113 protein-coding genes and 2 tRNA genes (1 of these 115 cut by a window edge) are annotated in these 112225 nt (G+C 72.0%); 81 read left to right on the top strand and 34 right to left on the bottom strand.

The window, feature by feature from the left end; all coding sequences use genetic code 11:
* From RM446_RS14140 to truA, 37 genes are all read left to right on the top strand, one after another.
* A protein-coding gene (locus RM446_RS14140; protein WP_311545738.1) for a hypothetical protein crosses the window boundary here: on the top strand, positions 1 to 2520 show its 3' portion. 1005 nt of this gene lie to the left of the window's left edge; only the last 2520 of its 3525 coding nucleotides appear in the window; its start codon lies beyond the left edge, outside the window; its stop codon occupies positions 2518 to 2520.
* 541 nt (positions 2521 to 3061) lie between these two features.
* Positions 3062 to 3433, top strand: coding sequence for a 30S ribosomal protein S12 (gene rpsL, locus RM446_RS14135; RefSeq protein ID WP_040274940.1), 372 nt, complete (start codon positions 3062 to 3064; stop codon positions 3431 to 3433).
* Positions 3434 to 3435: 2 nt separating this feature from the next.
* Positions 3436 to 3906 (top strand): 30S ribosomal protein S7, encoded by a 471-nt coding sequence (gene rpsG / locus RM446_RS14130; protein ID WP_311545737.1) that lies wholly within the window; start codon positions 3436 to 3438, stop codon positions 3904 to 3906.
* A gap of 45 nt (positions 3907 to 3951) precedes the next feature.
* Positions 3952 to 6066, top strand: a complete 2115-nt coding sequence (gene fusA, locus RM446_RS14125) for an elongation factor G (protein WP_311545736.1) — start codon at positions 3952 to 3954, stop codon at positions 6064 to 6066.
* A gap of 53 nt (positions 6067 to 6119) precedes the next feature.
* The gene (gene tuf / locus RM446_RS14120; protein ID WP_311545735.1) at positions 6120 to 7313 is read left to right on the top strand and encodes an elongation factor Tu; all 1194 of its coding nucleotides are present in this window, start codon (positions 6120 to 6122) and stop codon (positions 7311 to 7313) included.
* Positions 7314 to 7572: 259 nt separating this feature from the next.
* Complete coding sequence (rpsJ, locus tag RM446_RS14115; RefSeq protein WP_017621536.1) at positions 7573 to 7881, top strand: 30S ribosomal protein S10; 309 nt, start codon at positions 7573 to 7575, stop codon at positions 7879 to 7881.
* A gap of 13 nt (positions 7882 to 7894) precedes the next feature.
* A complete protein-coding gene (gene rplC, locus RM446_RS14110) occupies positions 7895 to 8545 on the top strand; it encodes a 50S ribosomal protein L3 (RefSeq protein WP_311545734.1) in 651 nt (216 codons plus the stop codon).
* Between the two features lie 3 nt (positions 8546 to 8548).
* Positions 8549 to 9226, top strand: coding sequence for a 50S ribosomal protein L4 (gene rplD / locus RM446_RS14105; RefSeq protein WP_311545733.1), 678 nt, complete (start codon positions 8549 to 8551; stop codon positions 9224 to 9226).
* Positions 9223 to 9513: a 50S ribosomal protein L23 gene (rplW, locus tag RM446_RS14100; protein ID WP_311545732.1), complete on the top strand. Its 291-nt coding sequence runs from the start codon at positions 9223 to 9225 to the stop codon at positions 9511 to 9513. Before rplD ends, rplW begins: the two co-directional genes overlap by 4 nt.
* Before the next feature lie 74 nt (positions 9514 to 9587).
* The gene (rplB, locus tag RM446_RS14095) at positions 9588 to 10421 is read left to right on the top strand and encodes a 50S ribosomal protein L2 (protein WP_311545731.1); all 834 of its coding nucleotides are present in this window, start codon (positions 9588 to 9590) and stop codon (positions 10419 to 10421) included.
* Positions 10422 to 10433: 12 nt separating this feature from the next.
* Positions 10434 to 10712: a 30S ribosomal protein S19 gene (rpsS, locus tag RM446_RS14090; protein WP_311545729.1), complete on the top strand. Its 279-nt coding sequence runs from the start codon at positions 10434 to 10436 to the stop codon at positions 10710 to 10712.
* 71 nt (positions 10713 to 10783) lie between these two features.
* Positions 10784 to 11161 carry a 50S ribosomal protein L22 gene (gene rplV / locus RM446_RS14085; protein WP_156001857.1) on the top strand — a complete coding sequence of 126 codons (378 nt, stop codon included), beginning with the start codon at positions 10784 to 10786 and terminating at the stop codon, positions 11159 to 11161.
* The gene (gene rpsC / locus RM446_RS14080; RefSeq protein ID WP_311545728.1) at positions 11161 to 11976 is read left to right on the top strand and encodes a 30S ribosomal protein S3; all 816 of its coding nucleotides are present in this window, start codon (positions 11161 to 11163) and stop codon (positions 11974 to 11976) included. Before rplV ends, rpsC begins: the two co-directional genes overlap by 1 nt.
* A gap of 3 nt (positions 11977 to 11979) precedes the next feature.
* A complete protein-coding gene (gene rplP, locus RM446_RS14075; protein WP_040274922.1) occupies positions 11980 to 12396 on the top strand; it encodes a 50S ribosomal protein L16 in 417 nt (138 codons plus the stop codon).
* The gene (gene rpmC, locus RM446_RS14070) at positions 12396 to 12650 is read left to right on the top strand and encodes a 50S ribosomal protein L29 (protein ID WP_040274920.1); all 255 of its coding nucleotides are present in this window, start codon (positions 12396 to 12398) and stop codon (positions 12648 to 12650) included. Before rplP ends, rpmC begins: the two co-directional genes overlap by 1 nt.
* Positions 12647 to 12922, top strand: a complete 276-nt coding sequence (gene rpsQ, locus RM446_RS14065; protein ID WP_311545727.1) for a 30S ribosomal protein S17 — start codon at positions 12647 to 12649, stop codon at positions 12920 to 12922. Before rpmC ends, rpsQ begins: the two co-directional genes overlap by 4 nt.
* 105 nt (positions 12923 to 13027) lie before the next feature.
* Positions 13028 to 13396: a 50S ribosomal protein L14 gene (gene rplN / locus RM446_RS14060; protein WP_311545726.1), complete on the top strand. Its 369-nt coding sequence runs from the start codon at positions 13028 to 13030 to the stop codon at positions 13394 to 13396.
* A 3-nt stretch (positions 13397 to 13399) separates the two neighbouring features.
* Entirely contained in the window at positions 13400 to 13705 is a 306-nt protein-coding gene (rplX, locus tag RM446_RS14055; protein ID WP_311545725.1) for a 50S ribosomal protein L24, read from the top strand.
* Positions 13705 to 14289, top strand: a complete 585-nt coding sequence (gene rplE, locus RM446_RS14050; protein WP_311545724.1) for a 50S ribosomal protein L5 — start codon at positions 13705 to 13707, stop codon at positions 14287 to 14289. The genes rplX and rplE overlap by 1 nt, the downstream gene beginning before the upstream one ends.
* An 8-nt stretch (positions 14290 to 14297) precedes the next feature.
* Positions 14298 to 14483, top strand: coding sequence for a type Z 30S ribosomal protein S14 (locus RM446_RS14045; RefSeq protein ID WP_311545723.1), 186 nt, complete (start codon positions 14298 to 14300; stop codon positions 14481 to 14483).
* A gap of 299 nt (positions 14484 to 14782) precedes the next feature.
* The gene (rpsH, locus tag RM446_RS14040) at positions 14783 to 15181 is read left to right on the top strand and encodes a 30S ribosomal protein S8 (RefSeq protein ID WP_311545759.1); all 399 of its coding nucleotides are present in this window, start codon (positions 14783 to 14785) and stop codon (positions 15179 to 15181) included.
* A gap of 16 nt (positions 15182 to 15197) precedes the next feature.
* Positions 15198 to 15734: a 50S ribosomal protein L6 gene (gene rplF / locus RM446_RS14035; RefSeq protein ID WP_311545722.1), complete on the top strand. Its 537-nt coding sequence runs from the start codon at positions 15198 to 15200 to the stop codon at positions 15732 to 15734.
* Positions 15735 to 15736: 2 nt separating this feature from the next.
* On the top strand, positions 15737 to 16126 hold the full coding sequence (rplR, locus tag RM446_RS14030; RefSeq protein ID WP_311545721.1) for a 50S ribosomal protein L18: 390 nt from the start codon (positions 15737 to 15739) through the stop codon (positions 16124 to 16126).
* Positions 16127 to 16172: 46 nt separating this feature from the next.
* Entirely contained in the window at positions 16173 to 16775 is a 603-nt protein-coding gene (gene rpsE, locus RM446_RS14025) for a 30S ribosomal protein S5 (RefSeq protein WP_156001687.1), read from the top strand.
* Between the two features lie 2 nt (positions 16776 to 16777).
* A complete protein-coding gene (gene rpmD, locus RM446_RS14020) occupies positions 16778 to 16966 on the top strand; it encodes a 50S ribosomal protein L30 (protein WP_311545720.1) in 189 nt (62 codons plus the stop codon).
* The gene (gene rplO / locus RM446_RS14015; RefSeq protein ID WP_311545719.1) at positions 16963 to 17427 is read left to right on the top strand and encodes a 50S ribosomal protein L15; all 465 of its coding nucleotides are present in this window, start codon (positions 16963 to 16965) and stop codon (positions 17425 to 17427) included. Before rpmD ends, rplO begins: the two co-directional genes overlap by 4 nt.
* 318 nt (positions 17428 to 17745) lie before the next feature.
* The gene (gene secY / locus RM446_RS14010; RefSeq protein WP_311545718.1) at positions 17746 to 19059 is read left to right on the top strand and encodes a preprotein translocase subunit SecY; all 1314 of its coding nucleotides are present in this window, start codon (positions 17746 to 17748) and stop codon (positions 19057 to 19059) included.
* Complete coding sequence (locus tag RM446_RS14005; RefSeq protein WP_311545717.1) at positions 19059 to 19709, top strand: adenylate kinase; 651 nt, start codon at positions 19059 to 19061, stop codon at positions 19707 to 19709. The genes secY and RM446_RS14005 overlap by 1 nt, the downstream gene beginning before the upstream one ends.
* The gene (gene map, locus RM446_RS14000) at positions 19709 to 20533 is read left to right on the top strand and encodes a type I methionyl aminopeptidase (protein ID WP_311545716.1); all 825 of its coding nucleotides are present in this window, start codon (positions 19709 to 19711) and stop codon (positions 20531 to 20533) included. Before RM446_RS14005 ends, map begins: the two co-directional genes overlap by 1 nt.
* A 132-nt stretch (positions 20534 to 20665) precedes the next feature.
* A complete protein-coding gene (locus tag RM446_RS13995; RefSeq protein ID WP_311545715.1) occupies positions 20666 to 21127 on the top strand; it encodes a DUF1707 SHOCT-like domain-containing protein in 462 nt (153 codons plus the stop codon).
* Positions 21128 to 21410: 283 nt separating this feature from the next.
* Complete coding sequence (infA, locus tag RM446_RS13990; RefSeq protein WP_017593374.1) at positions 21411 to 21632, top strand: translation initiation factor IF-1; 222 nt, start codon at positions 21411 to 21413, stop codon at positions 21630 to 21632.
* A gap of 67 nt (positions 21633 to 21699) precedes the next feature.
* The gene (gene rpmJ, locus RM446_RS13985) at positions 21700 to 21813 is read left to right on the top strand and encodes a 50S ribosomal protein L36 (protein WP_040274893.1); all 114 of its coding nucleotides are present in this window, start codon (positions 21700 to 21702) and stop codon (positions 21811 to 21813) included.
* Positions 21814 to 22025: 212 nt separating this feature from the next.
* Complete coding sequence (gene rpsM / locus RM446_RS13980; protein WP_311545714.1) at positions 22026 to 22406, top strand: 30S ribosomal protein S13; 381 nt, start codon at positions 22026 to 22028, stop codon at positions 22404 to 22406.
* 82 nt (positions 22407 to 22488) lie between these two features.
* A complete protein-coding gene (gene rpsK / locus RM446_RS13975; protein WP_156001680.1) occupies positions 22489 to 22893 on the top strand; it encodes a 30S ribosomal protein S11 in 405 nt (134 codons plus the stop codon).
* Between the two features lie 130 nt (positions 22894 to 23023).
* Complete coding sequence (locus RM446_RS13970; protein WP_311545713.1) at positions 23024 to 24043, top strand: DNA-directed RNA polymerase subunit alpha; 1020 nt, start codon at positions 23024 to 23026, stop codon at positions 24041 to 24043.
* A 106-nt stretch (positions 24044 to 24149) separates the two neighbouring features.
* Positions 24150 to 24680 carry a 50S ribosomal protein L17 gene (rplQ, locus tag RM446_RS13965; protein ID WP_311545712.1) on the top strand — a complete coding sequence of 177 codons (531 nt, stop codon included), beginning with the start codon at positions 24150 to 24152 and terminating at the stop codon, positions 24678 to 24680.
* A 123-nt stretch (positions 24681 to 24803) separates the two neighbouring features.
* Positions 24804 to 25652 (top strand): tRNA pseudouridine(38-40) synthase TruA, encoded by an 849-nt coding sequence (gene truA / locus RM446_RS13960; RefSeq protein WP_311545711.1) that lies wholly within the window; start codon positions 24804 to 24806, stop codon positions 25650 to 25652.
* Positions 25653 to 25777: 125 nt separating this feature from the next.
* Here truA and RM446_RS13955 read toward each other — a convergent pair whose 3' ends face one another.
* The gene (locus RM446_RS13955) at positions 25778 to 26659 is read right to left on the bottom strand and encodes a hypothetical protein (RefSeq protein WP_311545710.1); all 882 of its coding nucleotides are present in this window, start codon (positions 26657 to 26659) and stop codon (positions 25778 to 25780) included.
* 108 nt (positions 26660 to 26767) lie between these two features.
* On the opposite strand from RM446_RS13955, the gene RM446_RS13950 reads away from it, so the two are divergent.
* The 4 genes from RM446_RS13950 (at position 26768) to glmM (ending at position 31144) form a co-directional block, all read left to right on the top strand.
* Complete coding sequence (locus RM446_RS13950) at positions 26768 to 27850, top strand: hypothetical protein (RefSeq protein WP_311545709.1); 1083 nt, start codon at positions 26768 to 26770, stop codon at positions 27848 to 27850.
* Between the two features lie 718 nt (positions 27851 to 28568).
* On the top strand, positions 28569 to 29018 hold the full coding sequence (rplM, locus tag RM446_RS13945) for a 50S ribosomal protein L13 (RefSeq protein WP_311545708.1): 450 nt from the start codon (positions 28569 to 28571) through the stop codon (positions 29016 to 29018).
* A gap of 35 nt (positions 29019 to 29053) precedes the next feature.
* Positions 29054 to 29569, top strand: a complete 516-nt coding sequence (gene rpsI, locus RM446_RS13940; protein ID WP_311545707.1) for a 30S ribosomal protein S9 — start codon at positions 29054 to 29056, stop codon at positions 29567 to 29569.
* A gap of 228 nt (positions 29570 to 29797) precedes the next feature.
* Positions 29798 to 31144 (top strand): phosphoglucosamine mutase, encoded by a 1347-nt coding sequence (glmM, locus tag RM446_RS13935; RefSeq protein WP_311545706.1) that lies wholly within the window; start codon positions 29798 to 29800, stop codon positions 31142 to 31144.
* Between the two features lie 78 nt (positions 31145 to 31222).
* Here the strand turns inward: glmM and RM446_RS13930 are convergent, their stop codons facing one another.
* From RM446_RS13930 to RM446_RS13920, 3 genes are read right to left on the bottom strand one after another with little or no spacing between them, the layout of a single operon-like run.
* Positions 31223 to 32062 carry an ABC transporter ATP-binding protein gene (locus tag RM446_RS13930; protein ID WP_311545705.1) on the bottom strand — a complete coding sequence of 280 codons (840 nt, stop codon included), beginning with the start codon at positions 32060 to 32062 and terminating at the stop codon, positions 31223 to 31225.
* On the bottom strand, positions 32059 to 33174 hold the full coding sequence (locus tag RM446_RS13925; protein ID WP_311545704.1) for a FecCD family ABC transporter permease: 1116 nt from the start codon (positions 33172 to 33174) through the stop codon (positions 32059 to 32061). The genes RM446_RS13930 and RM446_RS13925 overlap by 4 nt, the downstream gene beginning before the upstream one ends.
* Positions 33171 to 34232 carry a FecCD family ABC transporter permease gene (locus tag RM446_RS13920; RefSeq protein ID WP_311545703.1) on the bottom strand — a complete coding sequence of 354 codons (1062 nt, stop codon included), beginning with the start codon at positions 34230 to 34232 and terminating at the stop codon, positions 33171 to 33173. The genes RM446_RS13925 and RM446_RS13920 overlap by 4 nt, the downstream gene beginning before the upstream one ends.
* Before the next feature lie 143 nt (positions 34233 to 34375).
* Here RM446_RS13920 and RM446_RS13915 point away from each other — a divergent pair, with 143 nt between their 5' ends.
* Positions 34376 to 35389, top strand: a complete 1014-nt coding sequence (locus RM446_RS13915) for an iron-siderophore ABC transporter substrate-binding protein (RefSeq protein WP_311545702.1) — start codon at positions 34376 to 34378, stop codon at positions 35387 to 35389.
* Between the two features lie 99 nt (positions 35390 to 35488).
* Here RM446_RS13915 and glmS read toward each other — a convergent pair whose 3' ends face one another.
* Positions 35489 to 37339 carry a glutamine--fructose-6-phosphate transaminase (isomerizing) gene (glmS, locus tag RM446_RS13910; protein ID WP_311545701.1) on the bottom strand — a complete coding sequence of 617 codons (1851 nt, stop codon included), beginning with the start codon at positions 37337 to 37339 and terminating at the stop codon, positions 35489 to 35491.
* Between the two features lie 358 nt (positions 37340 to 37697).
* Between glmS and RM446_RS13905 the strand changes: the two genes are divergently transcribed.
* Both RM446_RS13905 and coaA read left to right on the top strand, forming a co-directional pair.
* A complete protein-coding gene (locus RM446_RS13905; protein ID WP_311545700.1) occupies positions 37698 to 39287 on the top strand; it encodes a COG1361 S-layer family protein in 1590 nt (529 codons plus the stop codon).
* Positions 39288 to 39448: 161 nt separating this feature from the next.
* A complete protein-coding gene (gene coaA / locus RM446_RS13900) occupies positions 39449 to 40354 on the top strand; it encodes a type I pantothenate kinase (RefSeq protein ID WP_311545758.1) in 906 nt (301 codons plus the stop codon).
* A gap of 57 nt (positions 40355 to 40411) precedes the next feature.
* Here the strand turns inward: coaA and RM446_RS13895 are convergent, their stop codons facing one another.
* Positions 40412 to 40963 carry a DUF4913 domain-containing protein gene (locus tag RM446_RS13895; protein ID WP_311545699.1) on the bottom strand — a complete coding sequence of 184 codons (552 nt, stop codon included), beginning with the start codon at positions 40961 to 40963 and terminating at the stop codon, positions 40412 to 40414.
* A gap of 415 nt (positions 40964 to 41378) precedes the next feature.
* Between RM446_RS13895 and RM446_RS13890 the strand changes: the two genes are divergently transcribed.
* The 4 genes from RM446_RS13890 (at position 41379) to RM446_RS13875 (ending at position 47013) form a co-directional block, all read left to right on the top strand.
* Positions 41379 to 42089 (top strand): alpha/beta fold hydrolase, encoded by a 711-nt coding sequence (locus RM446_RS13890; protein ID WP_311545698.1) that lies wholly within the window; start codon positions 41379 to 41381, stop codon positions 42087 to 42089.
* Between the two features lie 143 nt (positions 42090 to 42232).
* Positions 42233 to 42916 carry a Uma2 family endonuclease gene (locus RM446_RS13885; protein WP_311545697.1) on the top strand — a complete coding sequence of 228 codons (684 nt, stop codon included), beginning with the start codon at positions 42233 to 42235 and terminating at the stop codon, positions 42914 to 42916.
* Between the two features lie 128 nt (positions 42917 to 43044).
* A complete protein-coding gene (locus tag RM446_RS13880) occupies positions 43045 to 44535 on the top strand; it encodes an NAD(P)H-hydrate dehydratase (protein WP_311545696.1) in 1491 nt (496 codons plus the stop codon).
* A gap of 255 nt (positions 44536 to 44790) precedes the next feature.
* Positions 44791 to 47013, top strand: coding sequence for a PrsW family intramembrane metalloprotease (locus RM446_RS13875; RefSeq protein WP_311545695.1), 2223 nt, complete (start codon positions 44791 to 44793; stop codon positions 47011 to 47013).
* A 185-nt stretch (positions 47014 to 47198) separates the two neighbouring features.
* Here the strand turns inward: RM446_RS13875 and RM446_RS13870 are convergent, their stop codons facing one another.
* From RM446_RS13870 to RM446_RS13855, 4 genes are read right to left on the bottom strand one after another with little or no spacing between them, the layout of a single operon-like run.
* A complete protein-coding gene (locus RM446_RS13870) occupies positions 47199 to 48281 on the bottom strand; it encodes an ABC transporter ATP-binding protein (protein ID WP_311545694.1) in 1083 nt (360 codons plus the stop codon).
* Between the two features lie 38 nt (positions 48282 to 48319).
* Positions 48320 to 49186, bottom strand: coding sequence for an ABC transporter permease (locus RM446_RS13865; protein ID WP_311545693.1), 867 nt, complete (start codon positions 49184 to 49186; stop codon positions 48320 to 48322).
* On the bottom strand, positions 49161 to 49946 hold the full coding sequence (gene modA, locus RM446_RS13860; RefSeq protein ID WP_311545692.1) for a molybdate ABC transporter substrate-binding protein: 786 nt from the start codon (positions 49944 to 49946) through the stop codon (positions 49161 to 49163). The genes RM446_RS13865 and modA overlap by 26 nt, the downstream gene beginning before the upstream one ends.
* Complete coding sequence (locus tag RM446_RS13855) at positions 49939 to 50349, bottom strand: TOBE domain-containing protein (protein ID WP_311545691.1); 411 nt, start codon at positions 50347 to 50349, stop codon at positions 49939 to 49941. Before RM446_RS13855 ends, modA begins: the two co-directional genes overlap by 8 nt.
* 233 nt (positions 50350 to 50582) lie before the next feature.
* On the opposite strand from RM446_RS13855, the gene RM446_RS13850 reads away from it, so the two are divergent.
* The 4 genes from RM446_RS13850 to RM446_RS13835 all read left to right on the top strand — a co-directional run bounded on the left by RM446_RS13850 (position 50583) and on the right by RM446_RS13835 (position 54534).
* A complete protein-coding gene (locus RM446_RS13850) occupies positions 50583 to 51941 on the top strand; it encodes a sensor histidine kinase (RefSeq protein ID WP_311545690.1) in 1359 nt (452 codons plus the stop codon).
* Between the two features lie 2 nt (positions 51942 to 51943).
* Positions 51944 to 52612 carry a response regulator transcription factor gene (locus RM446_RS13845; protein WP_311545757.1) on the top strand — a complete coding sequence of 223 codons (669 nt, stop codon included), beginning with the start codon at positions 51944 to 51946 and terminating at the stop codon, positions 52610 to 52612.
* 70 nt (positions 52613 to 52682) lie between these two features.
* Entirely contained in the window at positions 52683 to 53657 is a 975-nt protein-coding gene (locus tag RM446_RS13840) for a DUF4097 family beta strand repeat-containing protein (protein WP_311545689.1), read from the top strand.
* Between the two features lie 166 nt (positions 53658 to 53823).
* Positions 53824 to 54534 (top strand): M50 family metallopeptidase, encoded by a 711-nt coding sequence (locus tag RM446_RS13835; protein WP_311545688.1) that lies wholly within the window; start codon positions 53824 to 53826, stop codon positions 54532 to 54534.
* Positions 54535 to 54628: 94 nt separating this feature from the next.
* On the opposite strand, the gene RM446_RS13830 is transcribed toward RM446_RS13835, so the two are convergent.
* Positions 54629 to 54994 carry an STAS domain-containing protein gene (locus tag RM446_RS13830; RefSeq protein WP_311545687.1) on the bottom strand — a complete coding sequence of 122 codons (366 nt, stop codon included), beginning with the start codon at positions 54992 to 54994 and terminating at the stop codon, positions 54629 to 54631.
* A 626-nt stretch (positions 54995 to 55620) separates the two neighbouring features.
* On the opposite strand from RM446_RS13830, the gene paaC reads away from it, so the two are divergent.
* Positions 55621 to 56439: a 1,2-phenylacetyl-CoA epoxidase subunit PaaC gene (gene paaC / locus RM446_RS13825; protein ID WP_311545686.1), complete on the top strand. Its 819-nt coding sequence runs from the start codon at positions 55621 to 55623 to the stop codon at positions 56437 to 56439.
* A gap of 178 nt (positions 56440 to 56617) precedes the next feature.
* Here the strand turns inward: paaC and RM446_RS13820 are convergent, their stop codons facing one another.
* Positions 56618 to 57223: a DUF6069 family protein gene (locus RM446_RS13820; protein WP_311545685.1), complete on the bottom strand. Its 606-nt coding sequence runs from the start codon at positions 57221 to 57223 to the stop codon at positions 56618 to 56620.
* An 828-nt stretch (positions 57224 to 58051) separates the two neighbouring features.
* On the opposite strand from RM446_RS13820, the gene RM446_RS13815 reads away from it, so the two are divergent.
* Together RM446_RS13815 and RM446_RS13810 are read left to right on the top strand one after the other, a co-directional pair.
* Entirely contained in the window at positions 58052 to 59707 is a 1656-nt protein-coding gene (locus RM446_RS13815; RefSeq protein ID WP_449657179.1) for a glycine/sarcosine N-methyltransferase, read from the top strand.
* 270 nt (positions 59708 to 59977) lie between these two features.
* Positions 59978 to 60886, top strand: a complete 909-nt coding sequence (locus tag RM446_RS13810) for a universal stress protein (protein ID WP_311545683.1) — start codon at positions 59978 to 59980, stop codon at positions 60884 to 60886.
* Positions 60887 to 61041: 155 nt separating this feature from the next.
* On the opposite strand, the gene RM446_RS13805 is transcribed toward RM446_RS13810, so the two are convergent.
* Entirely contained in the window at positions 61042 to 61338 is a 297-nt protein-coding gene (locus RM446_RS13805) for a YciI family protein (RefSeq protein WP_311545682.1), read from the bottom strand.
* 137 nt (positions 61339 to 61475) lie between these two features.
* Here RM446_RS13805 and RM446_RS13800 point away from each other — a divergent pair, with 137 nt between their 5' ends.
* From RM446_RS13800 to RM446_RS13775, 6 genes are all read left to right on the top strand, one after another.
* On the top strand, positions 61476 to 62459 hold the full coding sequence (locus RM446_RS13800) for an NADPH:quinone oxidoreductase family protein (RefSeq protein WP_311545681.1): 984 nt from the start codon (positions 61476 to 61478) through the stop codon (positions 62457 to 62459).
* Positions 62460 to 62605: 146 nt separating this feature from the next.
* A complete protein-coding gene (locus tag RM446_RS13795) occupies positions 62606 to 63409 on the top strand; it encodes an SDR family oxidoreductase (RefSeq protein WP_311545680.1) in 804 nt (267 codons plus the stop codon).
* A gap of 11 nt (positions 63410 to 63420) precedes the next feature.
* Complete coding sequence (locus RM446_RS13790; protein WP_311545679.1) at positions 63421 to 64647, top strand: acyl-CoA dehydrogenase family protein; 1227 nt, start codon at positions 63421 to 63423, stop codon at positions 64645 to 64647.
* A gap of 239 nt (positions 64648 to 64886) precedes the next feature.
* A complete protein-coding gene (locus RM446_RS13785) occupies positions 64887 to 65429 on the top strand; it encodes a COG4315 family predicted lipoprotein (RefSeq protein ID WP_311545678.1) in 543 nt (180 codons plus the stop codon).
* Between the two features lie 509 nt (positions 65430 to 65938).
* A complete protein-coding gene (locus tag RM446_RS13780) occupies positions 65939 to 67753 on the top strand; it encodes a phosphoenolpyruvate carboxykinase (GTP) (protein WP_311545677.1) in 1815 nt (604 codons plus the stop codon).
* Positions 67754 to 67968: 215 nt separating this feature from the next.
* Entirely contained in the window at positions 67969 to 68532 is a 564-nt protein-coding gene (locus RM446_RS13775; RefSeq protein WP_311545676.1) for a dihydrofolate reductase family protein, read from the top strand.
* A 135-nt stretch (positions 68533 to 68667) separates the two neighbouring features.
* Here the strand turns inward: RM446_RS13775 and RM446_RS13770 are convergent, their stop codons facing one another.
* From RM446_RS13770 to RM446_RS13745, 6 genes are all read right to left on the bottom strand, one after another.
* A complete protein-coding gene (locus tag RM446_RS13770) occupies positions 68668 to 71691 on the bottom strand; it encodes a glycoside hydrolase family 3 protein (protein ID WP_311545674.1) in 3024 nt (1007 codons plus the stop codon).
* Positions 71692 to 71896: 205 nt separating this feature from the next.
* The gene (locus RM446_RS13765) at positions 71897 to 73873 is read right to left on the bottom strand and encodes a glycoside hydrolase family 31 protein (RefSeq protein WP_311545673.1); all 1977 of its coding nucleotides are present in this window, start codon (positions 73871 to 73873) and stop codon (positions 71897 to 71899) included.
* A gap of 169 nt (positions 73874 to 74042) precedes the next feature.
* The gene (locus RM446_RS13760) at positions 74043 to 74870 is read right to left on the bottom strand and encodes a carbohydrate ABC transporter permease (protein WP_311545672.1); all 828 of its coding nucleotides are present in this window, start codon (positions 74868 to 74870) and stop codon (positions 74043 to 74045) included.
* Positions 74871 to 74872: 2 nt separating this feature from the next.
* Positions 74873 to 75760 carry a carbohydrate ABC transporter permease gene (locus RM446_RS13755; RefSeq protein ID WP_311545671.1) on the bottom strand — a complete coding sequence of 296 codons (888 nt, stop codon included), beginning with the start codon at positions 75758 to 75760 and terminating at the stop codon, positions 74873 to 74875.
* On the bottom strand, positions 75760 to 77001 hold the full coding sequence (locus tag RM446_RS13750) for a sugar ABC transporter substrate-binding protein (protein ID WP_311545670.1): 1242 nt from the start codon (positions 76999 to 77001) through the stop codon (positions 75760 to 75762). Before RM446_RS13750 ends, RM446_RS13755 begins: the two co-directional genes overlap by 1 nt.
* Before the next feature lie 143 nt (positions 77002 to 77144).
* Positions 77145 to 78155 carry a LacI family DNA-binding transcriptional regulator gene (locus RM446_RS13745; RefSeq protein ID WP_311545669.1) on the bottom strand — a complete coding sequence of 337 codons (1011 nt, stop codon included), beginning with the start codon at positions 78153 to 78155 and terminating at the stop codon, positions 77145 to 77147.
* 671 nt (positions 78156 to 78826) lie between these two features.
* On the opposite strand from RM446_RS13745, the gene RM446_RS13740 reads away from it, so the two are divergent.
* Complete coding sequence (locus tag RM446_RS13740) at positions 78827 to 79603, top strand: bestrophin-like domain (protein WP_311545668.1); 777 nt, start codon at positions 78827 to 78829, stop codon at positions 79601 to 79603.
* Between the two features lie 81 nt (positions 79604 to 79684).
* On the opposite strand, the gene RM446_RS13735 is transcribed toward RM446_RS13740, so the two are convergent.
* The gene (locus RM446_RS13735) at positions 79685 to 79810 is read right to left on the bottom strand and encodes a hypothetical protein (protein WP_311545667.1); all 126 of its coding nucleotides are present in this window, start codon (positions 79808 to 79810) and stop codon (positions 79685 to 79687) included.
* 1109 nt (positions 79811 to 80919) lie between these two features.
* On the opposite strand from RM446_RS13735, the gene RM446_RS13730 reads away from it, so the two are divergent.
* The 4 genes from RM446_RS13730 (at position 80920) to RM446_RS13715 (ending at position 84957) form a co-directional block, all read left to right on the top strand.
* A complete protein-coding gene (locus RM446_RS13730) occupies positions 80920 to 81819 on the top strand; it encodes an NAD(P)-dependent oxidoreductase (protein WP_311545666.1) in 900 nt (299 codons plus the stop codon).
* Between the two features lie 245 nt (positions 81820 to 82064).
* Positions 82065 to 82769 (top strand): L,D-transpeptidase family protein, encoded by a 705-nt coding sequence (locus tag RM446_RS13725; RefSeq protein ID WP_311545665.1) that lies wholly within the window; start codon positions 82065 to 82067, stop codon positions 82767 to 82769.
* Between the two features lie 265 nt (positions 82770 to 83034).
* Positions 83035 to 84264 carry a right-handed parallel beta-helix repeat-containing protein gene (locus RM446_RS13720; RefSeq protein WP_311545664.1) on the top strand — a complete coding sequence of 410 codons (1230 nt, stop codon included), beginning with the start codon at positions 83035 to 83037 and terminating at the stop codon, positions 84262 to 84264.
* 153 nt (positions 84265 to 84417) lie between these two features.
* Entirely contained in the window at positions 84418 to 84957 is a 540-nt protein-coding gene (locus tag RM446_RS13715; protein ID WP_311545663.1) for a DinB family protein, read from the top strand.
* Positions 84958 to 85201: 244 nt separating this feature from the next.
* Here the strand turns inward: RM446_RS13715 and RM446_RS13710 are convergent, their stop codons facing one another.
* Complete coding sequence (locus tag RM446_RS13710; protein WP_311545662.1) at positions 85202 to 85726, bottom strand: lytic polysaccharide monooxygenase auxiliary activity family 9 protein; 525 nt, start codon at positions 85724 to 85726, stop codon at positions 85202 to 85204.
* A gap of 870 nt (positions 85727 to 86596) precedes the next feature.
* On the opposite strand from RM446_RS13710, the gene RM446_RS13705 reads away from it, so the two are divergent.
* Positions 86597 to 87394: an ANTAR domain-containing protein gene (locus RM446_RS13705; protein ID WP_311545756.1), complete on the top strand. Its 798-nt coding sequence runs from the start codon at positions 86597 to 86599 to the stop codon at positions 87392 to 87394.
* A gap of 35 nt (positions 87395 to 87429) precedes the next feature.
* Here the strand turns inward: RM446_RS13705 and RM446_RS13700 are convergent, their stop codons facing one another.
* Together RM446_RS13700 and RM446_RS13695 are read right to left on the bottom strand one after the other, a co-directional pair.
* Positions 87430 to 88560: a winged helix DNA-binding domain-containing protein gene (locus tag RM446_RS13700; RefSeq protein WP_311545660.1), complete on the bottom strand. Its 1131-nt coding sequence runs from the start codon at positions 88558 to 88560 to the stop codon at positions 87430 to 87432.
* A gap of 48 nt (positions 88561 to 88608) precedes the next feature.
* The gene (locus tag RM446_RS13695) at positions 88609 to 89673 is read right to left on the bottom strand and encodes a sulfotransferase family protein (RefSeq protein ID WP_311545659.1); all 1065 of its coding nucleotides are present in this window, start codon (positions 89671 to 89673) and stop codon (positions 88609 to 88611) included.
* Between the two features lie 227 nt (positions 89674 to 89900).
* Between RM446_RS13695 and RM446_RS13690 the strand changes: the two genes are divergently transcribed.
* Together RM446_RS13690 and rnhA are read left to right on the top strand one after the other, a co-directional pair.
* Positions 89901 to 90740, top strand: coding sequence for a DUF817 domain-containing protein (locus RM446_RS13690; protein WP_311545658.1), 840 nt, complete (start codon positions 89901 to 89903; stop codon positions 90738 to 90740).
* Positions 90741 to 90785: 45 nt separating this feature from the next.
* Positions 90786 to 91256 carry a ribonuclease HI gene (gene rnhA / locus RM446_RS13685; RefSeq protein WP_311545657.1) on the top strand — a complete coding sequence of 157 codons (471 nt, stop codon included), beginning with the start codon at positions 90786 to 90788 and terminating at the stop codon, positions 91254 to 91256.
* Positions 91257 to 91314: 58 nt separating this feature from the next.
* Here the strand turns inward: rnhA and RM446_RS13680 are convergent, their stop codons facing one another.
* The 4 genes from RM446_RS13680 to RM446_RS13665 all read right to left on the bottom strand — a co-directional run bounded on the left by RM446_RS13680 (position 91315) and on the right by RM446_RS13665 (position 94007).
* Positions 91315 to 91866 carry a DoxX family membrane protein gene (locus RM446_RS13680; protein ID WP_311545656.1) on the bottom strand — a complete coding sequence of 184 codons (552 nt, stop codon included), beginning with the start codon at positions 91864 to 91866 and terminating at the stop codon, positions 91315 to 91317.
* A 160-nt stretch (positions 91867 to 92026) separates the two neighbouring features.
* Positions 92027 to 92971 (bottom strand): DUF3592 domain-containing protein, encoded by a 945-nt coding sequence (locus tag RM446_RS13675; RefSeq protein ID WP_311545655.1) that lies wholly within the window; start codon positions 92969 to 92971, stop codon positions 92027 to 92029.
* A gap of 93 nt (positions 92972 to 93064) precedes the next feature.
* Entirely contained in the window at positions 93065 to 93580 is a 516-nt protein-coding gene (locus RM446_RS13670) for a flavoprotein (RefSeq protein ID WP_311545654.1), read from the bottom strand.
* Between the two features lie 354 nt (positions 93581 to 93934).
* Positions 93935 to 94007, bottom strand: a tRNA-Arg gene (locus tag RM446_RS13665).
* Positions 94008 to 94478: 471 nt separating this feature from the next.
* On the opposite strand from RM446_RS13665, the gene RM446_RS13660 reads away from it, so the two are divergent.
* Positions 94479 to 95510 carry a D-alanyl-D-alanine carboxypeptidase family protein gene (locus RM446_RS13660; protein WP_311545653.1) on the top strand — a complete coding sequence of 344 codons (1032 nt, stop codon included), beginning with the start codon at positions 94479 to 94481 and terminating at the stop codon, positions 95508 to 95510.
* A 115-nt stretch (positions 95511 to 95625) separates the two neighbouring features.
* On the opposite strand, the gene RM446_RS13655 is transcribed toward RM446_RS13660, so the two are convergent.
* The 3 genes from RM446_RS13655 to RM446_RS13645 form a co-directional block, all read right to left on the bottom strand.
* Positions 95626 to 96270 (bottom strand): RcpC/CpaB family pilus assembly protein, encoded by a 645-nt coding sequence (locus tag RM446_RS13655; protein ID WP_311545652.1) that lies wholly within the window; start codon positions 96268 to 96270, stop codon positions 95626 to 95628.
* Positions 96271 to 96574: 304 nt separating this feature from the next.
* On the bottom strand, positions 96575 to 96970 hold the full coding sequence (locus RM446_RS13650) for an FmdB family zinc ribbon protein (RefSeq protein ID WP_311545651.1): 396 nt from the start codon (positions 96968 to 96970) through the stop codon (positions 96575 to 96577).
* Positions 96971 to 97146: 176 nt separating this feature from the next.
* Positions 97147 to 97707: a 5-formyltetrahydrofolate cyclo-ligase gene (locus RM446_RS13645; protein ID WP_311545755.1), complete on the bottom strand. Its 561-nt coding sequence runs from the start codon at positions 97705 to 97707 to the stop codon at positions 97147 to 97149.
* 185 nt (positions 97708 to 97892) lie between these two features.
* Here RM446_RS13645 and galU point away from each other — a divergent pair, with 185 nt between their 5' ends.
* From galU to RM446_RS13600, 9 genes are all read left to right on the top strand, one after another.
* Positions 97893 to 98822: a UTP--glucose-1-phosphate uridylyltransferase GalU gene (gene galU, locus RM446_RS13640; RefSeq protein ID WP_311545650.1), complete on the top strand. Its 930-nt coding sequence runs from the start codon at positions 97893 to 97895 to the stop codon at positions 98820 to 98822.
* 64 nt (positions 98823 to 98886) lie between these two features.
* Entirely contained in the window at positions 98887 to 100122 is a 1236-nt protein-coding gene (glp, locus tag RM446_RS13635; protein ID WP_311545649.1) for a molybdotransferase-like divisome protein Glp, read from the top strand.
* Positions 100123 to 100159: 37 nt separating this feature from the next.
* A complete protein-coding gene (gene moaC, locus RM446_RS13630; protein WP_311545648.1) occupies positions 100160 to 100648 on the top strand; it encodes a cyclic pyranopterin monophosphate synthase MoaC in 489 nt (162 codons plus the stop codon).
* A complete protein-coding gene (locus RM446_RS13625) occupies positions 100645 to 101202 on the top strand; it encodes a MogA/MoaB family molybdenum cofactor biosynthesis protein (RefSeq protein WP_311545647.1) in 558 nt (185 codons plus the stop codon). Before moaC ends, RM446_RS13625 begins: the two co-directional genes overlap by 4 nt.
* Before the next feature lie 144 nt (positions 101203 to 101346).
* Complete coding sequence (locus RM446_RS13620; RefSeq protein WP_311545646.1) at positions 101347 to 101991, top strand: GNAT family N-acetyltransferase; 645 nt, start codon at positions 101347 to 101349, stop codon at positions 101989 to 101991.
* Between the two features lie 653 nt (positions 101992 to 102644).
* Positions 102645 to 103358 carry a divisome protein SepX/GlpR gene (gene sepX, locus RM446_RS13615; protein ID WP_311545644.1) on the top strand — a complete coding sequence of 238 codons (714 nt, stop codon included), beginning with the start codon at positions 102645 to 102647 and terminating at the stop codon, positions 103356 to 103358.
* Positions 103359 to 103602: 244 nt separating this feature from the next.
* Positions 103603 to 103676: transfer RNA gene (locus RM446_RS13610), tRNA-Ala, on the top strand.
* A gap of 299 nt (positions 103677 to 103975) precedes the next feature.
* Positions 103976 to 105175, top strand: a complete 1200-nt coding sequence (locus RM446_RS13605) for a cation:proton antiporter (protein ID WP_311545643.1) — start codon at positions 103976 to 103978, stop codon at positions 105173 to 105175.
* A gap of 1073 nt (positions 105176 to 106248) precedes the next feature.
* A complete protein-coding gene (locus RM446_RS13600) occupies positions 106249 to 106845 on the top strand; it encodes a hypothetical protein (RefSeq protein WP_311545642.1) in 597 nt (198 codons plus the stop codon).
* Between the two features lie 48 nt (positions 106846 to 106893).
* Here the strand turns inward: RM446_RS13600 and RM446_RS13595 are convergent, their stop codons facing one another.
* Positions 106894 to 107217 (bottom strand): sec-independent translocase, encoded by a 324-nt coding sequence (locus RM446_RS13595; RefSeq protein ID WP_311545641.1) that lies wholly within the window; start codon positions 107215 to 107217, stop codon positions 106894 to 106896.
* A 232-nt stretch (positions 107218 to 107449) separates the two neighbouring features.
* Here RM446_RS13595 and RM446_RS13590 point away from each other — a divergent pair, with 232 nt between their 5' ends.
* Entirely contained in the window at positions 107450 to 108400 is a 951-nt protein-coding gene (locus RM446_RS13590) for an ion transporter (RefSeq protein WP_311545640.1), read from the top strand.
* Positions 108401 to 108503: 103 nt separating this feature from the next.
* Here RM446_RS13590 and RM446_RS13585 read toward each other — a convergent pair whose 3' ends face one another.
* Positions 108504 to 108707 carry a cold-shock protein gene (locus RM446_RS13585; protein WP_067975405.1) on the bottom strand — a complete coding sequence of 68 codons (204 nt, stop codon included), beginning with the start codon at positions 108705 to 108707 and terminating at the stop codon, positions 108504 to 108506.
* A gap of 295 nt (positions 108708 to 109002) precedes the next feature.
* A complete protein-coding gene (locus RM446_RS13580) occupies positions 109003 to 110634 on the bottom strand; it encodes a dolichyl-phosphate-mannose--protein mannosyltransferase (RefSeq protein WP_311545639.1) in 1632 nt (543 codons plus the stop codon).
* A 201-nt stretch (positions 110635 to 110835) separates the two neighbouring features.
* Between RM446_RS13580 and rsmI the strand changes: the two genes are divergently transcribed.
* Complete coding sequence (rsmI, locus tag RM446_RS13575; protein ID WP_398695129.1) at positions 110836 to 111714, top strand: 16S rRNA (cytidine(1402)-2'-O)-methyltransferase; 879 nt, start codon at positions 110836 to 110838, stop codon at positions 111712 to 111714.
* Between the two features lie 41 nt (positions 111715 to 111755).
* On the opposite strand, the gene RM446_RS13570 is transcribed toward rsmI, so the two are convergent.
* Positions 111756 to 112225, bottom strand: a 470-nt coding sequence (locus RM446_RS13570) for an IS110 family transposase (RefSeq protein WP_311545638.1), incomplete at its 5' end; no start/stop codon positions are given.

Here is a 112225-nt window from a genome sequence, read left to right as displayed (position 1 = left end):
CCGGGCGGACCGGCCGCCCCCGAGGCTCCGGGGCGCTACGGCTCCCCCGAGACCGCGGGTCCGGATCCGCAATGGCCGACCGGCGGGTCCTACGGGGCGGGTTCGGGTGCAGGCGCGACCGGTGCCTGGGAACGCACCTCGTTCGGTGAGCGCGAGCCCGACCGGCCCGCTCCCGCCGGACGCGCCCCCGACGACTTCCTCGGCCCGGCCGACCGGTTCGGCGCGCCGGGAGCCGAGCCGCCCGCCGGCAACCGGTCGGCGGGCACGCCCTGGCCGGCGGACCCCGCCCTCGACGCGGGCGGCGGCCCGCCGCACGGCGATGCCCGCTACGGCGAGGCGCCCTACGGCGACTTCGCCGCTTACGGCGACCGGCGCGACCTCCGCCCCGGCGCAGAGGAGCCGCGGTGGGAGCGTACCGCCACCGAATACGCGCATCAGGACGAGCGTTCCTCCTCCTACTCCTACGGCGCCGACCCCGCCGGGCCTGCCGACCCCGGCGCCGCAGGGGAGCCCCGGCGCTTCGCTTCCGGCGCCGGGTACCGGCTCGACCCCGAGTCCGGGCCGCTGCCGCGCTGGGATGCGGCGAACCCGGACCCGCCCGATCCCGCGCGCGGCAGGGCGGCCGGGGGCGATCCCGCGGCGCGGTCCGACGCGGAGCCGGACCCGGCCGGCGGCTACGACGACGAGCTGTCCCGCCCCTACTCCCACCGGATCCAGATGGAGGACGACCCGTCCTCCCGGTCGGCATACTCCTGGTCGAACCCCTCCCGGAACGAGCCGGGCCCGACCTCTCCGGAGTGGACCCCCGCTCCGTCCGACCCGGGGGCCTTCCCCTCCGAGCGGACCCCCGCTCCGTCCGACCCCGGCTTCGGGCCGGGGGCCGACCCCGGGCGGCCGGAGTCCGGCCGCGGCCCCGCCGAGCCCGGCGGCGGCCTCGGTACGGGGAGCGGCAACACGTGGGCCTTCAGCCGTGACGACACCGGGCTTCCGGAGGAGGTCCGCCAGGCCGTCGACGAGGCGCAGCGCCGGCGCCGCGAGGGCGCGCCGGAGCACACGACCAGGTTCCCGCAGTCGTGGGATGAAGGCAGCACCGGCGACCCGCCGGAGTCCGGAACCGGCGGTGCAGCATCCGAAGCGGGGCCGGGCGCCGACCTCGGCGACGACCCGCTATCGGCGATCGCGGCTCAGCAGGCGCGCGCCCGCGGCGGCGATCCGGCTCGCGGCGCCCCCTACTCCCGGGAGCCCTTCGCCCCGGGCACCGGTACCGGTGCCGACGGCGGATCGCCCGTACCGCCTACCGGGGCGGCGCCCGCTTCCGCCGACGAGCTCGGCCCCGACCTTCGCGGCGGCGACGTCTCTGCCGGCGATGAGCTGGGGCCGGACCTGCGCGGCGGCGGTCCCGCCGACGCCGCCGACGACTACGGCGAAGACCGCTATGACCGCTACGGCCGGTCGGGGCACGACGAGCGCGACGGTGGCGCGTGGTCCGGCGAGTACAACCGCGAAGCCGACTACGGCCGCGAGGCCGACTACGGGCGGTACGGCGACTACGGGCGGTACGGCGACTACGGGCGCGATGGCGAGTACGGCCGCGGCGAGGCCGCGGGCGCGCCCGCATCGGAGTACGGTCCGGGCACCGACGCCGGATTCGGGCACGACCCCCACGCCCCGGCGTCCGGCGCCGGATACCGGCCCGGCGGCCAGGACGGTCCCGGCTCCTTCGCCGAGTCCTACCCCGAGTACGCCGACCGGCGCGGCGGCGAGCCGCCGCGCGGGGACGCCTTCCCCGGAGGGGACGGCTCCGCCTACGAGAGCCGGTCCGCCTCGGGCGCACCGCCCGCCGACTACGGACGGCCGGGCGGCGCGGGTGCCGAGGGACCGGAGACGGCCGCCATGGATCTCGGCGCGTACGCCGCGGAGGCCGGACGGTACGGTTCCGGACCCGGGCAGGATGCGGACTCCTACGGTGAGGGGTACGGTGCCGCGCTCCATGCTCCGGCAAGCTACGAGGGCACGCCGCCGGAGGGCTACGGCCGCTACGGCCCCGGCGGCGAAGGGTACGGTGCCGCGCCCCACGAGTCAGGCGGCGACGAGGGCACCCCGTCCGAGGGCTACGGCGTCGATCCCGGCGCCTACGGCGAGGAGGAGCGGCGCGGCCGGTCGCCCCGCGACTCCCGCGACCCCCTGAGGGAGGAGTTCCCCGGTTTCGACCGCCCGCTCGGCGGCGCCGCCGGCGATCCCTACCCCGGCTGGGACAACATCGACCACTGGCCCGACACCGCGCCGGAGGCATCGGCCGCCCTGTGGCTGGGCATCGCCTCCCTGGTGCCGGTGATCGGCCTGTTCACCGCCGTCGCGGCCCTGGTCATGGGATCGCGGGCACGGCGTGCGATCCGGCGCTCGCAGGGCGAGCTCGAAGGACTGAACCTGGTCCGGCTGGGCACGATCCTTGCCTGGGCGGGCATCGGGCTGCTGCTGGTGGAGGTCACCGTTTACGCGGGAGTGTTCGTGCTCTCCTGACCTGACCCCGTTCCGCGCGCACCCGCGGCGGGTGCGCGCGGAGGAGGCGCGGGTGCCCGGTGCGGTCTCGAACGCACCGGGCACCGTGTCTTGCGGCACACCGGCGGGCACGCAGCAGGGAGAGTGGCGAGAACCCCGACCTGATGGGGGCCATTCCGCACGAGCACTCCCGAGAGCCCGTACACTAGAGGAAGACCTACGACAGCATGAGGCTGCGGAATCAGGAGTGCCGAAGCCGGCGGTCGTCATTTTGACCTGCTACAGAGCCTTCGGTACTCTGTAAATTCGTGCCCGTGAGTCGACGGGTCAGCACGTGCGCACTTTGCGAACGGCATTCGCCGGACAGTGCAGAGCGCGGCGCGTGGCACCTCCTCCCAGCGAAACGACCGCAGGGTCGGACGTTATCCGGATTCCGCCATGCTTGGGGTAGAGCGCGACACGCCCGGGTGCGGGGGTAGGGGAGGACGGGAAGTCCAGCAGGTCACAGGACACATCGGCTAAGAAGAGAACCGGCGTAGGTCACGAGAAAGACGGAGACGCGGTGCCCACCATCCAGCAGCTGGTCCGCAAGGGCCGACAGGACAAGGTCGCAAAGAACAAGACCCCGGCGCTGAAGGGGAGTCCGCAGCGTCGTGGTGTGTGCACGCGTGTCTACACCACTACGCCGAAGAAGCCGAACTCCGCCCTGCGCAAGGTCGCCCGTGTGCGGTTGAGCAGCGGGATCGAGGTCACGGCCTACATCCCCGGTATCGGACACAACCTCCAGGAGCACTCCATCGTGCTCGTGCGCGGCGGTCGTGTGAAGGACCTGCCGGGTGTCCGGTACCGGATCGTCCGCGGCTCTCTCGACACCCAGGGCGTGCGTAACCGCAAGCAGGCGCGAAGCCGTTACGGCGCTAAGAAGGAGAAGTAAGCATGCCGCGCAAGGGCCCGGCGCCGAAGCGCCAGCTCATCACCGACCCGGTCTACGGATCGCCGCTCGTCACCTCGCTGATCAACAAGGTGCTGCTCGACGGCAAGCGCTCGATCGCTCAGGGGATCGTCTACAAGGCCCTCGAAGGCGCGCGCGAGAAGACCGGCCAGGACCCGCTCGTGGTGCTCAAGCGTGCGCTGGACAACGTGAAGCCCGCCCTCGAGGTGCGCAGCCGCCGTGTCGGCGGCGCCACCTACCAGGTGCCGGTCGAGGTCCGCTCGTCCCGCAGCACGACCCTCGCTCTCCGCTGGCTGGTCACCTACTCGCGCAAGCGTCGCGAGAAGACCATGACCGAGCGGCTGTTGAACGAGCTGGTCGATGCCAGCAACGGACTGGGCGCCAGCGTCAAGCGCCGCGAGGACACCCACAAGATGGCGGAGTCGAACAAGGCCTTCGCCCACTACCGCTGGTAATCCCCGCGGCTTTATCGATACGAGACCGAGAGAAGACGAGCCCTCATGGCTACCACTGCTCTTGACCTTGCCAAGGTCCGCAACATCGGGATCATGGCGCACATCGACGCGGGTAAGACCACGACCACCGAGCGCATCCTCTTCTACACCGGCGTGAACTACAAGCTGGGTGAGGTCCATGACGGCGCGGCCACCATGGACTGGATGAAGGAGGAGCAGCAGCGGGGTATCACGATCACGTCCGCGGCTACGACCACCCACTGGGACGACCACACGATCAACATCATCGACACGCCCGGCCACGTCGACTTCACGGTCGAGGTCGAGCGTTCGCTGCGTGTGCTCGACGGCGCCGTCGCCGTGTTCGACGCCAAGGAGGGTGTCGAGCCGCAGTCGGAGCAGGTCTGGCGCCAGGCCGACCGCTACGGCGTTCCGCGGATCTGCTTCATCAACAAGATGGACAAGATCGGTGCGGAGTTCCAGCGCTGTGTCGACATGTTCTCCGACCGCCTCAGCACCAACCCGCTGCCGGTGCAGCTGCCGATCGGCGCCGAGTCGGACTTCAAGGGCGTCATCGACCTTGTGTATATGAAGGCGCTGGTCTGGAGCGAGGAGACGAAGCTGGGGGAGATGTACGACACCGTCGACATCCCCGACAGCCACGCCGAGGCCGCCCGTGAGGCCCACGACAAGATGATCGAGACGCTGGCCGAGGCCGACGACGAGATCATGGAGCTTTACCTGGAGGGCGTCGAGCCCACGATCGAGCAGGTCAAGCCGGCCATCCGGCGCGCGACGATCGCCGGCACCGCCATCCCCGTGCTGTGCGGCACCGCGTTCAAGAACAAGGGTGTGCAGCCGCTGCTCGACGCAGTGGTCGACTACCTCCCCGCACCGCTGGACGTCGAGGCCATCGAGGGCCACGACCCCAAGGACGAGTCCGAGGAGGCGTCGCTCTCCCGGCGTCCGTCCGAGGAGGAGCCCTTCTCGGCTCTGGTCTTCAAGATCATGAGCGACCCCCACCTGGGCAAGCTCACCTACATCCGGGTCTACTCGGGTGTGCTGGACACCGGCACGCAGGTCCTGAACAGCGTGAAGGGGCGCAAGGAGCGCATCGGCAAGATCTACCGGATGCACTCCAACAAGCGCGAGGAGATTCAGCGCGTGGGCGCCGGCGACATCGTCGCGGTGATGGGTCTGAAGGACACCACCACGGGCGAGACGCTGTGCGACTCCGCAAAGCCGATCGTGCTGGAGTCGATGACCTTCCCGGCGCCGGTCATTGAGGTCGCCATCGAGCCCAAGAGCAAGAGCGACCAGGAGAAGCTGGGTGTGGCCATCCAGCGACTCGTCGACGAGGACCCCTCCTTCCGGGTGTCCACCGACGACGAGACCGGCCAGACGGTCATCTCGGGCATGGGGGAACTGCACCTCGAGGTGTTCGTGCACCGCATGCGCGACGAGTTCAAGGTCGAGGCGAACATCGGCCGTCCGCAGGTGGCCTACCGCGAGACCATTCGCAAGAAGGTCGAGAAGGTCGACTACACCCACAAGAAGCAGACGGGTGGCCAGGGCCAGTTCGGCCGCGTGGTGATCGACCTGGAGCCGCTGCTGTCCGAGGACGGCGGCGACAGTGCGGGCTACGAGTTCGTCAACAACATCACGGGCGGCCGCATCCCCCGGGAGTACATCCCCTCGGTGGACGCGGGCTGCCAGGAGACTGCCGAGTTCGGCATTCTCGCCGGATACCCCCTCGTGGGGATCAAGGTGACGCTGCAGGACGGCGCGTACCACGACGTCGACTCCTCCGAGCTCGCCTTCAAGGTCGCAGGCTCCATGGCGTTCAAGGAAGCGGCGCGCAAGGCCAAGCCGGTTCTGCTCGAGCCCGTCATGGCGGTGGAGGTCACGACGCCCGACGACTACATGGGCGACGTGATCGGCGACCTGAACAGTCGGCGCGGTCAGATCCAGTCGATGGAGGAGCGCTCGGGCACCCGTGTGGTCAAGGCCCAGGTGCCCCTCTCGGAGATGTTCGGCTACGTGGGTGACCTGCGCAGCCGTACGCAGGGTCGAGCCACGTACACGATGGTGTTCGACTCCTACGCGGAGGTCCCGTCCAGCGTCGCAGAAGAGATTGTGGCGAAGGCGCGCGGCGAGTAACCGCGATACGTATCCAGTCCAGCTAGCAACCCTGTACGTCTAGGAGAAATCCAGTGGCGAAGGCCAAGTTCGAGCGGAGCAAGCCGCACGTCAACATCGGCACCATCGGTCACATCGACCACGGTAAGACCACGCTTACCGCCGCCATCACCAAGGTTCTGCACGACGCCTACCCGGCGCTGAACCCGTTCACGCCGTTCGAGGACATCGACAACGCTCCTGAGGAGCGCGAGCGCGGTATCACCATCTCCGTCGCGCACGTCGAGTACGAGACCGAGCAGCGCCACTACGCGCACGTGGACTGCCCCGGCCACGCCGACTACGTGAAGAACATGATCACCGGTGCGGCGCAGATGGACGGTGCCATCCTGGTCGTGGCGGCCACCGACGGCCCGATGCCCCAGACCAAGGAGCACGTGCTCCTGGCCCGCCAGGTCGGCGTACCCTACATCGTGGTCGCGCTGAACAAGGCCGACATGGTCGACGACGAGGAGATCTTCGACCTGGTCGAGCTGGAGGTCCGCGAGCTTCTCAACGAGTACGAGTTCCCGGGCGACGAGGTTCCGGTCGTGAAGGTCTCCGCGCTGAAGGCGATGGAGGGCGACGCCGAGTGGAGCCAGAACGTCCTCGAGCTCATGAAGGCCGTTGACGAGAAGATCCCGAACCCCGAGCGCGACGTCGACAAGCCGTTCCTGATGCCGATCGAGGACGTCTTCTCGATCACCGGCCGCGGGACCGTCGTCACCGGCCGCGTCGAGCGCGGTGTCATCAACGTCAGCGAGACCGTCGACATCGTCGGCATCAAGGAAGACAAGCAGACCACCACCGTCACCGGTGTGGAGATGTTCCGCAAGCTGCTCGACCAGGGCCAGGCGGGCGACAACGTCGGGCTGCTGCTGCGCGGCACCAAGCGCGAGGACGTCGAGCGCGGGCAGGTCGTCATCAAGCCCGGCACGACGACCCCGCACACCCAGTTCGAGGCGCAGGTCGTCATCCTGTCCAAGGACGAGGGCGGCCGCCACACGCCCTTCTTCAACAACTACCGTCCGCAGTTCTACTTCCGCACGACCGACGTCACCGGCGTCGTCACGCTGCCGGAGGGCACGGACATGGTCATGCCCGGTGACAACACCGAGATGTCCGTCCAGCTCATCCAGCCGGTCGCGATGGAAGAGGGCCTGCGGTTCGCCATCCGCGAGGGTGGCCGGACCGTCGGCGCGGGCCGAGTGACCAAGATCATCAAGTAGCACGGACGTGCGGGGGCGGATCCGGCGGCGACGCCGGCACCGCCCCCGGGGGCGGCCGGGCCGCGTGAGACCGGCCCCGGCCGCCCCCGACTTGACCGACGTCATCGGGCTCTGTAGCGGTGATGCGCCTCAGGGGACAGCCCTGTTGCAGATTCTCAGGTGAATAGAGCCACCCAAGGGCAAACCCCTGCGGGGCACGTGCCGGCGGCAGCCGGCGCCGCGCCTCTACGGACACTAAGCGAAGGACGAAAAGGCCACCATGGCGGGACAGAAGATCCGCATTCGGCTCAAAGCCTATGACCATGAGGTCATCGACAGCTCTGCTCGCAAGATCGTCGAGACCGTGACGCGGACTGGTGCGAGCGTCGCTGGCCCGGTGCCGTTGCCGACGGAGAAGAACGTTTACTGTGTCATCCGCTCGCCGCACAAGTACAAGGACTCGCGCGAGCACTTCGAGATGCGCACACACAAGCGGCTGATCGACATCATCGACCCGACGCCGAAGACCGTCGACTCGCTCATGCGGCTCGACCTCCCGGCCGGCGTCGACATCGAGATCAAGCTTTAAAGGACGCACTGACATGGCCACCAAGCAGATCACGGGAGTACTGGGCGAGAAGCTCGGCATGACCCAGGTCTTCGACGACGCGGGCAGGATCGTGCCCGTGACGGTTCTGAAGGCCGGTCCGTGCGTCGTGACGCGCGTCCGTACTCCGGAGACCGATGGCTACTCCGCCATCCAGATCGGCTACGGGAAGATCAACCCGCGCAAGGTGAACAAGCCGCTCGGCGACTACCTGCGCAAGCACGATCTGACCCCGCGCCGCCACTACGTCGAGGTTCGTACCGCCGACGCCGCCGAGTACGAGCTCGGCCAGGAGCTCACCGCCGACGCCTTCGAGGTCGGCGGGTTCGTCGACATCACCGGCAAGAGCAAGGGCAAGGGCTTCGCCGGCGGGATGAAGCGCCACGGCTTCCGCGGCCTGAGCGCCACCCACGGCACCCAGCGCAAGCACCGCTCGCCCGGCGCTATCGGCGGCTGCGCCACGCCCGGGCGCGTGTTCAAGGGCACCCGGATGGCCGGGCGGATGGGCAACGTGCGCAAGACCATCCAGAACCTCTCCGTCCACTCGGTGGACGCGGAGAAGGGTCTGATCATGGTCAAGGGCTCGGTTCCCGGTCCGAACGGCGGACTGGTGCTCGTCCGCACCGCCGTGAAGGGGGGTAACTAAGCCATGGCTTCGACCATCAAGGTGAAGGACGCCCAGGGCAAGGCCGGCCGCAGCGTCGAGCTGCCCGAGGCGATCTTCGACCAGAAGGCGAACATCCCGCTGATGCACCAGGTCGTGCTGAGCCAGGAGGCCGCCGGCCGCCAGGGCACGCACGCGACCAAGACCCGCGGCATGGTCCGCGGCGGGGGCAAGAAGCCCTACCGCCAGAAGGGCACCGGCCGCGCCCGCCAGGGCTCGACCCGCGCTCCGCAGTTCGTGGGCGGCGGCACGGTCCACGGACCCCAGCCGCGCGACTACACGCAGCGGACTCCCAAGAAGATGAAGGCCGCGGCGCTGCGCGGCGCGCTCTCCGACCGCGCCCGCCACGACCGCGTGCACATCCTCAGCGAGTTCGTGGGTGAGGACGTCGCCACCAAGCGCACCCAGACCGCGCTGAAAGCGCTGCGCCAGGTCACGGCCTCCGCCAAGGTGCTGGTCGTGCTGGAGCGCGCGGACGAGCGCAACCGGCTCGCCCTGCGCAACGTGCCCGAGGTGCACATCCTCAACGCCGACCAGGTGAACACCCGCGACGTCCTCTACTGCGACGACGTGGTCTTCACCGAGCAGGGCTACGAGGAGTTCCTGGCCCACGCTCAGGGCACCGCCAAGGCGGTGCGCGAGTCGCAGGAGGAGGACCAGTGAGGATCCCCGACCCTCGGGACATCATCGTCGAGCCGGTGATCTCCGAGAAGAGCTACGGGCTCATGGACCAGAACAAGTACACGTTCCTGGTCCAGCCCACGGCCAACAAGACGCAGATCAAGATCGCTGTGGAGAAGATCTTCGAGGTGAAGGTCACCAGCGTGAACACGATCAACCGTCCGGGCAAGCGGAAGCGGACCCGCTTCGGGTACGGCAAGCGCCCCGACACCAAGCGGGCGATCGTGAGCCTGCGCGACGGCGACAGGATCGACATTTTCGGCGTGTGAGCGTTTCGCCGCACAGGCGAGCCGGTCCCCCGAGCGATCGCAACGAGTAATACGCAAAGGAATGCGCGAAGAAGATGGGCATTCGTAAGTACAAGCCGACCTCACCAGGTCGCCGCGGCGGAAGCGTGGCCGACTTCGTCGAGATCACGCGCGACCACCCGGAGAAGTCGCTGGTGCGGCCGCTCCACTCCAAGGGCGGTCGCAACGGCAAGGGCCGCATCACCGCCCGCCACCAGGGCGGCGGCCACAAGCGGGCCTACCGGGTCATCGACTTCCGCCGCCACGACAAGGACGGCGTCCCCGCCAAGGTCGCCCACATCGAGTACGACCCCAACCGCACCGCGCGGATCGCGCTGCTGCACTACGTGGACGGCGAGAAGCGCTACATTCTGGCGCCCGCCGGCCTCAAGCAGGGCGCCCGCGTGGAGAACGGCCCCAACTCCGACATCAAGCCGGGCAACTGCCTCCCGCTGCGCAACATCCCCACGGGTACGTTCGTGCACGCGGTCGAGCTGAAGCCCGGCGGCGGCGCGAAGCTGGGCCGGTCGGCCGGGTCGCAGATCCAGCTGCTGGCCAAGGAGGGCGCCTACGCCACGCTGCGCATGCCTTCCGGCGAGATGCGCCAGGTCGAGGTGACCTGCCGCGCCACCGTCGGCCAGGTGGGCAACGCCGAGCAGTCCAACATCAACTGGGGCAAGGCCGGGCGCAACCGCTGGCGGGGCAAGCGCCCCACCGTTCGCGGTGTCGCCATGAACCCGGTCGACCACCCGCTCGGCGGTGGCGAAGGCAAGAGCTCGGGCGGCCGGCACCCGGTCAGCCCCTGGGGCAAGCCCGAGGGGCGCACCCGCAGGCCGAACAAGCCCAGTGACCGGCTCATCGTGCGTCGGCGTAGCAAGAAGAAGCGGTAAGGAGCACGTCTGATGCCACGTAGCCTTAAGAAGGGCCCCTTCGTCGACGGCCACCTGATCAAGAAGGTGGAAGACCAGAACGAGAAGGGCACCAAGAACGTCATCAAGACGTGGTCGCGGCGTTCCATGGTCGTTCCCGAGATGATCGGGCACACCATCGCCGTCCACGACGGCCGCAAGCACGTCCCGGTGTTCGTCTCCGAGTCGATGGTCGGTCACAAGCTCGGCGAGTTCGCTCCCACGCGCACTTTCCGCAGCCACGTCAAGGAAGACCGCCGTAGCCGCCGCTAGCGGTTGCATGAGGAGTAAGAGCCATTACCCCACGGTGCGTGGGGGTGATTTCCGTGAGCGAGGGAAAAGCGATGGGAACGAGGGCACAGGCACGGTTCGTCCGTGTTACGCCCCGAAAGGCCCGCCGGGTGGTGGACCTTATTCGCGGCTTGCCTGCTGACGAGGCACAGGCGGTGCTCCGGTTCGCGCCGCAGGCGGCGAGCGAACCGGTGGGCAAGGTGCTCGCGAGCGCCATCGCCAATGCCGAGCACAACGACAAGCTGGACCGCGAGACGCTGGTGGTCGGTGGCGCTTGGGTGGACGAGGGTCCGACCCTGAAGCGCATCCGGCCGCGCGGCTTCGGCCGCGCGTTCCGGGTCACCAAGCGGACGAGCCACATCACTGTGGTCGTTGAGCCGCGTGAGACCGCGGGCGCCTCGTCGACCAAGACGAAGGAGAGGACCCGATAGTGGGGCAGAAGGTCAACCCGCACGGGTTCCGACTCGGCGTTACCACCGACTACAAGACCCGGTGGTATGCCGACAAGCTGTACAAGGACTACGTCAAGGAAGACGTGGCCATCCGCCGGATGCTGAACCGCGGCATGGAGCGCGCCGGGATCTCCAAGGTCGAGATCGAGCGCACCCGTGAGCGCGTCCGGGTCGACATCCACACCGCCCGGCCGGGCATCGTCATCGGCCGTCGCGGTTCGGAGGCCGACCGCATCCGAGCCGACCTCGAGAAGCTGACCAACAAGAAGCAGGTCCAGCTCAACATCCTCGAGGTCAAGAACCCGGAGACCGACGCTCAGCTCGTCGCTCAGGGTGTGGCGGAGCAGCTGTCCAGCCGAGTCGCGTTCCGTCGGGCCATGCGCAAGGCAATGCAGAGTGCGATGAAGAGCGGCGCCAAGGGCATCCGCATCCAGTGCGGGGGCCGCCTCGGCGGTGCCGAGATGTCGCGTTCGGAGTTCTACCGCGAGGGCCGCGTGCCCCTGCACACGCTCCGCGCCGACATCGACTACGGCTTCTTCGAGGCCCGCACCACCTTCGGCCGGATCGGCGTGAAGGTGTGGATCTACAAGGGCGACGCTCCCGCGACCCGCGCCGAGCGCGAGGCGGCCCAGGCCGCGCAGCGCGCTCCGGGCGGTGGCGGCGGCGGTGGCGCAGGCCAGCGCCGTGAGCGCCCCGGGCGGCGCCGCCGCGGCGGCCAGCAGGGCGATGCCAAGGCCGGTGCCGGTGCCGAGTCCGCGCAGGGCGCGGAGAAGTCCGGGAACGAGGGGAGCTGACCGATGCTGATTCCCCGCAAGATCAAGTACCGCAAGCAGCACCACCCCGACCTGACGGGGCGGGCCAAGGGCGGCACGAAGGTCAACTTCGGCGAGTACGGCATCCAGGCACTGGACGCCGCCTACGTCACCAACCGGCAGATCGAGGCCGCCCGTATCGCCATGACGCGGCACATCCGCCGTGGCGGCAAGGTGTGGATCAACATCTTCCCGGACCGCCCCATCACCAAGAAGCCGGCCGAGACCCGCATGGGCTCCGGCAAGGGTTCGCCCGAGTGGTGGGTGGCGCCGGTCAAGCCCGGGCGCGTCATGTTCGAGCTGTCGGGTGTGCCGGAGCCGATCGCCAAGGAGGCCATGCGCCGGGCGATGCACAAGCTGCCCATGAAGTGCAAGTTCGTGAAGCGCGAAGTGGAGGCGTGATGGCGAAGTCCCTGACCGCCCAGGAACTGCGCGGCCAGTCCGTCGAGGACCTGGTGGGCAAGCTCAAGGAGGCGAAGGAGGAGCTGTTCAACCTTCGCTTCCAGGCCGCCACCGGGCAGCTGGACAACCACAGCCGGCTGCGCACCGTCAAGCGTGAGATCGCCCGGATCTACACGGTCATGCGCGAGCACGAGCTCGGAATCATGCCGCTTACCGGTGAGTCGGCTGAGAAGACGAAGGAAGCAGCCGAATGAGCGAGACCACGCAGAGTTCGACGCGGAACTACCGCAAGGTGCGCGAGGGCTACGTCGTCAGCGACAAGATGTCCAAGACGGTCGTCGTCGAGGTCGAGGACCGCGTGAAGCACTCGCTTTACGGCAAGGTCATCCGCCGCACCACCAAGTACAAGGCCCACGACGAGGGTGAGACCTGCGGCATCGGCGACCGGGTCCGCATGATGGAGACCCGGCCGATGTCCGCGACCAAGCGCTGGCGCGTCGTGGAGATCCTGGAGAAGGCCAAGTAACCCCCGGATCCGGCGGCCGGTTCGTGGAGATCGGCCGCCCCAGGGGTGTGACCACCTAGCAGCGCGGGCCCTGGCGGGCCACGCGCGCACAAATCAGGAGCAGACGTGATTCAGCAGGAGTCGCGACTCAAGGTCGCCGACAACACGGGGGCCAAGGAGATCTTGACCATCCGTGTCCTCGGCGGCTCGGGTCGGCGCTACGCGGGCATCGGCGACACCATCGTGGCGACAGTCAAGGACGCCCTCCCCGCCGCGGGCGTGAAGAAGGGCGATGTCGTCAAGGCCGTGATCGTGCGCACTTCCAAGGAGCGCCGCCGGCCCGACGGCTCCTACATCCGCTTCGATGAGAACGCCGCCGTGCTCATCAAGGACGGTGGGGACCCGCGCGGCACCCGCATCTTCGGACCGGTCGGCCGCGAACTGCGGGACAAGAAGTACATGCGCATCATCTCGCTAGCGCCGGAGGTGCTCTAGGCGATGAAGATCAAGAAGGACGACGAGGTCGTCGTCATCGCCGGCAAGGACAAGGGTGCCACCGGGAAGGTCATCAAGGCCCTGCCCCGGGAGCAGCGTGTCGTCGTCGAGGGCGTCAACCTCATCAAGAAGCACAAGCGGGCGAACCCGGCGGGCGGCCAGCAGGGCGAGGTCGTCACCATGGAGGCCCCGATCCACGTGAGCAACGTCGCGATCGTGGACGACGGCCAGCCCACTCGCGTCGGCTACCGCTTCGAGGAAGACGGAACCAAGGTTCGGATCTCCCGCCGTACCGGTAAGGACATCTGATGACGGTCGACACTGAGACCTCCGCCCCGAAGGCCCCGGAGCTGCCGCGGCTGAAGGAGAAGTACCGCTCGGAGATCATCCCGGCCCTGCGCGAGGAGTTCGGGATCGGCAACATCATGCAGATCCCCGGTCTTACCAAGATCGTGGTGAACATGGGTGTGGGCGACGCCGCGCGCGACGCCAAGCTGATCCAGGGCGCGGTGAACGACCTCTCGCTGATCACCGGCCAGAAGCCGCGGATCAACCGGGCGAAGAACTCGATCGCGCAGTTCAAGCTGCGCGAAGGCATGCCGATCGGCGCCAGCGTCACGCTGCGCGGCGACCGGATGTGGGAGTTCCTCGACCGGCTGCTCTCGCTGGCTCTGCCCCGGATCCGCGACTTCCGCGGGCTCTCGCCCAAGCAGTTCGACGGGCGCGGGAACTACACCTTCGGGCTGACCGAGCAGGTCATGTTCCACGAGATCGACCCCGACAAGGTCGACCGGCAGCGCGGAATGGACATCACGGTCGTCACCTCGGCGACCATCGACGACGAGGGGCGCAGCCTGCTGAAGCGGCTCGGCTTCCCCTTCAAGGAGTCCTAGGGGAGACCATGGCTAAGAAGGCTCTGATCGCCAAGGCGAACCGCAAGCAGAAGTTCGGCGTTCGCGCATATACTCGGTGCTCGCGGTGCGGCCGTCCGCGCGCCGTCTTCAGGAAGTTCGGCCTGTGCCGTATCTGCTTCCGCGAGATGGCCCACCGCGGCGAGCTCCCCGGCATCGCCAAGGCGAGCTGGTAGGCCTCCTGCGCCCGTGCCCGCCGGACCAGCGCTACGGTGCGCGGTCCTCGGCGGGCACAGGCGCGGCCGCTCCGGCGGCCGCCTGCTCGCACAGCGGACTGTAGGAATCGCGGTCCCGGCCCGGCCGGGACCGCGAGCGAGAACCGACACCAACCGACAGGGCACGGCGCCGAGTACATCGGCGCGGTGTCCATGACCACGCCGTAGGTCCTAGAGGAGCCCGCGTCCGGCGCGGGAACAGGCACTGAAGGGAAGCGCCTGTCCTTGGGGAAACCGCGGTGAGGAAGGGCCTATCGGCCATGACGATGACCGACCCGATCGCAGACATGCTTACGCGTCTGCGTAACGCGAATTCGGCTTACCACGACAGCGTGGTCATGCCGTATTCCAAGATCAAGGCGCACATCGCCGAGATCCTCCAGCAGGAGGGCTTCGTGCAGGGCTGGCGCGCAGAGGACGCCACCGTGGGCAAGAGCCTCGTGGTGGAGCTCAAGTACGGCCCCACGCGCGAGCGCTCCATCGCCGGCGTGCGGCGGGTCTCCAAGCCCGGCCTGCGCGTCTACGCGAAGAAGGACAACCTTCCGCGCGTGCTGGGAGGCCTCGGCGTCGCCATCATTTCGACGTCCGGCGGCCTGATGACCGACAAGCAGGCCAAGAAGCGCGGCGTGGGCGGCGAAGTCCTCGCCTACGTCTGGTAGAGGGAGGGATTTCGACATGTCGCGTATTGGTCGACGGCCGATCTCGGTTCCCAAGGGCGTCGAGGTCACCATCGACGGGCAGGACGTCACGGTCAAGGGCCCGAAGGGCGAGCTGAGCCACCGCGTGGCCGAGCCCATCACGATCGCCTGGGAAGAGGACGCGCTGCGCGTGGACCGGCCCGACGACAAGCCGGACAACCGCTCGCTGCACGGGCTCACCCGTGCGCTCATCGCCAACCTCGTCGAGGGTGTCTCCAACGGATACTCCAAGACGCTGGAGATCCACGGTGTCGGTTACCGCGTCCAGGCGCGGGGCTCCAACCTGGAGTTCTCCCTGGGCTACAGCCATCCGGTCGTGGTGGAGCCGCCCGAAGGCATCAGCTTCCGCGTCGAGAAGCCGACGATCCTGCACGTCGACGGCATCGACAAGCAGCTTGTGGGCCAGGTCGCCTCGAACATCCGCAACCTGCGCAGGCCCGACCCTTACAAGGCCAAGGGCGTGCGCTACCAGGGTGAGCGCATCCGCCGCAAGGCCGGAAAGGCTGGTAAGTAGTCATGGGCAAGTCCACGACGCTGACCCGCAACAAGGGGATGGCCAAGCGCGCGAGTTCCCGTGCGCGGCGCCACCTTCGGGTCCGCAAGAAGATCTCGGGCACCTCGGCGCGTCCGCGTCTGGTGGTGTTCCGCTCCTCCAAGCACATCGTCGCCCAGATCGTGGACGACACTCGGCATCACACGCTGGTGGCGGCCTCGACGCTCGACAGCGACATCCGCGGCGGCGAAGGCACCAAGTCCGAGAAGTCGCGCAAGGTCGGCGAGCTGCTTGCGCAGCGCGCGAAGGCGGCCGACATCTCGTCGGTCGTGTTCGACCGCGGCGGCTACCGGTACCACGGCCGCGTGGCCGAGCTCGCGGACGGCGCGCGCTCGGGCGGACTGGAGTTCTGATGAACCCGGTCGCAAGCATCATCACCAACGAGAAGAGGAACCACTGATGGCTGCAGCTCCGCGGCGCGGCGCCGGTGGCGAGCGGCGTGACCGCCGTGACGATCGCCGCGGCGGCGCCGCAGACAAGGGTGTCTCCTACATCGAGAAAGTCGTGACCATCAACCGGGTCGCCAAGGTGGTCAAGGGCGGTCGGCGCTTCAGCTTCACCGCCCTGGTCGTCGTCGGCGACGGCAACGGCATGGTCGGCGTCGGCTACGGGAAGGCCAAAGAGGTCCCCGCGGCCATCGCCAAGGGCGTCGAGACGGCGAAGAAGAACTTCTTCCGCGTCCCGCGCGTCCAGGGCACGATCACGCACCGGGTCCAGGGCGAGGACGCCGCAGGCGTCGTGCTCCTGCGCCCGGCCGCGCCCGGTACCGGTGTCATCGCCGGCGGCCCGGTCCGCGCGGTGCTGGAGTGCGCGGGGATCCACGACGTGCTGAGCAAGTCGCTGGGCTCGTCGAATCCGCTGAACATCGTGCACGCCACCGTCGCCGCGCTGAAGGACCTCAACCAGCCCGAGGAGATCGCCGCTCGCCGCGGTCTTCCGCTGGAGGACGTGGCTCCGGCCGCCATGCTGCGCGCCCGTGCAGAGGCGAAGGCGGGTGCCTGACCATGGCGAACAAGCTGAAGATCACCCAGGTCCGCTCCAAGATCGGCGGCAAGCAGAACCAGCGCGACACGCTGCGGTCGCTCGGACTGCGCAAGATCGGCTCGTCGGTGGTGCGTGAGGACAACCCCTCCGTCCGCGGGCAGATCAACGTCGTCGCGCACCTCGTGAACGTCGAGGAGGTCGACGCATGAGCGACTACACGCCCGACGAGCCGCTGAAGCTGCACCACCTGAAGCCGGCTCCGGGTTCCAACAAGGCCAAGATCCGCAAGGGTCGCGGCGAGGCGTCCAAGGGCAAGACCGCGGGCCGCGGCACCAAGGGCACGAAGGCCCGCTCCACGGTGCCGGCCGGGTTCGAGGGCGGCCAGATGCCCCTGATCCGGCGCGTGCCCAAGCTCAAGGGCTTCAGCAACGCCCGGTTCAAGACCACCTACCAGGTGGTCAACCTGGACCGCCTGGGCGAGCTGTACCCCGAGGGCGGGGAGGTCACCGTCGAGAGCCTGGTCGCCAAGGGAGCGGTTCGCAAGAACCAGCCCGTCAAGGTGCTGGGCGAGGGCGAGATCTCGGTCGCCGTCCAGGTGTCCGTGGACGCGTGCTCGTCGTCGGCCCGGGAGAAGATCACCGCGGCCGGTGGCAGCGTCACCGAGCGGTAGGAATGACCTACGCGTCGCGTCAGAGGCGCCTGCCGGACCTCCCACGGCGTGGGAACCGGCGGGCGCCTCTGCGCGTTCAGCGGCGGGTTGAGGTAGTTTCGAGGGCACTGCCCGCGTGCTATCGCCTCGCCACAGGGTGTGACGCCCTGTGACCTGGACGATCCTTATCCCCCCGCGATTGGCTGTTACAGTGCGATACTGCTTGACCCAAGACCTCAGGGTTCCGGGGCCTCTCCCGGGACCGACGTGCTACGACGATTCTGGATCGGCCGCGATGTCTGGAACCGGTTCCGCCGCCGAAACCTCGCAGGAGGAGACGTGCTAGGTGCGTTCATCCGTGCGTTCCGCACGCCTGACCTCCGCAACAAGCTGCTTTTCACGCTGTTCATCCTGACCGTCTTCCGGTTGGGGGCGGTGATCCCGGCGCCCGGCATCAACTCGGCCGCCATCCGCGAGCAGTTGGAGTCGGTTCAAGCGCAGGACTCCACCGGAGTCTTCACGCTGCTGAACCTCTTCAGCGGAGGCGCACTGTTCCAGCTGGCGGTCTTCGCGCTGGGGATCATGCCCTACATCACCGCGAGCATCATCATCAACCTGCTCACGGTCGTGGTTCCGCGCCTGGAGGCCCTCAAGAAGGAGGGCCAGGCCGGCCAAGGCAAGATCACCCAGTACACGCGCTATCTGACCCTGCTGCTGGCGGTCCTGCAGTCCTCCAGCATCGTCGCCATGGCGCGCACGGGGCAGTTGTTCCAGGGCCAGATCCCGGTAAGCACCTACATGCCCAACCAGGACCCGCTGACCCTGGTGACCATCGTCATCACCATGACCGCGGGCACCGGCGTGATCATGTGGTTCGGCGAGCTGATCACCGAGCGCGGGGTCGGCAACGGCATGTCGCTGCTGATCTTCACCACGGTGGTGGCGGGCTTCCCATCGGCGATGACCACGATGTTCCAGGAGCAGGAGACCTGGATCTTCGCCGTCATCTGCGTGGCGGGCCTGGTGCTCATCGCCGGCGTGGTCTTCATCGAGCAGGCGCAGCGGCGGATCCCCGTCCAGTACGCCAAGCGCATGGTGGGCCGCCGGATGTACGGCGGCAGCTCCACCTACATTCCGCTGAAGGTCAACCAGGCCGGCATCATCCCGGTGATCTTCGCGTCGTCGCTGCTGTACCTGCCGCAGCTGGCCGTGGGCCTGATGGGCCAGGACGCCGACAACCCGGTCGCCGACGTCATCAACCAGTACTTCATCTCGGGCACGCACCCGGTGTACATGGCCACGTTCTTCGTGATGATCATCGGGTTCGCGTTCTTCTACGTGGCCATCACCTTCAACCCCGCTGAAGTCGCCGACAACATGAAGAAGTACGGTGGGTTCATCCCGGGTATCCGGCCCGGACGTCCGACCGCCGAGTACCTGGACTATGTCCTCACCCGGCTGACGACGCCCGGTTCGCTGTACCTCGGGCTGATCGCTCTGCTGCCGATGATCGCGCTGGGAGCCTCCGGCGCGACACAGAACTTCCCGTTCGGCGGTACGAGCATCCTGATCATGGTCGGTGTCGGGCTGGACACGGTGAAGCAGATCGAGAGTCACCTCCAGCAGCGGAACTACGAAGGTTTCTTGCGATAGTGCGTGCCGTATTGGTGGGACCCCCGGGAGCCGGAAAAGGCACCCAGGCCCAGATCTTGGCGTCCGAATTGTCGATTCCGAAGGTGTCCACTGGCGACATCTTCCGTGCCAACGTCAGCGGTGGCACCGAGCTCGGGAAGCAGGCGAAGGCCTATATGGACCGCGGTGACCTCGTCCCCGACGAGGTCACCAACGCGATGGTCCGCGACCGGCTCAGGGGGGAGGACGCCCGGGCGGGCTTCCTGCTCGACGGCTTCCCCCGCAACGTCGCGCAGGCGGAGGAGCTGAACAAGATCCTCGACGACCTGGGCGTGCGGCTGGATGCCGTGCTGGAGCTCAAGGTCGACGAGGAGGAGATCGTCAAGCGGCTCTCCGGTCGGCGGCAGTGCCGCAACTGCAACCGCGTCCACCACGTCGAGTTCGAGCCGCCCGCGGCCGAGAGCGTGTGCGACGACTGCGGCGGAGAGCTGTTCCAGCGCGACGACGACCGCGAAGAGGTCGTCCGCCACCGCATGGAGGTCTACCGCGAGCAGACCGAGCCGCTGGTGTCCTTCTACCACGACGAGGGCACCCTGGTGGCGATCGACGCCACCGGAGGCGTGGACGCGGTGACCGAGCGGGCCAAGGCCGCGCTGCGGAGCGAAGCCTGATGTTCCGTAAGGCGGAGCCGGCGGTCCAGCTGAAGACGGCCGCCGAGATCGCGAAGATGCGCGAGGCGGGGACGGTGGTGGCGCGCACGCTCGACACGCTGCGTGCCGCCGTCGAGCCCGGCATGAGCACTCTGGATCTCGACGCCGTGGCCGAACGCTGCATCCGCGACGCCGGCGCCGTGCCTTCGTTCAAGGGCTACTACGGGTTCACCGGGTCCATCTGCGCCTCGGTGAACGAGGAGGTCGTCCACGGCATCCCGCGCGCCGGAAAGACGCTGCGCGAGGGCGACCTCGTCTCCATCGACTGCGGCGCGATCCTGGACGGCTGGCACGGCGACTCCGCGATCACCCTCGCGGTCGGCCAGGCCCGCCCGCAGGACGCGAGGCTGATGGACGTCTGCGAGGAGGCCATGTGGCGGGGTATCGCCGAGCTGCGGCCCGGTAACCGGCTGGGCGACATCGGCGCGGCCATCGACGGCTACATGCGCTCGCAGGGGCGCTTCGGCAACGTGCAGGAGTACGGCGGGCACGGCATCGGCACCGAGATGCACATGGACCCGCACGTGCTCAACTACGGGCGGCGCGGCAAGGGCCAGGACCTGGTCGAGGGCATGTGCCTGGCGATCGAGCCGATGGCCAACGCCGGAACCCGCCACGTGGTCGAGCTGGACGACGGCTGGACCGTCGTCACCCGCGACGGCGAGCGGTCGACCCACTTCGAGCACTCGGTGGCCATCACCGCCGACGGGCCGCTGGTGCTGACGGCGCGCGAGGAGAACCGCGACCGCATCACCGCGCTCGGGTTCTGCGACCCGGGCTTCTAGGCTTCCGGCCTCAGAGAGATCCGCCCGGAGCGGTCGGAACGCGCGAAGCGGTACCGGGGCCGGGTCCGTCGCCTACGATGGGCGGTGCGGGCGGGCCTGCCGTTCTCGTGCGGATGCTGGAGGAGATGGGCGATGCCGGAGTCCTCACCCGAGATGCGGGCATCCGACAGCGACCGCGACCTGGTGGCCAAGCTGCTCCAGCGGCACTTCGCCGAGGGTCGGCTCGATGGCGAGGAGTTCAACGTCCGCCTGGAGAGGGCCTACAACGCGCGTACCCGCGCCGAGTTGGAAGCGCTCACAACCGATCTGCCCGAGGGCGAGCTGATCGGTCAGCCGCCCGACGACCAGCCATCGCCGGCGCCGGTCGTCGGCGCCGAAGGCGGGCTGCTGCGCGATCCCGCGCTGGCGATCCCGTGGGCGCTGTGGGCCGGGGTGAACGTGCTGTGCTTCACCATCTGGCTGATCCTGTTCCTCACCGGAACATCCGAGGGGTATCCGTGGTTCGTGTGGGTGCTGGTTCCATGGGGTATCGTAATGGCGTTCATCACCCTGGCGCTGGCGGCCGTGAACCGCGGCGGGCCGCAGAGCGGCTAGCCGCACGCATCCGCGGCCGTGCACGTGGTCCGGTGCGCTCGTGGGGCACGTCCTCGCGGCCGGTCGGCAGCACCCGCGCAAGAGGGTAGAATGGCTATGCCCACACTCGGGCTGTTGGGTCGGGCTGCCCGCCATCGCCCGCGTCCGCTCGGCGCACGCGGGTAGCTGACGCAGTCGACCTGATCTCTCAGTGTTCGCTATCGCTTCAGCAGTGCCCGGGCGCAATGCTCGGGTCATTCCGTATGTTCCCCGTTTTCCGACGGGGATGGTCCCGGTGGAGGATATGGCTAAAAAAGACGGCGCCATCGAAATCGAGGGCTCCGTTATCGAGTCCCTACCCAACGCAATGTTCCGAGTGGAGCTCGACAACGGGCACAAGGTCCTTGCCCACATCAGCGGCAAGATGCGCATGCACTACATCCGCATCCTTCCCGACGACCGAGTCGTCGTAGAGCTGAGCCCGTACGACCTGACGCGCGGGCGCATCGTTTACCGATACAAGTAGTTCGCCACCGTCGCCGGGGCCTCCGGCGGTAGCGGTGACGCACGAGTTCCATGAGTTCGGAGCCACCATGAAGGTCAAGCCGAGCGTCAAGAAGATCTGCGCCAAGTGCCGGGTGATCCGCCGCCACGGCACGATCATGGTCATCTGCTCGGACCCGCGCCACAAGCAGCGCCAGGGCTAGTTCCCCGCAGCTGCCCGGCGCGTTCTTGAGCGCAGTGCACTGACGATACGAGACTGCCCCCGCGGCCAGCTGCGGAGGCGCACAGACGGTCCTGTCCCGATCCCTCCGCGAGGAAGGGACAACCCCCGGTCGGAGGCCGGGGCCTCGTCGATGGGCGACGAGAGGGTGGGACGGGTACAACCTCCGTATAGAGAATCGAGGAGTTCGCCCATATGGCACGCATCGCCGGCGTCGACCTCCCCCGCGAGAAGCGGGTGGAGATCGCCCTCACCTACGTCTACGGGATCGGGCGCACCCGCGCGGTCGAGACCCTCCAGAACACGGGCGTCAGCTCCGAGACCCGGGTCCACGCGCTGAGCGAGGACGACCTCGTGAAGCTGCGCGACTGGATCGACGCCAACTACCAGGTCGAGGGCGACCTGCGGCGCGAGGTCCAGGGCGACATCCGCCGCAAGATGGAGATCGGCAGCTACCAGGGCATGCGCCACCGCCGCGGCCTGCCGGTGCACGGACAGCGCACGCAGACCAACGCGCGCACCCGCAAGGGCAAGAAGAAGACCGTGGCCGGCAAGAAGAAGGTCGGAAAGAAGTAAGTAGTCCGTCCTCACCGACCGGCCGCCGCGCCGATGCGGCCGGACACCGCGAACGGACCGATGATCTTGGGAGTTTTCAGGTATGCCGCCTAAGGGCCGTCAGAGCACTGCACGCAAGGTGCGCCGCAAGGAAAAGAAGAATATTTCCCATGGCCACGCGCACATCAAGAGCACCTTCAACAACACGATCGTGAGCATCACCGACCCCAACGGCGCGGTGATCTCCTGGGCCAGCTCCGGCCAGGTCGGGTTCAAGGGCTCGCGCAAGTCCACCCCGTTCGCCGCGCAGATGGCCGCCGAGGCCGCGGCCCGCCGCGCGCAGGAGCACGGGGTGCGCAAGGTCGACGTCTTCGTGAAGGGCCCCGGCTCCGGCCGCGAGACCGCGATCCGCTCCCTCACGGCGACCGGCCTGGAGGTCGGCTCCATCCAGGACGTCACGCCGGTGCCGCACAACGGCTGCCGTCCGCCGAAGCGCCGCCGGGTCTGACACCGGCGGAGCGCCGCGCTGCCACCGCGCCCTGAGGGCGTACACGGGCAGGGCAGATCGGGCCCCGCGACCGCGGGGCCGTCCAGTGGCCGTCAAATAGCGGGCGGCCCGGGGAAAGGAATCATCCACCATGTTGATCGCTCAGCGTCCGACGCTTTCCGAGGAGTCCCTCGGCGAGTTCCGGTCCAAGTTCGTCATCGAACCGCTGGAGCCGGGCTTCGGTTACACGATCGGCAACTCGCTGCGCCGCACCCTGCTGTCTTCCATCCCGGGGGCAGCGGTCACCAGCATCCGCATCGAGGGAGTCGAGCACGAGTTCACCACCGTGCCCGGCGTGAAGGAGGATGTCACCGAGCTCATCCTCAACCTCAAGGGCCTCGTCATCAGCTCCGAGCACGACGAGCCCGTGCTGATGTACCTGCGCAAGCAGGGCCCCGGTGTGGTCACCGCCGCGGACATCGCTCCGCCGGCGGGCGTCGAGGTGCACAACCCCGACCTGCACATCGCGACCCTCAACGGCAAGGGCAAGCTGGAGATGGAGCTGACGGTCGAGCGCGGCCGCGGCTACGTCTCGGCGACGCAGAACAAGCAGCCCGGCCAGGAGATCGGGCGCATCCCGATCGACTCGATCTACTCGCCGGTGCTGCGCGTCACCTACAAGGTCGAGGCCACCCGTGTGGAGCAGCGCACGGACTTCGACCGGCTGATCGTGGACATCGAGACCAAGCCCAGCATCCGGCCCCGCGACGCGGTCGCCAGCGCGGGCAAGACCCTGGTCGAGCTGTTCGGCCTGGCGCGCGAGCTCAACGTCGACGCCGAGGGCATCGACATGGGCCCCTCGCCCACGGACGCGGCCCTGGCCGCCGATCTGGCCCTGCCCATCGAGGACCTGAACCTGACGGTGCGGTCCTACAACTGCCTCAAGCGCGAGGGCATCCACACTGTGGGAGAGCTCGTCGCCCGCTCCGAGCAGGACCTTCTCGATATAAGGAACTTCGGCGCGAAGTCCATCGAAGAGGTCAAGCAGAAGCTCATCGACATGGGGCTGTCGCTGAAGGACTCCCCGCCCGGGTTCGACCCGAGCAGCGCGGCCGACTCCTACGGCTCCGAGGACGACGACGAGTCGTTCGTCGAGACGGAGCAGTACTAGAAGTAGGACGCCGGCGCTCTGCGCCGCAGTGTTTCCAAGCCGTCGCAATGGTCCCCGCCGCGCCCCCGCGGCGCGGCGGGGACCGCACCACTAGGAGAACGACACCATGCCCACGCCGACCAAGGGGCCCCGCCTGGGGGCCGGCCCGGCACATGAGCGGCACATGCTGGCGAACCTGGCGACCTCGCTGTTCCAGCACGGCCGGATCAAGACCACCGAGACCAAGGCCAAGCGGCTGCGTCCGTACGCCGAGAAGCTCATCACCCTGGGCAAGCGCGGGGACCTGCACGCTCGGCGGCAGGTGCTGACCAAGATCACCGACAAGGCCGTCGTGCACGAGCTGTTCACCGCGATCGGCCCGCGCTACGAGAACCGCAACGGCGGCTACACCCGCATCACCAAGATCGGACCGCGCAAGGGCGACAACGCCCCCATGGCCGTGATCGAGCTGGTCGAGGCCGGCCCGGCGACGCCGCCCGCCACGCGCACCTCGCAGGCCGCGGCCCAGGCGGAGCCCGCCCAGGCCGAGAAGGCCGAGGCCGCCGAGCAGGAGGCCCCGGCTCAGGAAGCCGAGGCTCAGGAAGCCGAGGCCGCCGAGGGCACCGGGCAGTCCGCCGAGTCGTCCGAAGACAAGTAGCAGCGACCAGCAGGCACTGCCGCAGGCCGCAACCGGGTGCCCGGTTCCCGCAGGACGGGACCGGGCATCTGTGCGTTGTGTGCGCCCCGGCCGGGCCCGCGCAGGAGGGTGTGGCGTCCGCGCATGGGTGAGACCGCCGAGGTCCGGCTGCGGCTGGACATCGCCTACGACGGCACCGACTTCTCCGGCTGGGCCGAGCAGCCCGACCGGCGCACCGTGCAGGGAGAGCTGCAGGCGGCGCTGAGCCGCGTCCTGCGGCTGGAGCCCGAGTACACGCGGCTGACCGTCGCGGGACGCACCGACTCGGGCGTGCACGCCCGAGGTCAGGTCGCCCACCTGGACGTACCCAAGGCCCTGTGGGCCGCGGAGGGTTCCGAGCGGCTGCTGCGACGCCTGGCGGGCGTGCTGCCGCCCGACGTGCGCGTGAGCGGCGCCGGCGCCGCGCCCGAGGGCTTCGACGCCCGCTTCTCGCCGCTGTACCGCCGCTACGTCTACCGCGTCAGCGACGCGCCCGGCGGCGTCGACCCGCTGCGGCGGCGGGAGGTGCTGTGGAACCGCCGCCCGCTCGACGTGGACGCGATGAACCGGGCGGCCGGAGGCCTGGTCGGCGAGCACGACTTCGCCGCCTACTGCCGCCGGCGCGAGGGCGCCACCACGGTCCGCGAGCTGCTGCGCCTGGAGTGGCGCCGGGAGGGCGGGCACCTCTGCGCGGCCACCGTCCAGGCAGACGCGTTCTGCCACAACATGGTGCGCGCCCTGGTCGGCGCGATGCTGGCGGTCGGCGAGGGCCGCCGCGGAGAGGACTGGCCCGCGCAGGTGCTCGGCGCCGGAGTGCGGGACTCCGCGGTCCACGTGGTCGCGCCGCACGGCCTTACCCTGGAGGAGGTCGCCTACCCGGCCCCGGAGGAGATGGCCGCCCGCGCCGCCGCCACCCGCCGCGTCCGCACCCTCCCCGCCGCACCTCCGACGTGAAGGGGGCGGCCGGGCGGGCGCCCTCCGCCCGGCCCGCCTCGCGAACGCGGCGCCCCCGGTTCTTCAGGGGGCCGGGGCCGAGGACCGAGCGCGCCCTGCCCTTCGGGCGGCCGCCGCCCCCGCGGTCACACGTTCTCGCCCAGGGAGTTCAGCGGGACGTCCAGGAAGTCTTCACTGACCTCGGCCATCTCGTCCGCGCGGCTTTCGTTGACGCGGCCGTCGCTGGCCGCCGCCAGGGAGAAGGCCAGGTAGGGGCCCCAGCGGGCGCCCGAGCCGTGGCCGCCGGCGACGCCCATCCGCTCGGCGCCACTGCCCTCCTCGCCCTTGAGGCCCGCGAACCACTGCGCGGAGCCGAGGTCCTGCTCCTGCTCCGCAGTCTGGGCCTCTTCAGGGCTGCCCATCGCCGCGATGCCGACGGTGACCGCGGTCGTCCCGTCCTCCTCGCCGACGTAGGTCGCGCGAACGATCTGCTGGCAGTTGTTGCCGGTCAGCACGTCGCCGTAGTCGCCGTGGGCGGCGGTCTGGCATTCGTCGGTGTCGTCGGTGGTACTCAGAGTGAAGGACTGGCCCGCTACCTCCACGGACTCGGGGAACAGGTCGCTGGTCTCCAGGTCCGTCGGGGTGTCGGGTGCCTCGCCGGCGGCAAGGTCGGCGCCGGAGCCCGCGCCGCTGGTCGCGATGAAGAACGCACCGCCGCCGCCCAGCAGCAGGATCGCCACGAAGCCCGCCACCAGCAGCATGTTGCCGCCGAGGAGGTTTCGGCGCCCCCCGCCGTAGTCGTCGTCGATGTCGGACAGGTCGATCTCGGCCGTGCTGTGCCCGCCCGCGCCCGCACGGGAGTCGTCGCGGAACATGGGGCGGCCGCCGAAGTCGTCCTCGACCCGGTTGACGTTCTGGGTGGCGCCGTCGTCGGCGACCGCGTTCATGTTCTGCGTGGACGCGCCGGCGTCGGCCGGGAACAGCGGTTCCTCGTCGACCCCCTCCGGGGTGGGTGTACCGGGTGCCACGACGCGGCCCTGAATGGGCTGGTTCGGGTTGTACGGCGGCTGCGGCGCGCCGGGCGGCTGCTGAGGCTGCCGGGCGCCGCCGGGCGCGCCCGGCGGCGCCTGGCCGGGATGCGGCTGTCCGGGGTTGGCGGCGCCCGGCGGGGGCGGCCACTGGCCGGCGGGGCCGCCCCCGCCGGGAGGCGGCTGCTGAGGCTGCTGCTGGTAGGGCTGCTGCGGCCCAGGCGCCTGGGCTGCCGGAAGACTCGGGCGCTGCTGCGGGCCCTGCTGGGTCATGCCGCCGGGCGCGCCGTAGCCCCCCGGCTGCTGCGGTTGCCCCTGCTGGACGGGATGACCCTGCGGCCCTGGGTGGTGGCCCTGCTGGGGCGGAGCGGCCCGGCCGGGCTGCGGCTGCCCGGGCGCGCCCGGGGGCACACCGCCCGGCTGCTGCGGACCCGCGTGGGGTGGCTGTTGGGGGCCGTGGGGGCCGTGGGGGCCGGGTTGCCCGGGCTGCTGCTGCCACGCCTGCCGGGGCCCCGAGCGCGGTCCCCCGGGCGGCTGCTGGCCGCCGGAGGGGTGCTGGTGGGGCTGCTGGGGCCCGGAGGAAGGTACCTGGCCCGGGGCGCCCGGCTGCGGCTGTTGAGGGGCGCCGGGCGGAGGGGCCTGGCCGTGCCCGGGGTAACCGGTGGGCGGCTGCGGCGCGCCGGGGTGCTGCGGCGCCGCAGCACCGCCCTGGTGGGGCTGCTGGGGCCCGGAGGGGGGAACCTGGCCCGGGGCGCCCGGCTGCGGCTGCTGAGGGGCGCCGGGCGGTACCTGTCCCCCGGAGCCCCCGCCGTGCGGCTGGGGATACGGCGGCTGCTGCCCGCCGGACGGGCCGTAGGGGGTCTGCTGGGGGTACTGGGGGTACTGGGGGTACTGGCCGGCGGGCGCCTGCGGCCCCGAAGGCCCGCCCGGCGGCGGCGCACCCCCGGGCGGGCCCGGCTGCGGTCCGGGAGGGGGCGTGTTCGGCGCCTGGGGTGCGCCGCCGGCCGGCGGCGCCATCGGGGCCAACGGGCTCTGTCCACCCGGGTCGGGCACTCCGCCGAGGAGGTCTCCGCCGTCCGCGGGCGCTCCCTGGTGCGGCTGCTGCGGCCCAGGGGACGCGGGGTTATCAGCGGAGTCCGGATGAGTGGCTCCGTGCCGCGGATCAGGGCGGCCGTCGTTCGGCTCGTTTGAATGCGGTGTGATGGCGGTACTCCGAAGACTGTCCTGGGGGAGACGGATGGGGTGGAGGGCAGGCGGTCGCCTTCTCGTCTGCCCGGCCGGGGACTGCGGTCGCGGCCGCACGCTCCCGGTCGGGCGGCCGGCGTCAGGTGGTGTCGGCGGCCCGCCGCCGCGGCGCTGCCGCCGTTCTTGTCGGCGGTTCCGGGCGGCCGCCGCGGCGGAGCAGCGCTGGGGGCGCTTCGCGCTCGACCGGTGCGATCGACGGTGCGGGCCCGAGGATAACCCCTCGGACGCCGGGTGCGCCGTTCCGGAGCCCGGAGCGGCGGGTGCGGGAGCCGCGGACGCCCGGTGGTCCGCGGCGGCGGAGCTTGCTGGTGTGGTGGCGGGTGGGACGGTCGGCGTGCGGACAAAGCACTCGCTGGGCAAGGCATAATGGAAGCGGAGTATTCATTGGTCGCCGTGCCGCTGCGGGTCCGTGCATGACTCGGCAGTGTATGATCTTCGCTCGCTTTGACCAGCAGTGCGTCCGATCGATAGTATATTCCGTTGTTGTGCGTTGAGTTGCCGTGGGCTCCCGTATGCTCTTTCGCGGGTGCAGGCCACGCATCCTCCGCACCCACTCGCCGGTTGGCCGCCCTGGCAAGGGCGTGGCACCCGGCCCAGCAATTACGAGTTCTCCATCTCCGTCCGCGGGGATGGGCCCCGCCGACTGAGACGAAGGCTTACGATCGTGCGCACATACAGCCCTAAGCCCAGCGATGTCCAGCGTCAGTGGCACGTCATCGACGCCAGCGATGTCGTGCTCGGGCGGCTGGCCAGCCACGTCGCCACTCTGCTCCGAGGCAAGCACAAGACCTACTACGCGCCGCACATCGACACCGGCGACTTCGTGATCGTCGTGAACGCCGGCAAGGTGGCGCTGACCGGCAACAAGCTGCAGCAGAAGCGCGCCTACCGGCACTCCGGTTACCCCGGCGGTCTGCGCTCGGTCGCCTACAGCGAGCTCCTTGAGAAGCACCCGGAGCGGGCCATCGAGAAGGCGGTCAAGGGCATGCTGCCGAAGGGCTCTCTGGGCCGCCAGATGGCCAAGAAGCTCAAGGTCTACGCCGGGGCGGAGCACCCGCACCAGGCGCAGCAGCCGGTGCCCTACGAGTTGAAGAAGATCGATCAGCCCGCCTAGGCGTTCGCGAGACTGAAGGAAGTACGAGGAGAACCGTGGTCGAGCCGACCGGTATCGAAGACGTCGCAACTCAGGACTTCGAGGGGAATTCCGAGGACTTCCCTGCTGAGTACACCAGCGAGACCCCCGAGGGCGCGGCCGCCGGGTACGTCCCGACCGCTTCCGGCCCGGGTGCCGGCACGGGTCGGCGCAAGCAGGCGATCGCCCGCGTCCGCATCACGCCCGGATCGGGTGAGTGGAAGGTCAACGGCAAGTCGCTGGAGGACTACTTCCCCGACAAGGTGCACCAGCAGGTCATCAAGGAGCCGCTGGTCGCCCTTGGCTTCGAGGGTGCCTATGACGTCTTCGCCCGGCTCAACGGCGGTGGCCCCAGCGGCCAGGCCGGTGCGCTGCGCCACGGCCTCGCCCGCGCCCTCTCCGGGCTGGACGCCGAGAACAACCGCCCGGTGCTGAAGAAGGGCGGCTTCCTCACCCGCGACGACCGCGAGGTCGAGCGGAAGAAGGCCGGCCTGAAGAAGGCCCGCAAGGCTCCGCAGTACTCCAAGCGCTAAGCGCTCGGCCGCGACGCCGCCGGCTCCGGTCGGCGCGTCCGGTCACGGCCCGCCTTTCCTCCGGAGTGTTCCGGCTGGTCTGAGCGGGCCGTACGTTTTTCGCCGGTGCATCCTGATTCGGCGCATTCGTGCGGGTACCTCGGCCGACCGGGCTACCGTCCCGGCGGTCGCGGGGCCGTGGGGGATGGGTCCGGTCCGCTACTACCCAGACGAAGGGGCGATTGATCCGTGACTCGGCTGTTCGGTACCGACGGAGTCCGCGGGGTCGCGGGTCGCGACCTCACCGCCGCTCTGGCGCTGGAGCTGTCCATCGCCGCAGCGCGGGTGCTGCCAGGTGAGTACGTCGTCGGGGAGCGCCCCATAGCGGTCGTGGGCCGCGACCCCCGGGCCTCGGGCGAGTTCCTGGAGGCCGCGGTCGTCGCCGGGCTCGCGAGCGCCGGTGTGGACGTCGTGCGGCTGGGAGTGCTGCCCACGCCGGCTGTCGCCCATCTCACCGCCGAGATGGACGCCGACTTCGGCGTGATGCTCTCGGCGAGTCACAACCCGGCGCCCGACAACGGCATCAAGTTCTTCGGACGCGGCGGGCACAAGCTTCCCGACGCCGTCGAGGACGACATCGCCGCGGCCCTGAAGGATCCCGCCGAGGGTGCCGTCGGCCCGGGCGTGGGGCGCGTCACCGACGCCGCCGACAGCGCCGAGCGCTACATCCGCCACGTGGTGGGCACGGTCCCGCACCGGCTGGACGGGCTGCGCGTGGTGGTCGACTGCGCCAAAGGGGCCGCCTCCGCGGTCTCACCCGAGGCGCTGCGGCGCGCGGGCGCCGACGTCGTCACCCTGCACGACGACCCCGACGGGCTGAACATCAACCACGACTGCGGCTCGACCCACCTGGACGACCTGCGCGCCGCCGTGGTCGGCCACGGGGCCGACGCCGGCATCGCCCACGACGGCGACGCCGACCGCTGCCTGGCGGTGGCCGCCGACGGTTCGGTGGTCGACGGCGACCAGATTATGGGCATCCTCGCGCTGGAGCTGCACGAATCCGGCCGGCTTGCGGAGGACACCCTGGTCATCACGGTGATGTCCAACCTCGGGCTGAAGCTGGCCATGCGCGAGGCGGGGATCACGGTGGTCGAGACCCCCGTGGGCGACCGCTACGTGCTGGAGGCGATGCGCGAGGGGGGCTACTCGCTGGGGGGCGAGCAGTCCGGCCACGTGGTGATCACCAACCACGCCACCACCGGCGACGGCCTGCTGACGGCGCTGCACCTGCTGAGCGCGATGAGCCGCCGCGGCCTGGGACTGGACGAGCTGGCCAAGGTGATGACCCGGCTGCCGCAGGTCCTGATCAACGTGCGCGGGGTGGACAAGGCCCGCGCGAAGTCCTCGGAGGCGCTGGCCGAGGCCGTGTCCGCCGCGGAGGCCGAGCTGGGCGAGACCGGCCGCGTGCTGATCCGTCCCAGCGGCACCGAGCCGATGGTCCGGGTCATGGTCGAGGCGGCCGCCGAGGCGCACGCTCACGAGGTCGCCGAGCGCCTCGCCGGAGTGGTGCGCGAGGACCTGGAGATCAGCTAGGCGCTGTCGGGGTCCCAGGCGCCTAACCCCGTTGATCTTGTAGCTATCGTGAAGGAAAACGATTTCCGTTTGCGATGGCTACAAGATCGACGGCGATGTGCCGGTGTCGTGGGCGCTGACCGGGACGACCAGCGGCGTGCCCGAGACGGGGTCGGGGACCACAGCGCACCGCAGTCCGAAGACCTCGGCTAGCAGCTCGGGGGTGAGGACTTCCTCGGCCGGGCCCTCGGCGCGGACCGCGCCCCGGGACATGGCGACCAGCCGGTGGGCGTAGCGCGCGGCCAGGTTCAAATCGTGCAGCACCATCACCACGGTGCGCCCGTGCCGCTCGTTGAGCTCGCGAACCAGGTCCAGCACCTCGATCTGGTGGGCGAGGTCGAGGAAGGTGGTGGGCTCGTCCAGCAGCAGCAGATCGGTCTCCTGGGCCAGGGCCATGGAAATCCACGCGCGCTGGCGCTGGCCCCCCGACAGCTGCTCCAGGGTGCGGTCGGCGCAGTCCAGCATCCCGGTGAGTTCCAGCGCGTGCGAGACCGCCGCACGGTCGCCCGAGGACCACTGCCGGTACCAGCTCTGGTGCGGGTGGCGTCCGCGTGCGACCAGGTCGGCGACGGCCAGTCCCGGAGGCGCCTGCGGCGACTGCGGGAGCACCGCGACGGTGCGGGCGACGTCGCGGGGAGGCACCGAGCGTATCGGGCGGCCGTCCAGCACGACGCGGCCCGCCGCGGGCCGCAGCAGTCGCCCAAGCGCCCGCAGCAGAGTGGATTTGCCGCAGCCGTTCGGGCCGATCATGGCGGTCACCGCATGGTCGGGCACCGCGAAGTCGAGGTCGCGCGAGACGACGGCGTCGCCGTAGGCCAGCGTGACCCGCTCCGCGCGCAGCCGCGCGGGCTCGCCGAGTGAGCGGTCGTCGGGGGTCATAGCCGGGCCTCCCGGTGTCGTACGACGATCAGGTACATCAGGAAGGGCGCGCCCAGCACGGCGGTGAACACGCCGACGGGGAGTTGCGTGGGCGCGAACAGCCCGGCCGCCAGCTGATCGGCGACCAGCGTCAGCGCGCCGCCGAGAAGCATCGAGGTGAACGGGGGCGGCTGGGCGCAGCGGCACACCCGCAGCGCGATCTGGGGTGCCGCCAGCGCGACGAAGTTGACCGGTCCGGCCGCCGCGGTGGCTACGCACACCAGCAGCGCGGCGACCATCAGCAGCACGAGCCGCGCTGCGCTGACCCGCACGCCCAGCCCGAGAGCGGCGTCGTCGCCCAGACCCAGCGCGCCGAGCGTGCGGCTCGCCCCTAGGGCCACCGGGATGATGACCGCGAGGGCGAGGGCGGCACCTCCGGCGCGGTCCCAGTCGGCCGCGTGCAGACTGCCGGTGATCCAGGTCTGGGCGCGTGCGGCGCTTTGCAGGTCGGTCCAGGTGATGATCCAGTAGACGAGGTTCGCGCAGGTCAGCGAGACGGCGATGCCGACCAGGAGGAGCCGGTTGCTGTGTACGCCGGCGCGCCAGGACAGCCCGAATACCGCGGCCGCCGCGGCGAGCCCGCCGGCGATCGCCCCCGCCGGGACCCCTAACTGGGCCGCGGCCCCGCTGATCCCGCCGGCGCTGCCGCCGAACACGATCACGGTGACAGCGCCGATCGCCGCGCCCCAGCCGATGCCCAGCGTGTCGGGGCTTGCCAGCGGGTTGCGGGCGAGGGACTGCAGGACGGCACCGGAGAGCCCCAGCGCGAAGCCGACGAGGGCGCCGGTGAGCGCGCGCGGCATGCGCAGTTCGAGGACGATGAAGCGCTGGCCGGAGTCACCCCCTCCCAGGAGTACCGCCGCGACCTCGGACAGGCCCACGTCGCTTGAGTCGAAGGCCACCAGGGCCCGCAGGAAGGCGGCGGTCAGCAGCGCGGCGACCCCGAGGCACACCAGGGCCGCGCGGGGCCGCCAGGGCCACGACGCGGCGCCGATGCGCAGCGCCGGGCGGTCCAGCCCGGAGCCGGGCGGCGGGCGGCGCGCCGACTCGGGGGCGGGAGCGGGCGCTCTCACAGTTCGATCAGCCTCCTGCGGCGCACCAGCGCGATGAAGAAGGGGCCGCCCATGACGGCGAGCACGATTCCCACCTCGACCTCGCCGGAGCCGCGCACGACGCGTCCCACCACGTCGGCGGCGAGGATGAGCGCGGCGCCGCAGAGCGCCGCGTAGGGCACCATCCACCGGTGGTCGGGCCCGGTGACGGCGCGCGCGGCGTGCGGCGCCATCAGGCCCAGGAACCCGATCGGTCCGGCGGCGGCGACGGCTGCGCCGCACAGCAGTGCGATGGCGGCGACGCCGGAGGCGCGGATCAGCCGCACCCGGTGCCCCAGGGCGGTGGCGACGTCGTCGCCCAGCGCCAGGGCGTTCATGCCGCGCGTCCCGGCCAGCGCCAGTGCCGCGCCGGCGGCGGCGAAGGGCAGGATCTGGTGCACGACCTCCGCGGGGCGGCCGCTGAGCGATCCCACGCGCCAGAAGCGGTAGACCTCCAGGCTTCGCTCGTCCAGCAGGACGACGGCCGAGGTGATCGCGCTGAGGAGGGCGGTCATGGCTGCGCCGGCCAGCAGCAGGGTCATCGGCGTGGGACCGCGCGCCCCGCCGGAGGCGATCGAGAACACGGCGACGCTCGCGGCCAGCGCGCCCCCGATGGCGAACCAGACGTAGGCCGAGAGGTCGCTGAGCCCGAGCAGGAAGACGCTGAGCACGACGGCGCACGCCGCACCGTAGGCCACGCCCAGCAGGCTCGGGTCGGCGATGGGGTTGCGGGTGTGGCTCTGCATCAGGACGCCGGCCGCGCCCAGCGACGCCCCCACGACCAGGCCGAGCAGGGTGCGGGGAAGGCGCAGTCCGTGCACGATCGCGCCCGCCTCGCCGCCGTCGGGGGCCACGAGCCCGCGCCAGACCTCAGCGGGGGCGAGGCCGCGCGCGCCCACGGCGACGCTGAGCACCGTGCACAGCACGAGTGCGCCCAGCAGCAGCCCCAGGGCCGCCAGGCGGCGCCGGACCCCGGGTCCGGCGCCGGCCGCCGCGGAATCGAGGGCGCCGCGCGGCGGGGCGACCGGGCTCGTTCTCACCGCGCCAACCCTCTCCTTCGCCGACCGACTGCGAACACACGCTGGACAAAACGTCGCAAAACTCACATACTTCCAGTTTCACGACGCGAGTCGTGCATTAGGCAAGACGAACCTAATCTACCGTGAACTGCAAAGGGAGACCGATGGCGCCCACCGCTCGCCCGCGCACGACCGCGCGGATGCTCGCGACCGCATCCGCAGCCGCAGTGCTGACTCTCGCGACCGCATGCGGATCGGACGCCGGTGGCGGCGACGCCTCCCAAGGTCAGGACGGCGGCTCCGAGGGCTTCCCCGTCACCGTCGAACACGCCATGGGCGAGACGAGGATCGAGCAGCGGCCCGAGACCGTCGTGGTGCTCGACACCAGCTACCTCGACTCCGCGGTCGGCCTTCAGGCGGAGGTCGTCGGCCGCACCGCCTACTCCGACGGCGGCGGGCTGCGCGACTACCTGGGCGGCGAGGGGCGGACCTATGCCGGCGACGCCGAGGTCGTGGGAACGCTGGAGGCTCCCGACCTCGCCAAGATCGCCGAGCTGGGCCCCGACCTGATCCTCTCGGCCAAGGTCCGCCACGAGGACGTCTACGACCAGCTGTCCAAGATCGCTCCGACGGTGTTCTCCGAGACCACCGGCGCGACGTGGAAGCAGAACCACCTGCTGGCCGGCGAGGCTCTGGGCAAGGAGGACATGGCCGAGAAGCAGATCGCCGGCTACGAGGAGCGGGCCGCGAGCCTGGGCGAGGCCGTCGCCGAGGAGAACGGCGGCGAGATGCCCACCATGACGCTCGCCCGCTTCGCCGGCGAGCCGACCGTGCGCCTCTACGGGCCGGAGTCCTTCCCCGGCATCATCCAGAAGGACGTGGGCCTGCCCCGCCCCGGGGGCGCCCCGATGCCCGAGGACGGCGGCATCGCCGCCAACCTCGCCCCCGAGGAGATCCTCGACCTCGACGCCGACCACATCATGGTCTCAACGTGGGACGACGGCAGCGGGGAGGCGGCGGAGAAGGCCGAGGACTTCACATCCAACCCGCTGTGGGACCAGCTCGAAGGCGAGAAACACGAGGTCTCCGACGAGGTGTGGCTCACCTCGGTCAGTGTCCAGGGCGCCGATGCGGTGCTCGACGACATGGCCGGCGTCTTCGGCGTGCAGGCGCCCTAGCTAGCGGCGCCGGGAGAAGACAGCCGCGGAAAGGCCCGCCGGTCCCGGAGCAGGCTCCGGGACCGGCGGGCCCCGCGTGTGCAGGCGCCGACCGGGCCCCTACTCGACGGTCACGCTCTTGGCGAGGTTGCGCGGCTGGTCGACGTCGTTGCCCTTGGCCAGCGCCAGCTCGCAGGCGAACACCTGCATCGGGATCGACGAGACGATCGGCTGCAGCAGGGTCGGCACAGCCGGGATCTCGATCAGCTCGTCGGCGAAGGGCCGCACGCTCTCGTCGCCCTCCTCGGCGATGACGATCGTGCGGGCGCCGCGGGCCCGGATCTCCTGGATGTTGGACACGATCTTGTCGTGCAGCACCCCGCGCCCCTCGCGCGAGGGCACCACGACGACCACCGGAAGGCCGTCCTCGATCAGCGCGATCGGGCCGTGCTTGAGCTCGCCGGCCGCGAAGGCCTCGGCGTGCATGTAGGCCAGCTCCTTGAGCTTGAGCGCGCCCTCCAGCGCCACGGGGTAGCCCACATGGCGGCCGAGGAAGAGCACGGTGCCCGAGTCGGCCAGCGAACGGGCGAGGTCGCGCACCGGTCCGACCGTGCCCAGGACCCTCTCCACCTGCTCGGGCATGTTGGCCAGTTGCTCGATGACGGCGTTGATCTCGTCGCCGAACTTGGTGTTGCGCACCTGGGCCAGGTACAGCCCGATCAGGTAGCAGGCCACCAGCTGGGTCAGGAACGTCTTGGTGGCCGCGACGCCCACCTCCGGTCCGGCGTGGGTGTAGAGCACGCCGTCGGACTCGCGCGGGATCGTCGATCCGTTGACGTTGCAGATCGCCAGCACGCGGGCGCGCTGCTCGCGGGCGTAGCGCACCGCCATCAGCGTGTCCATGCTCTCGCCCGACTGCGAGATGGCGATCACCATGGTCTGCCGGTTGAGGATGGGGTCGCGGTAGCGGAACTCGCTGGCGACCTCGACCTCGCACGGGACGCGGCACCAGTGCTCGATCGCGTACTTGGCGATCAGGCCCGCATGATAGGAGGTCCCGCAGGCGATGATGACGATCTTCTCGATTTCGCGGAGCTCGGACGGTGCCAGCCGCATCTCGTCGAGGGTGAGCGTCCCGTCGACGGCCACGCGGCCCAGGAGGGTGTCGGCCACCGCCTGCGGCTGCTCGACGATCTCCTTGAGCATGAAGTAGTCGTAGCCGCCCTTCTCGGCGGCCGAGGCGTCCCAGTCGACGTGGTACTCGCGCACCGGGGCGGGGTTGCCGTCGTAGTCGGTGACCGCCACCGAGTCCCGGCGCAGCTCCACCACTTGGTCCTGGCCCAGCTCGACTGCGTCGCGGGTGTGGGCGATGAAGGCGGCGACGTCGCTGGCGAGGAAGTTCTCGCCGTCGCCGCGCCCGACCACCAGCGGCGAGTTGCGGCGGGCAGCCACGACCAGGTCGGGGTCGCCTGCGTGCATCGCGACCAGGGTGAAGGCGCCCTCCAGGCGGCGGCAGACCGCGCGCATGGCGGCGGCCAGGTCGTCGCCCTGCTCCTTGACCTCCTCGCCGAGCAGGTGGGCGGCCACCTCGGTGTCGGTCTCCGAGGAGAACTTGCAGCCGCGCTCTTCCAGCTCCAGGCGCAGCGAGGCGAAGTTCTCGATGATGCCGTTGTGGATCACCGCCACCCTGTTGTCGTTGTCGACGTGGGGGTGAGCGTTGACGTCGGTCGGGGCGCCGTGGGTGGCCCAGCGGGTGTGCCCGATCCCGATGCCGTCGGCCGAGCGCGGCGCCTCGGACAGGGCCGCCTTCAGGTTGGCGAGCTTGCCGGCGCGCTTCTCGGTGTCCATCCGGCCGTCCGCCAGAACGGCGACTCCCGCGGAGTCGTACCCGCGGTACTCCAACCTTTTGAGGCCGTCGACGACGACCTCAAGCGCCGGTTGCGGCCCGACGTAGCCAACGATTCCGCACATGAGGGCAAGCGTAGGCGATGAACGGCTTCCGGCCGACCACCCGGATCCCATACCAATAAGAGTTTCCGCAGGTAAGGGTATAGACCATTTGGTGGCTGCGGTAAGACCGCGCACGTCAGAGGCCCTGTGGCGCTCCGGAGGAGCCGCCGGGTGCTCTCCGGTGAACAGCGGGAGAATTATCCGCGGTTGTCCGAGGCGGCCGACGGGTCTCGGTGCGCCGCGTGTCGGTGCGGCGACGTTAAGCAGAGGATAAAGATCGCCCAATCGCCGTGTATCGCCCCGTGTCCGTCGCCCGTCCGCACTCCGGCCGGGGCCCAGGATCGGATCCTGTCCGCTCAGCCCATCCGACGGGGACGACATGCGCAAGGCAGCAACAGGTGCACCGGCCCGCGCCGCCTGGACGGCGGCGGCGCTGGCGCTGGTGCTGGCGGGGAGCTGGCCGGCGGCCGGGCCGACCTCGGCGGAGCCCGCCGACCTGGCGGCTTCGACCGGCGGGTCCGCCGAACCGCCGCCGGAGCGCGTGCACCAGCAGGCCCCGGTTCTGGGCATCTCCAAGAGCGTCTCGCCGAACCCGATGATCGCCGGCGACGAGGCGACCTACACGGTCACGGTCACCAACAGCGGCGACGAGGCGGCCGAGGACGTCACGGTGACCGACACGCTGGACGGCGACCTCGACTTCGCCTCCTCCCCGGACTGCACCGCCTCCGGGCAGGTGGTGACCTGCGGCGGGGACGGCACGACGATCGCACCCGGAGGCTCGGCGACCTACCAGATCACCGTGCGGGTCGACCCGGGGGTCTCCGACGGCACGAACATCACCAATCCGGCGGAGGCCGCCGCCTCCAACGCCCAAGGGGCCCGGACGCAGAACATCGCGCAGACGCAGACCCTGACCGACGTGGAGATCACCAAGACCGGCGACCCGGCGACGGTGAACCCGGACGGCACCATCACCTACACGATCGTCGTCACCAACAACGGCCCCTCGGACGCGGTGGAGGTCTTCGTTCAGGACCCGACGAACGGCAACCTGACCACGATCGAGAGCCTGCCCGGCCGGTGCCCGCCGAGCGGGCTCGCCATCAGCTGCGACCTCGGCACGCTGGCCCCCGGCGACGCGGTCGAGTTGGAGGTCACCGTCTCCGTCAACCCGGGCGTCGCGCCGGGAACCGAGATCGTCAACTGCGCAACGGTCTACACCGGGTCCCGGGAATCGGACACGGGCAACAACGACTCCTGCGCCACCACCGTCGTCGGGCCGATCGGGGACGCCGAGGCCGACCTGGCGGTCGCGGAGACCGGACCGGCCACGGTGCAGCCGGACGGCACGATCACCTATGCGGTCTCGGTCACCAACAACGGTCCCGACACGGCGGAGAGCGCGGTGTTGGAGGACGCGCTCGACATCGACCACACCGCGGTCGAGACCCTGCCGCAGCAGTGCGCGGCCGTCGGCTCGTCCGTCCGGTGCTCCCTCGGGGACCTGGAAGCGGGGGAGACCGTCGAGCTCACCGTCGTCCTGCGCGTAGACGCCGACGACGAACCGGGCACGCTGATCAACAACTGCGCCGAGGCGCACACGCCGACTGCGGAGAGCACGACCGGCAACAATGCGGCGTGCGTCCAGACGGAGATCGAGGGCGGCACGCCGAGCCCGTCGCCGTCGCCGTTGCCGAGCCCGACGGACGGCCCCTCACCGTCGCCGAGTCCGACGGACGATCCCGCGCCGACACCCGGTCCCACCGACAGCCCGGCCCCCGGGCCGACGGATGAGCCGACGGAGGGCCCCGACGGCTACGGCTACGACGGCGCGGGCCCGGGCGGCGCCGCATTGCCCGTGACCGGCGCCGGCGCCGCGGCGCTCTGCGCGGCGGGTCTCCTGGCCGCCGCCTCCGGCCTCGTACTGCGCTTGACGGGTGGTTGCAGGCTCCGGACCAGCGTGTAGCCGTCCGCGCGATCGTCCGGTGGTGGTGCGGGGAAACGGCATCCCGCACCACCATCGGGCCCTTCCCTGCGCTGTCCCGGGGGAGGGCGCCGCCGTCCGAGAGGACTCGTCTAGTGTGGGCAGGCGTGGCTTCGACGAAGAACGGCTTCTCAACGCCGTATGTGGAACTCGACCGGCCGGCATGGGCGGCGCTGCGCGATACGACACCGCTCCGGCTGACTGAGGACGACCTCGAAGCGCTGCGGGGCACCACCGATCCCACGTCGCTCGACGACGTGCGCGACATCTACCTCCCGCTCTCCAGACTGCTCAACCTCTATGTCAACGCGACCCGGCAGCGGCACGCCGCGGTGCGGGGGTTCCTGGGCGAGGGCGACCAGCCGATGCCGTTCGTCATCGGCGTCGCCGGCAGTGTGGCGGTGGGCAAGTCGACCACCGCCCGCCTGCTGCGCACGCTGCTGGCGCAGTGGCCCGACCACCCGAACGTGGAGCTGGTCAGTACCGACAACTTCCTCTACCCCAACGCGGTCCTGCAGGACCGGGGCATCATGAACCGCAAGGGGTTCCCGGAGAGCTACGACCGGCGGGCGCTGGTGCGGTTCGTGTCGGAGATGAAGGCCGGCGCGCCGCGGATGGAGATCCCGGTCTACTCCCACCTCGCCTACGACCTGGTCCCCGGCGAGACGCAGACGGTGCAGCGGCCCGACATCCTCATCCTCGAAGGCATCAACGTGCTCCAGCCGCCGCTGCCGGGGCGGCTCGCGGTGGCCGACTTCTTCGACTTCTCGATCTACGTCGACGCCAAGGCGGAGCACATCCGGTCCTGGTACCTGGACCGCTTCCTGGAGCTGCGGCGCACCGCCTTCTCCGACCCGCGCTCCTACTTCCACGCCATGTCCAGCGAGCTGGACGAGGAGCAGGCCGTGGAGTTCGCGACGGGCGCGTGGCGCAGCATCAACGAGGTGAACCTGGTCGAGAACATCGCTCCCACGCGCGGGCGGGCCACCCTGGTGCTGCACAAGGGCGCCGACCACGCGGTCCGCCGGGTGCGGCTGCGCAAGACCTGATGCCTTCGAGGGCGGCGGCGCGGTCCCGGAGGCGCCCCGGGCAGCGCCGCGCGGCACTCAGGCCGGTTCGGAGCGGGTGCCGCCGCGGTGGCCCGTCGTCGCCGAGCACGCGGCGAACGGGCCGCGGGGCGAGCGCAGCCGCTCCAGCACGGGGTCGAGGTGGTCGCGGTGCCACACGGCCGGACCGGAGGGGCCCGACACCCGGGTGTCGCACAGCTCCTCGTACGCCAGGCGCAGGGCGTGCAGCCGGCCGACCGCCTCGTGGTGCTCCCACCACGCCGGGCACCAGGGCGCGCGGCCGGCGGCGCGGTCGCCGTGCAGGTCCTCGCCCGTCCCCGCGTAGACCGGGACCAGGAACTCGTTCACCCAGGTGACCAGGGTCGCCAGCTCGCCTTTGTAGGCGTCGCGGGACATGTTGAAGATGAACGGCGGAGCCTCGTCGCCCTCCTCCTGCTCCGGCGCCGCGGCGAGTTCGGTGAGCTGCGTCTGCAACCGGATGACGTCCGCACCGAGCCGGTGCATGGCGTTCTGCAGGTGTGCCACGCGCTCGAAGAGTCCGTCCCGGTGCGTCCCGCCTTCGGTGGCGAGGCGGTCGTCTGTGGAGGTCATGCGGCAAGTCCCGTGCTGCTGTCCGTGTCCGGGACCAGCGGTCCCGGTCGAGTCGTCACATATGGGCCGGTTGCCGACACCCGGGCGCCGCGCGTGCGGAGGCGTCCGGTGCGGTGGTGCGGGCTACTTCCGACCGTATGCCACATGGCGCGCCGCACTGTCCGGCCGGGCGCGGCTCCCGGTGTCGGCAGCGGCGCCCGGGGGCAGAGGGCCGCTTCCCGCCGGGCGCTCCGCGGTCGGGGGAGTCGGGGGAAATGCGCCGAATCTGCGAATCGCGACGATTTCCATTGCCGGGGCGGTTCCCCGCCCGGGCTCGATGATCATAGGTTTGTCGCGACGGACCTACTGGTGAGGGGTGCCGGGGAGAGTACGGGGGCCTCCAGGCGCCGGGGCCGCGATTCGCGAAGGAAGCGCCATGGACTACGTCCTCGTACACGGAACCACGCAGTCCCCCCGGGGCTGGGACCGGCTCGCCGCGGCACTGGCCCGGCGAGGGCACCGGGCGGTGGCCGCCGACCTGCTGGAGGGCGGGTCCGACCTCGACGCCGACGGCTACGCGGAGATCGTCGCGAAGCAGGTCGCAACCGAGACGGCGGACCAGGCGGCACGGGAGGGGCGGGGCTCCGGCACGGGGCCCGTCGTGGTCGTGCACTCCGGTGCGGGTGCCCTGGCGTCGGCGCTGGCCACCCGCCTGGGCGCGAGCCGGGTGGTCTGGCTGGCGGCCTTCGTGCCGGACACCGTCCGCGGGCGCAGCCTGCTCAGCGAGATCCAGGGGTCCTCGGCGGAGATGTTCAGCAGCGAGTGGAGCGGTCTGGCCGCTCCGGCCACGGAGGACCCCGTGACGGCGGGCTACTTCCTCTTCCACGACGGCGACCTGGCGACACTGCGCTGGGGCCTGGACACCGTCCGGCTGTTCCAGCCGGCGCGCGTGTACGCCCAGCGGCCCCGCCCCCTCCCGGACGGTGTCGCGTCCACCTACCTGCTCCCGATGCGCGACCGCACCCTTCGCCCGCACTGGATGCGCGTCGCCGCCGAGCTGCGCCTGCGCATCAAGGCCCTGGAGGTCGACGCCGGCCACTGCCCGCACGTCTCGGCGCCCGAGGAGGTCGCCGGCATCATCGGCTGACCGGCACTCCGCCCCGAATCCGCGCCGGAACACGCCTCGTGGCGGCCCGATTCCCCCGGAGCGGCCCGGGTATCCCGGGTATCGTCCGATGAAGGCGATGAGCACGGCGATATGCCGGAAAGCACCGTGACGGGGTGACACGAATGGCTACTCTGGGCGACGAAAGCGATCCGACAGCCGGAGGTAGTGACATGGGCGTGCTCTGCCCGACCGACCCCCAGGCGCGATCGGCCTCCGAGGAAGAGCCGGAGCGGTCCCCCTCGGTCCGCGACTGGCCGATCCCTCCCCCGGAGGGCTACACCGCCGAGGACCTCGACCGGATCCCGGATCTCCCCCCGCACACCGAGCTCATCGACGGGAGCCTGGTCTTCGTGAGTCCGCAGAAACTGTTCCACATGCTGGTGATCGACCACCTGAATGCGGAGCTGAAACGACAGACGCCGCGGCAGCTCCGTTCCCGCCGCGAAATGAGTGTCATCCTCGGCCCCCGGCAGCGGCCCGAGCCCGCCCTCGTCGTCGTGGACGCCTCCGCTGAAGAGAGCTCCGACTTGACGGCGTATCGACCCGAGTCCGTCGTCCTCGCCGTCGAGGTGGTCTCCGAGGAGTCGGAGGTCCGCGACCGCGAGCGCAAGCCCCAGCTGTACGCCCAGGCGGGGATCAAGCACCACTGGCGGGTCGAGAACGAGGGCGGGCGCCCGGTCGTCTACGTCTACGAGCTGGACCCCGCCACCGGCGCCTACGTCGCCACGGGCATCCATCGCGACCGCCTGAAGCTCGCGGTGCCCTTCGACATCGACGTCGACCTCGCCGGGATCGACGACATGTGACGCCCGGCACGGGTAGCGGGGCGGCAGCGGTCCGCGGGCCGGGTTCTCGGGAGCCTGCGGGCTGCGGCATGCTCGCAGGAGCGCCGAACCGGGCGCGGAACCGGGCGACGAGTCGAGGAGGAGGCCCCGTGCGCAACGCACACTCCGTGGCCGCGGTGCGCAAGGCCGAGGGCGTGCTGATGGACCGGCTGCCCGAGGGTGCCCTGATGCAGCGGGCCGCCGCCGGGCTCGCGGCCGCGTGCGGGCGGATGCTCCCGCGCACGTACGGCGCGCGGGTGGTGCTGCTGGTCGGCAGCGGCGACAACGGCGGCGACGCGCTCTACGCGGGCACCCTGCTGGCGCGCCGCGGAGCCTCCGTGCGCGCGGTGCTGGCGGGCTCGCGCGTGCACGAGGGAGGGCTGGCGGCGCTGCGGGCGGTCGGCGGGCGCACCGTGGCGGCGCCGCGCGGCGGCCAGAGCGTCGGCGACTCCGCCGCGGCCGAGGAGATCGCGGCGGCCGACCTCCTCGTCGACGGCTTGGTGGGCATCGGCGGCAGCGGCGGCCTGCGCGAGCCCCACGCGGCGATCGCGGGGCTTGCGGGCGCGGTCGAGGCGCCGACGGTCGCCGTCGACCTGCCCAGCGGGATCGACGCCGACACCGGAACCGCGTCCGGCCCGGCGGTGCGGGCCGACGTCACGGTCACGTTCGGCACGTACAAGCCCGGCCTGTTCGTCGACCCCGGGGCCGAGCGCGCGGGTGTCGTGGAGCTGGTGGACATCGGGTTGGGCCCCGAGCTGCCCGGACCGGCACTGGAGTGCCCGCAGAGCGGGGACGTCTCCCGGCTGCTGCCGCGGCCCAGCGGCGAGTCCGACAAGTACCGGCGCGGCGTGCTGGCGATGGCCGTGGGCTCGGACCGCTACCGGGGCGCCGCCGTGCTGGCGGTCGGCGGCGCGATGCGCGCCGGAGTGGGCATGGTGCGCTACGCCGGGTCGGCCGGCGTCGTCGACGAGGTGCTCAGCCGCTGGCCCGAGGCGGTGGCCTCCGTGCTGGACCCGATGGACCCCCTGGCCGCGCTGCCCAGCCGGGTGGCGGCCTGGGTCGTCGGCCCCGGCCGCGGGCTGCACCCGACGGCGCAGGCCGAGCTGGAAGCCGTCGTGCAGACGGCGCTGCCGGTGCTGCTCGACGCCGACGCGGTCACCCTGGTGTCGAAGAAGCCGGAGCTCGTCCGCGAACGCTCCGCGCCCACTCTGCTCACGCCGCACGCCGGCGAGCTGGCCCGGCTGCTGCCGGGCACCGACCGCGCCGACGTCGAGGCCGACCGGTTGTCGTACGCCTCGCGTGCCGCCGACGAGTACGGGTGCACCGTCCTGCTCAAGGGCTCGACCACCGTCGTGGCGGAGCCGGAGCGCCCCGCGGTCGCCAATCCCACCGGCAGTCCGCTGCTGGCCACCGCCGGAACCGGCGACGTGCTGGCGGGCGTGACCGGCGCGTTCATGGCCGCCGGCCTGGCGCCCCGCGAAGCGGCGGCGGCGGGCGCCTATGTGCACGGCCTCGCGGCCCGGCTGGCGCGCGACGGCGCCCCCGTCTCGGCCTCGGACCTGTTCGACGCGCTTCCCGCCGCACTGGCCGAGGTCGGGTGAACGTCCCGGGGAGGGGCTACATCACCGTCGATCTTGTAGCCATCGTCACTGGAAATCGCTTTCCTTCACGATAGCTACAAGATCAACAATGGTATGCGCGAACCCCTCCGAATGCGGCGGATCGGGCGGCGGGGCGGAAGGCCGCCGCGATAGCGTAGGCGCTCGCCGCGCCACGTACCCGTGGCCGAGGCCGATCCTCTCGACACCGCCGACCGGGTCGCCGGTGACCGGCCGGGACAACGCCGTAGGGGGCTTATGGACGAGCAAGCCATGATCACCCGCGACCTCGCGCTGCGGCTCTGCGCCAACGCGACCGAGTTCGACCAGGGGTGGATCGAGGCGGACGCCAAGATCGTCGTTGCCTTCACGGCGCCGCGCGACACCGCGCTGATCCACCGGGTCGTGGCGGCCGGGCGCGCTCTGGGCGTCGGGCGGCTCCTGGTGGGCCGCACCCGAGCGGAGTTCGCCTACGAGCCGGTGACCGAAGTGGCGGCCGACACCGCCAGCGTCGTCCACGTCATCCGATCGTGGGGCGACGAGCCCACCGACGTGCTCGTGGCCGTCGAGGACTTCTCCGCGGCGGTACTCGTCACCTCGACGACGCTGACCGTGGCCGCCGGCCCGCCGGACTTCCTGCGGCCGCTGGTCGGCCCCGATCTGGAGTCGGCCCGGACGGCGTTCGCCGAAGAGGCGCGGGACAGCCGCGACCCCGAGCTGCTGCGCGCCGCCCAGGCCTACAACTGCCTGGAGCCGGGCGCCCGGCACGCGCGGAACCCGCGCGGTCCCGGCCCCGACCTCGCCGAGCGGCTGGCGGTGCGTGCGCGCTCCCTACGCGAGGGCTCGCCCGGCGCGGCCGCGGCGCTGCGCGCGCTGCGCGGCGGGTGGGCGTGGGCGATGCTGGCCGTGCTGCTGGTGGCGCCCTTCTTCGTCCCGGCGACGGCCGCCGCCGTTCCCGCGATGGCGGGCATGCTGTGGCTGCTGGCGCAGCTGGCCTGGCTGTCGCGCTCGCGGACCCTCGCGTTCTCGACGCTGGTGCGCGTACTGCTGCTGGGCGCGCTGCTGGTGTGGCCGCTCGCCGCAGCGGAGGACGCCCTGACCGCCTACGCGGGCGTCGACCGGTGGGTGGCCTACACCTACGTCGCGGTGTGGGTGGAGGAGGCGGGCAAGCTGCTGCCGCTGCTGCTGCTGGTCCGGCTGCCCGCCCGGCGCCGGTTCCGCAGGCTGGCGGCGGTGGACTACCTGCTCTTGGCGGCCGCGTCCGGTGCCGGCTTCCAGGCGGCCGAGACCCTGCTGCGTGCGCTGCCCGCCGGCGGGGCGACGACCCTGCCCTTCCCCGGCCTGGCGGCGTTGCTGCCCGGTGCGGTGGCGGTGCCGGAGTTGGGCGTGCACTTCTCCGGCCACGGCGTGCTGACGGGCCTCGTCGGTGCGGCGCTCGGACTCGCCGTCGTGGGTCGCCGGGTCTGGGGCGCGTGGCTGTGGCTGCTGCCGCCCGCGGCGTTCGCCCTGGCGGTGCTTCAGCACATGATGTTCAACGCCGCCGTCGCCGAGGCCGCACTCGGCTCGCCGCTGGAGCCCCACCCCGCCACCGCGGCCCTGTACGGCTTCACCGGCGGAGGGACCGCGGATCGGTGGCTGCTGCTGCTCCTGCTGGTGTGCGCCGTGCTGCTGGACTACCGAACGGCCCGGTGCGCCGCGGACGTGACGCCGCCGCTACCGGGGCATCCGCCGCTGCCCGGTCTGCGGCGGCGCGCCTACGGCCGGGCGATCCGCCTGGGCGTACGGGTGCCCGGCGACATCGCCCCGGTTTTCCGCCGCGCCGCGCTGCTGTGGGCCCATGCGCCGCTGCGGATGGCGCTGACGCTCTCCGACCTGCTGCACGAGGCCGCCGTGACGCTGGCCGCCGCTCGGCGCGGACCCGCCGTCCTCGGTACGGCGTGGCGGTTCCTGCGGGAGCGCCGCGCCTACGCCATGGGTGCGGCGCGGGCGGGAGAGCGGCCCTGGCGGCGGTTCCCCGCACGTGAGGACCTGCGCTCGACTGGGCACCGGCTCGGCACGGCCTTCTTCGGCTCGGCCGGAGCGGTCGCGGGGGCCTGCGCGCTGGTCGCGGTGTGCTCTGCCGTCGGCGCGTCCGGTCCGGCGGGCGCCGTCGAGGTGCACGCCGCCGCGTCCGCCGGCCGGGTTCCGTTCGCGGCCTACGCCGCCGAGGCGCTGCACCACGCCGCCGACTGGTACGGGGCCCTTCCGCCGTCGGCGCTGCCGTGGGTGTGGACGTGGGGGGCGGCGCTGCTCACCCTGCCCGCGGCGGGGTGGTCGGTGCCCCGCGCTTACCCCGACGCGGAGGCATTCCTGCGCGAGCCGTCGCGGATGGCGGGCCGGGTGCTGGGAGCGGTGGCGCCCGGGCAGGTTCCGTATGCGGCGGCCGGCCTGGCAGGGCTGCTGCTGCCGCGGGTGGCCGAGCGGCCGCTGCACCGGCCCTGAGCCCGACGTAGGCGCCACCGGGTCCACTCGGGGCCCCGGCGGCGCGTTCCGCGGCCCCCCGGCCCGGCCAGGGCTGCGGGCGCCGCCGTGCCCGAAGCCGGCGTGGCGGCCGTGCTTCTCCGCCCGCGGCCGGGCGAGCCGACCGCTCCGCCCGCCCAGCCGCGATGTGAGTCGCCCGGTTCCGGTTACGCCGGGTAGCAGCGGACCTCGGTCGCCTTGACCGCGGCCCAGACCTCGGCGCCGCCGGCCGGCCGCAGCTCGGCCAGCGCCTCGGGAGTGATGTCGGCGAGCAGCGAAAGGGCGCCCTCCAGGTGCACCCGTACCTGGTCGCCGAAGCGCTCCACACCCTCGATGCGCAGCCGCCACAGGTTGCGGGGCGTGCCGTCGGGGCGTTCCCGGTACAGGGCGACGGCGCGCGGCGGGAACGCGACGAACACCTCGCCGTCCCAGCGCTCAGGCAGTGAGACCTCCGTCGGCGCGGATTCCGCCCCGCCCGCCAGCGCGACCCGGTTGCCCCGGGCGCTGCCCCGGTACAGATTGAGCCCCACCAGCCGCGCGACGTAGCCGGTGCGCGGGTGCTGGGCGACCTCGCCGGGGGTGCCCTCTTGGACCACGCGGCCCGCTTCGAGCACGGTGATCCGGTCGGCGAGCACCATCGCGTCCAGCGGGTCGTGGGTGACCAGGACGGTTGCGCAGTCCAGGTCGGCCAGTCGGCGGCGCAGCTCAGAGCGCACCGAGGCGCGGGCGTGCACGTCCAGCGCGGCAAGCGGCTCGTCGAGCAGCAGCAGGCGCGGGCGCGCGGCCAGCGCGCGGGCCAGCGCGACCCGCTGGGCCTGGCCGCCCGAGAGCGCGCGCGGCCTCGCGGCCGCATACTCGGCAAGCCCGACCCGTTCCAGCAGTTCCGCGGCCCGCTCGCGTGCCTCGGCGCGGCCGGCGCCTTGGCAGCGGGGGCCGAAGGCGACGTTGTCCAGGGCGCTGAGATGGCCGAAGAGCAGGTAGTCCTGGAACACCATGCCCACGGGGCGGTGCTCGGTCGGCATGGTGGTGACGTCCTGGGTGTCCAGCCCGATCCGGCCGTCGGCCAGCGACTCCAGCCCGGCCAGCGCCCGCAGGGCGGTCGACTTGCCCGACCCGTTGGGGCCCAGCACGGCGACGACCTCGCCCGGCCGCGCCCGCAGTTCGGCCTCCAGTCGGAACGCGCCCCGGTCGACCACCAGGCGCGCGTCCAGCCCCCGGCGAGCGCCGCCACCGGTGTCCGCGCTGTCCATGCCGCCTCCATTCCCGGCCCCGCGTCCCCGCTCCGCTGTCACACCGCACCAACCCACCGGTCGCGCAGCGCGATCAGGATCACCAGGGACACGCCGAGCAGCACCAGGCTCAGCACGATCGCCGATTCCGGGCTCTCCTGCATGGCCAGGTACACCGCAAGAGGCATGGTCTGGGTGCGTCCGGGGAAGTTGCCGGCGAAGGTGATGGTGGCGCCGAACTCGCCGAGCGCGCGCGCCCAGGCCAGCACGCCGCCGGCGAGCACGCCGGGGGCCACCATGGGCAGCGTCACGCGGCGGAAGACGAGCGCGCGCGAGGCGCCGAGGGTGGCGGCGGCCTCCTCGTAGCGCCGGTCGGCGCCGCGCAGAGCCCCTTCGACGCTGATGACCAGGAACGGCATCGCGACGAACACTTGGGCGACCACCACGGCCGCCGATGTGAACGGCAGCGTCAGGCCGAACCACTCGTCGAGGTAGCGGCCCACGAGCCCTCGCCGCCCCAGCGCCAGCAGCAGCGCCACGCCGCCCACGACCGGCGGGATCACCAGCGGAACGGTGACCAGGGCGCGCACCACGCGGCGGCCGGGGAAGTCCGTGCGCGCCAGCAGCCACGCCAGCGGCACCCCCAGCAGCACCGCGACGGCGGTGGCGGCGGTCGCGGTGGTCAGCGACAGCCACAGCGCGCTGCGCACCTCCGGCATCAGCAGCCGTGTGCCGAGGGTGGGCCAGGGGGCGCGGGCCAGCAGTCCGGCGAACGGCAGCACCAGGAAGGCGAGCCCGACCAGAGCGGGCACGACGAGCGGCCACGGGAAGCGCCCCGAGCGCACGCGCAGCCGGCCGTCCCCGCGCGCCGCCCCGTGCAGGCTCGGGCGCGGGGACTCCTCAGGCGGTGGTGAAGCCCGCGTCATCGAAGACCCCGGCGGCGCCGTCGGAGCGGACGAACTGCGTCCACTCGCGTGCGAGCCCCGGCCGGGCCGCGTCGTCGAGCACCGCGATCGGGTAGTCGTTTGCGGCCTGCTCGGCCTCGGCTAAGGCGATGCCCTCGACGCTCCCGCTCGCGCGGACGTCGGTGCGGTAGACGAGGGCGGCGTCGACCTCGCCCAGCTCGGCCTTCGTCAGAGCGGCCTTGACGTCGCGCTCGCGCGAGACCGGCGTGAGCTCCAGGTCCGCGGCCTCCAGCACCTCGGCGGCGGCGGCGCCGCAGGGCACCTCCTCCGCGCACAGCGCGACCTTGACGCCGGAGTCGGCGAGGTCGGACAGGGACTCGACGCCCGCGGGGTTGTCCTGCGGCACGGCGATCTGCAGCGTGTTGCGTACGAAGACGACGGGATCGCCGGCGGTGGCGCCGTCGTCGGCCACCGTTTCCATGGTGCGAGTGTCGGCGGAGGCGAACACGTCCGCGGGGGCGCCCTCGGCGATCTGGTTCGCCAGCTCGAAGCTGCCCGCGAAGTTGAACTCGACCCGGGTGGCGGGGTGCTCCCGCTCGAAGCGCCCCCCCAGCTCCTCGAACGTCTCGGTCAGCGACGCCGCGGCGAACACGGTAAGGGTCCGCCCCGCCTGCCCGCCGCCCGCGCCCGCGGAGGCGTCGCCGCCTTCGACCGGAGCGCAGGCCGCGGCCGCGGCCAGCACCACTCCCGCCGCGGCGCCGGTAATCAGGCGGCTAGCCATGCCGCTGTCCCTTCGTCGGTTCGTTCTCGACGACCACGTGCGTCGACTTCACGATCGCCGAGGCCACCGAGCCGACGTCCAGCTCCAGTTCGTCGGCCGCCTCGCGGCTCATCAGCGACACCACGCGGTGCGGTCCCGCCTGGATCTCGACCTGGGCCATCACGCCGTCGCGGTGGACCGCGGTGACCAGGCCGCGGAACCTGTTGCGGGCCGAGGAGACCTGGCGGCCGGGGTCCTCGGGGGCGTCGGCGCGCAGGAACGCGGCGAGGTCGGCGCCGTCGACGGTGCGGTGCCCCTGGGCGCCGCGCGCCGCGGGCAGCCGCCCCGAGTCGACCCAGCGGCGGACCGTGTCGCCGCTGACGCCTACGAGTCCGGCGACCTCGCTGATCCGGAATATCGGCACGCCGCAGAATCTACACCTCGCAGAAGCGAAGGAAAACCCTTTTTGGATCCGCTTCTGCGGAATATATAGCCGATGGTGGCTCGCTCATGCGGATGCCTGGCACGAACCGGTTCCCGGTGTTGCTAGCACTACCCGGGCGCGGTGTGGTGACGCCATGGCGCCCGGCGCCGGCTCCTCCTAGGTTTGATAGCGGGACAGGACCCATCGGCCTGCGGAAAGAGGGGGTGGCGCGGGTGCGGGCAGTCGTCGCCGCCGCGGCGGCGGGCGCGCCGCTGCTCGGCGACGCCGAAGCGCGCTCGCCGAAGGGCCGCCTGCTCGGGCTGCTGCACCTGGTGACCTCCTTCGCTCTGTCCGTGGGCAACCTGGTCCCCGGCGCGCTGGTGCTGCTGGCGGTCGTGGCCCTGGTGCTGCGCGTGTTCACCGGCTTCTTCGACCTGCTGCCGGCCGGCGCGCCGCCGTCGCCCGCCGCTCTCGCCGCGTTCACCGCCGTGCTGCTGACCTGCGCCACCCTGCTTGGGCGGCTGGCCTGCTGGATCCAGCGCCGCCGCCTGAGGGACGTGTTCGGCGTCGTCGAGTCCCGTGCACCCCGGCCCGCCGCCCGACCGCGAAATCCCGGCGAAGCACTGCTGCGCGGCCTCGACTACCTCTACGGCCGCGACGCCTGGACGGCCGTCATCTGCGCCACGCTCACCGGCGTGCAGGGCGTGGTCTTCGGCGGAATCGTGCTGAGCCTGGTCGTCTACGGCACGGCGCTGGCCGCGGGTTCGCTGGTCGGCCTGGGATACGCGCTGGTGAGCGGTTCGCTGGAGAACGCCGCCGCGCCCCTGGCAGCGGTGTTCCTCGGCCCGGTGGGCGCGGTCGCAGGGCTGTGGGCCGTGCCCCTGCTGGTCCGGCTGGAGTTCGAGGTCAGCCGCCGGCTGCTGCTGGATGCACCGGAGATGGTCGTGCGCCGCCGGCTGGCCCAAGTCCAGGACAGCCGCCTGCGCATGGTCGACGCCGCCGAGGCCGAGCGCCGCCGCATCGAGCGCGACCTGCACGACGGCGCGCAGCAGCGGCTGCTTGTGGTGACCATGACGCTGAGCCGGGCGCGCGCCCGCGCGGCCGACCCCGACGAGGTCCGCGCCCTGATCGACGAGGCCCGCAGCGAGGCCAAGGCCGTGATGGCCGAGCTCCGCGAGGTCGCCCGCGGCCTGCACCCCCGGGCCCTGACCGACCACGGCCTGGAAGCGGCGCTGCCGGTGGCCTCCGGCCGCTGCCCGGTGCCCGTCCAGGTACGGGTGGACCTGCCCGAACGCCCCTCGGCGCGAGCCGAGGGGGTCGCCTACTACGTGGTCTGCGAGGCCTTGGCCAACGTCGCCAAGCACGCCGGCGCCGAGAGCGTCGAAGTGCGCGCCGAGCGGGCCGCTGCGGAGGGCGCGGACCAGCTGCGCATCACCGTCACCGACGACGGCAAGGGCGGCGCCGAGCCCGACTCCGGAACCGGCCTCTACGGCCTGTGGGACCGCGTCAACGCCGTGGACGGCGTCCTGGCGGTCGACAGCCCGGCGGGTGAGGGCACAGTGCTGACAGCCGACATCCCCTGGGAGGCGTGACCGTGCGCATCATCATCGCCGAGGACTCCGTGCTGCTGCGCAGCGGGATGGTCAAGCTCCTGGAGGATGCGGGGGTCGAGGTGCTGGCCGCCGTCGGCGACGCCGACGAGCTGCTGGCCGCCGTCGACACCGGACCCGCCCCCGACCTGTGCCTGATCGACATCCGCATGCCGCCGGGATACGCCGAGGAGGGGCTGCAGGCCGCGATCGAGATCCGCCGCCGCAAGCCGGGCGTCGCGGTCCTGCTGCTGTCGCAGCACGTGGTCAGCCGCTACGCCGCCGAACTGCTGGGCGGCGACGCCGGAGGCGTGGGCTACCTGCTCAAGGACCGCGTGGCCGACATCGACGATTTCCTGGTCACCCTGCGCCGGGTCGCCGACGGCGGCGCGGCCATCGACCCCGAGGTGGTCGCGCAGCTGCTCAGCCGACGCGAGGACAGCGCCATCGAGCGGCTGAGCCGCCGCGAGGGCGAGGTGCTCAGCGCGATGGCCGAAGGCCTGAACAACGCGGGGATCGCCGCGAACCTGTTCATCACCGAACGGGCTGTGGAGAAGCACATCCGCGCCATCTTCACCAAGCTCGACCTCGGTCAGGACGACCACGACCACCGCCGCGTGCGCGCCGTCCTGGAGTTCCTGCGGGGCGGCGACCGCCGCAATGCCGCCTCGTGACCGACCGGCCATCCGTCCCCACCACACCAGCGAACAAGGGAGCCCAGCCGCTCCCGGAGGGAAGCAGGAGATGACATTCACCGGACGCGGGCTTTACGCCGCATCCAGCAAGGAGCCCCGCCGGCGCTCCGGCTGGCTGCTCATCGGGGCCGTGCTGGCGCTGGCGGTGCTGGTGGGCGGTGCGCTGCTCTCCTTCGACAGCGTTCAGCTGGGCGGTGACTCCCGCACCGAGGAGTTCCCCGATGCCGAGGCGATCGAGCTCAGCAACAACACCAGCGGCGACATCGCCGTATACCACGTGCCCGGAGACGCGATCGTCGTGAAGCGGACCCTGCAGAGTACGCCGCTGGCAGAGCCCGAGGCGAGCGCAAGCATGGAGCGCGGCACCCTCTCCGCCGAGGCCGACTGCGGCGGCGTGTGGTTCCTCGGCGGCTGCGAAGCGGACTACTCGATCGGGGTGCCCGAGGGCACCGAGGTGAATATCGACGCCTCGTCGGGCGACGTGGAGCTGGAGGGGATCACCGGGGCCGTCGACGTCGAGGCCGGCTCCGGCTCGATCGCCGGCGAGAACCTCACCGGCGACATCCGCGCGGCCACCACCACCGGCGAGATCGAACTCGACGACGTCGAGGGCGACCTGGAGACGGAGTCCACCACCGGCTCGATCAGCGCCGAGGGCAGCGGCGGCACCGTCGCCGCCGACACCACCACCGGCCAGGTCGACCTCGGCGAGTTCACGGCCGAGAGCTTCGACGTCGAGACCACGACCGGCACCGTCGACCTCGAAGCCGGGTTCGACAGGGCCCGGATCGAGACGACCACGGGCTCGGTCGAGCTTGAGGCGCTGGAGTCCTTCGACAGCCTGGAGGTGGACACCACGACCGGCTCGGTCGACGTCCAGGTCCCCGAGGACTCCTATCGCGTCGACGGCGACTCCACCACCGGAGAACGGGACATCAGCGTCGACACCGCTGCCGGCGGCGGCGGTCCCCGGATCGCCGTCTCGACCACCACCGGCTCAGTCAGCGTCAGCGCCGACGACTGACGACTGACGGCTTGCGGACGCGGTCGGCCCGGGCGGAGTGCGCCCGGGCCGACCGCGTTGGGCCCGCGCGCACCCACCGGCCGGGGCGTCCGCCGCACACGGACGGGCGCCTCCGCGCCATGCCCTACAGTTTGCGCCTGAGCGGCGATCCGAGGGGAGCGGGCGAATGGAAGCGACAACGTTCGGCGACGTCTGGCAGGAGGCGTTCACCGTGCAGGCGCCGCCGCCGACCTGGCTGATCGTCGCGGCGGGCGTCGCCGCCCTTGTCGTCGTGGTCACCCGCGGCCCCTGGCGGCTGGCCCGCAACGTGGTCACCATCGCCCACGAGGGCGGGCACGCCGTCGTGGCCCTGCTCAGCGGCCGCCAGCTCACCGGCATCCGGCTGCACTCCGACACCTCGGGTGTGACCGTCTCCCGGGGCAAGCCGCGCGGTCCGGGCATGATCATGACGGTCGCGGCCGGCTACATCACACCGTCGATCGTGGGGCTGCTGGCCATCCTGCTGCTGGTCAGCAACCGGATCACCGCGCTGCTGTGGATGAGCGTCCTGGTACTGGCGGCCATGCTGCTGCTGATCCGCAACGTCTACGGCGTGGTCTCGGTCGTGGGCACCGGTGCGGTGGTGTTCCTGGTCTCCTGGTTCACCCCGGCCGAGGTGCAGGCGGCCTTCGCCTACTTCTTCACCTGGTTCCTGCTGCTGGCGGGCGTCCGGCCGGTGATCGAGCTGCAGGCGCAGCGCCGCCGCCAGCCCTCCCCGGAGTCCGACGCCGACCAGCTGCACCGGCTGACAGGCCTGCCGGGCATCCTGTGGGTGGTGTTCTTCGGCGTGGTCAACGTCGCGGTGACCGCGACCGGGGTCTGGCTGCTGATGTTCTGAGGACCGGCGCCCGCTGCGCGGCGGGCGCCGGAGACGACGCAGGCGCCGCACGGTCGACGTGGGCGCCTTTTCTCTCAGTCTCGGAGGGGGAGCGCTAGCTCGCGCTTGAGCTCTGCCGAGGAGCCGACAGGGCGGCCTCGACGGTGGGGAAGACGGCGATCCGCGTGTCGATCGCCGTCACGTGCAGGATGCGTGCGATGCGCTCGGAGGCGGCGGCGATCGCCAGGCTGCCGCCGGCGCCCTTGGCGGCCTTGTGCGCCTGGATGAGCACGCGCAGCCCGCTGGAGTCGATGAAGGCCAGGCGGGTGAAGTCGAGCACGAGGCGCTCCTGCGGACGCGCGTCGACGGCTGCGCGCACCGCCTGGTGGAACTGGACCTCGGTGGCCATGTCGACTTCACCGCTCAGCGCGAGGACGACGCCGTCGTCTCGGTCGCGGCGGGTGATCTTCAGCGCGGCCATGTTCGCTCCGGGATGTTGCGCCGATGCCGTTGCCCTGGAGACCGGTGCGGCACCGCCGTCGCCACCGGGGCGAGGGCTCTTACCGAACGTGCCGGTCAGGACGTTCGACGAGGCGCCGCATAGGCGTGGCTGGTTGTTCAAAGTCGGTTACCCCCATGCTGACAACCGATGTGTCAGGCATATGTGGATCTGAGCTGCCTGCCGTGCCGTGGCGCCGCGGGCGCATAGTCGGCGGAAGGCGGTCGGCGGCAGATGGCTCTGGCCTGCTCGGCCCGATGGGCGGCTCGCGTCGCGCGGTCGCCGCTCCTCATTCCTAAGATGCTTAGAATCAAGCATCCGTCGGGGACGATACCACAGAGCTGTGGCCTTTTCGTGACGTGAGTGACGCACATGCGTGTCCCTAACCGCACTCACACGTCTCTTACCTGCGCTTATCGAAGTGGCTACGGCCAAAGGGCGATATCGGCCACATCCGTCCTCCGCCCGCCGCAGCCGCCGCGGCCGTGCCACCGGTCGCACCCGCCTCTTCCCTTTTGGCCCGCCGCACTCCGCCGCCGCGACGGCAGGTGTCCGAACCCGTGCGGCGGGGGTAGGAGTCGACTGCACCTGCACCGCGGGGGGATGCGATGAACGAGAGAGGCGCCGCGGCCGCCGCGGCGGACACCGCCGCCAACGCCTACGTGCTGCGGTTGGGTGACGACGCGCTCGTCGCGGGCCACCGGCTCGCCGAGACCGAGGGGAGCGGGTTGTGGCCGGCGGCCTCGAACGCGGCGGCCCACGACGGCGAGACCGAGGCCGCCCGCATCGCGCGCGGCCAACTCAGGCTTGCCCGCTCGCTGCTGGGCGCCGCCGCACGGATGGAGGAGCAGCTCACCGGCGTGCTGCGCACTGAGGACGACCTGATCCTGGGTCGCGGCGCCGACGAGTTCCTCAATCTGCGGCTGGTGGAGCTGCCCAACAGCGACCTCGCGCATACCGTCGTGCGCCAGCTGCTGTTCTCCGCCTTCGCGCTGGAGCTCTACACGGCGCTCACCGCATCCGCTGACGGCGCGCTCGCGGCCATCGCCCGCGCCGCTGTGCGCGAACTCCCCTTCCACCGCGACCACGCCGTCCGCTGGGCGCTGCGGCTGGGCTCGTGCGACGACGACCGCCGCAGGCTCGACGCGGCGCTGAGCAAGGCGTGGCCCCACACCGGGGAGCTGTTCCTCTCCGACGAAGTCTCGCGCAGCGCAGCCGAGGCCGGTATCGGGACCGATCCCGCGCCGCTGCGGCCCGCGTGGGAGGCGGCCGTCGAGGGAGTGCTGCGCGATGCGCGGGTGGCCCGGCCCGACCCCGTGCCGCCGGTCGGCCCTGTGGCGATGTGCGGCCGCGGGGGCGTCCACGCCGAGACCTTCGCCCGGACGCTCGCCGACATCCGCCGCGACCGCGCGCCCGGCGGGCACTGACGCGTGCTCTTTACTCGCGCGCACGCGCGTGCAGGCCGGCTGGAAGAAGGCGGGGTCCGGCGGTGTCGCGGGGCGGCCCGCCGGACGCGGGCGCGACCGCCGGGTGGCAGGGGCGGAGCCCGGCCCCCGAGGGACCGGGCTTCCGGGCTCCGGTCGGGTCTGGGCGCCGCGGCGCCGCTTACTCGCGGGGGAGGTGCGGGGTCTGGCCGGGCGCGTAGGGGCCTTCGCCGCGGTGCCGTCCATCGGAGCGGCGCTCGGGCGCCTGGCCCAGGGCGTCGCGGTAGCCGCTGGAGTAGCCGGAGTCGTCGAACTCCGCGCCTTCGGGCCCGTCGCGCCGGATCCGCCCGCGTCGGCGGCGGACCGCGGTCGCGCCGACGCTGATGAGCAGCGAGACGATCGCGATACCGGTCACGGTGTTGATGACGGCGGTGGCCAGCTGGCTGGAGAGCGGTGCGCTCTCGGTGAACGGGCTGACAGCCGCGACGACGGTGGCCAGTCCCACGATCCAGCCGAAGAAGACCGTGGCCCGCGGAGCGCTGACCAGCAGCAGGTGCAGGAGCGCGGTGGCCACCAGCGCTGCGATGCCCGCCGTGGCGGCGAAGGCGGCCGTGCCCGCCCCGCCGATGTAGCCGCCCTCCTCGGGAGCCGGAATCGCGATGCCGAGCACGCCCCGCGCGATCAGCGTGCCGACGAGGATGATCAGGGCCGCGACGACGGCGGTGGCGAGGCCGCCGGACCACAACCTGACGGTGTTCACACGCCGCTCGTTGCCATCTTCGCTCATGCCGCTTCCCCCCGATACGGCCCGGACACGGTTGCTGGCCACCTACCCGGCCCCGACCGGCGAAAACACGGGAGCCCCGCGGGTGCGGGGGATCCCGCGCGGGGTGGCGCGCAATCACGGGTCGCCGAGCGGGGCTGCCGACGGGGCGGCGGGGATAGCGGACCGCGGCGGGACGCGAGACGCGGCACCGCTGGGCGCGCCGGGCGGGCGCGCCCGAGTGCCGTACGGCGGAGGGGCGGGCCAAGTGTGTCCGGAATCACCGTAAATTCTCCGCCCGGCCGGTCACCGGGCGGCGTGTCCTGACCTGCGACGCAGGTCACAGAAGCGGGCGCAGGCCCGGTGCCGAGGGCGGTTCGGGGGGAGCGGAGTGCGGCGGCGTCCGCATCCGCCGCGTCCAGGCCAAAGACCGGCGGGCCCGGCGTGCAGCGCCGCCTCGGAGGCTCGTGGAACCGCGGCGCCCGCGGCGATTGCGGGCCGCGGGCGGGGACCGAATCGGCGCTTACTTCGGCGGGGAGAACGCATTATAGACCACCGAGAATTCGCATCGGATTCCTGGTCGCGTTCTCAAAATTCGCGGTGCGTCTTGCGCAATGTGTTGCGTAGTGCGGTTCGCGGTGGGCCCAAAAGGTGTCCTGAAGGCCCTCTGACGTGGTCGGGGGCGGTGTGTCGCTACGATGACCCGGGGTGAATTTTTCGGATCTGACCTGCGCAGATGAGCCAAAAATGGCTCCTGCCACTTGAACTATGGTGGGGGTCATGGCTTTCAATGTATATGCGCGAAGTTTGACCCTCGGCGTCGTGTGTGTCTGGTGAGAGGGTTTTTCGAGTGTGAGGAGTCGAACAATTAAGGGACAGGATCAGCAAGATTTTGGTGACGACCCGCTGGCCGTTCGCGACACCGATCACTACAAAGACGAGTACGTGACGGGGTTCGTCGACAAGTGGGACGAGCTGATCGACTGGAAGAAGCGCTGGGCCAGCGAGGGCAACTTCTTCATCGAGCAGCTCAAGGCTCGCGGCGTCGAGAAGGTGCTCGACGTGGCCACCGGCACGGGCTTCCACTCCGTCCGCCTCATCGAGGACGGGTTCGAGACCGTCAGCGCCGACGGCAGTGCGGAGATGCTTGCCAAGGCCTTCGCCAACGGGCAGACCTACGGCGGCCACATCCTGCGCGTCGTCCAGGCCGACTGGCGCTACCTCAACCGGGACGTACACGGCACCTACGACGCCATCATCTGCCTGGGCAACTCGTTCACCCACCTGTTCTCGGAGCGCGACCGCCGCAAGGCGCTGGCCGAGTTCTACGCGATGCTCAAGCACGACGGCGTGCTCATCCTGGATCAGCGCAACTACGACGCCCTGCTCGACGGCCAGTACGGGAACAGCCACACCTACTACTACTGCGGTGACGAGGTCTCGGCCGAGCCCGACCACGTCGACGAGGGCCTGGCTCGCTTCCGCTACCAGTTCCCGGACAACTCGCAGTACTACCTGAACATGTTCCCCCTGCGTAAGAACTACGTACGGCGGCTGATGCGCGAGGTGGGCTTCCAGCGCGTCGACACCTACGGCGACTTCCAGGAGACCTACCAGGCCGACGAGCCGGACTTCTTCATCCACATTGCCGAGAAGTCCTACCGCACCGACGACGAGCTGACCGAGTCGTACTCGTCCGCGGTCCAGACGGCACGCGAGTACTACAACTCCAGCGACGCCGACACCTTCTACCACACGATCTGGGGCGGGACCGACATCCACGTCGGGCTCTACGAGTCCGACGCGGACGACATCGGCGCGGCCAGCGTGCGCACCGTCGAGCGCATGGCCGGCAAGGTCCAGGTCACCCCCGACACGAAGGTGATCGACATCGGCGCCGGCTACGGGGGTTCGGCCCGCTTCCTGGCCCGCACCTACGGCTGCCACGTGACCTGCCTCAACCTCAGCGAGGTGGAGAACGAGCGCAACCGGGAGAAGAACCGCGACGAGGGCCTCGACCACCTGATCGACGTGATCGACGGCTCCTTCGAGGACATCCCGGTCCAGGACAACGGGTTCGACGTCGTCTGGTCGCAGGACGCGTTCCTGCACAGCGGCGACCGCATCCGCGTCATGGAGGAGGTCGCCCGGGTCATCCGCCCCGGAGGCCACTTCGTGTTCACCGACCCCATGGCCGCGAACAACGCCGACCGCGGTGAGCTCAAGCCCATCCTCAAGCGGCTGCACCTGGACACCATGGGCACGCCCGGGTTCTACGACCGCGAGGCCGCCCGGCTGGGCCTGTCCAAGGTCGAGTTCGACGACCTCACTCCGCAGCTGCCGAACCACTACGGCCGCGTGCTCGCCGAGACCGAGAGCCGGGAGTCGGAGCTGAGCGGCAAGATCAGCGGCGAGTACCTGGAGCACATGAAGACCGGACTGCGCAACTGGGTCAACGGCGGCCGGTCCGGCTCCCTCGCCTGGGGCATCCTGCACTACCGCGCCTGATCCCCCTGGCGACTCACCAGCGGCCCCGCGGCCCCCTCCGCGGGGCCGCTGGTGTCTCCGCCGGCGGTTCGGCCCGTGTCGGCCCGGGACCCCGCGGGTACTCGGCAGGACGGGGACACCGCCGCGTTCCGGCGCGTTGCCCTGGACGGTTCGCAGGGTAGGACCCGGGCGTAGGCGCCGCGCGCAGCGTGCGCGGCCGGCCGCGCACGGTCCCGTCCCGTCCGGTCGCCCCCCTGCCAGGGCGCCGCGCCGGTGGAGAGGAAGCGCCAGATGGAGGGCACGTCGGAGCAGCTCTGGGTCGTCGTGGGCGTCGACGGCTCCGATTCCAGCCGCTATGCGCTGGAGTGGTCGGCCAACCAGGCCGTGCAGCGCGGACGCGGGCTGACCATCCTCACCGCGGTGGGTCCGCCCGACGCCGCGGGCGCCTTCCGCGAGATCGTCCCGCGCGGCGGGGAGCAGGAGACCTCCGACCGCTTGCGCGACGCCCAGGCGCTGCTGGACTACGCCCGCGACTGGATCCTGCGCCTGTTCCCCGAGCTGTCGGTGCGCACCCGCATGCCCACCTCGCGCGCCGCCGACGCGCTCCTGGACGAAGCCAAGCAGCCCGACACCTCGGCCGTGGTCGTGGGTTCGCGCGGTCTGGGCGGGCTGGCCTCGGCCTTCGTCGGGTCGGTGGGCATCGAGTTGGCCGCGCACTCGCCGGTGCCGGTGATCGTGCTGCCGAAGAAGCACGAGGCCGCACACAGCACCAAAGGCCGCGTCGTCGTCGGCGTCGACGGATCGGATTCCAGCCGCAGGGCCGTGGAGTTCGCCTTCGCTCAGGCGCGGTGGACCGAGGCCGAGCTGGTGGCCGTCTGCGCCTGGCAGCCGATGGCCGCGTTCGTCTCCGCGATGGGTCCGGTGCCGCCCGAGGCCTTCGACGACGAGGCCGTGGAGGCCACGGCCCGCCGCACCGCTGAAGCCGAGCTGGAGGACATGCGCGAGGCCTACGCCGATGTGGCGGTGGACCTGCGCACAGTGCGCGCCCATCCGGTGGTGGCGATCCTGGAGGCGGCCACGCCCGCCGACCTGGTGGTCGTGGGTTCGCGCGGCCGCGGCGGGTTCCGCGGCCTGATGCTGGGCTCTGTCAGCCAGTCGGTCCTGCACGGCGCGCACGGGCCGGTGGCCGTGGTGCGCTGACGGCGGCCCGCCCCCCGCGGCCCGGTCCGCTCGGGCCGGTCCGCTCGGGCCGACCGCGGCGCGCCCACGGGCGGGATCAGCGCCCGGGGCGGGAGCGGCGCCCGGCAAGGCCGGTCCTGCAGTGCCCGGACACCCGCCGCCGGGCTCCGGCGCGGTCAGCCGGCGTCGAGCAACCCCGCGAGGGCGGGGTGCACGCGTCCCGGGTCGAGCGTGGTGACGCTGTAGGCGCCGACTCCGGCGCGCACGAACGGGTCCTGACCGGTGATCTCCTCGACGGCGGCGCGGTCGCCGCGGGCGATGATCACTCCGCCGTCGGAAGGCGGCGCGGTCTGCCCGGAGACGAGGAAGGCGCCCGACGCGTGGTGGCGTTCGAGATAGTCGACGTGCTCGCGGACGTGCGGCTCGGCTTCCTCGGCGGAGCCGGTGTAGGCGAGGCGGAGTACGTGCAGCATGCCGGTATCCAATCAGAGGCGCACCCGCCGCCGGAGCGCCGGACGGGAGTGCCGCGGCACTTGACGCAAGGGCGCACACCACGGTTGACTCGGGCGGACCGACCAGTTGGTATCCGACGAGGCAGCGGAGGCGGCCAGTGAAAGCGTTGCGGGTGCACGAGACCGGCGAGCCCACCGACGTCCTGCGTGTCGAGGAGGTCGAGGACCCGCGTCCGGGCCCGGGGCAGGTCCTGGTGCGGGTCCGCTCCGCCGCCGTCAACTTCCCCGACGCACTGCTCTGCCGCGGCATGTACCAGGTGACGCCGCCGCTGCCCTTCACCCCGGGCGTCGAGCTGTGCGGCGACGTCGCCGAGCTGGGCGAAGGAGTCAGCGGCGTCGAGGCGGGCGCCCGCGTCGTCGGAGGCACCGATCTGCCCGCCGGCGCCTTCGCCGACTACGCGCTGATGAGCGCCGACGCGGTCCTGCCCGCGCCCGCCGCCCTGACCGACGACGAGGCCGCCTCGCTGTTCATCGGCTACCAGACCGGCTGGTTCGCTCTGCACCGCCGCGCACATCTGCGCGAAGGCGAGACCGTCCTCGTGCACGCCGCCGCCGGCGGGGTCGGCAGCGCGGCGGTACAGCTCGCCAAGGCCGCGGGCGCGCGCGTCGTCGGTGTCGTCGGCGGCCCCCGCAAGGCCGAGACCGCGGCCGCACTGGGCGCCGACGTCGTCGTGGATCGCCGCAGCGAGGACTTCGTCGCCGTGGTCAAGGAGTACACCGGCGGCCGCGGCGCCGACGTCGTCTTCGACCCCGTCGGCGGCGAGTCCTATCAGCGCTCCACCAAGTGCATCGCATTCGAAGGCCGCATCGTGGTGGTCGGCTTCGCCAGCGGCACGATCCCCGCGCCCGGGCTGAACCACGCGCTCGTCAAGAACTACTCCATCCTCGGCCTGCATTGGGGGCTGTACCGCCAGCGGGCGCCCGAAACGGTCCCCGAGGCTCACCGGCGCTTGACCGAGCTCGCCGACCGCGGCCTGGTCAAGCCGCTGGTCAGCGAGCGCCTCGGCGCCGCCGAGCTGGCCGCCGGCGTGCAGCGGCTCGCCGCCGGGGACACGGTCGGCCGCCTCGTGTTCACCCCCTGATCCCGCCTCCGGACCGCGCCCCGCCGCCCCGGGGCGGCCGCGCGCGGTTCCGGCAGCCCGACGGGCATCCGGCCGGCCCCGCGGCGGCACCGGCCCCGGCCCGGCCACCGCCACCGCGCCGCCCAGCCAGCGAAGGAGCCCCCCGCATGCCCGAACCGTTCTCGATCCCCGGTACGACGGCGGTCGTCACCGGAGCCGCCGGCGGCATCGGGCTGGCGCTCGCCCGCCGGCTGCTGCACCAGGGCGCTGCGCGTGTGGTGGTCGCCGACCTCGACGGGGACCGCATCGCCGCGGCGGCGGAGGAGCTGGGCGAGCGCGCCCACGGCATCGCCTTCGACGCCGCCGACGAGGCCGCGGCGGCCGACGCCGTCGACCGCATCGAGGAGGAGCACGGGCCGATCGACCTGTGGTGCTCCAACGCCGGGGTCGCGGCCGGACGGGGACTCGGCGACGACGCAGCGTGGGACCTGTCCTGGCGGGTGCACGTCATGGCGCACGTCTACGCCGCCCGCGCCCTGTTCCCCCGAATGGCCGAGCGCGGCCGCGGCCACCTCCTGGTCACCGCATCGGCCGCCGGCCTGCTCACCCAGCTCGACTCCGCGCCCTACACGGCCACCAAACACGGCGCCGTCGCGCTGGCCGAGTGGCTGGCGATCCGCCACGCCGACGACGGGATCTCGGTGTCGTGCCTGTGCCCTCAGGGCGTCAACACCGCCATGACCGCCGGCGACGGCGGTGCGTCGGCCACCCGGCTGGGCGGCGCCTACATCGAGCCCGAGGCCGTCGGGGAGGCCGTCGTGGCGGCGCTGCACGCCGGCCGGTTCCTGATCCTCCCGCACCCCGAGGCGGCCGGCTACGAGCAGCGGCGGGCCGCGGACCGCGACCGCTGGCTCGAGGGCATGCGCCGCGCCTGGGCCAAGATCCGCGCGGGTGCCGCCCGCGGCGAGTGAGAGAGGCGAGTATGGACTTCGGCCACGACCAGACCACCCGCGCCTACCTGGAGCGCCTTCAAGCGTTTATGGACGAGCGGGTCATCCCCGCCGAACCCGTCTACGCCGAGCAGACCGTCCGGCGCAGCGACCCGTGGTCGGCCCCGCCGGTCATCAAGGAGCTGCAGGCAGAGGCGCGTGAGCGCGGGCTGTGGAACCTGTTCCTGCCCGAGTCGGACTACGGCGCCGGGCTGACCAACCTGCAGTACGCCCCGCTGGCCGAGCTGACCGGACGCTCGCCCGGTCTGGCGCCCAGCGCCCTCAACTGCGCCGCCCCCGATACCGGCAACATGGAGATCCTGGCCATGTTCGGCACCGAGGAACAGCGCAAGCGATGGCTGGAGCCGCTCCTGGAAGCCGAGATCCGCTCGGGCTTCTGCATGACCGAGCCCGACGTGGCCTCCTCCGACGCCTCGAACATCCGGCTGAGCATCACCGCCGACGGCGGCGACTACGTGCTCGACGGGCGCAAGTGGTGGACCTCCGGCGCTCTCAGCCCCGACTGCGCGCTGCTGATCGTCATGGGCGTGACCGACCCCGCCGCCGAGCCGTACCGGCGGCAGAGCATGGTCCTGGTGCCCAAGGACACCCCCGGCGTCGAGGTGGGCCGGGGGCTGCCCGTATTCGGCTACACCGACGGGACCAAGGGCGGCCACGCCGAGGTCTCCTTCACCGGCGTCCGAGTGCCCAAGGGCAACATCCTGCTCGGCGAGGGTGAGGGGTTCCGCATCGCGCAGGAGCGGCTGGGGCCGGGGCGCATCCACCACTGCATGCGTGCCATCGGCGTCGCCGAACGCGCCCTGGAGCTGATGTGCGCCCGGGCCGCCGAGCGGACGGCCTTCGGTGGACCGCTGGCCGAGCAGGGCACGGTGCGCGAGTCGATCGCGCGGGCGCGGGTGCGCATCGAACAGGCACGACTGCTGGTGCTCAAGACCGCCTGGCTGATGGACACGGCCGGCAACAAGGGCGCACGCACGGAGATCTCGGCGATCAAGGCCGAAGTGCCGCGGATGGTGCAGGACGTGCTCGACGACGCTATCCAGGTGCACGGCGGTGCGGGGGTCTCCGACGACGTCCCGCTGGCGCAGCTGTGGGCCGCCAACCGCACGCTGCGGCTGGCGGACGGCCCGGATGAGGTGCACCTGCGCTCCATCGCTCGCCGCGAGCTGCGGCCGTACCTGCCGGACGCGAAGGGGTAGCGGCCCGGCCGCCGCTCCGGCGTGCCGACGATCCCGCCGCCCCCGCCATGGAGGCGCCCTTCGTCGAAATCCCCGTCAATTCCGGTAATACTTCGGTGAAATCGCTTCCGGAACGCGTCCGCGCCGATACGTTCGGTGGCGATGCAGGTCCGCGGTTCGCGGCGGTCGGGTGCCAAGAGCGGGCCCCGCGGCGTGTTCGAGCGGAGCCGCGGCGGTCGGCGACGGAAGGGGTTGTTGGCGTGCGGACTTCCAGCGTGGTGACGCTCTACCTGGCCGGAGGTGCCGCCGCGCTGCTCGCGGCCTCCGGCTGCGGCTTCGGCGTCTCCGGCGGCCTCGGCGGCGATCCGGACCTGCCGGGCGCAGGCGCCGCGGAGCAGATCGGCGCCACGATCGGCGTCGTCGAGGACACCGAGGCCGGGCCCGTGGTCAGCGACTCCGACGGCTACACGCTCTACACCCACACCCGCGACACCGCCGAACCCTCCGCCTCCATCTGCAGCGACGAGTGCGCCGAGCAGTGGCCCCCGGCGCTGGTCCGGGGCGGGGTCACCACCGACGGCGTGGAGCGGAGCCTGGTCGGCAGGATGAAGCGCGCGGACGGCGGAACCCAGCTCACGCTGTCCGGTTGGCCGCTGTACCGCTTCTCCGGCGACGTCGACCCGGGAGACGTCTACGGCCAGGGCGCCGACGGGTCCTGGTTCGCCATGACGCCGTCCGGCACCCGCGCCGACGCGCTGCCCTACGGCACCGAAGAGGGCACCGGCAGCCCCCGCGACGACTAGGCACAGCGCCGCCGGGGGATCGGGCCGCCGGGACCCGGGCACCGCGCTGCGATCGCCCGCGGTACGCCAGTGGTGTGACGCGAATCATGCCGCGTGGCGAGGCTGCGGCGCCGCCGCCGCGCGCGAGCGCCGGACCCGGTGCCCGGCAATCGCGTTCACCCGTCGGGCCCGGCGGTCCCGCCCCGCGGCGCATCGCACGCGGGGCGCCCCGTGTCCGGGCTGTGGTCTGCGAAAACGCTGCCCCGTTGCGGATTCCGCCCGGCGGCGTGCCCTTCGACCGAGCGGTGCGCGGTGTGCCGCAGGTGCGCGGCGGCGCGCCCCGCGGCACCACCGGGGGCGGGCGGCGGGACGCACGGCGGTTCGTGCGCGGAGGGGGCGGCGGGATTCCAGGTGGTGCAGGGAAAGCGCGCGATATTGAACCATTGGTCTAAACCTGCTGTCTAGGCCAACTGGCCTGATGGCCGAGGTGTCGACGATGATGCGGACCTGACGTTGACGAAGGAGCCACTGTGTCGCAAGAAGTGACTGGCCCGGATGTGGCCCCCACGGGCCACAAGGAACTGACCGACTGGGTTCGCGAGGTGGCGGACCTGACGCAGCCCGACCAGGTCGTGTGGTGCGACGGCTCGGAGGTCGAGTGGCAGCGCCTCACCGGTCTACTGGTCGAGCAGGGCACGTTCGTCCGGCTCAACCCCGGACTGCGGCCCAACAGCTTCTACTGCCGGTCGGACCCCAGCGACGTCGCGCGCGTCGAGGACCGCACGTTCATCTGCTCCGAGCGCGAGCAGGACGCGGGTCCCACCAACAACTGGGTCGAGCCCGCCCGGATGCGGGCGACCTTCGCCGACGTCTTCGACGGATGCATGCGCGGGCGCACCATGTACGTCGTCCCGTTCTGCATGGGGCCGCTGGGCGGCAACATCTCCCAGCTGGGCGTGGAGATCACGGACTCGCCCTACGTCGTCGTGTCCATGCGCATCATGGCCCGCATGGGCGAGGAGGCGCTGCGGCTGATCGAGGAGCGCGGGTCGTTCGTCAAGGCCGTGCACTCGGTTGGCGCGCCGCTGGAGCCGGGCCAGGAAGACGTCCCCTGGCCGTGCAACAGCACCAAGTACATCTCGCACTTCCCCGAGACCCGTGAGATCTGGTCCTTCGGCTCCGGCTACGGCGGCAACGCGCTGCTCGGCAAGAAGTGCTACGCGCTGCGCATCGCCTCGGTGATGGCGCGCGACGAGGGCTGGCTGGCCGAGCACATGCTCATCCTCAAGGTCACCCCGCCGCAGGGTGAGCCCCGCTACATCGCGGCCGCCTTCCCCAGCGCCTGCGGCAAGACCAACCTCGCGATGCTGTCGCCGACCATCCCCGGGTGGCGGGTCGAGACCGTGGGCGACGACATCGCCTGGATGCGCTTCGACGACGAAGGGCGGCTGCGGGCGATCAACCCCGAGGCAGGGTTCTTCGGCGTCGCGCCCGGCACCGGCGCCTCGACCAACCGCAACGCCGTCGAGGCGCTGTGGGGCAACAGCATCTTCACCAACGTCGCCCTCACCGACGACGGCGACGTGTGGTGGGAAGGGCTCACCGAGGAGCCTCCTGCGCACCTGACGGACTGGAAGGGACGCGACTGGACGCCCGACTCCGACGAGCCCGCCGCGCACCCCAACGCCCGCTTCACCACTCCGGCAGGGCAGGCGCCGACCATCGCACCCGAGTGGGAGGACCCGGCCGGCGTGCCGATCTCGGCGATCCTGTTCGGCGGGCGCCGGGCGACCGCGGTGCCGCTGGCCAACGAGTCGTTCGACTGGCGGCACGGGGTGTTCCTGGGCTCCAACGTGGCCTCGGAGAAGACGGCCGCGGCCGAGGGCACCGTCGGCGAGCTGCGCCGCGACCCCTTCGCCATGCTGCCGTTCTGCGGCTACAACATGGGCGACTATTTCGGCCACTGGCTGGAGGTCGGGCGCTCCGCGGACCCGCAGAGGCTGCCCCGGATCTTCTACGTCAACTGGTTCCGCAAGGACGACGCGGGGCGCATCGTCTGGCCGGGCTTCGGCGAGAACGGCCGGGTGCTCAAGTGGATCGTCCAGCGCCTCGACGGCGCGGCCGAGGCTCGGCGCACGCCGATCGGCAACGTCCCCACGCCGGAGTCCCTGGACACGAGCGGGCTGGACCTCTCGCGAGCCGACCTTGAGTTCCTGCTCTCGGTCGACCCCGAGACCTGGCGCGAGGAGGCCTCGCTGATCCCGGAGTTCTTCAAGACCTTCGGCGACCAGTTGCCCGACGAGCTGTGGGAGCAGTACAACGCCCTGCTGGACCGGCTGGGCTGAGGACGCGGACGGGTCCGCCGCTCTCGGGTGGCGACGGGAGGCGGACCCGGCCCCGTCCCGGTACGGCCCCGCGCCGTGCGGGCGCACCAGGGGTGGGCCGTGCCGGGCCGGGTGCGCGGCATCCGGCGCGCGCCTCGGCCCGTTCGTCGGCACCGCACCGTAGGCTCGCGGCACAGCCCCGCACCGCCGCCGCGGGGCCGAACAAGGAGGGCGCCGTGGCCGACCTGGTCTATTCGATGCTCGTGTCGCTGGACGGCTATGTCGCCGACACCCAGGGCAACTTCGACTGGGCGGTGCCCGACGCCGAGGTGCACGCGTTCGTGAACGACCTGGCGCGCCCGATCGGCACCCACCTCCTCGGCCGCCGCATGTACGACATGATGACGGGCTGGGATACCGACCCGTCCCTGGCCGCGCAGTCACCGCAGGCGCGCGACTTCGCGGACGTGTGGCAGGCCGCCGACAAGGTCGTCTACTCCGCGACCCTCGACGCGCCCGTGACCGCCCGGACGCGGATCGAGCGGCGCTTCGACCCCGACGACGTCCGCCGGCTCAAGGCCGAGTCCGGCAGCGACCTCGCCGTCTCGGGCCCCACGCTGGCGGCCCAGGCGTTCCGCGCAGGCCTGGTCGACACATGCCAGCTGTTCCTCGTCCCCGCCGTGGTGGGCGGAGGAACCCGCGCCCTTCCGGACGGCGTCCGCCTGGGCCTCACCCTGCGCGACGAGCGCCGCTTCGCCAACGGCACGGTCTTCCTGCACTACGACGTCCGCGAACCGTGAGGCGGCGCCCGGCCCGACATCGGACCCGGACACGGCCGCGGGCGCGTCGCGTCACCGCGCCGCCGGGCCGCACCGGCGGTACCGGGCCCCTCGCCTGCGTGGTGAGGGGCCCGGCGCGGGCGGGCGGCGGAACCTCTAGCGCCCGTCCAGGGAGAACGTGCTCAGGCGCAGGTCTCCGGTGAACACCAGGTACACGTCGCGGTGCCTTCCCCCGACCCGTTCCAGCTCGGCCGCGACCTCGGTGTACTCGTACTCGTCGCCGGTGGCGGGCACCTCGGCGGTGCCCAGCAGGCGGCCGTCCGGGGAGCCCAGGCGGATCTCGACGCCGGCCGCGCCGCCCTGGGCCCGGGCGGTCCGAGCGATGAAGGACTCCAGACGGCGCAGGTCCGCATCCTCGAAGGAGATCCAGTCGCCCGCGGAGCCCGCGACGGAGGTGCCCTCCGCCTTGGACTCGTCGACCAGTTCGGCGCCGGAGGAGTAGCCGTCGAAGTCGGCCGCGCGGGTCGGCGCCGCCAGGTCGCGGGGCGGGATGCGCTCGCCGTCGACCCTGATGCGGGCCGTGCGCCGGATGTCCGCCGACGACGATCCGACCAGCACGTCGTGGCTCGCCCTCTCCACGACCATCGACCCGCTGGTGACGTCCCAGAACGCCAGGTCGGCCGCGTCGACCTCCAGCTGGACGGTGACCGTCTCGCCCGCCTCGACGTGCACCCGCTCGAAGTCGCGCAGCTCCTTGAGCGGCTGCTTCACCCGCGAGCGGTTCTGGCTGGTGTAGAGCTGGACCACCTCGTCGCCGTCGCGGTCGCCGGTGTTGGTGACCGGGACCCGCACCGTCACCGCGCCGTCCTCGCCGATCCGCCGGCGGTCCAGCTCGGGCGCGCCGTACTCGAACTCGGTGTAGGAGAGCCCGTGCCCGAACGCGTACAGCGGATCGCCCTCGAAGTACTGGTAGGTGTGCCCCGAGTCGATGACGTCGTAGTTGCCCATGTCCGGCAGGTCGTCGACCGAGCGGTACCAGGTCTGGGGCAGCCGCCCCGCCGGGTTGGCGTCGCCGAAGAGGACCGACGCCAGAGCGTTGCCGGTCTCCTGCCCGGCGTGGGACGTCCACAGCACGGCCGGAGCGTTCTCCTGCGCCCACGGCACGGCCTGCGGATAGCTGGACTCCAGCACGACGACCGTGTTCGGATTGGCCTCGGTGACCGCGCGGACCAGCTCCCGCTGCGCCTTCGGCAAGGCGATGTCCTCGCGGTCGTCGGTCTCGCGCGCGTTGATGAAGGGCATGTTGCCCACCACGACCACCGCCGCGTCGGCGCCGGAGGCCTTCCGCACCGCCTCGTCGGTGCCGCTGGACAGCGTCTCCGGCTCGAAGCGCGCGGCCTGCCCGGGGGTGTCGGCGTCGACGGTCAGCGCGCCGTCCTCGCCGATCGACACGTACTTCCGGTTCCACTCGTCGTAGCCGTCGTACTTGAGCACCACCTGGCCGTCGCCGACCTCCTCGAAGCGGAACAGCTGCTGGACGAACCACCCGTTCGGCTGCTCCTGGTCGTTGAACAGCCGGTTGCCGTCGCCCAGGCCCACGACCTTGCCGTTGGCCTCGGTACGCAGGGTCACCACGCCCTCGCCCCACTCGAACACGCTGATGGCCTGGGCATCGGCACCTTCTCCGCCTTCGGAGCCGTTCACGCGCAGCACGCCCCCGTCCTCGCCGGAGGAGGCGGTCACCGTGCCTCCGCCGGGCGTGGTCAGGCGGATTCGGTCGGCGCCCTCGGCCGTGGCGACCGATCCGGCGTCGCCGAGCCGGTCGGCGATCCCGCCCGCCGGGGTGACCTCGTAGGGCATCGTCCCGCTGTACCAGTCCTCGTACAGCGTGTCGGACAGCGGCCCGACCACCGCCACGTCCGAGTCGCGCTCGGGGTCCAGCGGCAGCGCGCCGTCGTTCTTCAGCAGCGTCATCTGCTCGGTGGCCGCCTCGCGCGCGAGCTCGCGGTGTTCGGGGGAGTCGATGGCCTCGGGGGTGATGTCGTCGTAGGGGTTGCGCGAGTCCGGGTCGAACTCGCCCAGCCGGAAACGCACCGACAGGCTGTGGCCCACCGCGCGGTCGATGTCGGCCCCGGTGATCAGGCCCTGCTCCAGGGCCCCGTTCACCGCGTCGACCGTCAGCGAGGAGTCGGTGTCCTGGTCGGTGTAGCTGTCGATGCCCGCCTTCAGCATCGCCGCGTGCGACTGCGCGTGGGTCTCGTAGTAGCCCTGGCTGCCGGCGACGTTGGAGGGACCGTAGGCGTCGCTGACGATCATGGTCGGGGTGTCGGACCAGGAGCGCACGTCCTTCAGCAGAGGGGAGACGTGGGCGGGCCGCCCGTTGATCATGTTGTAGGCGGCCATCACGCCGGTGGCGTTGCCGGCCTCGACGGCCGGGCGGAACGCCGGGTACACGTACTCGTGCAGCGCCCGCGGCGGGACGGTGACCGAGATCCGGTCGCGCTTGTCCTCGATGTTGTAGCCGGCGAAGTGCTTCAGGGTCGGCGCCGTCTTCAGGTAGAAGTCGTCGCCCCCGCGCAGCCCGCCGGTGTAGGCGGTGGCCATGTCGCCGACGAGGGCGGGGTCCTCGGAGTAGCCCTCCTCGTTGCGCCCCCAGCGGGGGTCGCGCAGCGGGTCGGCCACCGGCGCCCACACGTTGAGCCCGTGCGCTGCGGGGTCCTGGGCGTGGAACCCGCGCATCTCCGTGCCGGTCGCGTCGCCGACGCGCTCGACCAGGCCGGTGTCCCAGGTGGCGCCCAGGCCCACCGACTGCGGGAACACGGTGGCCTCACCGAGCCACGCGACGCCGTGCAGCGCCTCGGTGCCCGTGCGGAACCCGGCGACGTCCAGGCGCGGGACGGCAGGCTGGTACTGGTGCAGCATCGCGATCTTCTCGTCGCGGGTCAGTCGCCCGAGCAGGTCGGCGACCCGCTCGTCGACGGGCAGGTCGGGATCTCGGAAGGGCAGGTCGTCGGCCGAGGCGGGGGACGCGGCCGCGCCCGCCGCGAGGACTGCCGCCAGGGCCGCCGCGGCCGTGCGGCGGAGCGCACCGCCTACGGTCGCGGCCGCGCGCGCTGCAGCGGAGGCGGCCGGGGGAGGCGGGCCTGAGGGCGTGGGCGGTGGGGGGATGCTCGGTTTCACCGTGCTACCTCGCTTCGTGGTGGTTCCGGTCGTCGTGGTTCGGGCGTCGTTCGGAATGCCGTTCTTCTCGGGTCCTGCTGGTCCTGCGGGCCGTGCCCGGGTCCGGCACGGGCCCTCGTGTGGTGCGCGCGGCCGCCGGAGGAGGTCGGCGGCCGCGCGCCCCGCCCGGCCCACCGCCGGAGCGGTCGGCCGCGGGACCAGGGGGTCAGCCGGCCACGGGCACTGAGGCGCCTTCGCGCACCAGCACCGGCGCGCGCTCCAGCGGAGCGGGCAGCAGCACCGCACCGCCCCCGGAGAGCACGTCACCGCTGTGGGGGTCGCGCCAGCGCGTGGTCTCCGGCAGGTACACCTCCCGTTCGCGCGCCCCGTACTCGGCCACCGGGGCCACCAGCAGGTCGGGGCCGAACATGAAGGAGTCGCCGACGTCCCATGCGCGCTCGTCGGCGGGGAAGTCCACGAACAGCGGGCGCATCGGCGGCATGCCGGTCTCATGGGCGGCGCGCATCTGCTCCATGACGTAGGGGCGCAGCCGCTCGCGCAGGAACAGCAGGTCGCGGAGGCGCTCGTAGACCTCCTCGCCGTAAGACCACACCTCGTTGGGTCCGCCCGTCATCTGCGGGTCCAGGCGGTCGACGAAGGGCTCGCGGAACCCGTGCAGCCGCAGCAGCGGGCAGAACACGCCGTACTGGAACCAGCGCACGAGCAGTTCCCGGTACTCCGGCGATTCCTGATCGCCGCCGTGGAACCCGCCGATGTCGGTGGTCCACCACGGGATGCCCGACATCGCCACGTTCAGTCCGGCGCGGATCTGCGTGCGCAGCGACGCGAACGTCGCGGGGATGTCGCCCGACCACAGCGCGGCGCCGTAGCGCTGGCTGCCCGCCCACGCCGAGCGGCACAGGGTCACCACCTCCGACTCCCCGGACGCGCGCATGCCCTCGTAGAACGCGCGCGCGTGCTCGGCCGGGTAGATGTTGGCCACCTCGTCGCCCGGCCCGGCGCTGTAGTGCAGGTTGTGCTGGTGGCCGGGCTTGATCTCGGGCTCGCACGCGTCCAGCCACCACAGGCGTATGCCCAGGTCGTAGTAATTGCGCCGCACCTTGTCCCAGACGAACGCGCGCGCCTGGGGGTCGGTGGCGTCGTAGAAGGAGACCTGCACCTTGCCCTCGACGCCCTTGTCGGCCCAGTCGGCGTGCACCGGCGGACCCTGCTCCGTGGCGATCAGCAGCCCGCGCCGCTGCATCTCGGCGAAGTTCTCCGACAGCGGGCTGACCGAGGGCCACACCGACACCATCAGCTCGGTGCCCATCTCCCGCAGCTCGTGCACCATGCCCTCGGGGTCGGGCCACTCCAGCGGGTCGAACCGCCAGTCGCCCAGGTGGGTCCAGTGGAAGAAGTCGGCGACGATCACCGACAACGGCAGTCCCCGCCTCCGGTGCTCGCGCGCCACCTCCATCAGCTCCTCCTGGGTCCGGTAGCGCAGCCGGCACTGCCAGAACCCCGACGCCCACTCCGGCAGCATCGGCGCGTGCCCGGTCGCGTCGGCGTAGCTGGCCATGACCGACGCCGGGTCGGGCCCGGCGGTGATCCAGTAGTCGATCTGGCGGGCGCTGTCGGAGACCCAGCGAGTCCCATTGCCCGCCAGTTCCACCCGGCCCACCGCGGGACTGTTCCACAGCAGGCCGTAGCCGCGCGAGGAGACCAGGAACGGAACGGACACCTCGGCGTTGCGCTGGACCAGGTCGACGACAGCGCCCTTCTGGTCGAACAGTCCGTGCGTGTGCTGGCCCAGACCGAAGACCCGCTCGCCCTCGTAGGCCGCGAAGCGCTGCTCGATGCGGTAGTAGCCGTTGCCGGTGGAGGTGTAGGCGCGCGGGCCCGGCCACCAGAAGTGCGCCCGCTGCTCGGCGAGCAGCTCCTCGCGCGACGAGGTGCGCAGGAACCGCAGCATTCCGTCCTCGCCGACCTCGGCGGTGATCCCGCCGTTGGCCAGCCGGGCGGTGCCGCCCTCGACGCCGATCCTCCCCTCCGTGCCGGGGTGCTCGCTCAGGGCACCGGGGATGTCCCAGCGCAGCCGGTGGAGCCCGGCCCGCACTCGGACGCTGTCGGCGCCCCAGGGTTCGACCCGGACGACCTGGTGGCCTCCGTGCCATTCGATGCCGCCGTCGATCTCGTGCAGCACGCGCAAGTCCTTCCTGCTCAGCCGGCGCGGGTGCGTCCGGCGCGGGCCGCCCGGCTCGCGTGGCGGGGCGGCGGTGGATGGGGCCGGTCGGGGCGGTCGCGGGTCGGGCTGTGCCGCGCCGGTGCGGGCGCCGGAGGGTCCGGGCCGTACGGCGCGGCACAGCGAGAGGTCAGTCCTTGAGCGCGCCGCCGGTGACACCGGCGGCGACGTAGCGCTGGGCGAGGACGAGCAGGATCGCGGCGGGGACCGAGGCGATCACGCCGGTTGCCATGACCCCGTTCCAGTCGGCGGTGTGGGCGCCGATGAAGCGGTAGATGCCGACCGTCACCGGCATGACGGAGTCGTCGGCGTTGAGCGTCACCGCGAACAGGAAGTCCGCCCAGGCGAACAAGAATGCGAACAGGGCCGCGGTGATGATCGCGTTGCGGCTCACGGGCAGCACCACCGACCACAGCACGCGCCCCTGCCCGGCGCCGTCGACCATGGCCGCCTCCCCCAGCTCGGCGGGAATGGTGACCATGAACGCCCTCAGGATCAGCACGGCGAACGGCACGGCGACCGTCGAGTCGGCCAGGATCAGCGCCGCGTAGGTGCTCAGCAGACCGGTCTGATTCATGACCGCGTACAGCGAGTTGGCCATCACGATGCCGGGCACCATCTGCACCAGCAGCAGCGCGAACAGCAGCACACCGGCCCCGGGTACGCGGAACCTGCTCAGGGCGTAGGCCGCCGGCACCGACAGCGCCAGTGTCAGCGCCACGGTGCCCGCCGCCACGATCACGCTGTTCAGTAGCGAGCGCCCCTGGCTCTCGACGGCCTGGCGGTAGCCGTCCAGCGTCCCGCCGACCGGGAACCAGCGCGGCGGTGTCTCCAGCAGTCCGGTTGCCGGCTGGAACGAGGCGTTGACCATCCAGTACAGCGGGAACAGCAGCACCCCGACGATCACCAGCGCCGCGACGGTGGTGAAGGCGGTGCGCACCCTCCGGTGAACGGCCACGGCTACCTCCTCCCTCTCGTCGGCGCCGCCCCGGCCGTGCGCAGCCCGCGCAGGTAGAACACGGCGAACACCAGCGCGATGAGGATCAGCAGGTTGCCCACGGCCGCGCCGAGGCCGAAGTCCAGCTCGCCGAAGGACAGCGAGTAGGACCAGGTCGTCAGGGTCTGGGTGGCGTTGGCCGGCCCGCCCTGGGTGAGGACCATGATCACGTCGAACACCTTCAGCGTGTAGACGAGGCCGAGCATCAGCACCACCGCGCTCACCGGTCGCAGCAGCGGCCAGGTGACGTGCCGGAACCGCTGCCAGGGGCCCGCGCCGTCCAGGGCCGCCGCTTCGTAGAGCTGGGTGGGGATGCTCTGCAGCCCGCCGTAGAGGATGACCATGTTGAACGGGATGCCGACCCAGATGTTGGCGACCGTCACCGACGGCAGCGCCATCGCCGTGCTCGACAGCCAGGGCACCGCGGCGTCGATCACGCCCAGGCCGAGCAGGGTCTGGTTCAGCACCCCGTACTCCTGGTCGAAGATCCAGCGCCAGACCGTGCCCGAGACGACCAGCGGCAGCAGCCACGGGATCAGCAGCAGCGAGCGCAGGACCCCGTTGAGCGGGAAGTGCCGCTGGAAGAACACCGCCAGAGCCAGCCCGATGCCGAACTGGAATGCCAGCGAGGCGACGGTGAACACGGCCGTGTTGGCCATCGCCGTCCCGAAGAGCGGATCGCTCAGCACCGCCGCGTAGTTCGCGAGCCCGACGAAGGGCGCCTCCCCGGTGTAGAACGACGCGGCCGAGTACTCCCGCAGGGCCATGGTGAAGTTGGCGGCCAGCGGGTATCCGAAGAAGACGGCCAGGTAGAGGACGATGGGCGCGAGGAAGCCGACCCGGGCGGGCATCAGGACTCCGGAACCGACTTCTGCGCCGTGGCCAGTGCTTCCTCAGCCGAGCCCGATCCGGCCAGCGCTTCCTGCACGGCGTCGGCGATGGCGGCGGAGACGTCGGGGTAGTCCTCGCCCAGCTGGGCGGTGCGCGACCGGGCGGTGGGCACCGACTCCACGAACGGGGCCATCCGCGGGTCGTCCTCGGCGAGCTGCTGGGCCGCCTCCTCCTTGGCGGGCACGTAGGCGTTCAGTTCGGCCCACTCGCGCATGTTCTCGTCACTGAGCAGGCACTGCAGCACCTCGACGGACTTCTTCTCGCGCTCCCCGCCGCTGCGCGCGACGGCCCAGACCTCGCCGCCCATGGGGGTGGCGGGGTCGGCCCCCTCCCCTGGCACCGGCAGCGGGACGACGTCGTACTCGGCGCCCTCCTCGTCGAGCACCGGGAGCTGCCAGGAGCCGTTGATCATCATGGCGGCGCGCTCGCCGAGGAACTGGTCGTTGACGTCGGCCTGCGACCAGTTGACCGCCGACTGCGAGACCGAGCCCTCCTCGACCAGGTCCGACCACAGCTCCAGCGCCTCGACCGCCTCAGGCGAGTCCAGCTCGGTGAGGGTCGCCCCGTTGCTCCACAGGAACGGCTCGAAGGTCCAGGTCCCCTCCTCGTGCCCGATGGCCGAGAACGCGAGGCCCTTGGTCTTTCCCCGGGTGAGGTCGCCGGCGGCGCCGCGCAGCCCGTCCCAGGTGCGCGGCGGCTCGACGCCGGCATCCTCCAGCATGGCGGTGTTGGTGAACAGCGCGAGCCCGTTCACACCGGGGGCGATGCCGTAGAGGGTGTCCTCGTGCGTGCCGACCTCCAGCACGCTGGGGTAGTAGCCGCCGGTGTCGAAGCCCGCTTCGTCGAGCGGCAGCAGCCCGCCCGTGGCCGCCATCTGTGGGAGGTTGGGGTTGTCGAGGAGCATCAGGTCGGGCAGTTCCTGCTGCGAGGCGCTCTGCAGCAGCCGCGGCATGAGCTGGTCGCGGGGCTGGGCGTCGCGTTTGATCTCGACCCCGGACTGCCGGCCGCATTCATCGAGCATCTTCTGGGTGGTGCCGTTCTGCGGTTCGGCGAGGTTGTAGTCCATGGCGGTGAGCGAGGTGACCTCCTCCTCGCCGCCTCCGCCCGCGCAGGCCGAGGTCAGGGTGAGCAGGCCGGCGGCGGCCAGGGCGCAGGAGCCGCGCAGTAGGTGCGGGCTGCGGCCGGTCGGTGCTGATGGCATGGGGCGCTCCTTGCGTGTGTCGAAGCGCTTCGATTGCGCTGACGGACGGGAAGGGGGACGGTGCCGCCGCGCTCGGGCGGCCGGCGGGGCGATGTGGGCGGGACGAGGGGCCTGGTGCGAAGCGGAACGGGGTAGGGGCCGGTTCAGGGCAGGGCGGGTCGAGCGGCGGCGCTCGCCCGCGGCACGAGGCGCGGCGGAAGCAGGGTCACTTCCGGGGGTCCTAAGTCGTCGAGCTTGTCCATGAGCAGGGAGACGGCGCGCCCGCCCACCTCTTCGGCGGGCAGGCTCACCGAGGTCAGCGGCGGCGAGGTCTCGGTCGCGACGTCGTCGGGCGCGATGGCCACGACGGAGATGTCGGCGGGGACCTCGCGGCCCAGGCCGCGTACGGCGTCGAGCAGCGGCGCCACGGCCGGCTCGTTGTGCACGACGAGCCCGGTGACACCGGGGCGCTCACCGAGCAGTCCGGTGACGGCGGCGGCGACCGCGGTCGGCGCGGCGTCGCAGGGCACCACGGCGCTGCCGATGCCGCGCTCGTGCGCCTCGGCCCGGAACCCGGCGACCGTGCGCTCGGCGAAGCCGGTGCGGCGCTCATAGACCGAGGGCGGCTGGCCGATCAGCGCGATCTCGCGGTGGCCCAGCGCGGCGAGGTGCGCCGCGCAGGCGCGGCCGGCGGCCTCGAAGTCGAGGTCGACGCAGGTCAGGCCCTCGGTCTCGGCGGGAACGCCGATGAGTACCGAAGGGTGGGACAGCGAGCGCAGGGTGGGGATCCGGGCGTCGTCGACCTCGACGTCCATGACGATGATGCCGTCGACCATCGAGGTCCCGGCGACGCGGCGCAGCCCGCCCTCGCCCTCGGCCTGGGTGAGCAGCAGGACGTCGTGCTCGCGGTCGCGGGCGCTGGTGACCACCGAGACCGCGAACTGCATGGCCACCGGCACGTGGATGCCGGGGCGCAGCGGGACCACCAGAGCGATGACGTTCGAGCGGTTGCTGGCCAGGGCGCGTGCGCCGGCGTGCGGTTGGTAGCCGAGTACGTCGATGCTGTCCAAGACCCTCCGGCGGGTGGCCGGCGAGATCGACCGCTTGCCGCTGAGCACGTAGGAGACGGTGCTGGGCGACACCCCGGCATGCCGGGCGACGTCGGATATTCGCACGCCTGCCTCCTGGAGTCGAACCGATTCGACCAGCCGGATGTTACGCGCATCACATGCGGGGTGCAATGGGTGCGGGCGGCTGGTGCGCCTGCTCGGGCCCCGAACCGGCCGGGAAGGGGGAGATGGGGGTCGCCGCGCGTCCTCGCCGTCCGCCGTCATCCGCAAGCGGCGGCCCGCTCGGCGGATCGGGCCGAACTGCGCCGGAATTCCGCTGACAGGCCCGCCGCACTCCGTACCGGCCGGTTTCGTTGAACCCGATTCCGCTCCGCTATGGAATGCGGTGATTCGCGGCGACAGGTCGGCTGCGAACGAAAATGCGGGGATTCGCGGCGCATGCGGCGCGAACCTGGCGGCCAGGTCCGTGTGCGCCGAACTCCCTGACCAGGAGGGCCCGCGGACGTGGGTGCAGGCGGTCGAGCGTCGGCATGCCCCCGTGAACCGAAATCCCGATCGCATTCGGCAAGGTACCGCCGTTGGTGCGCGTGGAAAACCGGGATCGAGCGGTGTCCGGATCGCAGGCCGCGGATAGGGAGCGCGGTTCCGCAGTTCCGCCGGCGTCGCGCCCCGGCATGGAGAATCGCAATCGGGTCGCAGAGATGTCCCAGCGGCCAGGCGGGCGCCTTCCGCGGGCGCCGCTTCCCCCGACCCCGGCACCCCTCGTCAGGAGAACCATGACCGTCAGCCTCATCGTGGTCTTCGCCGTCCTCGCCCTGCTCCTGGTCGTGGGAATCGTGGTGGCGCGGAAGTTCGCCATTTCCAGCGACGACTCCGACGGGCCCATCGGCACCCTCATCGCGCCGTGCGTACTGTCCATCTTCCTCATCGCCCTGGCGATGGGCCTGGTCATCGGCTGGGAGAACAACCACGGCGCGGCGGAGGACGCCATCGAGGAGGCCGGCTACGCCACCGCGCTCTACTGGAACACCGCCGCGTTCCCCGACGAGCACGGGGCACGGGTACGTGCCGACGTGCGCGACTACGTCCGCGCCGTCGTACGCGAGGACTGGCCGTCGATGCGGGGCGACCGCGAGCTCTCCGAGAGCGCCTCGGGCGCGTTGGACCGGCTGCGCATGAGCGTCAACGAGGTGCCGGGCGACGAGCCGGCCGCGGCCTTGCAGAATATGCACGCTCGGCAGAACGTCACCGAGCTCGGCGAAGCGCGTGTGAAGCGGGCCGACTCCGCCGCCGACACCATCCCCCGCTTCGTCACCCTGGCCGCCGCCGTGAGCGGCCTGGCTGTGGTGGTCCTGCCCTTCGGCATGCAGGTGCGGCGGACGCGGAGCCGGCTCTTCTGGGCCCTGGTGAACCTGGGGTTCGTGGGAGCCACCCTCGTGCTGCTGCTCCTGCTGGACAACCCCTACACGGGTGTGCTGGCGACCGACTCCGGAGCGTTCCAGGATGCGCTGGAGGGCTTCGGTCGCGTCGACGCCGCCGCTGCGGTCGGCTGAGCGGCGGCCGGAAGGCCGCGGTCCCGGAGTCCGGTGCGGTGGGGGCGGACTCCGGGACCGCACGCGCTTGCCGGGGGCGGGTCAGCGGCGGGCGGAGGAACCCACGGCGCCTGTCACGGCGATCAGCACGGCGAACACCATGATGTGCATCGGTTCGAACCCGTCGGTCCCGCCGCTCTCCGCGGACTCGAACAGCGGCGCCCCCAACAGCGGGGGATCGTCGGGCCGGTGCGGCTGAGGGGATGACGGCGTCGCCGTGCTCGGCGGAGCCGTCGGCCGCGGCGGACGCGTGTCGTCCGCTGCGGCGGGCTGCGGCGGAGCTACCCGCCGGGCGTCCGCCGGCTCGGGACCGGGAACATCGGGCGCCTCCGACGGGATCTGCGGCTCCGGGGGAGCGGTGGGTCCCGGCGGAGCGGGCGATTGCGGAGGGGCGGACGGCTCGGGCAGTTCCGGAGGAACGGTGGGCTCCGGCGGAGGCGCGGGCGGTGCGGGCTCAGACGGCGGCGCGGGTTCCGGCGGAGGGGGCGCCTGCGCGCAGTCCACCGGACCCGGCCAGTCCGTCCAGTGCGGCGGCCCCGGCATGTCGGGGCACTCGGGCACCACCGGCCAGTCCGGCGGCCGGGGACGGTGCGGGGTGTCGAGCGGTTCCGGCGCCTCCGGCGGGTGCGGGGCGCCGAGCTGTTCCGGCGGTGGGGGAGGGGGCGGTGCGTCGAGCGGTTCCTCCGGCGGACCCTCCGGCGCGGTCGCTGCCGGAGCATCCGCGGGGCCGCCCGGCTGCGAGTCGGCCGCGGGGGCGCCGGGGGCGGAACCGTCCACCTGCGGCGCCGCGGCGTGGGCGGTCCCGCCGCAGAGGGTGTACTCGGCCGCGAAGGCGGCCAGCGCCAACGCGCACATGCGCGTGCGACCCGTTCCGGTGCGTCCTCGATCCATGGGCGGCGGACTCCTCCGAGCGACTCTGGCGGGATGAGAGGGGGATCGGCTGGTGTTCCTTCTTGTAACACAGAGTGAGAAGGTGCCGGTGGACCGCGTGGGCGCCTCAGGGCTCTCGCTCGGCCGATGCTCCCATGATTCGGGTGCTCGCAATGGCCATTCGCGCCGATCCGAAATCGCATGAGGTCGGAGTTCACCGTCGAGTGTCCACCGGGTTCGGCGGAGCTGTGCCGATTCCCGCGCCTACCCGGGGGCCTCCGCGCCGGTGCGCGCACGCATCGCCTCGGGCCGGACCAGGGGGCCAGGTCGGCCGGCCGGGCCGCGCGGGGCGGGTCGGCGGCCTCTGCTTGCGGGATGCCGGGCCTGCGCGCGGGTAGCTAGCCGGCATGGACGCAAGCGAGGCAACCGAGCCTTCGACACCGCCGAACGAACCACCCCGCGTCGCCGTTCTCGGAACGGGCATCATGGGCGCGCCCATGGCCCGCAACATCGCGGCCGCGGGACTGCCGGTGCGGGTCTGGAACCGCACCGCAGCCAAGGCCCGGCCGCTGGCGGAGTACGGCTGCACGGTCGCCGACAGCCCGGACGAAGCCGTCGCCGACGCCGACGTCATCGTCACGATGCTCACCGGCGGCGACGCGGTCGAGTCCCTGATGGTCGGCCTCGCGCCGCCCCGGGGCGCGGTCTGGGCGCAGACCACGACCGTCGGCACGGCCGCCACCGATCGCCTGGCCGCGCGGGCGGCGAAGCTGGACCTGGAGTTCCTCGACGCGCCCGTGCTGGGCACCCGCGCACCCGCCGAGCAGGGGACGCTCACGGTCCTGGCCGCGGGCCCGGAGCGGGCGCGCCGCCGCGCCGCGCCCGTGTTCGGCGCCATCGGCTCGCGCACCCTGGCGGCGGGCCGGGTCGGTGACGCGAGCCGGCTGAAGCTGGTCGTCAACAGCTGGGTGCTGGCGCTGAGCTCGGCCACGGGAGAGGCGGTCGCGCTCGCCGAGGGCCTGGGCGTGGACCCGCGGGCCTTCCTCGACCTGGTCTCGGGCGGCCCGCTGGACAGCGGCTACCTGCACGCCAAGGCCGAGGCCGTGCTCACCGGCGACTACACGCCCAGCTTCTCGGTCGCCAACGCGGCCAAGGACGCCGGCCTGGTCCGCGAAGCGGCCGAGAACGCGGGCCTGCGCGCGGACCTCGCCGCAGCGTCGGAGAACCGCCTGCTGCGCGCCGCCGAGTCCGGCCACGGCGACGAGGACATGGCGGCGTCCTACTTCGCCAGCTTCCCGCCGGAGTAGCCGACCGGCGCCGCCCGCCCTCGATGCGGGCGCCGTGTGGCCTGATCCGGCCGCGGAGAGCGGGTTTGCGCCGGCGGCAACCGGTTGCGCACGAGGAAAGCCGCGCTGCGGCCGGCGGGGGGCCGCCGGTGCCGGATGCCCTGAGTGCCGGGAGGTGTTCTCAGCGTCATGGCGGAGTCACGGGCGGGTAAAAGGCGCTCATGGACGCACATAAGCCGGGCATCCGTGTCCAATGCACAAGAATCATGGCCTGCCTTGCCTTCGCCGCCGTGGCCGCGGGCGGGTGGAGCGCGACGGCGCATGCGGCGGTCCCCTCCGCGGCGCTTCCGGCGGCCGAGTCCCAGCAGACCGGGAAGCCGCTGCTCAGCGTGGGCGACTCCGGATCGGCGGTGCGCGAGGTCGAGCGGCGGCTGAAAGAGCTGGGCTACTGGCTGGGGCCGGTCGACGGCGAGTTCGACGTCCGGACCAGCCAGGCGGTCTTCGCCGCGCAGAAGGCGGCGGGGATCGCCCGCGACGGCGTCGTGGGCCCCGACACCCGGGCGGCGCTCGCCGAGGGCCCTGTTCCCGAGGCGGACAGCTCTTCGGGCGAGGTCCTCGAAGTGGACCTGGACCGCCAGTTGCTGCTGGTGGTCCGCGACGGCGAGGTGCGGCACGTGCTGAACACCTCCACGGGGTCGGGCGAGACCTACACCTCGCAGGGGCAGACCAACGTCGCCGTCACGCCCGCCGGCGAGTACGGGGTCTTCCGCCGCGTCGACGGCTGGGACGACGGCCCGCTCGGGTCGCTGTACCGCCCCGCGTACTTCAACGGCGGGATCGCCGTGCACGGCTACTCCTCGGTGCCGCCCTACCCGGCCTCCCACGGCTGCGTGCGGGTGAGCCTGCCCGCCATGGACTGGCTGTGGGCCAACGGCCACGTCACCAACGGCACGCCGGTCGTCGTGCGCTGACCGCCGTTCCCGCGCAGGCGGGCCCCGCGGTGCCGGGGCCCGCCGGGCGCGCGCCGCGCCGAAGGGATCGCCTCTGCCCGCCCTCCGGAGCGCCCTGAATCGTTTTCCTCTGTCGTCGCAGGTCGCCTCGCAGGGTCTCGGCGACTGCGCGAAGACGGGTTGCCACCCTGTGTGTCCGTTGCCATACTCACCACACCGGTAAGCGCTTACCAAGCGGTATTGCAAGGGCACCGCTTGCCGATCCCCCAGTGAACAGGAGTGGACGATGAGACTCCCCAGTACACGATCCGGCGCAGCCGCAGGCCACCGCAGACGCGCCCTGATCACCGGAAGCGCGGGCACTGCCTGCGTGCTCGCGCTCGCGGGCGCCGCGCAGGCGCACGACGGCCAGTCGGCGGGCGCCGACGTCCGGCCGGCCGCCGCGGACTCCTCGACGGCTCAGGCCGCCTGCGGCGACGGTTTCTTCGAAGCCGAGGCGGTCCTCAGCGGCGGGACCTGGACCTCCCGCAACGGCGGTGAAACGGTTTACACCGGGGGCGACATGCTGGAGGCGATGCGCGCGGCCGTCGGCAGCCTGACGCCCGGCCGCAGTTCGATGGAGAGCGTCGTCGTGCGCGGCTCCGGCTCGATGGGCGCCGGCGAGTCGCTGGACCTGCCGAGCCACACCTCGGTGGAGGTCTGCGGCACCGTCCACGTGGCCGGCACCCCCAGGGGCGACAACGCGGTCGTGCGCGCCCGCGGCGTCCACGACGTCGCGGTCCCGCACCTGCGCGTCACCGGAGCCCCCTACTTCGGGATCTTCGTCCGCAACGGCGAGAACATCCACCTCGGCCAGATCGACCTGCGGCTCTCCGGCGGCCTGGGCATCCGCATCGACAACCACAGCGACCGCAGCGAGCCCACCCGCAACGTCGCCATCGACGACGTCTACGTCTCGGGCACGGACAACCACGGCGTCGAGACCTACGGAGTCGACGGAATCGACATCGGCACCGTCGTCGCCCGCGACACCGCCTACTCCGGTCTGCTGCTCAACGAAACCACCAACGCCGAGGTCGGCACCGTCGACGGCGAGGGCGCCGGTACCGGCACCGGCTATGCGGCCTTCCGCATGGCCAACCGCAACGGCCGCATCGGCGACTCCTACCCGACGAACGTCCACGTGGAGGAGGTCGTCGCCCGCGGTGGCGGACGCGGCCTGTTCTGCGTGTCCGAAAGCGGCGGCGCCGTGGTCGACCGGGTCGACATCGCCGGCACCGGCAGCAACGCGATGCTGCTGGAGAACTGCTACAACGTCACGATCGCCGCCGAGTCGGGATCCGTCTCGGGGCCGGGGGACATCCGCATCGCCTCCCGCGACGAGTTCCCCGTCTCGCGCGACATCACGCTGCAGAACCTCACCGTCACCGACTCGGCGGTCAACGAGAACCCCTGCGGCGAGAACATCACGGTGCGCAACAACACCTTCGTCAACAGCAGCCGCAACGTGTGCTGACACCGGACCCCGCCCGGGCCTGGGGCCACCCGGTTACACCCGGCCCGGGCGCGCTCCGCGGCGGACCGCGCCGCTGTCGCCGGTGTGTGCCAGCATCTCCCTCGACCGCTTCGCCCAACAGCACACGGCGGAGCCGACCGCGAGGAGCCCGCAGTGGCCGACGACCCGCAGTCCTACGCGCCGCGCCTGGCCGAAGACCCGCGCAACGAGCCCCTCGGAACGGGCGGCGAGCGCGAGACGCTCACGGCGTTCCTCGACTGGCACCGGCGCACACTGGAGCTCAAATGCGCGGGACTGGACCCCGAGCGGATGTCCGAACGCGCGGTGCCGCCGTCGGAGCTTTCGCTGCACGGGCTTCTGCGCCACCTGGCGGGCGTCGAGCGCTGGTGGTTCCGCATCCAGTTCGCCGGCGAGGACGTTCCGCTGCTCCACTACAGCGACGACGATCCCGACCTCGACTTCCACGGCACCGCCGCCGACCCGGCCGATGCGCTGGCCGAGTGGCGGCGCGAGGTCGACGCCTCCCGCCGGATCGTCGCGGGGGCGCCGCTGGAGGACACCGGCATCCGCAGGCGGACGGGAACTCCCTTCTCCCTGCGGGCGGTCCTGGTGCACATGATCGCCGAATACGCCCGGCACAACGGGCACGCCGATCTGCTGCGGGAACGGTTGGACGGCAGTACCGGAATGTGATCCGCGAATCTCCCGGTCATGGGCGGTGAAAAAACCGGCGGGGAAGGGCGCGGTAGCGCCGGAATGACGTGGCGCGTCCTTGAGATGACGGACGGCGAAACGGAATCCGCGGCGATTTCCGTTGCCGGGTCGGACCGGGAATCACCGGTCGCGAATTCGCCTCCGGATTCCCGGTCCGACCGCAGGCGGCCCGTCCGGGGACCCGCGGGTCCCCGGACGGGCCTCGTCGCTGCGGCTGCTGCGGTCAGGCGGCGCCGACGTTGACGTCGACGCAGGAGTAGAACGCGTTGGCGGTGTCGGCGATGTTCCACACGGCCAGGATCTTCTGCTGGCCGCTGTAGCCGCTCAGGTCCACGTGGTGGGTGACGGTGTCCGGCGGCTGGGCTCCGCCGTCGTCGAACGAGGCCACCATGTCGTCGCCGATGAAGTACTGCCACGTCGCTGTGGAGTGCTGCGCGGTGAGCGACCAGGTGAAGTCGAGGCTGTTGCCGACCGGCGTGACCTCCCATCCCTTACTGTCGTCGTCGAGCTCGGCGAATCGGCCGTTGCCGCCGCTGCAGCTGGTCAGGCCCTTGGGGCCCTCGACGCTCTGCGGCTCCCACTGGATCTGGCCGCATTCGACGGTCCCCGCCGCGCACTGGGCCTGGCGGCTGGGCGGCGAGGAGACGTAGCCGTGCGCGCTTGCGACGCCCGCGGGCAGGAGCGCGAACAGCAGAGGGGTGGCGGCCGCGACGGCCGCGGTCGAGAAGCTGGCCTTCTTCAGGTTCATGGAAGTCCTTCGTGTCGGGAGGCGCCGCCCCGCGCGGCCGGCTTGGCGGCCGTGCATCGGATCGGGCGGGGCGCCGCCGTAGCGGGGTAGTCGGGGCGTAAGAACCCGATGCGGTCCTCCGCGCGGTCCGGCGCCCGGCCGGGGGTACCGGTGACCGAGGGAGCATGCGCCGCCGCCGCGGGAAGAGCCGGTCCCCGCGGCTGCGCAGACGCGCATTCCACGGCGTGCGGAATTTCCGCACTCGGTGGCGAACGGCGCCGTCCGTGAATTCCGGAGGCCGCCGACCCGGCCCCTCGGAGAATTCCCGTCCACCGAGTGGTCCCGACGCTAAATGGAGTGACACAGCCCGTCAAGGCGCCGATGCGTCAGGTGATTTCGCGGAAATGGCCGCCTCCGCCGGCCTATTTCCGCGCGCCAGGCGCCGACCGGTATCGTCCGGCTGCAATTCCTGTTCCCGCGTCCAACCAGCGCCGTCGCCACCGCCGTGCGCCGACTGGTCTAGACCGCAGTCGCGGCCCGCTTCACGGTGCTGCCGGGCCGAGATTCTGTCCCTCGGGTAAGAGGAATGTAACCATCCCGCTACCCTTTCTTCCGGGTCTGCGACACGGTAAACAGGAACGGACACGCCCGCAGGCGGTGGTGGCCGTCCGCCGCTCGGTGGGACGGAGCGCTCCGGCACCCGGAGGCTTCGTCGACCCGCCCGCGGCCATGGTGATGCGCTCCGACGAACAGGCGCCACCGGACGCGGCCACGGGCGCATGCCTCGGACCGCGCTGGAAGACGCCGGAGGAGCGGGGCGGGCCGGTACCCCGGCGGAGGCCGCGGCAGGCGTTTCGCTCGGTGGCGGCTAGAGGAGGACAGGTGGCACGCATGATCGACCCGGACGGCGCTGAAAGCGCCGCGGCCGACCCCATCGACGAGTCGGCCGCTGACGCGGTCGGCCTCGAAGCCGTCGGCGCGGCAGCGGCCGCGTCGCTTCGGCAGGGCCAGGACGTCGCCAAGGCGTTCGCCGAGTTCGCGCGTGACCTGCTCCAGCACGAGACGGTGCAGTCGACCCTGGAGGAGATCACCGCCCTGGCGACCTCCGAGGTCGAAGGCTGCGAGTTCGCCGGCGTCTCCGTCGTGGAGAAGCGGAAGAACATCAGCACCTACGGGGCGACCCACTCGGTCGTCGAGCAGGTCGACGAGATCCAGTACCGCACCGGCGAGGGCCCGTGCATCGAGGCGATCTGGGTGCGCGAGGTGTTCGCCGTCGACGCGCTCTCCGAGGAGACCCGCTGGCCCAAATTCGCCGCCGAGGCGGCCCCCTTGGGCGTGGAGAGCATGTGCTCGTTCCAGCTGTTCACCCACGACGACATCCTCGGCGGCCTGAACCTCTACTCGTCCCGGCCCCGGGTGTTCGGCGTCGACGCCTACGAGATCGGGCAGATCCTCGCCGCCCACGCCGCGGTGGCGCTGGCCAACGTGCAGACCCAGCACAACCTCCAGCGCGCCATCCGCACCCGCCAGCGCATCGGCGAAGCCACCGGCATCCTCGTCGAGCGCTACAAGATCACCGACCGCCAGGCGTTCAGCCTGCTGGCCAAGGCCTCGCAGAACCTGAACGTGAAGCTGAGCGTGCTCGCCGACGAACTGGTGCACACCGGCAGCTTCCCCGGAGGCAGCTGAACCGCGCCGGGCGCCACCCGGCACGGATGGCCTGGTCACCCGGTCGGCGGCCCGACCTCGACCGTGCGCTCGGCCGCCGCGGGCGCGTAGAACGCCAACAGCGCCTCGGCCTCGGCCCGCACCGCTGCCTCTTCGTCGCCGCTGAGGTGCCGGAACGGCCGCACATCCAGGACCGCGGCGCGCCGCCGCACCGTGATGCGCCAGCCGCCGGCGGCGAACCCGTCGAGCAGGATCAGGCCGGGATCGGTCCCGTTCCTTGCGGTGAAGCCGTGCGCGCGCAGGTCCACGGTCACGAGGCGGTCCAGATCGGCGAAGGACCAGCGCAGGTTGTCGAATTCGTAGAGGAAGCGCACCGGTGCGGGGGTGTCGGCGTCGGGGCGCGGCGCATCCGGAAGATCGAACAGCTCCCGCCCCTCCTCGGAGCGGAACACCCTCAACCGCGGCCGCAGGCCGTCGACCACCTCGTTCAGGCGGGTCAGCCCGCACCATTTCTGGGCGTCGAGCACCGAGGCGGGGCCGAACGCCGCAAGGTAGCGCAGGACCAGGTGCTCAAGGCCGGCGGGCTCCGGAAGCGGGCGGCCCAGCCAGGTCTCGACGGGACTGTGCGCCGCGGGGCCGCTGCGGCCCCACTGCCCGCGCGGAGGCACCTGCGCGAGCGGTACGAGTGTCCGGACCCACTGCGCGAGCGCCTGCGGATCGCGCTCCCCCCAGCCTGCGGAGCGGCCGTGCTCGGCCAGCCTGGAGCCGAGCTCTCCGAAGGTCAGCGGCCCCTCCTGCAACGCCGCGCGACCCGCCTTCTCCACCTCTGCCGGGTCGAGCCCGGAGACCCGGCGTCCGAAGGCGCTCCGGTACATCCGCTCGTGGACGGGGGCCGTCAGCGGGCGCAGGCGGACCGCGTCGTCGGCGGTCAACAGGTGGATGGTGGAGCGCATCACCGGCATCCGCACGATCGCCCCCGAACCCAGCAGCTCCGAGGTGGGCTCGGGGGCGTAGTCGGCCAGTCGGGTCCACAAGCCCGTGTACCAGGTGTGGGGGGTCTGTGCCTGGAGGCCCACCAGGTGTGCGAGGGCTTGTTCGGGCGCCATCGCCGAGCGCCGCAGCAGGAGCTGGCGCTCCAGGGTGGCCCGGTTCAGACGGCGGCGGCCGAGCACCGCGGATACGTTCATGGCAGCAGGATACGGACCGCTGCCGACACGCTCCCGGTCGCGCGTCCCTCAGCCGTCGGACTCGGCGGAGTGCCCGCTGGAGGCGGCGGAGCCGGCCTCCGAGGCGACGATGGCGACGTCGGAGTCGGCCTCGCGCAGCCGCCGCGCCCGGTCGAGCCAGAGGCGCTTGCGGCGGGCGAGACGCCGCTTCGCGCTCACCCGCGCGTAGCGTGCGAGGTCGCCCGCCGCAGGGCGGGGAACCCCCGAGAGCGCGTAGCCGTTCTCGCGCAGCCGCTTGGCGAGAACGGTCTCGGCCAGTGCCGCCTCCCGCGGCTCCAGCCGGTCGTGCCACGATCCGGAGCTGGACGCGTTCACGTCGCGGCCGGTGTTGCTGTGCCAGGTCTTGAACTTGGGCACCGCGCTCTTGGCCACCTTGCGCGGCTCGCACATCACCGGGTCGAACTCCTCGCCGAGGAAGTCGCACAGCGCCGACAGCTCGCGCTCCGGATCGGCGACGAGGTCCTCGTAGCGCAGCTGGTGGAAGGTGTCGGGGCCCAGGAGGCGAACGGCGGTGCGTCCGTAGTCGATCGCCTCGGCCCAGGTGGAGATCGCGTGGTAGCTGGTCTGCTTGTACCAGGGCATCTGCTTGAGCGAGCCGACGCAGTCGCGGCCGTCGCGGATCAGGTGGACGAACTGCGCACGCGGGAACATCCGCCGCAGCTCCTCGACCGCCTGGTAGTAGCCCGGCCGCTTGTCGCCCCAGCGCTCCTTGCCGAAGCGGCGCGCGTACTGGCGGAGCACGGTGCCCAACGCTGAGCCGACGGTCGGCGGGCCGTCGACGATGGCGGCCACCGTCTCGTCGCGGTCCAGCTTGAGGTCGCGGTAGCGGGTGTTGCGCGGGCCCGTGACCGCCTCGGCGAGCCTGCGCCGGTTCGCGCTCTCGTCCAGGTCGCCGAACTCGGCGCGGCGGCGGTAGAGGTCCAGCATGAAGCGGGTCTCCGGCGGGATCGCGAGTCGCGGGTGGGCGTGCAGCATCAGCTGCAGGAGGGTTGTGCCCGACCGGGGGCAGCCGAGGATGAAGATCGGGCGCTCGGCGGGGGAGGGCCAGCCGTCCACAGGTGAGCCACCGTCCATCGTTGCGGGAACAGATGCGGAATGCGGGATCGGCCCGGCGGGCCGGTGATCAAGACAGACTATCGGCCGACGGCACTGTGTTCCGAAACATCGGATCGGCGGTGTCGGCGCCGGCGGTGGCTGCACCCCGTGCCGCGGGGGGCGGCGCTGCTGCACGGGCGCGCCGTCTGGCATGCTTGCCGGCTCACAGGCCGCCGGCCGGACCGGCGGCGAGGGGAGGGGACCGCATGGCCGCGGATACGGGACCGCAGGCGCAGTTGCCCGGCGCGGCGGCGCGGCCCGCCACCGGAGCCGACTGGCTGCGCCCCTCCCAGGTGCTGCGCTTCGCCTGGCAGGAAGCGCTCTCCTGCCTCTTCGCGGTGTGCCTGTTCGTCGGGCTGGCGCTCTCGTCCGTCGTGCCGCTGCCCCTCGCCCGCTACGACGCGCTGCTGCTCTACGGCATCGCGCTGACAGCGGTGTTCTGGGCGACCCGTCTGGAGACCGGGTCCGAGGCGCTCGCGGTCGCCGGGTTCCACGTCGTAGGGCTGGTGTTCGAGCTGGTCAAGGTAAACATGGGGTCGTGGAGCTACCCGGAGGAGGCGCTGACCAAGATCGGCGGGGTACCGCTGTACAGCGGTTTCCTGTACGCCGCCGTGGGCAGCTACGTGTGCCACGCGTGGCGGCGGCTGGACCTGGAGCTGGCCGGCTACCGCGGGGTCGCCACCGCGCTGGTCGCCGCCGGGATCTACACCAACTTCCTGACCCACTACTGGCTGCCCGACGTGCGCGTGGCGCTCGCCGCCGCCATGGTCGCCGCCACCTGGGGCGTGATGGTGCGTTTCACCGTGGGCGCCGTGCGCTACCGAATGCCTCTCGCGCTGTCGTTCGTGCTGATCGGCTTCTTCCTGTGGGTGGCCGAGAACATCGCGACGTTCCTGGGAGCCTGGGAGTACCCCTACCAGGCCGACGTGTGGCGCCTGGTCCACCCGGCCAAGTTCGGGGCCTGGGCGCTGCTGGTGACGGTGGCCTGCGTGATCGTCGCCACCTGGAAGCAGGCCGGCCGGGAACGCGCCCTGCAGCCCCGATGAGCGCCGCGGTCCCCGTCCGCGGGCCGACGCGGTAGATTTCCCGGCGTGCGAACGAGCGGAGAGCAGGCCGCGGCCGAGCGGTCGGTGCTGATCTACACGGACGGCGCCTGCGCCGGCAACCCGGGGCCGGGCGGTTGGGGCGCGGTGCTCCACTACGGAGAGCACGCCAAGGAGCTCTACGGCGGCGAGGCCCGGACCACCAACAACCGCATGGAGCTGATGGCGGCCATCATGGCGCTTGAGGCGCTCAAGCGGCCGCTGTCGGTGAGCCTGCACACCGACAGCACCTACGTGCGCAACGGAATCACCACCTGGATTCGCGGCTGGAAGCGCTCGGGCTGGATGACCAGCGCGAAGAAGCCGGTCAAGAACGCCGACCTGTGGCAGCGCCTGGACACTGCCGCCGAACGGCACGACGTCCGGTGGAACTGGGTGCGCGGGCACAGCGGGGACAGCGGCAACGAGCGCGCCGACGCGCTGGCCTGCCGCGGCAGAGACGAGGCGCGCGGACGCTGAAGGGCGTCGCCGGCGCCGGCCGGCGACGCCGCGGGCGCGGCCGGGCCCGACGCGAGCGTCAGCCGGAAGCGCTCTCGGCCCCCTCCGGCTCCGCGGCGTCCTCCGCGAGGCTGCGGTGCTTGCGGGCGACGACCGCCCCCACGGCCGCCGGGACCGCGGCCAGCGCCGCCAGGCGCATCCACGGCCGGTCGAACACGTGCCCCGTCGCTTCGTCCAACGACAGCCGACCGGGCCCCTGGGCCACCAGGGCCGCCGCGCCGAGCGCGATCAGGGCCGGGTACTCCAGGCCGCCGTCGGCGTTGAAGAAGCCGTTGGGCGCGTGCGTCTCGGCCGCCACGCCCATCGCCCCGGCCACAGCCGCGCCGCCCGCCGGCGTGCCGAGCCCGGCCACGAGTGCCGCACCGCCCGCCGCCTCGCACAGCCCGGCGACCGCAGCCATGGGCCGGGCCGGCCGGTAGCCCATGCCGTGGAACCCGTTCGCTGCGGCGTCCAGGCCGCCACCGCCGAACCAGCCGAAGAGCTTCTGCGTGCCGTGGGCGAACAGCGTCGCCCCCAGCCCCGTGCGTATGGCCAAGGCGGCCACGTCCCCCGTCGTCACGCATCCCGTCATGCGAACCTCCCCGCGTCCTCTTGCTGCGGCGTGCGACCGCCGCCCGCGCGAACCGGTGACCAGGGCGTCGGCCTGCGCACCCACTACCCTTCTCGGCGGGACCGAACGCGAGAAGAACGCGCGGCCGCGGAGCGGACCGGCGGAAACGCTGCGCCGCCGCTCAGGTGAGGGCGGCGATGACCGCCAGCAGGGTCGCGACGGCGGCGAAGACCAGGCTGAAGAGCAGGGTCAGCACGGGCGCGAGCAGCAGGCGCCCCGGACCGCCCACCGTGAAGCCGGTGGGGTCGGCCGGCTGGTAGGTGATCTCGACCTGCTGTCCCGGGCGGTTGCGGTCGAAGGCGGGGGTGTCGGGCGCGCGTCGGTGCACCTGGCGGCCGTCGGGCAGGGCGAACCGGACCGCGTAGGGGTAAACCCGGGTTTTCGACGGCCCGTCGTCGTCGCTGGAGCTGCGGATCTCGGTCCACGTCTGGGTGATGACGCCCCCGGTCGTGGTGGAGACGCGGCGCTTGCCCACCGCCGTGGCGAGGAAGTCGGCGCCTGCGCCTCCGATCGCCGCGGCCGCCGCGTAGAACACCAGGGCGATTCCGAGGAGGAAGTACCGCGTGTAGGCGGGATCGTAGGGGCCGTACAGGGTCGGGGTGAGAGCGAACAGGACGAGGCCCCCCACGAGCAGGAGCGCCGTCACGGCGACGACGGCGCGGAGCAGCCAACGGCGCAGCGGGGAGCGCTCGGCCTTCTCCGCGCCTGCGACGCCGTGCAGGTAGGGGTTGTCGGTGATCTCGACGTTGGCGGGGTCCTCCGGATCGAACAGGACCTCCACGCTCCACCCCTCGGCCGGGACGATCCCGCCGAAGCCGTCGGTGAACCGGTGCTCGTGGGCGCGCCCGGCCGGGTCGGCGTAGGCGAGCACGAACGGCTGCTCGAACGCGCCGCGCCCCTCGGGGACCGACGGCTCGACCGCGGTCACCGTCGCCTGCGCGCGGATCCCGTGCTCGGCGCGGCGCTGCCGCCTGCGCCGCGCGCGCAGCCCCAGCACGGTGAACAGCGCGCCGAAGAGCGCGAAGACGACGACCAGCGCGACGACGATCACAACTGCGACAGACAAGGGGGGACTCGCTTTCCACGGCCGCGGACTCGGCGCAGAGGGCACCCTACCGCCCGCGCCGGGCAGCGCGACGCCCGGTGCGCAGCGGCGCGATCAGTCGGCGGCGGGGTCCAGAGCGTTGAGGACGTCCTTCCACTGCGGGAGCCGGTCCTCGGCGGGTGCATCGGGGTCGAAGAGGACGCGGGCGCCCATACCGCGCAGCGCCTGCACGCTTGCGCCCGCGGCGGGGTGGCGGGCCAGCGGCCCGTTCAGGTGCGGGACGCACACGGTGGGGACGCCGTGGCCGAGCATCTCGCAGGCGACCGCGACCGCCATGGTGTCGGCGAACCCGGCGGCGATCTTGTTCAGCGAGTTGAAGGTGAGAGGGCAGGCCAGCAAGGCGTCCGGCGGCGGCAGGCGCTCGCCGGTGCCGGGCAGCCGGAAGTCCACCCGCACCCGGTCGCCGCTGATACCGGCCAGCTCGTGGACGTCGTGGAAGCGCGTGCCCATCGGTGAGGAGATCACGGTGACGGCCCATTCGCGCTCCCGCGCCTGCCGTACGAGGTCGGCCACGCTCTCGCGCGGCGACGAGGCTCCGGTCACCACCAGGTACAGGGTCCGATCGTCCATGCGCCGAGTCTAGGGAGTCCGCACCACCTGTTCGGACCCGGCCCGGCGAGCGGTCCCGGCAGCACGCCGGGCCTTGTCCTCCACCGCGCCCGAACCCCGCCGATCTTGTAGCTATCGTGAAGGAAAACGATTTACTCTCACGATGGCTACAAGATCGACGGCGTCGGCGCCTGCTGATCCGGTGCCGCTGACGACGGAGTCCTGAGCGCCATCCCCGATGCTCTGCTGCTCGACGGCGCTGAGCGCGCACTTCTGGGTGAGCAGCGCCCTGTGGGGCCGGCCCCGGATGGGGCGGAACCGGGGACTGAATCGGCAGCATGGGTTCTCGTGATGAGAGTCCCCAGGTCATAACGGTGGCCCCAGGAGGATTCGAACCTCCGACACCCACTTTAGGAGAGTGGTGCTCTGTCCCCTGAGCTATGAGGCCGGAACCGGGGCCCAGCCTAGCGGAGGATGGGGGGCCGATGGGCGGCCGGACGGAGGGCGAAGTTCCTACCCTTGCAGGCGGTCAGGTTGTCATGGTGGATCTGTGGTGTTGGTCACATTTAGTCCAAATGGCGCTCAGTGGAGGTTGCGGTGCTGTAACGGACGTAGCCTGGGACGCGGAATGAAGCACCGGTGACCTGCCGTTTCGCAGCGATGTCGACCCAGAAGCGCGATGTCGACCCCTCGCACTCCCCCCGTGTCCGCCGGAGAATCGATCTCGGTCAGTCCGATAGCGGACATGTAGTAACTTGCGATGCGGCCACGTGCACCACCGATTTACTCGCAACCGGAGGACCTCCTCGTGCCGTTCAACCTCGATTCGACGCGGCGATCGGCCCGCGTGCAGCGAATCGGGTCCTCCCGCTCCCCACTGGCCCTGCTCGCACGTGCGCGCAGGAACGGGGGGCTTTCGGTGATCGTCGCTCTCATCCTCGCACTCTTCGTGGTGCCCGGTGCTGAAGTCGCCTTCTCTCCCGTCAGCTCTCCCGCGTCGGCCGATTCCAAGCTCGACAAGCTCAAGAAGAAGGCGGACGAGGCCAAGGACGAGCTGGAGAAGGCCAACGACGAGTACACCAAGCAGAAAGACGAGCTGGACGACGCCCAGGACAAGCTGGTCTCCACGCTGCACGACCTCCAGCAGACGGAGCTGCGCCTGGCCGACATGCGCGAGCCGCTGGCCCAGCTCGGCAGCACGCTCTACATGCAGCCCAACGCCGGCGTCCTGGGTGTTCTGACCTCTGGCAAGCTGCAGCAGGACCTGCAGGCCGAGGCGCATGTGCTCAAGGTCGCCGACGACCGCCAGGCGATGCTGGACAAGGCCGACAACCTGCGCGGGGAGCAGTCCGACCTGGCCGCCCAGGCCCAGGAGCTGCAGACCGACACGCAGCTCCAGCGCGTCGAGCTGGAGGACAAGCTGGACGACCTGCGGGCCGAGTCGAAGGAAAGCACGAAGGAGCTGACCGCGGAGCTCAAGGACCGCGGACTCGACCCCGAGGCCTACTTCGCCGGCGCGGAGTGCGACCCCGCGGTCGCCGGCAACGCTGACGGCTACCCCAACGGACTGCTGCCTCAGAACAGCCTGTGCAAGCTCCACACGGGCGGCGAGTTCCTTCGCGCCGACGCCGCGATCGACTTCCTGAAGATGAACCAGGCCTACAGCGAGCGTTTCGGCGAGGGCATGTGCCTGACCAGCTCCTACCGCGACCTGTCCAACCAGCAGCGCCTCTACGCCACCAAGCCGCCCGGAATGGCGGCGGTGCCCGGTACGAGCAACCACGGCTGGGGGCTGGCGGTCGACCTGTGCGGCGGTGTGCAGTCCCAGGGCAGCGCGCAGTTCAACTGGCTGGAGGCCAACTCCACGAAGTGGAACTGGTTCCACCCGCAGTGGGCGTATTCCAACCCCTTCGAACCCTGGCACTGGGAGTACGACGCCGAGCACGGCTGAGGCGCCCTCCCTTCCTTGAGCGGGCCGTTCGGGCGGTGCCGGGCCGCGCGGTTGGGGGACGCTCGCCGAGGTGCGGTACGCGCGGGCGGTGGTCTTGACCGCCTGTTGTTCCCGGTCAGCCCCGTAGGGTGACCGACATGCGCGACACTCCGGCGTGTCCAGCGAGAGCGCGGGCCTCGGCCGGCCGCACAGCCAGCACCAGCAGCGGGCCGGCGGACGCGGCGTCCGCAGCGCCGGGCTCCTCGACGGCGATCACCGGTCGGTCCTCGACGACGGTCCGCGCGGACGGCGCCTCGCCGCGGTGGAGTGCGGCGTCGCCGCCCGGGGCCGCCAGCACGTCGACGCGGCTGCCCGGACGTACGAGGCCGTCGGGAAGTGTCCCGGCCGGACGCACCGGGGCCGCCACCAGTCCGGGGCCGTAGCCGCCTGCGGGAGGTCCCGCGATGCGCGCACGGGTGAGGACCTCGCCTCGGGTGACGGGGCCGGTGAGCGAGCGCCCGAGCGGGTCGTCGCGGGGGCGCAGCGCGTGCTCGGGCACCGCCGCAGGTGACAGCGCCCGCACCGCGAGGTCGCCGGGGGCCAGCGGGGCGAGCGCGTCGAGCCGCCGCGCGGCCACCAGGACCTCGGTGGCGGGTGTCGGCGGAGGGCGCAGCAGCAGCACGGCGCCGGTCAGTGCGAGCGCGGCGCAGAGGGCGCCCAGCGGTCGGCGCAGGCGGGAGAGCGCGCGCAGCGGAGCGCTTGCGGATTCGCGCCCGTTCACCGCGCCGCCCGGGTGCGCGGGGGCGGCGAGGAGTGCGGGTGGGGGACCGGCGGGCGGCCGGGGCGGGCGGTGTACGGAACGGGGGAGTCCATGCCCGTACCGTAGGCGGCGCGACGGGGGCCGTGCCGCCGTCGTCCACAGGCGCTGACGGCGCACCGGTGCCGGGGGCGGCCTCAGGGGCCGCGGCCCGTGCTCATGCCCCGGGCGGGAGCAGGTGGACCTCCGCCGACCGGGTGGGAACGCAGCGTCGGCCCGTCCCGGCATCGGTCGGGCGCCGGAGGCCGGGCGGTTGCCGGGGCGCGCCTCAGCTGCTCGCGGCGGTGGAGGAGGCGCCGGATCCGGCGGGGGCCTTGCTCTCCTTGGTGCCGCCGGAGCCGGAGGATTCCGACTTCGCCGACGAGGAGTCCGAACCGGACGTCGAACCGGAGTCCGATCCGGAGGACGCCGACTCGCTCTTCGCGGTGGCGCCGGAGTCGCCCTCCGCGCTCGCACCCGAGGCCGCCGCGGAGGAGCGGTCCGAGGAAGCGCTGCTGTCGGTGCGGTAGAAACCCGAGCCCTTGAAGACGATTCCCACGGCGGAGTACACCTTGCGCAGCCGGCCCTGGCACTCTGGGCAGACGGTGAGCGAGTCGTCGCTGAAGCTCTGCACGACCTCCATCTGGGAGCCGCACTCGGTGCATGCGTACTGGTACGTCGGCACTGGGTCCTCCTTCTGGCACTCTCGCCCGTCGACTGCCAAATATTACGCGGTCCGGCAGCACAGCCGCGACACGGGGGTGCGGCGGCGTCGAGATCGCCTGCGATCACGCCGCCGCAACGCTTGAACGCCGCGGACCCGGCGGGTGTTCCCCCAGGGCAATGCTGCCTCCTCGCCCGTCACTCCGCCGGTAGCAGGCGCATCCCCCCGCTCGGCGTCACCACCCCGTCCACGGGCCGGTCGTGCGGCTCGGCCGGAACCGACTCCACCAGCTCTGTGTCGTAAATCACCGCCAGCGTGCGGGTGTGCGGGCCCACCCGCGCCAGTGCACGGTCGTAGCAACCGGCGCCCCGCCCCAGCCGCAGCCCGCGGCGGTCCACCGCCAGTGCCGGGCATACGACCGCGGCCGCCCGGCGCACCGCATCGGGCCCGTAGCGGCGCCCCTTCGGTTCCAGCAGCCCGTACCGCGCCGCGGCCAGGCTGTCGGGCCCCTCGTAGGCCGCCCAGTCGAGCTCGCCGCCGTCGAGGAACACCGGTAGCAGCACGTAGGTGCCCCGCTTCCACAGCGCCGCGATCAGCTTGCGGGTGTCGGGCTCGGTGCCCACCGCGAAGTACACGGCCACCGTCCCGCCCGTCGTGAGCACCGGCTCCGCCGCCAGCGCATCGCGGATCGCCGACCCGGCAGCGCCCCGCTCGTCCTCGGGCATGGCCCGCCGCGCCGCGACGATCCGCCGGCGCATCTCCTGCTTGGTCTCCTGTCCGCTCACGAGACAGCAGTCTCCCAGCTCGCGCGGCCGACCGCGGCGCTCGGGAGCGCTCGGGCAGCACCGCTGCCGCCACGGCTCCGGCGCCGCCGGCCGCTCGGCCGCGGCCGCCTCACGCGCGCCGGACGCCGTGCACCCGGACGGTGTCCTAAAGTGCCGACATGACAGATACAGAACGCCGCCCCGGCGTTGCGAAGGCCGTCGTGCCCGCGGCCGGACTGGGCACCCGCTTCCTCCCCGCCACCAAGGCGACGCCCAAGGAGATGCTGCCCATCGTCGACAAGCCGGCGATCCAGTACGTCGTCGAGGAGGCCGTCGCAGCCGGGCTCGACGACGTACTGATGGTCACCGGCCGCTCCAAGCGCTCGATCGAGGACCACTTCGACCGCGCCTACGAGCTGGAGGAGGCGCTGCGCGCCAAGAGCGACACCCAGCGCCTGCACGCCGTGCGCGAGTCCAGCGAGCTCGCGCAGGTCCACTACGTCCGCCAGGGCGAGCCCCGCGGGCTCGGCCACGCCGTGCTGTGCGCCTCCGCCCACGTCGGCGACGAGCCGTTCGCGGTCCTGCTCGGCGACGACCTCATCGGCCCCCGCGAGGCCCTGCTGCGGCGCATGATCCAGGTCCGCGAGACCTACGGCGGAAGCGTCGTCGCCCTCATGGAGGTCGAGCCCGAGCAGGTCTCCCTCTACGGCTGCGCCGCCATCGAGCCCACCGGCGAGGACGACGTCGTCACCGTCACCGACCTCGTCGAGAAGCCGGCCGCCGACCAGGCGCCCAGCCGCTGGGCGATCATCGGCCGCTACATCTGCGACCCCGCCGTCTTCGACGTGCTGCGCGAGACCCCTCCCGGCCGCGGCGGCGAGATCCAGTTGACCGACGCACTGCTGGAGCTCGCCCGGCGCAAGCCCGCAGACGGCGGTCCCGTGCACGGCGTGCTCTTCCGCGGCCAGCGCTACGACACCGGGAACAAGGCCGACTACCTCCGCACTGTGGTGGAATTCGCATGTGAGCGCCCGGACCTGGCCGCAGACCTGCTGCCGTGGCTGCGCGACTTCGTCGACCGGCACACGGCCGCCGGCGGCGACGCCTGAACACGCCTCCACACTCCGCCCCCAGCACGCCCGAGGGCGGCACAGCCGAACAGTGGGTGAGGAAATGAAGACCGTCGAGCAGCACATCCGCGACGTCCTGGACCTGGTCGAGCCGCTCGAACCCATCGAGCTGGACCTGCTGCGCGCCCACGGCGGCGTGCTCGCCGAGGCCGTGTCCTCCACCGTCTCGCTGCCCCAGTTCGACAACTCCTCCATGGACGGCTACGCGGTCGCCGCCGACGACCTCGCCGGCGCCTCGGCGCAGGAGCCGGTGCGCCTGCCCGTGGTGGCCGACATCCCCGCCGGGGACGTTTCGGCCACCGCCGTGCGCCGCGGGCACTGCGCGCGCATCATGACCGGAGCGCCCCTGCCGCGCGGCGCCGACGCGGTGGTCCCCGTCGAGTGGACCGACGGCGGTCTGGCGACCGTCGCCATCGACCGCCCCGTCCAGCCGGGCAACGCCATCCGGCGGATCGGCGAGGACGTCGAGAAGGGCACCACCGTGCTGCGGCCGGGCGCGCGCCTGGGCGCGGGTGAGCTCGCGGTGGCGGCCGCGGTCGGCCGCGGAACGGTGCCGGTCCACCCCCGCCCGCGCGTGGTCGTGCTCTCCACCGGCGCCGAACTGGTCGAGCCGGGATCGCCGATCGGCCCGGGCCAGATCTGGGAGTCCAACAGCTACATGCTGACGGCTGCGGCGCTGGACGCGGGCTGCTCGGCATTCCGCCGCGGCTTCGTCGGCGACGACCCGGCCAGCGTCCTGGAGACCATCGAGGACGTGCTGGTGCAGGCCGACATCGTGCTGACCACCGGCGGGGTGAGCATGGGCGCCTACGACGTGGTCAAGGAGGTGCTGTCGCGGCTGGGCACGGTGAGCTTCGACAAGGTCGCCATGCAGCCGGGGATGCCGCAGGGCGCCGGCACCGTCGGCGGGTCCGCCACCCCCATCCTGACCCTGCCCGGGAACCCGGTCAGCTCCTATGTGTCCTTCCAACTGTTCGTGCTCCCGGCCCTGCGCCGGCTGCGGGGGCTGCCGCCCGACCCCCTCCCGGCCGTTCACGCCCGGCTCACGGCGGCGGTGCCGCACTCGCCCAAGGGTCGGCGCTCCTATTTGCGGGCGGTGCTGGAGTACGACGGCTCGGCGGGCCCCACCCCCTACACCGCCCAGCCGGCCACCCGGCAGGGGTCCCACCAGCTCTCGGCGCTCGCCGAGGCCAATGCGCTGGTCGTGGTCCCCGAAGCGGTCACCGAGCTGGAGGAGGGCAGCGTGGTCGAGGTCCTGCGCCTGCCCGACGCCCCCTGACCGCCGCCACCAGACCCCGCTGAGGAGGACGAACACCATGTCAGAGGCGCATCCTTCGGGGTTGAGCCACCTGGACTCCGCGGGCGCGGCCCGGATGGTCGACGTGTCGGCCAAGGACGTCAGCGCCCGCACCGCCACCGCCACCGGCCGGGTCCGGCTCTCGGCCGAGACGGTCGCCGCGCTGCGCGGCGAGGGGGTGCCCAAGGGCGATGCGCTTGCCGTGGCGCGGCTGGCGGGCATCCAGGGGGCCAAGCGGACCCCCGACCTCGTCCCGCTGTGCCATCCCATCGCGGTCCACGGGGTCGACGTCGACTTGGAGGTCGCCGACGAAGGCGTGCTCATCAGCGCGACGGTGCGCACCGCCGACCGCACCGGTGTGGAGATGGAGGCGCTCACCTGCGTGATGACCGCTGCGCTGGGGCTGGTCGACATGGTCAAGGCGATCGACCCCGAGGCCGTGGTCACCGACGTCCGGGTCGAAGAGAAGACCGGTGGCAAGACCGGGTACTGGAGGCGGTCGCAATGAGCGGCGAGCACGAGACGGAAAGCGGTGCCGCCGGCGGAACCGCCGCGCGCTACCGGATCGCGGCCATCACCGCCTCCAACCGGGCCGCCGCCGGGGTCTACTCCGACCGCTCGGGCCGGGTGCTGTACGAGGAACTCGCCCGCGTGGACGACGTGGCCGCCGTCGAGGGGCCCTGGGTGGTGGCCGACGGCCCTCCGGTCGGCGAAGCCCTGCTGCGCGCCGTGCGCGAAGGCTGCGACGCGGCAGTCACCACGGGCGGCACCGGGCTCAGCCCCACCGACGCCACACCGGAGGCCACACGCTCGCTGCTGGCCTACGAGATCCCCGGAATCGCCGAGGCGCTGCGCGAGACCGGCCGCGCCAAGGGCGTCGCCTCGGCCGTCCTCTCCCGCGGCGTGGCCGGCGTCGTCGAGCACGGAGGGCGGCGGATGCTGGTGGTCAACCTGCCCGGTTCCAGCGGCGGAGTACGGGACGGAATGGCCGTGCTCGGCCCGATCCTGGGCCACGCCCTCGACCAGCTCGGCGGCGGCGACCACTCGGGGTCGGCAGGCTGACGGCGGTCCTGCGGTGGTGGAATACTGGAGGAAAGCGACGGGGGCGCCACGCGTTCCCAACCCGTCGAGACACGGGAGCACAGAACGCACCCGCCGTCCGGCCAACGGGTGCACCGAAGGCCGGAGGCGCCGGAAGGACGCGACGTGAATCGGATTCGCGGCTGGCCGATCACCCTCGAAGAGGGCCCGATCGGCCTGCGCCCGCTGCGGCTGCGCGACGCGGGTGCACTGCGTGAGACGCGTACCCGCAACGCCGACTGGCTGCGTCCGTGGGAGCCCACCTACCCCGAGATGCCCCTGAAGACCACGGGACTCTCGCCGTACGTGGCGATGCTGCAGGCGATCCGCCGCGAGGCCCGCCACGGCGTGTCGATGCCGTGGGCGATCACCTACGACGGCGTGTTCGCCGGGCAGCTCACGGTCAGCGCGATGGTGTGGGGATCGGCACGCTCGGCCCAGGTGGGCTACTGGATCGACCGGGCCTGCGCCGGGCGCGGCGTCACGCCCACCGCGGTCGCGCTGGCCGTCGACCACTCGTTCTTCACCGTGGGCCTGCACCGGATCGAGGCCAGCATCCGACCCGAGAACCAGGCGAGCCGCCGGGTGGTCGAGAAGCTGGGCTTTCGCGAGGAAGGGCTGCGCAGGCGCCAACTGCACATCGACGGCGCGTGGCGCGACCACATCGGCTACGCGCTCACCACCGAGGACGTCCCCGGCGGCCTGCTCGCGCGGTGGCGCCGCCGCGGCCAGGTCGCGGGATCCGACAGCGCCGCGGGCGGCGCGTCCTAGCATCCCGCGGCGGCTGCGAGCGGGCAGGGGCCGGTGGCGGCCAGATGCGCACAGTTAAATCGGTGTCACCACACCGCTGTTCGCGGGATAATCGCCGATGCCCGGCCGCAATCCCGTCGGCGTGTGGACCATGGTGTCGCGGTGCGCCGGGCGCCCGGGTATCGGTCAGCAGCCGCGGCGCCGGATATCCGGTGGTGCACGCGGCGGCGGTGAATCCCGTGGCGCGTGGCGCCTCCTGTCGGGGTGGCGGCGGGTGACGGATGGAAGGTTCGTGGCGCGTGGCGCCTCCTGTCGGGGTGGCGGCGGGTGACGGATGGAAGGTTCGTGGCGCGTGGCGCCTCCTGTCGGGGTGGCGGCGGGTGACGGGCGGGAAGAGGAAAGACTGTAATCTCACGACACTCCGGTCCGAATACTGCGCATTTGCGGACACCTGGTCGTACCGTGCGGAACGTAGACGCACTAACGATGCAGGCAAGACGTACATACGGCGCATGGGGGACGGCGAATGACGAGTGGCACGATGAACGGCTCAGGCGCCGGATCGTGACCTCGGGGCGGCCCGCCGACGGGTCGCCGCCCGCTATGGGCCGTGAACGGGCATCGTCGCCGGAGCGTCTGGGACTGTCCGGTGGTCGGCGGTACGAGGAGGGGTCATGAGCAGCTCTCCTCTGTATCTCGCCATCGTGGTCGTCTGGCTCATCGTGCTGGTGCCGATGCTGCTGCGCCGCGATTCGGCGGCGCCCTACGAGGACGACGCCGACTTCGACGGCGACCTCCACGACGGCGAGGACGCCGACCACGACGGCGATGCCGAGGACGGTCGCGCTCCCTACGCGGCGGAGTCCGCCGAGGAGGAGCCCGAGTACGACGGCAGCCGCGGGGCGCCGGCGGCGCCCGTCCGGGAACGGGACGAACCGGCCGACCCGGACGAGACCCGCGTCATGGCGTCCTACGGCGCCGAGAAGCCGGAGGACGAGGAAGCCGCCATGGAGTCCGGGGCGCCGGCTCCGCGGCCGCGTCCCAGCCGGGCCGGGGTCATCGCGCGGCGCCGGCGCCGCACGAGCGGGCTCACAGCCCTGCTCGCGCTGGCCGGCATCGGCGTTGCTACCGGGCTCGGTCCCTGGTGGGTGCTGGCGCCGCCGACCGTGCTGCTGCTGGGCCATCTGGCCCTGCTGCGCGAGGCGGCCAAGGCCGACGCCGAGCGCCGGGCCGCCGAGGTGCGGCGCCGCCGCCGGGCGACCGAGATCCGCCGCGCCCGCGAGGCGGCCGAGGCGGCGCGCGAGGCACAGGTCATCGAGCTGATGAACCGCCGCAAGGAGGTGTACGACCAGTACACCGACGCGCATCAGCGCGCCGCGGGCGACTAGGCACGGCGCCGGTCGCCGAGCAGCGGTCCTTCTGGTCCCGGTGCGGTCCGCGATCCGCACCGGGACCAGGAGGTGCTCGGGGGCGCCGCGTTCGCGCTGCCCGTTCCGCTTCGGACTCGGGCGGCGGCGGGCAGGGGCGGCGACCGGGTCGACGGGCTCGGTACGGCCGCCGCCGGACCGGCCCGGCGGTGGATTTCCGATTCGGAGCACGGCACTGAAGCTGCTAGCATTTAAACGTTGTTCAGGGGCTGTAGCGCAGTCCGGTAGCGCACCTCGTTCGCATCGAGGGGGTCAGGGGTTCGAATCCCCTCAGCTCCACAGCAGGTCACAGGTCCTTCCGAGCCGTCGGGAGGACCTGTTCGTTTTTCCGTCCGTCAGCGGCGGCGGTGCCCCAACGGACCGATGCGGGGCGGGCGGGCCGCTCAGGAGCTCCTGCCGCTCCCTGCCGCCTGCCCTGACCCGCCGTCTGCGGACCGAGTCGCGCGCTCTTCGCCGCGCCGTCTCCGAACGCCCGGTTCCGCTGCGCACAACCGGGTCCGGTGCTTCCTTGCGCGCCGCCCGCGCGTCACCGGTGCGTCGGCCCGGGAGGGACCGGTCCGGGCGCCTACAGTTGCCGCATGCATGAGTCGGCCCTGGCCGGGGAGCTGGTGTCGCTCGCGTGGATCGCGCTCGCCGCGTTCCTCGGGCCGATGCTGGCGGCGTCGGTGCGGAAGACGATCCCCGACGTCGTCTGGCTCCTGGTGCTGGGTGTGCTGATCGGCCCCGAAGCGCTGGACCTGGCCGAGAGCAGCTCCGGCGTCCTGCTCGTGCGGGAAGTGGGCCTGGGGATGCTGTTCCTGCTGGCCGGGCTGGAGGTCGAACCGTCGTTCCTGCGGGCCCGCCAGGGGCGCGTGGCGCTTCTGAGCTGGGGGGTCGGTCTCGTCCTCGCGGTGGGTGCGGCGCTGCTCTTCGTCGGGGTGGAGGAGCCGCGCGTGGCGGTCGTGCTCGGCATCGCCGCCACGTCCACGGCGCTCGGCACCCTCCTTCCGATCCTGAAGGAGTCGGGCGGGACCCGGAGCCCGCTCGGCCGGGCGGTCCTCGCGCACGGCGCCGTCGGCGAACTCGCTCCCGTCATCGCCATGTCGCTGCTGCTGTCCGCCCGCAGCCCGGAGCTCTCGGCACTGGTCCTGGTTGCCTTCGCTGTGATCGCCGTGGCCGCGGTGGCGGTGCCGGCCCGGATCATCGCGAGCGTTCCCGGCCTGCGACGAGCCTTCGCCTCGGGGGTCCACTCCACGAGCCAGACCCTGCTGCGATTGGCACTCCTGGTGCTGACGACGCTGATGACGGTGTCCGCCGTGCTCGACCTGGACGTCGTGCTGGGCGGGTTCGCCGCGGGGCTGCTGCTCGGCAGGCTCGTCCCGGCCGGAAGCCGCACCCTCCGGGGCAAGGTCGAGGTGGCCGGGTACAGCTTCCTGATCCCGGTGTTCTTCGTGACGTCCGGCATGGCGATCGACACCGGCGCGCTCGCCGACGAGGCCCTGCTTCTCGTGATGGTCGTCGGCATCGCGCTCTTCCGCGGTCTGCCGGTGTGGGCCTCGGAGCGCCTGTTCGACACCGGATCAGGGCTGATGGACCGCCGGGACCAGCTCGCGCTCGGCCTCTACAGTGCGGCCGGACTGCCGATCATCGTCGCGGTGACCGAGATCGCGACGCGGTCCGGTCTCGTCAGCACGACGGAAGCCTCCGTCCTGGTCGCCGCCGGAGCCGTCACTGTTCTGGTGTTTCCGCTGCTGGCGGGGATCGTACGGGCCGGGCGGCAGCCGGGCGTCCCGGAGTAGGCGCGCGCGGCGGCCCGGGACCGCCCGCCGGGGCGCGGGTGCACACGCCGCGGTCGGTGTAGGCCTCGCGCACCGGAGTGGGGCCGCTCCGGTGCGCCCGCGCGCGAATCCGAAGGCGCGCGGCCGCGGCCGGGGGTGGGCGGCTGCGCGTCCGCCGACGTCAGGACTGCCCGTGGATATGTGGTGACCTGGGGAAAATCCGGCACACCCGGGCGCATGAGAGTATTGTGTGGCGCAGGGGTTCCTCCCGCCCCGCTGTCCCTCCGTCGCCTCGGCCGGCGCCGGTCCGACCGCGGCGGCGCATTGCATTGGCGGCACCGGATCATCGCTGAAATGCCCGCTTCCGGCAATGGGTCATCCTCGTTGGCAATGGTGTGGGCAGTGTCCGGTAATTCTCCAGTCGAGTGAGGAATCGTAGGCCGGGGTCGCGCGTCGGCCTCACCGCGTGTTACCCCGGGGCCGGTGCGATGCCGTTCTCCGGTGTCATCAATTCGATACACTGAGTTCTTCCTGTTCAGCGGCCACATGGCGGCGAATCCGCAGGTGGGGGCGGAGGCCGGGTGGAACACGGCGGGTGACGGCGGCACCGGCGGTGCCGTGCATTTTTTATGCGCAATTCCAGGGCTTGGAGATATATATCCGGTAGAAGGCTGGTAAACCCCCGTTTGGGGCTTGCGCGAAGTGTGGCCCGGGGCTTATCTTACGTTCCGGGGATGGATGATGATGCAATGGAAAGGTGCACTGTGTTAAGGAAGACCTGCGCGGTCATCGCACTCGCTGTCACCGCGGTTCTCGCGCCTTCGATTCCCGCTGCCACCGCTGACACTGCGGAAGCGGCGGCCGCCTCTTGGAGCTGGATCTAGCGAAGCGCCCTCGCCCGCGGGGAGTTATCGATTCGAGAACGCCGTTTCCCGGCCCGTGCCCCCGGGCCGGGGAGCGGCGTCCGCTCGTGCGCGCCGACTCCGGCGCGTGGTGCGGGCCCGCAACGGTGCCGCTCCGGCGTTGCTGCGGACCGCCGAGCGGGTAGGCAACGGAGAGTGATCCGGCCCGGCGGCATAAGGACGGCGAGACCCGTGCCCGACCATTCGGCCCCCGACCCCCGCCCGCAGTACCGCCGCTATCCGGGCGGCGGCGAGTTTCCGCCCGGTCGCCACGCCCCCGGCGGCTACCACCTGCCCGAGGACGCCGCCGAGCCCGCGCCGCCGACGGAGCCCGCGCTGCGGGGGGAGCCCCCGCCCGAGCCCGTCGCATCCGCGAGCGGTGACGAACAGGAGCCGGTACCGGTCGCGGCGGAGCGGTTCCGCCGCGTCGAGCCCGCCCGCCGCAAAGCCATCCCGGCTGTCAGGGGCCGCAGGCACTGGCGCCTGTGGATCAGCACGGCTCTGTTCGTGATGCTCACCGGAAGCTGGGCCGACTATCTCGCACCGAGCACCCGTGCCCTGTGGCACCTGGCGTTCTGGGGGCTGCTGGGCGCGGCGGCGCTGATCTCGGTCTACCGCGAGCGCCGCAACGGCTGGGATCCGTCGCCGCGCTGGCACTGGCCCGCGGCCGCGGTGGCGGGCACCATCGCGACCGAGGTGCTGGTGGCCACCGCGGGCTCGGCCGCGGTGATGGCCGGATCGGCCGTGGTGCTGGCACTCGGCATGTTCCTGGTGCTGATGTTCGGCTGATCCGTCCGGCCGCGCGCGCGAGGCGGATGCCCCCGTCGGGAGGCAGGGTCAGGTGGCCTCGCTGTCGAACGGCGGACGCCTGCCGTTCAACTGGGCGGCGGGTCGGCTGCGGTCGGCGGCGCCGTCCTCGTCGCCGGACTCCCAGAAGTGCTTCTGCACGAACCGCCGCGGGTTGAGGTCCTCGACGTCGAAGTCCTTGAACTCCGGTCCCAGGCCCTTCTGGATGTCGGTCTTGGCGCTGTCGGCCATGGTGCGCAGCTGCCGCAGGACCCGGCCGATCTGCGCCGCCGCCTTGGGCAGCTGCTCCGGGCCGAAGATCACCAGTGCGAGCACAGCGAGGGCGATGAACTCGCCCGCCCCGATGTTGAACATGCCCGGCTCCTCCGATTGGCCCGTGGTGGTTGCTCCGGCCTCCTAGCAGATTAACCCGTGTCGCCCGTGCCATGGGCAACCGAGGGCGGCCTGGGGGCGACCCGGCGGGTTCCGGGCAGGCGAGCGCCTCCACGGGCCTGCAGCCGCGAGAATGCCGGGCGCTAGGGTTGATGCGGCCGTGCGGGCGGTCGCGGGCGGCAGTGTGGACGGTGGCGACGTGACGGGAGGGCCGGTGGCCGAAAGAGCGCTGCGCGGTTGGGCGCAGAGGATCGTCGGCGGACGCTGGTTCCAGGCCGCGATCATCGGTCTGATCCTGCTGAACGCCGTCGCCCTCGGCCTGGAGACCTATGTCGACGGCCCGCTCGCCGGCGCCGCCGGGTTCCTGGCCGCGGCCGAGGTCGTCTTCGTCGCCGTCTTCGCCGCCGAACTGGTGCTCAAGGGGTTCGCCTACGGCCGCGCGTTCTTCCGCGACCCGTGGAACTGGTTCGACATGATCGTGGTCGGCATCGCACTGGTGCCGGCGTCCTCGGGGTTCTCCGTCCTGCGGATGCTGCGCATCCTGCGCATCCTGCGGTTGGTCAGCGTCGTACCGCAGATGCGCACCATCGTCACGGCGCTGTTCCGCTCGGTCCCCGGGCTGGGCACCGTGAGCGGGCTGCTGCTGATCATCGTCTACACCGCGGCGGTACTGGGGGAGCGGCTCTTCCACGAGATCGACCCCGAGCACTTCGGCGACCTCGGCACCACCCTCTACACGATGTTCGTGCTGCTGACGACCGAGGACTGGCCCGAAGTGGCCCAGCCGGTGCTGGAGCGCGAGCCTGTGGCGTGGGTGTTCTTCATCGGCTACATCGTGTTGACGGCGTTCATCATGCTCAACGTGGTGATCGGCGTGATCGTCACCGCCATGGAGCAAGAGGTCAACGCCGAGCGCTGGGAGGCGGACCAGGAGCTTGAACTGGAGCAGCACCAGTCGGTCATGAACCGGCTGGAGGAGCTGACCGAGCAGGTCGCCCGGCTCAGCGACCAGGTGCGGGTGCTCGGCGGCGGCCTCGATGGCGGCGGGCGTCCGATCGGCGGGGACGGCCGAACAGTCGCCCATTCCCCTGCGGAGGACGCCGGAGTCGGCGCTGCGGAAGGCGCCGAGCCCGCCCTGGAACCGGACCGAGGGTCGGCGCGGTAGCCAGCGCCGTTCGCGGCCGCGGGAGCGGCGGTACCGCCCCCCGGAAACGCAGCAGCCCTTCGCCCGAAGCCGAGCGAAGGGCCGAGAAAAGATTCAGGCGACGTCAGAGCGCACGCACGTTGGACGCCTGCGGGCCCTTCGGGCCCTGGGTGATCTCGAACTCGACCGACTGGTCCTCTTCCAGGTTCCGGAAGCCGGTACCCGCGATCGCCGAGTAGTGCACGAACACGTCCGGTCCGCCGCCCTCAACAGCGATGAAACCGAAACCCTTCTCAGAGTTGAACCACTTCACGGTGCCCTGAGCCATCTGCTCTCCCTTTGGGGACTAACTTCGGGGCCGCACCCTGCTGGCCCCGGGTTGCTGAGCGCCCGTCCCCGGGAGTTTCTGCCCTAACGACCAGCGCCCACGTGAAGTTCCGTGAGGCGCCTGGGCCATCAATGGAAACTACAACCGCAACCGGTTCATGAGACTACCAGCCGCATACATGCCCTGCCGAGGCTTTCCGCCCACGGAATCAGTGTTCAAGAACCCGTCATTCGGGCATGCGTTTCCTGTTGATTTCTCGCTCGCGGAAGGCTAAGACCCTGCGAAGGGGACCGGGTCAGTCCCCGCCCCCGTTGCCGTAGATCCAGGTGTCGAACCACATCCGCTGCGCCCAGGCGTCGTAGGGGACCGTCTCGCCGCTGAGCACCGGGTACAGGTAGGCGAAGTTGGTGACCACCAGCAGCAGCACCACGCCGAAGACCACGCCCCCCGCTGCCCTCGCCCACGGCGAGTACTCCGGCCGCGTCTCGCCGGCGCCGAGCACGAGCCCCAGGGCCAGCACGAGCGCCAGCACGACGAACGGCAGCATCGGCAGGGCGTAGAAGACGAACATGGTCCGGTCGGGGTAGGCGAACCACGGCAGCCACCCCGCGGCCACGCCCAGCAGCACGGCGCCGGCGCGCCAGTCGCGATAGGTCAGCCACCAGCCCAGCATCACGACCAGGGCGGCGATGCCCAGCCACCACACGGCCGGCGTGCCGATGCTCAGCACCGCGGTGGAGCAGTCGGGCTCGCCGCAGGTCGAGGGCTTGTCGTCGTAGTAGAACGCGACCGGCGTGCGCATGATGGGCCACTCCCACGGCTGCGACGCGTAGTCGTGCGGCTTGGACAGCCCGCTGTGGAAGGAGTACATCTGCTGGTGGTAGTAGACCAGGCTCCGCAGTCCGTTGACGGGTGCCTGCACGAATTCCGGCGCGCTCTCGAGCCAGGCGGGCATGTGGGCGGCGCCCCAGCCGCGGCCGTAGCCGCCCGACGTGGCCAGCCAGCCGGTCCACGTCGCCAAGTAGGTGGCCGCGGCCACGCCCACTGTCTGGAAGAACGCGGGAACGGCGTCGAAGCCGAACCAGCGCAGTGCCGTGCGGTCGTGACCGGTGCTGCGCCGCGCCCCGTAGTCCCAAGCCACGGTGAGCAGGCCGAACGCCGCCACGTAGAACAGGGCCGACCACTTGCAGCCCACCGCCATGCCGAGGAACAGGCCTGCGCCGATCCGCCACCAGCGCATCCCCAGCCAGTTGACGGCCCGGACGCCCTGCTCGGCCTTGTCGACCAGCCGCGCACGGGTGCGGTCGCGGTCGACGACCAGGCATCCGAACCCCGCGAGGATGAAGAAGGTCAGGAAGATGTCGACCATGGCGATGCGGCTGAGCGTGAAGTGCAGCCCGTCCAGCGCCATGATGAGGCCCGCCGCGGCGCCCAGCAGCCACGAGCGGGTCATCCGCTGGGCGATGCGCACCAGCAGGAGCACCGACAGCGCGCCGACGACCGCGGAGGCCAGCCGCCACCCCTCGGGCTCGACCTCGGCGGTGCCCGGAAGCAGGCCCCACACCTGGTCCCCGGCCGCGATCAGCCACTTCGCCAGCGGGGGATGGACCACGAAGTCGGCGCCACCGCTCCAGATCTGGTCGTTGCCCCGCTCCAGCATCGCGTCGGCGCGTTCGAGGGTCTCGTGCTCGTAGCCGAAGACCCACATCGACAGGCCGTTCTTGGCGTAGTAGGTCTCGTCGAAGTAGATCCGGCCCGGTCTGCCCAGCCCGACCAGGCGCAGCGCGCCGGCGAACAGGGCGACCGCCACCGCCGCGACCCACCCCGCCCAGGCCGGCTGCGGCATGGGCGGCACCAGGCGGGAGCGGACCGATCCGCGCCAGCTCGGATCCGGATCGACGGTGGCTTCGGGTGCGGTGGTGGTCATGTCGGCTCTTAAGGTTGGGGCACGGGTGGTCGGTCTTCGGGGATGCCTCACGGCGGGATGGTGCCGGGCGGCGCCGCGCGGGCCGCGGATCCGTGCCGCGAGCTGGGCGGGCGCCGCGGGCCGCCGCCGCGGCGGCCCGCGCGCCGGTTCCGGGCCGCCCGGAGCACTCCCTTACCGTAGCGTCTAGAGAGCGGGTGGAACGTGACCGCAGTGCCGAGCGGAGCTGAGGGGCGGCGAGACGCGCAGGCGCCCGGAACCCTGACGCTGGCGGGGCTGCCCATCGGCAACGGCGACGACGCCCCGCCGCGGCTGCTGCGAGCGCTGGAGGGCGCACGGACCATCGCCGCGGAGGATACCCGCCGACTGCGCCGCTTCGCCGCCCGGGCGGGCCTTCGGCTCGGCGGCGACGCCGGCGCCCGGGTGGTCTCCTACTACGACGCCAACGAGGCGCGCCGGGCCGAGGAGCTGCTGGGCGAGCTGAAGGCCGGCCGCGACGTGCTGGTGGTCACCGACGCCGGCATGCCCGGCGTCTCCGACCCCGGCTACCGGCTGGTGGCGGCGTGCGCCGAGGCGGGCGTCCCCGTGACGTCGGTTCCGGGGCCGACCGCGGTGACCACGGCGCTGGTGCTGTCCGGGCTGCCCACCGACAGGTTCTGCTTCGAGGGGTTCGCGCCCCGCAAGGGCCGGCGCGCCTACTTCGCCGATCTCGCGGCCGAGCGGCGGACGATGGTCTTCTTCGAGAGCCCGCACCGGCTGGCCGACACGCTCGCGGCGATGGCCGAGGGCTTCGGGGCCGACCGGCGGGCGGCGGTGTGCCGGGAGCTGACCAAGACCTACGAGGAGGTCCGGCGCGCCCCGCTGGGCGACCTCGCCGAGTGGGCCAGCGGGGAGGTGCGCGGCGAGATAACGGTCGTGGTGGCCGGGGTTTCACCGGCCGCCGTACCGCGCACACCCGAGGACCTGGCGGCGGCGGTGGCCGAGCGCGAGGCCGGGGGAGCCTCCCGCAAGGACGCGATCCGCGAGGTTGCCCGCGAACTCGGGGTTCCCAAGCGCGAGGTCTACGACGCGGCGCACCGCTGACAGGCTGCTGGGCGGGCCCTAACCCCGTTGACCCTTCTATGTCAAGCGGCGAGATGATGCTCGATCGCGGCATGGTCCCACCCCGCCCGGTCCCGGACCATGGCCCGGTAGATCACATCGATCAGATGGCGTTTGAGTACCCGGTAGGCGCCCCGCTTGCCCTTGGACGGCTCCAACCGCTCCACCAGGGCCCCGGCCCCGGGATGGCGCTGCCTCTGCACCACCGCGGCGATGTGGACCACACTGTTGAGGCGCCGGTTGCCGCCCCGGCACAACCGGTGGCGGTCCCGCCCCGAGGAGGACACCGGGATCGGCGCGCACCCGGTGTGGGCGGCGAGCTTGGCCGCGGTGGGAAACCGGGTGATGTCGCCGATCTCGCCGATGAGCACCGCCGCCGAGACGGGGCCGATGCCGGGGATGGCCAGCAGGTGCCCGGCCAGGGGCTCGACCAGGTGCCGGATGCGGGCCTCCAGCCCGGCGATGCGCGCGCTGAGGTCGCCCGCCTCGGCCA

The sequence above is a fragment of the Streptomonospora wellingtoniae genome (genome assembly GCF_031845375.1).
Lineage (GTDB): Bacteria > Actinomycetota > Actinomycetes > Streptosporangiales > Streptosporangiaceae > Streptomonospora > Streptomonospora wellingtoniae.
The sequence above is the reverse complement of the archived record's forward strand: the minus strand, read 5'-3'. Positions and strand labels throughout refer to the sequence as shown.

Excerpts from the sequence above, each read along its gene's own strand:
- rpsJ (WP_017621536.1), top strand. The coding sequence starts at position 7,573 with ATGGCGGGACAGAAGATCCGCATTCGGCTCAAAGCCTATGACCATGAG.
- rpmD (WP_311545720.1), top strand. The coding sequence starts at position 16,778 with ATGGCGAACAAGCTGAAGATCACCCAGGTCCGCTCCAAGATCGGCGGC.
- RM446_RS13895 (WP_311545699.1), bottom strand. The coding sequence starts at position 40,963 with ATGACCTCCACAGACGACCGCCTCGCCACCGAAGGCGGGACGCACCGG.
- RM446_RS13705 (WP_311545756.1), top strand. The coding sequence starts at position 86,597 with ATGATCGACCCGGACGGCGCTGAAAGCGCCGCGGCCGACCCCATCGAC.
- rplC (WP_311545734.1), top strand. The coding sequence starts at position 7,895 with ATGGCCACCAAGCAGATCACGGGAGTACTGGGCGAGAAGCTCGGCATG.
- RM446_RS13840 (WP_311545689.1), top strand. The coding sequence starts at position 52,683 with ATGACATTCACCGGACGCGGGCTTTACGCCGCATCCAGCAAGGAGCCC.
- rpsK (WP_156001680.1), top strand. The coding sequence starts at position 22,489 with ATGCCGCCTAAGGGCCGTCAGAGCACTGCACGCAAGGTGCGCCGCAAG.
- rpsH (WP_311545759.1), top strand. The coding sequence starts at position 14,783 with ATGACGATGACCGACCCGATCGCAGACATGCTTACGCGTCTGCGTAAC.
- rplO (WP_311545719.1), top strand. The coding sequence starts at position 16,963 with ATGAGCGACTACACGCCCGACGAGCCGCTGAAGCTGCACCACCTGAAG.
- RM446_RS13890 (WP_311545698.1), top strand. The coding sequence starts at position 41,379 with ATGGACTACGTCCTCGTACACGGAACCACGCAGTCCCCCCGGGGCTGG.
- RM446_RS13790 (WP_311545679.1), top strand. The coding sequence starts at position 63,421 with ATGGACTTCGGCCACGACCAGACCACCCGCGCCTACCTGGAGCGCCTT.
- RM446_RS14045 (WP_311545723.1), top strand. The coding sequence starts at position 14,298 with ATGGCTAAGAAGGCTCTGATCGCCAAGGCGAACCGCAAGCAGAAGTTC.
- rpsS (WP_311545729.1), top strand. The coding sequence starts at position 10,434 with ATGCCACGTAGCCTTAAGAAGGGCCCCTTCGTCGACGGCCACCTGATC.
- rplB (WP_311545731.1), top strand. The coding sequence starts at position 9,588 with ATGGGCATTCGTAAGTACAAGCCGACCTCACCAGGTCGCCGCGGCGGA.
- RM446_RS13970 (WP_311545713.1), top strand. The coding sequence starts at position 23,024 with ATGTTGATCGCTCAGCGTCCGACGCTTTCCGAGGAGTCCCTCGGCGAG.
- rpmC (WP_040274920.1), top strand. The coding sequence starts at position 12,396 with ATGGCGAAGTCCCTGACCGCCCAGGAACTGCGCGGCCAGTCCGTCGAG.
- RM446_RS13810 (WP_311545683.1), top strand. The coding sequence starts at position 59,978 with ATGGAGGGCACGTCGGAGCAGCTCTGGGTCGTCGTGGGCGTCGACGGC.
- RM446_RS13700 (WP_311545660.1), bottom strand. The coding sequence starts at position 88,560 with ATGAACGTATCCGCGGTGCTCGGCCGCCGCCGTCTGAACCGGGCCACC.
- galU (WP_311545650.1), top strand. The coding sequence starts at position 97,893 with ATGACAGATACAGAACGCCGCCCCGGCGTTGCGAAGGCCGTCGTGCCC.
- RM446_RS13740 (WP_311545668.1), top strand. The coding sequence starts at position 78,827 with ATGACCGTCAGCCTCATCGTGGTCTTCGCCGTCCTCGCCCTGCTCCTG.
- RM446_RS13905 (WP_311545700.1), top strand. The coding sequence starts at position 37,698 with ATGCGCAAGGCAGCAACAGGTGCACCGGCCCGCGCCGCCTGGACGGCG.
- RM446_RS13835 (WP_311545688.1), top strand. The coding sequence starts at position 53,824 with ATGGAAGCGACAACGTTCGGCGACGTCTGGCAGGAGGCGTTCACCGTG.
- RM446_RS13710 (WP_311545662.1), bottom strand. The coding sequence starts at position 85,726 with ATGAACCTGAAGAAGGCCAGCTTCTCGACCGCGGCCGTCGCGGCCGCC.
- truA (WP_311545711.1), top strand. The coding sequence starts at position 24,804 with ATGGGTGAGACCGCCGAGGTCCGGCTGCGGCTGGACATCGCCTACGAC.
- RM446_RS13875 (WP_311545695.1), top strand. The coding sequence starts at position 44,791 with ATGGACGAGCAAGCCATGATCACCCGCGACCTCGCGCTGCGGCTCTGC.
- RM446_RS13730 (WP_311545666.1), top strand. The coding sequence starts at position 80,920 with ATGGACGCAAGCGAGGCAACCGAGCCTTCGACACCGCCGAACGAACCA.
- RM446_RS13830 (WP_311545687.1), bottom strand. The coding sequence starts at position 54,994 with ATGGCCGCGCTGAAGATCACCCGCCGCGACCGAGACGACGGCGTCGTC.
- fusA (WP_311545736.1), top strand. The coding sequence starts at position 3,952 with ATGGCTACCACTGCTCTTGACCTTGCCAAGGTCCGCAACATCGGGATC.
- glp (WP_311545649.1), top strand. The coding sequence starts at position 98,887 with ATGAAGACCGTCGAGCAGCACATCCGCGACGTCCTGGACCTGGTCGAG.
- RM446_RS13950 (WP_311545709.1), top strand. The coding sequence starts at position 26,768 with ATGCGGCTGTCCGGGGTTGGCGGCGCCCGGCGGGGGCGGCCACTGGCC.
- RM446_RS13605 (WP_311545643.1), top strand. The coding sequence starts at position 103,976 with ATGCATGAGTCGGCCCTGGCCGGGGAGCTGGTGTCGCTCGCGTGGATC.
- rplE (WP_311545724.1), top strand. The coding sequence starts at position 13,705 with ATGACGGTCGACACTGAGACCTCCGCCCCGAAGGCCCCGGAGCTGCCG.
- paaC (WP_311545686.1), top strand. The coding sequence starts at position 55,621 with ATGAACGAGAGAGGCGCCGCGGCCGCCGCGGCGGACACCGCCGCCAAC.
- sepX (WP_311545644.1), top strand. The coding sequence starts at position 102,645 with ATGAGCAGCTCTCCTCTGTATCTCGCCATCGTGGTCGTCTGGCTCATC.
- RM446_RS13865 (WP_311545693.1), bottom strand. The coding sequence starts at position 49,186 with ATGACGCGGGCTTCACCACCGCCTGAGGAGTCCCCGCGCCCGAGCCTG.
- rplV (WP_156001857.1), top strand. The coding sequence starts at position 10,784 with ATGGGAACGAGGGCACAGGCACGGTTCGTCCGTGTTACGCCCCGAAAG.
- RM446_RS13725 (WP_311545665.1), top strand. The coding sequence starts at position 82,065 with ATGGCCTGCCTTGCCTTCGCCGCCGTGGCCGCGGGCGGGTGGAGCGCG.
- moaC (WP_311545648.1), top strand. The coding sequence starts at position 100,160 with ATGTCAGAGGCGCATCCTTCGGGGTTGAGCCACCTGGACTCCGCGGGC.
- RM446_RS13585 (WP_067975405.1), bottom strand. The coding sequence starts at position 108,707 with ATGGCTCAGGGCACCGTGAAGTGGTTCAACTCTGAGAAGGGTTTCGGT.
- rpsM (WP_311545714.1), top strand. The coding sequence starts at position 22,026 with ATGGCACGCATCGCCGGCGTCGACCTCCCCCGCGAGAAGCGGGTGGAG.
- RM446_RS13670 (WP_311545654.1), bottom strand. The coding sequence starts at position 93,580 with ATGGACGATCGGACCCTGTACCTGGTGGTGACCGGAGCCTCGTCGCCG.
- RM446_RS13690 (WP_311545658.1), top strand. The coding sequence starts at position 89,901 with ATGGCCGCGGATACGGGACCGCAGGCGCAGTTGCCCGGCGCGGCGGCG.
- glmS (WP_311545701.1), bottom strand. The coding sequence starts at position 37,339 with ATGTGCGGAATCGTTGGCTACGTCGGGCCGCAACCGGCGCTTGAGGTC.
- rpsE (WP_156001687.1), top strand. The coding sequence starts at position 16,173 with ATGGCTGCAGCTCCGCGGCGCGGCGCCGGTGGCGAGCGGCGTGACCGC.
- RM446_RS13795 (WP_311545680.1), top strand. The coding sequence starts at position 62,606 with ATGCCCGAACCGTTCTCGATCCCCGGTACGACGGCGGTCGTCACCGGA.
- infA (WP_017593374.1), top strand. The coding sequence starts at position 21,411 with ATGGCTAAAAAAGACGGCGCCATCGAAATCGAGGGCTCCGTTATCGAG.
- rplF (WP_311545722.1), top strand. The coding sequence starts at position 15,198 with ATGTCGCGTATTGGTCGACGGCCGATCTCGGTTCCCAAGGGCGTCGAG.
- RM446_RS13930 (WP_311545705.1), bottom strand. The coding sequence starts at position 32,062 with ATGACCCCCGACGACCGCTCACTCGGCGAGCCCGCGCGGCTGCGCGCG.
- rplX (WP_311545725.1), top strand. The coding sequence starts at position 13,400 with ATGAAGATCAAGAAGGACGACGAGGTCGTCGTCATCGCCGGCAAGGAC.
- RM446_RS13645 (WP_311545755.1), bottom strand. The coding sequence starts at position 97,707 with ATGCGCCGGCGGATCGTCGCGGCGCGGCGGGCCATGCCCGAGGACGAG.
- RM446_RS13995 (WP_311545715.1), top strand. The coding sequence starts at position 20,666 with ATGCCGGAGTCCTCACCCGAGATGCGGGCATCCGACAGCGACCGCGAC.
- RM446_RS13580 (WP_311545639.1), bottom strand. The coding sequence starts at position 110,634 with ATGACCACCACCGCACCCGAAGCCACCGTCGATCCGGATCCGAGCTGG.
- RM446_RS13915 (WP_311545702.1), top strand. The coding sequence starts at position 34,376 with ATGGCGCCCACCGCTCGCCCGCGCACGACCGCGCGGATGCTCGCGACC.
- RM446_RS13870 (WP_311545694.1), bottom strand. The coding sequence starts at position 48,281 with ATGGACAGCGCGGACACCGGTGGCGGCGCTCGCCGGGGGCTGGACGCG.
- rpmJ (WP_040274893.1), top strand. The coding sequence starts at position 21,700 with ATGAAGGTCAAGCCGAGCGTCAAGAAGATCTGCGCCAAGTGCCGGGTG.
- RM446_RS13595 (WP_311545641.1), bottom strand. The coding sequence starts at position 107,217 with ATGTTCAACATCGGGGCGGGCGAGTTCATCGCCCTCGCTGTGCTCGCA.
- rplR (WP_311545721.1), top strand. The coding sequence starts at position 15,737 with ATGGGCAAGTCCACGACGCTGACCCGCAACAAGGGGATGGCCAAGCGC.
- RM446_RS13885 (WP_311545697.1), top strand. The coding sequence starts at position 42,233 with ATGGCTACTCTGGGCGACGAAAGCGATCCGACAGCCGGAGGTAGTGAC.
- RM446_RS13805 (WP_311545682.1), bottom strand. The coding sequence starts at position 61,338 with ATGCTGCACGTACTCCGCCTCGCCTACACCGGCTCCGCCGAGGAAGCC.
- rpsQ (WP_311545727.1), top strand. The coding sequence starts at position 12,647 with ATGAGCGAGACCACGCAGAGTTCGACGCGGAACTACCGCAAGGTGCGC.
- map (WP_311545716.1), top strand. The coding sequence starts at position 19,709 with ATGTTCCGTAAGGCGGAGCCGGCGGTCCAGCTGAAGACGGCCGCCGAG.
- rplP (WP_040274922.1), top strand. The coding sequence starts at position 11,980 with ATGCTGATTCCCCGCAAGATCAAGTACCGCAAGCAGCACCACCCCGAC.
- RM446_RS13820 (WP_311545685.1), bottom strand. The coding sequence starts at position 57,223 with ATGAGCGAAGATGGCAACGAGCGGCGTGTGAACACCGTCAGGTTGTGG.
- RM446_RS13755 (WP_311545671.1), bottom strand. The coding sequence starts at position 75,760 with ATGCCCGCCCGGGTCGGCTTCCTCGCGCCCATCGTCCTCTACCTGGCC.
- RM446_RS13750 (WP_311545670.1), bottom strand. The coding sequence starts at position 77,001 with ATGCCATCAGCACCGACCGGCCGCAGCCCGCACCTACTGCGCGGCTCC.
- modA (WP_311545692.1), bottom strand. The coding sequence starts at position 49,946 with ATGGCTAGCCGCCTGATTACCGGCGCCGCGGCGGGAGTGGTGCTGGCC.
- RM446_RS13625 (WP_311545647.1), top strand. The coding sequence starts at position 100,645 with ATGAGCGGCGAGCACGAGACGGAAAGCGGTGCCGCCGGCGGAACCGCC.
- rpsG (WP_311545737.1), top strand. The coding sequence starts at position 3,436 with ATGCCGCGCAAGGGCCCGGCGCCGAAGCGCCAGCTCATCACCGACCCG.
- RM446_RS13680 (WP_311545656.1), bottom strand. The coding sequence starts at position 91,866 with ATGACGGGATGCGTGACGACGGGGGACGTGGCCGCCTTGGCCATACGC.
- rplQ (WP_311545712.1), top strand. The coding sequence starts at position 24,150 with ATGCCCACGCCGACCAAGGGGCCCCGCCTGGGGGCCGGCCCGGCACAT.
- rplD (WP_311545733.1), top strand. The coding sequence starts at position 8,549 with ATGGCTTCGACCATCAAGGTGAAGGACGCCCAGGGCAAGGCCGGCCGC.
- RM446_RS13695 (WP_311545659.1), bottom strand. The coding sequence starts at position 89,673 with ATGGACGGTGGCTCACCTGTGGACGGCTGGCCCTCCCCCGCCGAGCGC.
- RM446_RS13720 (WP_311545664.1), top strand. The coding sequence starts at position 83,035 with ATGAGACTCCCCAGTACACGATCCGGCGCAGCCGCAGGCCACCGCAGA.